Source organism: Pseudidiomarina sediminum DSM 21906 (genome assembly GCF_000423165.1).
Lineage (GTDB): Bacteria > Pseudomonadota > Gammaproteobacteria > Enterobacterales > Alteromonadaceae > Pseudidiomarina > Pseudidiomarina sediminum.
This window is the reverse complement of the sequence record NZ_KE383983.1, coordinates 327222-442564: the sequence shown is the minus strand read 5'-3', so window position 1 is coordinate 442564 and position 115343 is coordinate 327222. Positions and strand designations below refer to the sequence as shown.

Here is a 115343-nt window from a genome sequence, read left to right as displayed (position 1 = left end):
GCATAACCTTGGTTCAGCAAGACCTCAGCGATGCCGGCCATCCCTGCGCCGCCGATACCGACAAAATGAATGCGGCGTACGCGACGCATCTCAGGAACCTGTACTGTACTTGGTGCTGCTGTTTTCATATCCATTGTTCACAACGCTCCACAACCGCTTGGGTTGCATTAGGGCACGCCGCTTTGTGGGCTTGCGTGCGCATGTGTTCCAGTTCGGCTGGCGTCGCCAGCCACTGCTCTAGAATCTCGGCCAAAGGCGTTATTTCAAGCAACTTAGGTTGCGGTAACACCACGCCAGCGCCGACTTTTGCAAGCGCGTTTGCGTTGGCGGTTTGATGATCGTCGACGGCGTGTGGTAGCGGCACAAAAATCGCCGGTGTCCCCACCACCGCAAGTTCACTCACGGTTAAGGCTCCGGCCCGACAAATCACCACATCGGCCCACTGATAGGCCGCATGCATTTGTTCAATAAATTCAGTGACTCGCACATTTTTCAGGCCGTGTTGGGCGTAGTCACGCTCGACCCCAGCACTAACGCCCACACCACATTGATGTAACACGTCCAGTTGCTCACGCTGACTCAATTGCGCCAGCGCTTGCGGCACCGCGGTGTTCAACGCTTGGGCGCCTAAGCTACCGCCGACGACTAACACGCGCAGACCATCGTGCGGCTCGCGTTCGCTCGGCGCTGCCCATTCGGCACGCAACGGATTCCCCGTCACTTCGCCATTCGGTAACTGCGCTTGCGCATCCGCAAAGCCCAACATTACCTGCTGCGCAAAGCGCGCTAACAATTTATTGGTCATGCCGGCGACGGCATTTTGTTCATGCACTAACAAAGGAATACCCGCGCTACGGGCAGCCAGTCCGGCGGGTCCGCACACATAACCACCAAAGCTCACCACCAGGTCAGCATGATGCTGCCGATACAAACGCCGACATTGTGCGATGGCTTTCAGCATGCGCCACGGTAATAGCAGCTTGCGCTGCCAACCATGACCTCGTAGCCCTTGCATGGCGATTTGCTCAAGGGTAAAGCCAGCAGTTGGCACCACGCGTGCTTCAATGCGTTGCTCGGTGGTTCCCAGCCAAACAATAGTATGCCCGCGCTGCCGCAACATTTCAGCGACCGCAAGGGCCGGAAATACGTGTCCACCGGTACCGGCGGCAGCGATCATAATGGTACTCATGCGCGCGCCCTCCGAGTGGTTTTCGCTTTACTTCGCCCTGCACGTGGTGCCACTTTCACGCTGGCCACACGCCATTCATAATCAATACGTAGCAATAAGCCGAGGGCGGCACAGCTCACTAACAAACTGGTACCACCGTATGATACTAACGGTAAGGTCAAGCCTTTGGTCGGTAACATGCCTGCGGCGGCACCAATGTTTACGAGCGCTTGGAACGCGAACCAAATGCCAATGCCATAAGCAATGAAGGCACCAAAGCGTTGATCTTTTTGCAAACAGCGGCGACCAATCCATAGTGCCCGCAACACAATCGCAAGCACGGCAGCAAGCACGGCGACAATGCCTAAAAAGCCAAGCTCTTCACCGACCACCGCCATAATAAAATCGGTGTGCGCTTCAGGTAGGTACTGTAACTTCTGAATACTGTTGCCTAAGCCTTGCCCGGTCCAGTCACCGCGTCCAAACGCCATCAACGACTGGGTGAGCTGATAACCGCTACCGAACGGATCTTGCCAAGGGTCTAAGAAAGAGGTGACCCGCTTCATCCGGTAGGGTTCTTTGATAATCAATAAGGTTAAGCCGAAGGCCAAAACAATCATGATGGCGAAGAACTGCCAGAGTCTTGCGCCAGCAAGAAACAGCATCCCCACCACGATACTGACCATTACCGCCAGTGAGCCAAAGTCGGGCTGCATGAGCAGTAGCACAGCAAAAAAGAACAGCACCACCAAAGGCTTAATGAAGTCTTGTAGGTTTTCCTGCACAAGATCAATGCGGCGTGATAAATAACTACTCAAGTAAATCACAAAGAAAAACTTGGCCAACTCGGCTACCTGTAAGGTCATCGGCCCAATTTTAATCCAACGGCGCGCACCATTAACTTCATGCCCGACCACCAGCACAAGCACCAGCGCCGCCAAGGCACTGAGTAACAGTACGGCACTGCCTTTAAACCACCAATTCACTGGCACTTGTACTGTGGTTGCCAGCAGGCCTAAGCCCAGCACCAAGTACATGCTATGACGAATGACAAAATGAAAAGGGTTGTCGGTCAGGCGCTCCGCAATCGGAAACGACGCTGAGCTTACCATCACAAAGCCAAAGGCAAGTAACCCCAAGGCTAACCACAGCAATACACGGTCGTACAACACATGTTGCTCGGGTAACCACCAGTCGCGTATCCGCTGCCAAGGCTGCCCTGTCGCACGGCCTTCAGCAATTCCTAATTCGAGTTGTTGTTCTTGGCGTGCCGTGGTCTCAGTCATGCATCACCTCGGCCAGCTGCTCGACGACCGCGGCTTTAAACACATCACCGCGATGCTGATAACTATTAAACATATCTAAACTTGCGCAGGCTGGGGCGAGCAGCACGGTGCTGCCCGGAACCGTCTCCGCGGCCGCAAGGCGCACAGCCTCATTCAAATCGACAGCACGCTGTGCATGCGGATGAAACGCAGCAATGCGATTGCCGTCGCGCCCGAGCACTATTAACGCATCAACCTGCGCCAACGCATCACGGAACGTGGCAAAGTCGGCGCCTTTGCCATCTCCACCAGCAATTAGAATGAGTTTGCCTTCCACCAACGGCCGCAGGCCATAAATCGCAGCTTCGGCGGCGCCAATATTGGTTGCTTTCGAATCATTGACCCAGCGCACGCCGCCTTGTTCAGCTACCAGTTCACAGCGATGTGGTAGGCCATGAAAGCTCTTTAGCGCTGGCACTAGGTCGTTTAGCGCCACGTTTAAGGTACTCACTAAGGCCAGCGCAGCTTGCACGTTCAAGACGTTATGCAGGCCCGCTAATGGCAAGTCATCGACCGCGACAATCGGCGTAGCACCATGACAGATCTGTGGGTCTGGGAACGCCGAAATGCCAAACTGGCCAGGGGTGGTCGCCGCAGCGTCGGTGCCAAAGCTTAACTGCTGAGCCACAGGCACGTGCAGCGGCGCTGTACTGCGCTGATCGCGATTCCAAATCGCATAGTCGACCTGTTGATAAATGCGGTGCTTCGAGACGGCATAAGCGTCTGCGCCATTGTAGCGATCAAGATGATCATCACTGATATTCAGTAAGGTCGCCGCATGCAGGTGCAGATCGTGCATCAAATCGAGTTGAAAGCTCGACAATTCCAGCACGTAAACGTCCACATCGTCGGCCAAAACATCGAGCATCGGCACGCCAATATTGCCACCGACAGCAACGTTCAGTCCCGCAGCACTGAGTAACTCGCCGGTCAACTGGGTGACCGTCGATTTGCCATTAGAGCCAGTAATACCTAATACCGGTGCTTGCGCAAACTGCGCAAAAACGTCAGCATCGCCAACCAATGGGATGCCCGCATCTGCAGCCATCTGCAACGCCGGCAGGCGTAAGTCCAACCCAGGCCCAACGATCAGCACATCACAGGTCAGCAACTCAGCAATATCAAGCGGCCCAGTGGTGAGCGTAAGGGTTGCGTCCAAATGTTTAAGCTGCTCGGCCTGTGGTGGAGCTTCGCGCGTATCAAACACCCGCGGCGTAATCCCTTGCTGCAACAAAAAGCGCACACACGACAAGCCTGACTGGCCAAGGCCAACCACCCCTATCGTTTCATATGTGTGCAGTGCAGCAAGATAACTCACGTTGGTTCCTTAGCGTAGTTTCAAGGTCGCAAGACCAATCAACACAAATACCAGTGACAAAATCCAAAAACGCACAATCACGCGCGGTTCTGGCCACCCTTTTAATTCATAGTGATGGTGAATAGGCGCCATCCGAAACACGCGCTTGCCACGCAGTTTGTACGAACCGACCTGCAACATCACCGACAAGGTTTCCATCACGAACACGCCGCCCATGATGAATAGAATCAGTTCTTGGCGTACCATCACCGCAATAATTCCCAGTGCAGCACCAAGGGTTAACGAACCCACGTCGCCCATAAAAACTTGCGCTGGATAGGTGTTAAACCATAAGAACCCTAAGCCCGCGCCACAAATAGCCATACAGACCACCAGCAACTCGCCCGACAACGGCAGGTGAGGAATATTCAGGTATTCTGCAAAATTGGTGTTCCCTGAGGCGTACGCAAAAATACCTAGTGCGCCAGCGACCATGATGGTTGGAACAATCGCTAAACCATCGAGACCATCGGTCAAGTTCACGGCGTTACTGGTTCCGACCACCACGAAATACGCCAACAAGATGTACAACAAACCCAACTGTGGCATGACATCTTTAAAGAACGGCACCAGTAGTTGCGTCTCGGCACCAACCGTCGCATTGGCATAGAGCACGACTGCCGCCACCGTCGCAATCAGTGATTGCCAAAAATACTTCCACTTGGCGGGCAAACCGCGCGAGTTTTTCTGCACCACCTTGCGGTAATCATCAACAAAGCCCACCAAACCAAAACCAAGCACAACGCCCAACAGCACTTGCACGTAACGATTCGACAAATCCGCCCAAAGTAATGTCGAAATGACGATGGCCGCGATGATCAACAAGCCCCCCATGGTTGGGGTACCGGCTTTACTTAAATGCGACTGTGGGCCGTCATCACGCACCGACTGACCAATTTGCAAACGTTGCAAATAGCGAATCAGGCGTGGTCCCATCCATAATGAAATCAACAACGCCGTCAGCACGCTTAAAATCGCGCGCATCGTCAGGTACGAAATGACATTAAAGCCACTGGCAAATTGAGTGAGATAATCAGCTAGCCAAACTAGCATGCTTGGTTTCCTTCTGGCGTTAAACTTGAATGCAGCTCAGCAGCTCGCGTTTGTAAAGCTTCGATCACCCGTTCCATATGCGCACTACGCGAACCTTTCACTAGAATCGTGATTGGCGTTGCTGCGCCTTGCGTAGTCGTTAGAATCGTCTCAACAAGCGTCGTCACATCAGAGAAGTGCTTACCTCCTCTGCCATTAAATACTTCACTCGCGCTTTGACTTAACACGCCTAGCGTAAATAAGTTATCGATACCGGCGTCAATCGCATACGCACCTACCTCTTCATGATATTGGCGCGCTTGCTCACCAAGCTCTCCCATATCGCCCAACACCATAATGCGCAAACCTTGATACACAGCGAGCATATCAAGTGCGGCTTTTACGGAACCTACGTTGGCGTTGTAACTGTCATCAATTAGCTTGATGTCGGCACTAAGAGGGAGCACCTGCATACGACCAGGCACCGGTTTTAAATGCTTTAACGCGGCCTGAGCATCGGCGAGCGGACAACCTACCGCAACAGCAGCTGCAATAGCTACCAGCGCATTGTCAACATTATGTAAACCTGGCAAGCTCAAGTGAATGCGCGCTTGTTGCTCGGTTGCTGGCGCGAGAGCACTCGGCAAATGAATGGTAAAACTGGCACACCCTTGCGCATCAACCTCAACCTCTGTTGCACGTATGCCGGCATCTGCCGTTTGACCAAAGGTCAAATGCTGGCAATGGGTGACCTGCTGCTGCCAACAGCGGGCAAACTCAGAGGCGCTTGGTGTTAGCGCCAACCCGTCAGCATTCAGGCCTTTAAAAATTTCAGATTTCGCGCGAAACACACCATGCACACTGCCAAAGCCTTCAACATGAGCCGGCGCAACATTATTAATGATGGCCACATCAGGCTGTGTCAGGCGCGTGGTGTAAGCAATTTCACCGAGATGATTCGCACCTAATTCGACCACTGCAAAATCATGCTGTGGTTCAAGGCGCAATAAGGTTAAGGGCACACCGATGTCATTATTAAAGTTGCCAGCGGTAGCCAATACATTCCCTTGACGACTGAGCATTGCAGCCAGCATCTCTTTGACCGTGGTTTTACCACTACTACCCGTGATGGCGATCGTTTTTGGCTGCACTGTCGCTTTGACTGCAGCACCCAGCTGCCCCAGCGCGTGACGGGTATCTTGCACCACAATCTGCGGTACTTGTAGCTCTTCAGGCAGCGTAACGCGGCGCTCGACCAAGACTGCCGCAGCGCCTTTCGCGACGGCGTCTTGAATAAAATCATGGGCATCGAAGTTGGGCCCTTTCAGGGCAATAAATAAGCAGTTTGGCGGTAATTCACGGGTATCCGTACTCACCGTCGCAATCGCAAGGTTATCGCCAAACAATTGGCCGTCCACCGCTCGGGTGGCCCAAATCAAGTCGGTCTTAATCATGTTCGCCTCCCATGATTGCCGCAACCCAAGCGCGTTCGTCGTAGGCAACCCGCTCATGTCCAATCACTTGATAATCTTCATGCCCCTTACCCGCGAGGACGATGACGTCTTCAGGCTGCGCTTTGGCAATGACTTGTGCCACAGCTTCCCGCCGACCAAACAGCACCTCAACGTCAGTTTGTTGTGGAATGCCGGTCAAAATATCATTGACGATTTGCTCAGGACGTTCCGTGCGCGGGTTATCATCGGTCACCACCACCCGATCAGCGTAGCGTGCAGCGACAGCGCCCATCTGAGGACGTTTGCCGCGATCACGATCGCCGCCACAGCCAAACACACACCACAGTTCGCCTTTACAATGGCGACGCACAGCACTTAGCACTTGTTGCAAGGCATCTGGGGTATGGGCGTAATCGACCAAGGTCATGGCTTTGCCCTCGCCGTGGAAGGCTTCCATACGGCCCGGGACAGCTTTGATTTGCGTCACCACCTGACAAATGGCACGCCAATCATGACCTAGCTGCGCCACAGCGACCATTGCTGCCAGCAAATTGTAGACATTAAACTCGCCAAGCAATGGCGAGTGTACAGCCACTGTCTGGCGCCCTTCTGCCACCGGGAAATTCAGCTCAAATAAGGTGCCATCGTCGGTATAACGAATCGTTTCGGCGTAAACACAGCGCGGATGTGCCTGTGGCTGCAGACTAAAACGCCATGCATCGGGACGATCAGGCAGCCACGCAGTCAACGCCGCGTCATCCAGATTGAGTACAGCCTGCGCTGTGCTCAATTCCGTGAATAGGCGGCGTTTGGCGTCGGCGTAGTTGGCCATAGTGCCGTGATAGTCAAGGTGATCGCGGCTGATATTGGTGGCGACGCCAACCGCAAAAGGTACAGCTTCAACGCGACGCTGCACGAGTGCATGCGATGAAACTTCCATCGCGACCACGGTGGCACCCTCGGCGCGCAATGCTGCCAAACGCTGCTGCACGGCAATCGGATCTGGTGTGGTATGCGTTTCCGGAAGTAATGCGCCGGGAAAGCCACTGCCAGTCGTACCTATCACTCCGGCACGAACACCAAGCCCTTGCAATAATTCGGCGATAAGATAGGTCACCGAGGTTTTGCCGTTGGTACCAGTTACGCCCACCACTTGCATGGCTGCGCCAGGATGCCCAAAGAAGCGCCCAGCGAGTTCAGAAAGTTTTGATTTAAGCTGCGGCACTTCGACCACGTAGGCCTTACCATGCGCACTAATGCCGTAGCCGTCAGATTCGCACAAGACCACTTGCGCCCCAGCACCGACCGCTGCAGCAATATAGTCTCGACCATCCACCTGATACCCAGGTACAGCAACAAAAGCGTCGCCCGGGGCGACACTGCGACTATCTAATTTTAAACCGCCCACGTGTAACAATGGCAGCGGCATGGGGTAGTCCGGTAACAGTTGCGATAATGGCATCACTGCGCACCTCCAAAGCCCGCCACGCGTAGCTGTGTGTCTTCGATGTGATCAGGGGCAATATTCATCGCCCGCAACGCATCGCCGACAATCTCGGCAAAAATTGGCGCGGAGACCGTACTCCCGTAGTAGTCATCGCCACTCGGTTCGTTCACCGTCACCACCACTGCAATGCGTGGGTCACTAACTGGCGCGATGCCAGCAAACAAGGTGACATATTCGTCCCCATATCCCCCAGCGACCGCTTTTCGCGCAGTACCAGTTTTACCTGCAACGCGGTAGCCCGGCACGCGTGCATTACGTGCACTACCGTCAGCCACCACCTGCTCCAGCATGTGCAGTACAGCTTCCGCATTCTCACGCTTCACCACTTGGGTGCCTGGCAATAATTCACCTTCTGCGCGACGCTGAATGGTCAGCGGACGATAGATACCACCGTTCGCGACGACACTATAGGCTTGCGCCAATTGCAGCGTAGTCGCTGTCAATCCGTAACCAAAGGATAGTGTGGCCACTTCAAAATCAGACCAACGAGTACGGTGTTGCAACACACCGTAGCTTTCACCAATCATAGCGATTCCTGTGTCATTACCGAATCCAACTGCTGCATAGGTTGCAAGCAGTTGCTCCACGCCCGTGCGGAGCGCAATTTTGGACGAGCCCATGTTGGAGGAGTTCTGTAAAATCTCGGTAATGGTCAATTCACCGCGGTTAATCGGGTCACTCACCCGGCGCCCACCGAGGCGCATCCAGCCGGGGCTGGTATCAATCACATCATCTTTTTCAATCACGCCAGCTTCAAGCCCGGCCAACACCACCAAAGGTTTCATCGTTGAGCCAGGCTCATAGGCATCAGTGATGGCACGGTTACGCATCCGGTGCGCTTGCAAATCACTCCGGTTGTTTGGGTTAAAGGACGGGCTGTTGACCATGGCCAGCACTTCGCCAGTTTTGACATCGACAATCACCGCTGAGCCCGAGGTTGCCTGATGATAGCGCACGGCTTTTTTTAGCTCGGCATAGGCAAGTGATTGTAAACGTTGGTCAATACTCAAGGTTAATTGTTGTGGTTGTTCTGCTGCGGTCACTCGCACTTCTTCAACAACCCGTCCTTGTGCGTCCTTGCGGTAAAGCCGCTCTCCCGGCTTCCCTGTAAGCACTTCGTTGTAGGCCGCTTCAAGACCTTCAATACCGGTACCGTCGATATCAGTAAAGCCCACCAAGTGAGCGGCAATTTCGCCGGTCGGATAAAAACGGCGTGACTCCGTTTTTAGATAAATGCCAGGAATTCCCAACTGCCGTACATATTCAGCGACCGCTGGGGTCACTTTACGCTCAAGGTAAACAAAACGACGATTGGGGTCTTCGACACGCCCAAGCAGCGTATCAACGTCAGTCCGAAACACCTCGGCAAGCGCCAGCCAACGCTCTTTATTGGCAAGACCGCCGTTTTCATGGATACGTTTTGGGTCTGCCCAAACTGTTTGCACCGGCACGCTCACAGCCAATTCACGGCCATGTCGGTCAACAATAGTGCCACGCTGTACCTCGGTAGGATCCACCCGCAGTGAGCGGCGATCCCCTTCAAAAATAAGTTGTTCAGGTTCAATCACCTGAATATAGGCGGCACGCGCCACTAAGCTCCCAAACACAACAAACACGACAAATAGCGCAAAGTAGAACCGCCCCTGTCCGAGGTGCGGTTGCACATTGCGCTTATTGCTGCGTTTGCGAGGTGTTACTGCCATGGCACTAAGACCTCCTGCTTACCCTCTGGACGCACCATGCCTAAACGCTGACTGGCAATGCGTTCCACGCGGCTGTGTTCCGTCAAAGTGGTTTGCTCAATTTGTAGGTGGCGCCACTCGATATCGATCTGATCGCGTTGCGACAATAGCTCATCGCGCTCAATGGTCAGCAAGCGGTTGGTATGGGCGACATAAATCACCGCAAAAGCCGATGCGAGAATGCAGACGAAGAGCACCAACGCCAGCTTCTGCTGCCGTAAATCGCTGAATAATACAGTGAGTAATCCTGGCACGCGGCTAGCTCTGCTCATACGGCAACCTCTCTGCGATGCGAAGGACCGAGCTACGCGCTCGTGGGTTGGCTTTAATCTCAGCCGCGCTTGGCTTTATCGCCTTACCAATCAGGCGCAGGGTTTGCCCACGATCAATTTGATCGTCACGCAGTGGCAAGCCAGCCGGGATTTCTTTCCCTTTTGCTTGCGCGCGCATAAAGCGCTTCACCAGACGGTCTTCTAAACTGTGGAAGCTGATGACCGCAAGGCGACCCTTGCTTTTCAAGCCTGCGACGGCTGCTGTTAATGCTTGCTCAATCTCATCCAGCTCACCATTAATGTGAATGCGAATACCTTGGAAGCTGCGCGTCGCTGGATGCTTATGTTTGTCTTTAAACGGCACCGCTTGATCAATCAGCTGTGCCAGTTGTTTTGTGGTTTGCAACGGCGTTTCTTCGCGCTGTTGCACAATCGCTTGCGCGATCCGCCAAGCAAAGCGTTCTTCACCATATTCGCGTAGCACGAAAGCAATTTCGTCAGCACTCGCATGTGCTAAGAATTCCGCGGCAGTTTGTCCACGGCTGGTATCCATACGCATGTCCAATGGACCCTCACGCATAAAACTAAAGCCGCGCTCAGCATCATCAAGTTGTGGGGATGAGACACCAAGATCAAACAAAATACCGTCTAATTTACCGCGCAACTGCTGCGCATCGAGAACATCACTGAGTTCTGAGAAAGGGGTGTGGACAATCGAAAAGCGGGGATCATCGGCAAAAGCCTGTGCAGCCGCAATCGCGGTGGGGTCGCGATCGAGTGCAATTAAGCGGCCATTGTCATTGAGTTGTGACAAAATGGCGCGCGAGTGCCCCCCTCGACCGAAGGTGGCATCTAAATAAGTTCCGTCTGGTCTGATGGCAAGAGCCTCAAGCGACTCCTGTAGCAGCACCGAGACATGTTGCGGCGCGTTTGTCATTATAATGAGAAATCTTGTAAACGTTCACTGAGTGCCAAGTCGTCTTGTTGCTCTGCTGCCATATCATTGGCAATCTGTGCCTGCCATGCCGCTTCAGACCAGAGTTCGAACTTATTCAACTGCCCCACAATCATGATCCTTTTATCAAGATCTGCGTGCTGGCGCAGTGTTGAAGCAATCAAAATACGACCGCTTTTGTCCATCTGGCAATCTTCGGCGTGACCTAGCAGCAAACGCTGGAGACGACGCTCCGCGGGGTTCATGCTAGATAAGGTGGTAAGTTTTTGTTCAATGATTTGCCATTCAGGCAAAGGATAAAGCAATAAACACGGCTGCTTTATGTCGATGGTACAAACCATCTGCCCTTCGCAGTCCAGCATAAGGCTCTTACGATACTTGGTCGGTATCGCCAGACGGCCTTTATCATCAAGATTTAATGCTGCTGCACCACGAAACATAGTTTTTGATCCACTATTACCCACAAATCCCCACAATGTAACAGTCTAGGTGTCCGTCTTTCCCACTGTCAAGGTAAAAATCGGAGCTTTGCGACGTGCAACAGGGCTTGACGCGATGCAGATTGTGCTAGATGATGCTTTAATAACGCACAATAACTCTAATAAAAAACAAAATTGCGTAAACTAATCAACCGCTTACATAAAAGCACTCAACCTTTGACGCTGCGCCAAGCACGATTTCGGCTACTCCGCGATCTTTGCGGATTATTTATCATTGCAGTTGCACTTCTTTACGCAACGCAGAGTGTTATCGAAAATGAACAAGCGCAGCGACGCGAAACGGAAAAGCGACGCGCGTTTGAACACATGAGTGCGATGCGTGCCACCATTGAGCAACGTATTCAAGCGAACGTACTGGTTTTACATGCGCTAAAACCAGAGATTTTTTGGCAAGATACGCCGGATCGGCAACGCTTGCAGAATGTCATTGATGAATTCCTCGATACCAACCTCGACATCCGCCATCTCGCCCTAGCCCCAGACTTAAAAGTAAGCTTTATTTATCCCTCTGCTGGGAATGAGGACTTGATTGGTCTGGACTATCGTCAAGTGGGGAACCAGTATCATGAAATTTTGCGGGCTATCGCCCGCCAAGACATTCTTTTAAGTAGTCCGGTGCACCTCCTCCAAGGTGGCACTGCACTGATCGCTCGCTTGCCTATTTTCCAAGCCGATGGTTCCTTTTGGGGCATTGCCTCACTGGTCATTGACCAAGAACACTTTTTTACTCAGGTCGGCTTTTACGACCACCCTGAATACCAGTTCTTTATTCAACGGCGGGCGATTTCTGGTGCAACGGAGCCAGTTGCGGGTTTCTCCAACACCTTAACCAATGATCCTATTTTCACCCATATTCAGGTACCCGGAGACACGTGGGAACTCGCTGTTGCTCCTCGTGGGCACGCTTGGATTCCTGCTGACCAGCGGTTATGGCAGCAGTGGCTCGTCGGTGGAGCGCTAACCGCAACCATTGTGTTTGCTTTCCTCATTTTAATCATGACCCAGCATCGGTTACGCAAAGCCGTCCATACCATTAGCTATCAAGCCCGCTTTGACCCACTTACTGACTTGTCCAACCGCTACTATTTTCAGCAGCAACTTGAAGCGCACATCATACAAAGCCATCGACAAGAACAAGGGTTTGCCTTGGTCATGCTCGATCTGGATCACTTGCGCGATATCAACGATGCCCTCGGGCAGGATATTGGTGATGAACTGCTGCGTCATGCGGCGCAACGCTTGCAAAGCAACCTCACAAGCGCTGACTTGATCGCGCGCGTTGGAGGCGATGAATTCGCGGTGGTCTTTGCCAATAGCGAAGAATTGGCAGACATTGAAACCCGTGCCAAGGCATTAATCGCCGAATTGATGCGCACGGTATCGATTCGACGTAACCCAATCAATGTGACGGCGAGCGCGGGCATCGCTCTCTTCCCGCAAGATGCCATCGCCGCCCAGCAACTGATTAAGCATGCCGAAGTCGCGATGTATGCAGCTAAAGCAACGGGCTCGTTGTCGGTGTCTTTCTTTGACGAACAGCTGCGTCGCGATACTGAGCAACATATCGCCCTGCATCATGAAATGGTGACAGCGCTGGAACAACAACAGTTTCATGTCGAGTATCAGCCGGTGATTACCACGGAATCAGGAAAAGTCGCCCGTTGTGAAGCACTGATCCGCTGGCAGCACCCCGAGCGCGGTTTGATTCCTCCCAGTGACTTTATCCCTATCGCCGAAAAGTCTGGCGCCATTGTTGCACTCGGTGAATTTGTGCTGGCGCAAGTACTTAAAGACTGGCAAGAGATGCGTGCCCAAGGGCTCGATATTACCGTCGCCGTGAACCGCTCGCCACGCGAATTTAATGACAAAGACGTTGCTTTTAACTGGCTCAGCGCACTACAAAAACATCAAATGCCGGCGGATCGTCTGATGCTTGAAATTACCGAGTCCATGCTGATGCGCAACAAGGAACGGCAACTCTTTAATTTACATCGATTGCGCGCCGCGGGAGTACATTTAGCTATCGATGACTTTGGCACCGGGTACTCAAGCCTGAACTACCTGCGCTCGTACCCGATTGACGTGATTAAAATTGACCGAGGCTTTTTACGTGAAGTTCCGAACAATCGACGCCAAACCGCCTTGGTTAGCGCCTTGATCCAAATCGCCCAGACCTTAGATATGGTGGTTGTCGCCGAAGGTGTAGAAACCGCAGCGCAAGCGAACTTCTTGCGCGATAAAGGCTGTCATTACCAACAAGGCTTTTACTATGGCCAGAACATGCGCCTGGAAGCCTTTATCGCGTTTTGCAAGAAACATAATTGGCGAGTTAGCCGATAAGCCGGGTTCTGTCGTGGACAATCATTCGTCTAGACGCAGGTTTACACCTGCGTTCAAGCAGTCTACCCGGGTTCAACGCGGGCCGCGCCAATGAACCCCTATTTGACCTTGCTCCGAGTGGAGTTTACCCAGCCACAAACTGTTACCAGCTGCGCGGTGCGCTCTTACCGCACCCTTTCACCCTTACCTGATCCTGCAAGCAGGCCATCGGCGGTTTGCTCTCTGTTGCACTTGTCGTCGGCTCACGCCGCCCAGACGTTATCTGGCACCCTGCCCTATGGAGCCCGGACTTTCCTCCCCTTACCCAAGGGTAAGCAGCGATTGTCTGGCTAACTCTGGCGCGCATTCTACGTGTTATCGCTCTCCAGCGCTAGCTGATAGAGCTGGTTTTTACGCACACCATGTATTTCGGCTGCGCATGCCGCTGCTTTTTTCAACGGCAAGTGCTGCCGTAAAATCGCTACAGTACGCAGGGCAGTAGCGACATCCACATCGCTTTCGACCAAGGTTGCACCGGCAAGCATTAACACCATTTCGCCACGTTGCTGATTGCTATCCGCTTGTACCTGCGCCATCACTTCAGCAATGCTGCCAGATAAATAAGTCTCAAATTGCTTGGTGAGCTCGCGTCCCATCACCATTTGTCGATCAGGCCCGATGGTTGCTGCTAAATCTTCGAGGGTCGCTAAAATGCGGTGTGGTGACTCATAAAAGACCATGGTACGTGGCTCTTCTAATAAGGCGGTCAGCACTTTGCGGCGTTGCTGTGGCTTGGCCGGTAAAAACCCCTCAAAGGAAAAACGATCGGTCGGTAAGCCAGCAGCAGACAAGGCTGTGGTAATTGCACAAGGGCCAGGTAAGGCGACCACGCGCACCCCGGCAGTACGACACTGTTGTACCAACACATAGCCAGGGTCACTGATCAATGGCGTGCCAGCGTCACTAATCAAGGCTAGGTCATCACCGGCCAGCAACCGAGCAATCACCGCCTGCGCGCGCTCACGTTCATTGTGCTCATGCAAGGCGAACACCTCATTCTGGATCGCAAACTGCTGCAAAAGTTGTCGGCTATGGCGGGTATCTTCGGCAGCAATTGCTGCGACATCGGTCAATACTTGCTGTGCCCGAGGCGACAAATCACCCAAATTACCAATGGGTGTAGGTACGATATAAAGTGTGCCCGCTTGCGTCTGCGACATGTTAACCCCTTGTAAGAAATGGCCGACCACGTTGTGTCCCCTATCGCCTGAGTTTATAGTAGAGCTATGGATAGACTCAGAGTGAGTAGCAAGTGGTGAAGTTGACTATTGTGCCAAAGAAGTTATCGGTCTGCATATGTGTTTGTTTATTAGCGGCGTGTGCAACGCCTCCGCAACCCTCAAAACCGTCGCAGCAAACACAAGCGCCGAGCGTTTTCGAGCCTGAAGCTCCAACCCAGACAGCGCGCACCGTTGAAGATTTTCTCGCGGAACTTGCGCAGCTTAGCAATCCTGCGCAACAACTGAACTTGCTGTTGACCGAAATAGAACTGCGTCAAGACGCACACGCGTGGCAAACCAGCGCTGTACTCTTAAGCGAAGTTGAGCGCTTTAACCAGACGTTATCAGCGTCCCAGCATCGCCGCTATACATTTGCGCAGGCGCGTTGGCTTGCCCATCAACAGCAATTTCGCGATGCCATGCAACGCCTTACCCCGCTCCTACAACAACCGAGCCTCGAGACCTTACAACTGGCGCGCGATCTCAGTTGGCAACTCGGTGAACGCCAGCAAGCAGCACAATTTGAATTAGACCGTCTCGCCCAACAAGCAGACACCGATTCACAAACCAGTTGGGCGTATCTGAAACATGCGCCAGAGCCAACGGCATTGCGTGCTCAGGGTGAGCTTGCGAGACCGTGGTTAGCGCTGTTACAAGCAGCTCACCAGCAGGTCACTCGCGCGGACCCAAGCGCATTACAAGGTTGGCAGCTCAGGTACCCGAACCACCCTGGCCAGGCTGTGGTCAGCCAGATGCGCGAAAAAATTGAGCAGTACGCGCCGCATCACGCCTTGGTGTTACTGCCTCTCAGCGGTCAGTATGCCGAACAAGGGCAAGCCGTGTTGGATGGCATGGTGCTCGCGCTTGAAGCAACACCTGAATTCACCATCACCATTCGGGACAGCGCGCAGTTTGACTTCAGCCAACTTGCTGAAGTGTTACAAGCGGAGCAAGCAGATATGCTGATTGGTCCCTTGCTTAAAGACAACCTTGAGCAAGTCGCTACAACAGCAGTTCAGAACGTGCAATGGATGGCGCTCAACGCAATTGATGAGCTAGGCGCGATACCAGATCTTTGGTATGCGCTAGCACCGGAAACTGAAATCACCCAAATTGCGCGTCGTTTTGCCGACAAGGGATATCAACAGCCGCTCGTGCTTGCTGCCGACTCCAACCGTGGTAAACAAGCGGTTGAGACCTTTGCCGAGGCATTTTATCAATTACAGCCTGAAGGCAAGGTCGAACAAGGCTTTTATCGCACTCCCGACGATATGAAAGCCATCGTTCAAGAAAAGCTTGGCGTGACCGATAGCGAAGCGCGTATTTGGCAGGTCAAAATTGCTGCGGGCAAAATTATTGTCGATGCTGAAGCACGCAGCCGCGCAGACATTGACGCGATTTTTCTACCAGGCTCCATCGAGCAAACGCGCTTACTCAAACCCTTTATTGACGTCACTATCTCGCCATTCATGCAAGCCTTGCCGGTTTATGCAACGTCAGCCAGCCATATTCGCGGCGACGCTTTAAGTGAAAACGACCTCGATAACGTGCGTTTTACCGAGTTGCCATGGTTACTGCCAAATCATCCCCAACATCAGCGGTTACAAGCCTTGTTGCGCCAACGTCAACATTGGAGCACCGGGCTGGCGCGACTCGCCGCCTTTGGTCATGACGCTGTCAACTTAGTGCGTCACTATGAAGTCTTAACGGCGTTACCTGGCTATCAACTCGCGGGCCTCACCGGCACCCTAACCGGTGCACCAGATAATATGCAACGGCAACTCGATTGGGCCCAGTACGACGGTCATAACGTGGTGCCTGAAGTAGATAGCCTCGAGTGACCACACGCGCCAAACGGCAGGGCAATGCAGGCGAGAACGATGCTTGCGCCTATCTCGAACAGCACGGGTTGCGGGTTATCGCGCGCAACTACCGTTGCCCACTTGGCGAAATTGATGTGATCGCTCAAGACGGTGAGCATTGGGTCTTTATTGAAGTGAAAACCCGCCACGACGAAGATTTCGCCACCGTGGTTGAACAAATTAGCAGCGCTCAGTGTCAACGTATTAGACGGTGCGCTCAATTTTATTTACTATCGCGTAAACTTGACGAGCATCAGACCCTTATGCGTTTTGATGTTATCGCTATTTGTCAGCAGCCAGCACAATTACACTGGTTGCCCGATGCATTTTAATGAGGACGTATGCAAGAGCATGTAAAAGCCATTTTTACCGAGTGCATCCAAACCCAAATCGCCTCAGCCGATCTGCTCCAAGAGCCGTTAATGCGCGCGGCGGGCTTACTGGTGGACTCTCTACTCTGTGGGCAAAAAATATATTGCTGCGGGGAAAGCATGGCGCATGCGAGTGCGCGCCATTTCGCACATATCATGCTGACTGGATTGCAGTTTGAACGTCCCCCCTTCCCCGTCAGTGCGCTGCACGCCGATTACGGCGCGAATGAACATGAAGCCATTTTCGCCCAACAAATCTCTGCCTTCGGTCAACCGAATGACTTACTTATCGTGCTCAATGCGGGCAGTCATGCGCCGCGCGTCACCCGCGCGATGGAGGCCGCACTGAGCCGAGATATGTTGATCATCGCATTAACCAACGACGCCGATCATGAGGTCGGAGGCTTGCTTGGCCCTGATGACGTTGAAATCCGCATCCCTTCGCGCAATGCTGCCCGTGTTAGCGAGCACTTACTGCAGCTCGTCAATATGTTGTGCAGTCTCGCCGAGCAACAAATATTTCCTCAGGAGGACGATTGATGAACACACGTTTACGTCTTGCAACTGCGGCCTTAGTTGCCTTGCTTTCCCTCTCCGGTTGTGCCGTCGCACTTGTCGGAGCCACAGCGGTAGGAATTTCCTCTGCGACTGACTCGCGTACGGTCGGTACACAAGTCGACGATCAAGCGATTGAGATCAAGGTCATTGCCCGTCTAAAAGGCGAAGAACAACTTGCGGATAGTCGGGTGCAAGTGGTCTCATTTAACCGCGCTGTGCTGTTAATCGGCCAAGTTCCACAAGCTCACCTCGCGCAGTTAGCACGCCAACTTACCGCTGAAGTTGAGGGGGTACAACAGGTACATAATGAGCTTCGCACTGCCGACGTTATTAGCTTTAAAACCATTAGTAATGACAGTTGGATCACCAGCAAAATCAAAGCTAAATTTGTTACCGATGAAGCCATTGACCCAAGTAAAATTAAAGTGGTAACAGAGAACGGTGAGGTGTTTCTGATGGGCTTGGTTGACCGCACAATGGCGCGTCAAGCCGTTGAGGTTGCTCGCAATACGAATGGTGTGAAACGTGTGATTGATGCGTTTGAGACACGCTAAGAAAAGAAAAAACGCGCTTGACCGCAAGGTTCAGCGCGTTTTATTTAATTACTTTTAAAGTTGGTCGCTTACCCGGCTTTGCGCCATCTTCGCCCGCAGGCTTTTCCACGCCACCGTCAATAACACCTTGCGGCCCACTACTAGGTGTCGCGTCTTGCTCTTCATCATCATTCCACTGCGCTGCAGCGGTCAGTTGCGGCTCTTCATCAAAGACCGTACCCGCGCCATTCTCACGTGCATATAACGCAACAACAGCGTGCATAGGAACGATAACGTGGTGGGGTTTGCCAGAGAAGCGCGCATTGAACTCAACACTGTCATTCGCGAGCTGTAAGTTACCGACAGCCGAGGGGGCAATATTAAGCACTATTTGACCATCTTCAACAAACTCAAATGGCACCTGACACCCTGGGGTGTTCGCAGCCACCACCAAGTGCGGAGTGAGTTGGTTATCAACCAGCCATTCGTACACCGCCCGTAACATGTACGGGCGGCGTGCGGTCATTGCAGTCAAGTCACTCACCGACCTAAGTCTCGCTCAACGTCGGTCAATGAAGCTTGGAAAGAATCGCGCTCAAACACACGCAGCATATAAGCTTTGACAGCTTTCGCTGCAGCGCCCTCGAGTTCGATACCATAGCTTGGCAAACGCCATAATAATGGCGCTAAGTAACAGTCTACCAGGGTAAACTCTTCACTCATGAAGAATGGCGTGTCAGCAAAAATAGGCGCTAAAGCTAAGATGCCTTCGCGCAGTTCCTGACGTGCCGCTTCGACACCTTTACCGCCTTTTTCAAGTGTGCTTGCTAAGCTATACCAGTCACGCTCAATGCGATACATCATCAAACGACTGGTACCACGCGCAACTGGGTAAACTGGCATCAATGGCGGATGCGGGAAACGCTCATCAAGGTATTCCATGATGATATGTGCGTTGTACAGCACGAGCTCACGATCCACCAAAGTTGGCAATGCATCCGGATACGGATTCAATTGCAACAAATCTTCAGGCAACTGATCGTTGTCGACGTAAGTGATTTCTACACTTACACCTTTCTCTGCTAACACGATTCGAGCCTGATGACTACGTAAGTCATTACGTCCCGAATACAAGGTCATCACTGACCGCTTATTTGCCGCAACCGACATGTCTTTCTCCATCATTACTTGACGTCTTTAAAGAATTCGCGCTTCAGTAACCAGGCGAATAAGGTAAAGACTAATAAGAAACCGAAGACGTACCAACCCATACGACGCTGTTCTAACAACATTGGTTCACCGGTGTAAACCAAGAAGCTAGTCAAATCGAGCATGGCTTGATCGTATTCATCAGCACTTAACATGCCGCTGCCATCGGTTTTCAAACCTACGTAGACGTCTTGCATCTCACCATCGATCATGCGCTGCTCAGTGGTCTTGCTAGGAACACCTTGGAGCTCCTGCAATACGTGTGGCATACCCACGTTTGGAAAAACGGTGTTGTTCACGCCAAATGGACGTGATTCGTCAACGTAGAAAGAACGTAAATAGGTGTAAATCCAGTCAGCGCCACGCACACGCGCAACTAGCGTCAAATCAGGTGCAGCAGTACCAAACCAAGCACCCGCTGACTCAGCTGACATCGTGTTAGTGATCAAGTCACCTACTTTGTCACCAGTGAACTGGAGGTTTTCCATACCTAAGTCATCAGGAATACCTAAATCGTTAAAGGTACGCTGGTAACGTTGGTATTGCATTGAGTGACAACCCAAGCAGTAGTTCATGAACAATTGCGCTCCGCGCTGTAGCGAGGCCTTGTCATGCAAATCTACTTTAGCTTCATCAAGTGGCACCGTTGGGCCAGCTGCAAATCCTGCAACTGACCATACTGTAGCGGCAACCAGAAGAGTGGTTTTTAGGAACTGTTTCATCACTTCGTAATCCTCTCTGGAACTGGCTTAGTGTTTTCATTCTTACTGTAGAAGAACAGCAACACAAAGAACGCGAAGTACAAGAAGGTAAAGATACGCGCAAACAGAGTGTAGATCTCAGTTGCAGGTTTCAAACCTAAGTAACCTAGCGCCACAAAGCTGATTGCGAATACGGTCAAGTTCAGCTTGTGGAAGCCGCTACGATAGCGGATTGAGCGTACTTTGCCGCGGTCAAGCCATGGCAAGACAAACAAGGCTGCAATCGCACCAAACATTAGGATGACACCTAATAGCTTGTCAGGAACAGCACGCAAAATCGCGTAGAACGGCGTGAAGTACCACACTGGTGCAATATGCTCAGGGGTCTTCAGCGGGTTCGCAGCTTCAAAGTTTGGTGGCTCAAGGAACAAGCCGCCCATTGCCGGCGCAAAGAAAATGACGTAGCAGAAGGCAAACAAGAAGATACCGATACCGACCAGATCCTTCACCACGTAGTATGGGAAGAATGGGAAAGCATCAACGATGTCGTATTTCTTAGTAAAGCGCTCGTGGAATTTAAACTTGGCTTTGTCTTCTTCAGCAACAGAGCCTTTCTTCTTCTTGATATCGATACCTTCAGGGTTGTTCGAACCCACTTCGTGCAAGGCCACAATGTGTAAGAACACCAAGATAACCAGCACTAACGGCAACGCGATAACGTGCAAGGCGAAGAAACGGTTCAAGGTTGCGCCTGAGATAACGTAGTCACCACGAATCCACAGGGTCAAATCGTCACCGATGAATGGAATAGCACCAAACAACGAGATAATAACCTGTGCACCCCAGTACGACATTTGTCCCCAAGGTAACAAATAACCCATAAAGGCTTCTGCCATGAGCACCAGGAAGATCAACATACCAAAGACCCAAAGCAACTCACGCGGCTTCTGATAAGAGCCGTACATCATGCCTCGGAACATATGGAGGTAGACCACCACGAAGAACGCCGATGCACCGGTAGAGTGCATATAACGTAACAACCATCCGTAATCGATATCACGCATGATGTATTCAACAGAAGCAAACGCGCCTTCTGCTGATGGTACGTAGTTCATGGTGAGCCAAACACCCGTAAGGATTTGGTTGACCAAGACCAACATGGCGAGTACGCCAAAGATGTACCAGAAGTTAAAGTTTTTCGGAGCTGGATATTGCGCTAAGTGGATATTCCACGTTTTGGTCATCGGAATACGTTCGTCAAACCACGCGATTAATTTTTTCATTAGGCTTGCTCCCCATCTTCACCAACCAAGATGGTCGTGTCGTCAATGTAGTAATGCGGCGGCACCACCAGATTGTACGGCGCAGGAACGCCAGAAAATACTCGACCGGCGATGTCGAACTTCGAACCGTGACACGGACAGAAGAAACCAGAGCTCACACCTTCCACTTGCTCACCGAACGAATCTTCAAGATACTGCGGTGAACAACCAAGGTGCGTACAAATACCCACGGCAACGAAGTATTCTTCTTTGCGCGAACGATAGGTATTGGTCGCATAAGCTGGCTGTTGAGGTTCTTCTGAATTTGGGTCACGAAGTTGATCAGAGACTTTATCCAAGCTGGCTAACATCTCTGGGGTACGGCGCACAACCCATACAGGCTGACCACGCCACTCAACACGAATCATTTGACCCGGTTCGGCTTTTCCGATGTTCACTTCCACTGGCGCACCCGCGTTTTTAGCTTTCGCACTTGGGTTCCACGACGCAATGAAAGGAACGGCAACACCCACCGCGCCTGCTGCGCCAACCACAGAGGTTGCGACAGTCAGAAAACGACGGCGGCCTTTATCTACAGGCGCATTGCTCATCCACTTACTCTCCAGTTTGGACGCTTCACGAGGCTTTGCCGTGAAGTCAGTAATTAGCTGCTGCGTTAGATCCACCTATACACAAACGTACAGGTGAACGGCAAAAAAATGCTTTCAGATGATAAAGAAAACCCTTGATTTTTACAAGGAGAAAGACAAAAAACCCGGCGCGATGGCCGGGTTTTTTTGTTCGAAAGCGTACAGCTTCGAATACGGTAATTTGAAAATTAACGCTTCGAGAACTGAGGACGCTTACGTGCTTTGTGCAAGCCGACTTTCTTACGTTCAACTTGACGTGCGTCACGAGTAACGTAACCAGCACGACGCAAGTCACCACGAAGGGCTTCGTCATATTGCATAAGTGCACGCGTGATACCGTGACGCACTGCGCCAGCTTGACCACTTGAACCACCACCTTTAACGGTGATGTAAAGATCGAATTTCTCAACCATTTCAACTAACTCAAGCGGTTGACGAACAACCATTTGTGCAGTTTCACGGCCGAAGTATTCTTCCAAAGTGCGGTTATTGATGCTGATGTTGCCGCTGCCCGGACGCAAGAAAACGCGTGCAGTAGAGCTTTTGCGACGACCAGTACCGTAGTATTGATTCTCTGCCATTGTCTTAGTGCTCCGTCTTAAATTTCAAGTTGTTTAGGCTGTTGAGCAACATGATTGTGCTCGGCGCCCGCATATACTTTCAGTTTACGGAACATGGCACGACCAAGTGGACCACGTGGTAACATACCCTTCACCGCTTTCTGAATGACCATTTCAGGTTTCTTAGCAATCAACTTCTCGAAGTTGATTTCTTTGATACCGCCTGGATACCCAGTGTGTGAATAATACATTTTGTTCTGAGCTTTACGGCCAGTAACCGCTACTTTCTCAGCGTTCACGATGATGATGTAATCACCAGTGTCAACGTGAGGAGTGTACTCAGCTTTATGCTTACCACGAAGACGACGCGCAACTTCAGTCGCCAAGCGACCTAAAGTTTTACCTTCAGCGTCAATAACATACCAGTCACGTTGTACAGTTTCTGGTTTTGCAACAAATGTACTCATTGAGACTATCTCTATATTAAAGGTTCACGACAGTAGTTCCGGGCTTCCCCGCGAACCACAACAACCGTTGTGGTGTTGCCACTTTTACGGTTAGTTGTACCTGTAACGTGGGCTGCGCGGATTATAGGGAAAACTGCCGAAAAGATCAACGGGGTTCGTTATTCGTTATTCGTTATTCGTTATTCGTTATTCGTTATTCGTTACGACAGCATTACTGCATCAAAAACAAATACAAGTAAAATTATTATGACTTTTCTTATCTTTTCTTGTTTTTTCGATTAACGAATAACGATTAACGAAGAGCGTAGCGCTCGACTAACGACTTAGGGTTTGTGTTCTTGTGCCAGATAATCGTGGCTTTGCATTTCTTGTAAGCGCGACACACAGCGTTGGTATTCAAAGGTCAACTTACCTTCGCTATAGATCTTCTCCAGCGGCACAGCTGCAGAGAGAATTAACTTCACTCGGCGTTCATAGAACTCATCGACCAAGGCTAGGAAACGACGTGCGGCATCGTCGTTGGCGCCCCCTAGCTGGGGTACGTTGCTGATCAGCACCGCGTGGTAGATTTGGGCAATCTCAATATAATCGTTTTGTGAACGTGGGCCGCCACAAATCGCGTCAAACTCGAACAAGACCACATCGTCACATTCCAGCCGCACGGCAATATCACGACCATTGATACGAATGCTACCGTCAGTATTTCGACTGCAATGATCCGGTGCCAGTTCTGCGAAATAGCGCTGTAAATTGGTATCGGCTTCGGCATCGAGTGGCGCATGATAAATTTCCGCACGCGTTAAAGTACGCAAACGGTAATCGATACCACTGTCGACATTTATCACTTCGCAGTTTTGTTTGATCAGCTCAATTGCCGGTAAAAAACGTTGGCGTTGCAGACCATTGCGGTACAGCTCATCGGGAATGATATTCGAAGTCGCCACTAACACCACACCGCGCTGGAATAACTCCTGCATTAAGGTACCTAAAAGCATAGCGTCGGTAATATCTTGCACAAAGAACTCATCAAAGCAGATCACGCGCGCTTCAGCGGCTAGTTTGTCGGCAATGAGTGGTAACGGATCACTCTGTCCTTTCAGTAACTTCAGCTCTTTGTGCACACGATGCATAAAGCGATGGAAGTGCACACGCATTTTGCGTTTAAAAGGTAACGCATCGAAAAAGGTATCCACTAAGTATGTTTTACCGCGCCCTACGCCGCCCCAAAAGTAAATGCCTTTTGGCGCTTGGGGCTGTTGCCCAAATAGCCCTTTGAGCTTATCCAGCCAACTGCGTTCTGCACGGCCATGATAAACCATCAGCTCATCAAACAGTCGTTGTAAAGCTTCAACCGCTTTGCGCTGCGCGGCGTCTGGAGTGAAGTTTCCTGAGGCTAAATCGGCTTCGTATTTACTCAATGGGGTGATGTTTTGCGTTGTCACTACCACTTCGACCCTATTCTGGATTATGCTATGGGGTATCAGTTTATCATGTGTAACGCGTTTTTAAGGAGTTTTTATGAATGCAATCATCGGCATTCTCTTGGTTTTAGCTGGTGCTGTCGTAGGGTTCTTTATTGCCCGGTATTGGCTCAAGGAGCATTCTGAGGAAGCGCGTCTTACCGAAGAAGTGCAACAAAGCCGTGAACAATTGGCCGCTTATCAACAAGAAGTGGGCGAACATTTCGCAACTGCAAGCGCTCTTGTTGAACAACTTGAAGAAACCCAAGAAAAGTTGAAAGCCTATTTAGGTCATAGCGCTGAGCTCTTACAAAAAGAGCAAACGCAGCCTAGCCTGCCGTTTTTTGCAGAAGACACCATGCGTCAATTACGTATGGCCAGTAAGCTGCAAAAAGATAGCAAATCGGAAAAACCTGAGACGCAAGCACATGCGCCACGTGACTATTCCGACACCCAAAGTGGAATTTTTTCGAGTTCAGAAGAAAAAACATCTTGAAACACCTTTGCGGTGAACTTATCTAAATAGGGTCGGTCTTTACTTGCACGCAACGGCGTGTTGTTAGAAGGAGTCTGTACCCTATGAAACTTAAGCTATTTGCAATTGTTACCCTCACTGGGCTGCTCGCTCTGAGTCCAGCCCAGGCTAATATTCCGTTCTTTGGCGACAAGGACGAAACCCCAACACTGGCACCGATGCTCGAAGAAGTGACCCCTGCGGTCGTGAATATTTCGGTCAAAGGCAGTCGTGAGGTACGTCAACGCGTGCCGGATATGTTCCAGTTCTTTTTTGGCCCCAATAGTCCCCGTGAACGCGTGCAAGAACGCCCGTTCCAAGGTTTAGGTTCAGGCGTCATTATTGATGCCGAAAACGGCTATGTGGTGACCAACAATCATGTGATTGACGGCGCGAACGAAATTATCGTGACCTTGAAAGACGGAGCACAATTCGATGCCAAGGTCATCGGTACTGATGAAAACTCTGACATCGCACTGATTCAAATTGAAAACGGCAAGAACCTCACCGAAATTGAAATCGGTCGCTCAGCCGACCTACGCGTCGGTGACTTCGTCGTTGCCATTGGTAACCCTTTCGGTCTTGGCCAAACGGTCACTTCAGGTATTGTCAGTGCACTAGGTCGTAGTGGCTTAGGCATTGAAGAGATCGAAAATTTCATTCAAACCGATGCTGCAATCAACAGTGGCAACTCTGGTGGCGCCTTAGTAACCCTTGACGGTAAGCTTATTGGCATCAACACCGCCATCTTAGGTCCAAATGGCGGCAATATTGGCATTGGTTTTGCCATTCCATCGGACATGATGCAAGCGCTGGTACAGCAACTGATTGAGTTCGGTGAAGTACGTCGCGGGGTGCTTGGCGTACGTGGGAATGACCTTACTGCCGATATTGCCCAAGCACTTAGTCTCGATGCCAACCAAGGTGCATTTGTCGCCGAAGTGATTCCAGATGGCGCTGCTGCGAAAGCAGGCCTGCAATCAGGCGACGTTATCATTGCAGTAAACGGCGAAAAAATTCGCAGTTTTGCCGACTTGGGGGCACGCGTTAAAACCCTAGGTGTTGGCAAAGCCATTGATATCACCGTACTTCGTGACGGTAAAAAGCGCACCTTTGAAGTCACCCTGACGGCAGAAGATACCTCAGCCGATGCTGCGAATTTACACCCAGCACTCGAAGGGGCTACGCTGGCGGCAACCGATGACGGTGGTATCACCATTACGGAACTTCGCGAGAACTCTATGGCTGCACGTTACGGCTTGCGTAAGGATGACGTCATTGTGGCGGTCAACCGTCAACCGGTAAACTCGGTGTCTGAGTTACGTAAAGCACTCGATAGTGCCAAAGGAGTGGTGGCTTTAAATATCCGCCGAGGTAACTCGTCACTCTACCTTGTTCTACGCGGTGGCTAACACCTCTGTGAACAACCAACAGCGCACGTGATATCAAGGCAGCTCGAAACAGAGCTGCCTTCTTTTTCATAGAATGTGATATGCTCGCATTAACTTTTCTTCAGTAACGGACGACACTTATGGGTCAACGCCAATCAAGCCATTGGATAAGCTATATTGTACGCTCAGTCGTGCTTGGTTTGGTCGTCGCTGCCGTGGTCATCTGGTTACAACCCATGCTAAGCGCTTGGCAATCGTCCCGCGCAACCCCCGAACAGCCCGTGAGTTACGCCAAAGCTGTTAACCGTGCAGCGCCCGCTGTGGTGAACATCTATAGCTTGTCAGAAGTGCGTGGCTCGTATTACAGCCAACGTCCAAATACCGTGCTGCGCCTGGGTTCTGGTGTCATCATGGATAACGTCGGGCATATTTTAACCGCCGCACACGTGGTCGCCAATGTCAGTAGTATTCAAGTCGCCCTGCAAGATGGCCGGCAAACCAGTGCACAAATTATTGGTGTCGACCCCATCACCGACTTAGCCGTATTGCGCATTGAATTAGATAACCTTCCGATTATTCCGCAAGACCGAAAGCTTCGCAGTCGTGTGGGCGATGTAGTGCTGGCCATTGGTAACCCGCTTAACCTTGGGCAAACCATTACCCAAGGTATTATCAGCGCGACCGGCGGCCGCATGGGCGTGATTAACAGCCACGCAGACCTCCTCCAAATGGATGCGGTCATTAATGAAGGCGCATCAGGTGGTGCGCTGGTGAACAGTGAAGGTTATCTCGTTGGTATCAACAACGCCCAATTCCGTGGCCCTGCTGGTCAAGGCGTTGAGGGTATCTACTTTGCGGTTCCATACAGCCTTGCACGTGACGTTATGACGCAACTTATTCAAGAAGGGGAAGTGGTACGCGGTTACTTCGGCATTAATACAAGCGAAACGCCAGCCAACTTGTCCTTTGCGCAACCTGGTATTTTTATCACCGGTGTCGATAGTAACAGTCCAGCAGAGCGCGCCGGCTTGCGCACAGAAGACTACATTATCGCGATTGGAGGGCAACCGATTAGCTCTGCAGCTGAAGGTTTAGCTTTGATCTCAAATACCCGACCAGGTACCGAGTTAGAAGTGCGGTTTATTCGCGATGACCGTGAGCAGCGCACCACGGCCATCATTACGAAACTGACGAATTAATTTTGGCGTTCAATCGTGGCGCCGAGCGCGGTTAACTTCTTCTCAATCGATTCGTAGCCGCGATCGATATGATAAATCCGCTCGACCGTCGTTTGCCCTTTGGCAACGAGCCCCGCAATAACCAGCGACGCTGATGCACGCAGGTCAGTACACATTACTTGTGCGCCGTTTAACTGCTCTACACCATGGCAAATTGCAGTATTGCCTTCCAATTCGATTTTAGCCCCCATACGCTGGAGCTCTGGCACATGCATGAAACGGTTTTCGAAAATCGTTTCACGAACCCAGCCCGTCCCCTCAGCGAGGGCATTCAGGGTACAAAACTGTGCTTGCATGTCGGTCGGAAAAGCTGGGTGCGGTGCAGTGATGATATTCACCGGTTTCGCCCGCTCTGGCGCTTGCAAACGGATCCAGTCATCGCCTTTTGTGATGGTTGCACCGGCTTCCGTTAACTTCTTCAAAACCGCATCTAACATTGCCGGATCGGTATTCTTACAGGTCACATCACCACCAGTCACTAGGGCTGCAACGAGGAAAGTGCCTGTTTCAATACGATCTGGCTGTACCGCGTATGCACCGCCGTGCAACTGAGCCACACCGTGAATCTCAAGCGTATCGGTACCCGCGCCGCGGATATCCGCACCTAAGGTGTTGAGGAAGTTCGCCAAATCAACGACTTCAGGTTCACATGCAGCATTTTCGATGACCGTAACACCCTCCGCGAGGGTCGCCGCCATCATCAGATTCTCGGTACCGGTCACACTTACGGTATCCATCAACAGATTCGCGCCTTGCAAGCGGCCTTCGACATGCGCGTTAATGTAGCCATTGTCGACGGTAATTTCCGCTCCCATCTGACGTAAACCTTCAATATGTAAGTTCACTGGACGCGCACCAATCGCACAACCACCAGGTAAGGATACCTGGGCTTTACCATGTCGAGCCAACAAAGGGCCTAGCACAAGAATAGAAGCGCGCATGGTTTTCACTAAGTCGTAACTGGCGATGTGGCTGGTCAATTGTTGCGGGTGAATAAGGTAGCTGTTCGGTCCTAACACTGTGCTATTCACACCGAGATCGGCCAATAGCTTTAATGAGGTACGCACATCTTGTAACGCCGGAACGTTGCTGATTTCGACATCGTCTGTGGCTAACAAACTTGCCATCAGAATGGGCAGTGCTGCGTTCTTTGCGCCAGAAATAACAACATCGCCGTGGAGCTTATTGCCACCAGTGATTACCAATTTTTGCATAGCTCAGGACTCTCTTTAGCTGAGCATCGCGAGTTTTTTCTCGCGCTGCCATTCTGTAGGTGTATAGGTTTTAATCGAAACAGCATGCAGTTCACCACTGGCAATCAATGCTTTTAGCGGCGCGTAAATGACCTGCTGCTTTTTCACTCGCGACAAGTCTTCGAACAACGCGCCAACGGCAGTGATGTTCGCATGGCTTCCGTCAATTTTTACAATCAGCTCGTCAAGCTCAAGCGCCTCATTTAAGAGCTGCTGAATATCATCTGTTGTCATCGGTTTTATAGTTCTATTTTGCTGAAACGAAGGCTAGACGTTCTTATTGAACGTCTAACAAGGTTGCTGCGCCACTGACATCAACAATGGCTTTAAACTGTTGACTCGGCTGATGAATGACAAGTTCACATTGCTGCTGCAATAAATATTTTTTCAGTTGCAGCAGCATCGCTACGCCAGCAGAATCAACTCGTTCAACATTGGCCAAACTAACGACCAAAGGATTCTGTTGTCCTAGCCATTGCGCGCGCTCTCGCCAAGCATCCGCCACAGTTGCCCGCGTCAGTTCGCCGGTAAATGCTAAGGCGTCGTTGTCGAACTGCCAACTTAACTGTGCGCTCATCAGCTTAACTCTCACCTTGTTGGTAAGGTTGGATTGGCTCTTTCGATTTTTCCCGTAAGAGCTCAATAGTGCCGTCGATACCACGACTGCGGATCACAGATGAGATTTCTGCAGCCTTGCTGTTAAGCAAGCTTACGCCTTCAACCACGAGGTCGTAGGCTTTCCATAGACGTTCATCTTTGTCGTAACGCAGTTTGAAATCCATGCGGATTGGCGGACGGCCTTGCTCAATCATGCGCGTATTTACTTCGACCATACGATCATCCGGACCAAGTTCACGCGCCCGCTCAAACTCAAAGCTATGTTTGGTCTCGTCATACTGGGTAAACGCACGACCATAGGTGGCAATCAAGTATTCACGGAATACGGTATAGAACTGCTGACGTTGTTCAGCAGTGGTGTCTTTCAAGTTGCGACCTAACACCCGCTTTGCCGCATAGGTTGAGTCGACGTACGGCATCAATTCTTCACGAATAATTTCCCGCACGTAATCAAGATCTTCGTTGATCTTAGGGCGGTCGGCAGCAATGCGTGCTGCCGTTTTGTTGGCCACACGCTCGAGCAACACATAAGGGTTCTCGTCACGAATAACGTCAGATGCAGCTGCAGTGCCAGAAACGAGTACGAAAGCTGTCATCAAGAAGGCAAATAAGCTTTTCATCATTACTACTCCTTAGTCATTGCCTTGGCTAAACAAGAATTGTCCGATCAAGTCCTCGAGCACCAAAGCCGATTTGGTGTCATGGATGTAGTCACCGTTTTCAAGCATTTCAACGGTATCGTCGATAAAGCCAGGACTTAAACCAATATATTGCTCGCCCAATAAACCAGAGGTAAGAATTGAGACCGATGAAGTGTCAGAAAATTCATCGTATTCTTGACTAATTGTCATCTCAACCAATGGTTCGTAGTAGTCACCATCAAGCGAAATACGGGTCACTCGCCCCACCACTACACCGCCAACTTTCACTGGTGAGCGCTCTTTCAAACCACCGATGTTGTCAAACTTCGCGTATAAAGTGTACGTTGCTCCGTTGCTAGCAAAGTTCGTATTGGCAGCACGTAGCCCCAAAAACAATAGCGCTAAAATGCCAAAAATAACGAAAAAACCAACAGCTAATTGTGTATTTCTAGAGTCCATAGCAATTATCCAAACATCAAAGCGGTAAGAACAAAATCCAATCCCAAAACGGCAAGCGACGCAGTCACAACGGTCGACGTTGTGGCGCGACTAATACCTACGGAAGTCGGAACACAGTGGTAGCCCTTGTGTAAGGCAATCCACGTTACTACAAACGCGAACACGAGACTTTTGATAAACCCGTTGAGAATATCTTGTCCCCACTCAACATTTGCCTGCATCACTGACCAAAAGGCACCATCATCGACACCAAGCCAACGCACGCCGACCAAATAACCGCCATAAATACCTACGGCAGAAAAGATCAGTGCTAACAACGGCATACTGTAAAATCCGGCCCAAAATCTTGGGGCAATAACACGCCGTAGTGGGTCAACCGCCATCATTTCCAAGCTTGACAGCTGCTCCGTTGCTTTCATTAGACCAATTTCGGCGGTTAAGGCAGAACCTGCGCGACCGGCAAATAATAACGCGGTCACCACCGGGCCTAACTCGCGTAACAACGAGAGCGCGACCATAGGCCCGAGGCTTTGTTCGGCCCCAAAATCAACCAATATGGTGTAGCCCTGCAAGCCTAACACCATGCCAATGAACAGACCGCTCACCACAATAATGACCAGCGACAAGACGCCGACTGAGTACATTTGCTGCATCAACAGAGGCCATGACTTACGTAATTGCGGCTTACCGATCAGCGCGCGCAACAACATCATCATTGCCTGCCCAGCACCAGCGACACTGGCTAAAACATTTCGACCTAAGCTTGCGACATTATCGAGCATGCGCGCCTCCCGCGTCTGCTACACCTAGAATCTCTTCGCCGAAACTCGGTGCCTGATAATGGAATGGCACCGGGCCATCCGCCTCACCAGCAAGGAATTGGTGCACTAACGGATCAGCTGACGCCTGCAGCTCTGCGGGCGAACCCTCCGCGACCACTTTCTTATTGGCAATAATGATGACTTTGTCCGCAATGGTCAGTACTTCCGCCACATCGTGAGTGACCACGACACTGGTAAGTCCAAGCGAGGTATTTAATGATTTGATCAGCTTCACAATCACACCCATAGAAATCGGATCTTGTCCCGCAAATGGCTCGTCGTACATGATCAGTTCTGGATCGAGCGCAATCGCCCGCGCCAGTGCTGCACGTCGTGCCATACCACCGGAAAGCTGAGCAGGCATCAAGTGACGAGCGCCACGTAAACCAACCGCTTCGAGTTTCATCAAAACAATGGTTTCGATAATTTCTTCGGGCAAATTGCTATGTTCACGTATCGGAAAAGCGATGTTGTCGTAAACCGACATATCCGTGAAAAGTGCGCCACTTTGAAACAGCATACTCATGCGTTTGCGCGCTTCGTAGAGTGCGCTTCGAGACAAGGCAGGGATATTCTGACCAGCAAAGCGGATTTCACCTTGTTGTGGCTTTAACTGCCCGCCCATCAACCGTAATAAGGTCGTTTTACCAATACCACTGGGGCCCATTACCGCGGTGATCTTTCCGCGTGGGATCGTTAGGCTCAGGCCTTGATAAACCTGATGCGCTCCATAACTGTGAGCAAAATTGAGCTTGTCAATGACCACGAGGTCATCGGCCAAAGTGCTTGTCATAACGGCTTCATCCTCACATAACAGACCGACTAGTGTACCTGAAATGGCAACTTTTCCCTAGCTGAGGGCAGTAAAATTTGTGACAAATCGTGAGTATTGATGCGTTTTACGTCTGCATTTGCAGAATCGATCGGTTATGATTGTGCTATTGCAACTAAAACCATCAACGCAGGGGTTGGCATGACCGCAACCAAATCGCATGCTTTTACTTCACTTGCAGCTGAAGTACTCGATATCGAAGCGCGCGCTGTCAGTGAGCTGAAACGCTTTTTAGATGAGAATTTTGACCAGGCTTGTGAGTATTTACTTACTTGTAAAGGCAGGGTTATTGTTATCGGCATGGGCAAATCGGGCCATATTGGCGGCAAGATCGCTGCCACCTTAGCCTCCACCGGCACCCCAGCCTTTTTTGTTCACCCAGGCGAAGCCAGTCACGGTGACTTAGGCATGATCACTGCTGATGATGTGGTGCTAGCACTATCAAACTCTGGCGAGACAGGTGAAGTACTTAGTATTGCGCCATTAATTAAGCGTCGTGGCGCACGCTTGATCAGTATGACCGGCAACCCAGAGTCCACCCTTGCGAGCTTAGCTGACGTACATATTTGTATTGCCGTGGCGCAAGAAGCCTGCCCACTGGGGTTAGCGCCAACATCCTCGACCACAGCCACGCTGGCGATGGGCGATGCGATTGCCGTCGCGTTATTGCACGCACGCGGCTTTACTGCTGATGACTTCGCCATGTCACACCCTGGCGGCAGTCTTGGTCGACGCTTGCTGCTCCACATTCATGATGTGATGCAAACCGATGAGCGCGTGCCCTTAGTCAACGACGACGCCTCGCTAAGCCAAGCTTTACTCGAAATGTCACGCAAAGGACTCGGGATGACCGGGGTCGTGAACCAACAACAACAGCTTATCGGCGTGTTTACCGACGGCGACTTACGCCGCATTCTTGATCAGCGTATCGACTTGCATACCGCGGCCATCGCGACGGTGATGACGCGCTCGCCAATTACCATTACAGCTGATGTGCTTGCAGCGGAAGGTTTAAAATTGATGGAAGACCGCAAAATTAACGGCCTATTCGTTGTTGATGCTGAACAACGTCCCGTCGGCGCACTCAACATGCATGATTTATTGAAAGCGGGAGTGGTGTAATGACAATGGCCACAGTCAGCACTTGGTATGGTGAAATTGATGCGACGCTGTTCCAGCGTTTACAAGCAATTCGATTGGTGATTTGTGATGTCGATGGCGTCTTCTCTGATGGTCGCATTTACCTGGGTAATGATGGCGAAGAACTCAAGGCATTCCATACCCGCGACGGTTTTGGGGTCAAGGCTCTCATCAATGCGGGCATTCCGGTGGCCGTGATCACGGGTCGTAATTCGGCCATTGTCAGTCGCCGCATGGCCGCCCTTGGCGTGACCGATATTTATCAGGGGACCACCGAGAAGCTCGCCGCATACCAAGCTTTAGCGGATAAATACCAACTCGATGACGGTGCCATCGCCAGCATTGGGGATGATGTTCCTGATGTGGTCATGCTGCAACAAGCTGGCCTTGGCGTTGCCCCACAAGATGCGCATCCATGGGTGCAACAACAAGCGGACTACGTAACCAGCATGCGTGGCGGTTTCGGTGCCGTGCGTGAATTAAGTGACCTGATCTTGTTAAGTCAGGGACACTTGCAGTTACAAGGTGGAGTGAGCCTATGAACCGGCAACTCAGTTGGATTCTTGCGATCCTCTTCCTGCTTGGCGCCCTGCTGATTTGGCGTCCATTTTCTAGCGATGATGCAACCGAGGATGATCCACAGTTCACTGAAATACCACCTGACTTTATTGCCGAGGGCTTGGTGACACGCGTTTATGATAAAGATGGCACCTTGGTCCATCGTATTAATGCAGAGCAAATGACGCATTACAGCCCAATTGGACTTACTGAATTAGAAAAACCCGTGTATCGTACACGCATTAATGACGCGCAAAACGAATGGCAAGTGATGGCCGAGCAAGGCTCTTTTTACGGTGACAAGACCCTTGTCTTAGAACGTGACATCGTCATCACTCACATGACACGCAACGACTACCTCGAGCGTGTCGAGACCAGTTATCTCACCATCGATACGCTCGCGGAGTCTATGGTTACAGAAGAGCCTGTGACCATTTACGGTAGAAATTTTTTGGTGCACGGAAACGGTATGATGGCCGATCTTCGTGCCGAAACATTGGAACTCAACCAACATGTGCAAACGACCTATGCAGTTAAACAAAAGCCTTAATATCGTCGCTGTTGGCGCCCTGCTCCTCGCCGGTCTGATGACCGTGCCGGGATATGCTCAGGGCAAAGAAGACTTTACCCAAGACATCGAAATCGGCTCAGAAAACCAGTGGTTTGATATTCAAAATAAAGTTGCCGTATTTGAGCAAAACGCGATCATCACCCAAGGTTCATTGAAAATCACCGCCGACTATTTGGAAGTCGCGGAGGACGAAGCCCAAGCACAACGCGTGTTTACTGCTAAAGGTAAGCCTGCTACCTACCAGCAACAGTTGGAAGACGGTGGCATGATCCGCGCTGAAGCTGAAACGATTCGTTACGATGAAGGTGAGCAACTACTGACACTTATCGGTACAGTTAAGGTCACCCAGGACGGTAATGTTACGCAAGGCCACGAACTGGTCTATAACTTCGCCACGCAGCATCTACGTGCCGTAGGTGGCGAAGACGGCAATACCCGTGTGACCACCATTTTAAAACCGAGCAAAAAGACCGAAGACGAAGAAAAGAATGAGCCAATTAATCGCTGAGCATCTCGCTAAATCTTACAAAAGCCGTCAGGTTGTTAAAGACGTCAGCCTCAAAGTCGAAACGGGCCGCATTATCGGTCTACTCGGCCCCAACGGCGCCGGCAAAACGACAACCTTCTATATGATTGTTGGTTTAGTTAATCACGACAAAGGTTCGATTCGTCTCGATGACGAAGATATCTCGCTCTTACCTATGCATGAACGGGCACGGCAAGGCATTGGTTACTTGCCACAAGAGTCGTCGATTTTTCGTAAACTAACCGTGCGTGACAATATTCTAGCGATTCTTGAAACACGCAAGGAGTTGGATGCAAATCAACGCGAAGAAAAGCTCGATGCCCTCCTCGAAGAGTTCAATATCGGTCATATCGCCAACAGTCTCGGCATGAGCCTTTCTGGCGGTGAGCGCCGACGGGTGGAGATTGCCCGGGCACTGGCTGCTGAGCCTAAGTTCATTCTGCTTGATGAACCTTTCGCTGGCGTTGACCCAATTTCGGTAGGGGATATTAAGAAAATTATTGAACATCTCAGAAACCGTGGTATCGGCGTCCTAATTACCGATCACAACGTACGCGAAACCCTCTCGGTATGTGAACATGCGTATATTGTCAGTCACGGGGAGTTGATTGCACAGGGTGACGCCCAAACTATCCTAAGTAATCAGCAGGTGAAAGACGTCTATCTCGGCGATCAGTTTACGCTCTAGACGTTTTAGCAATTAATGGGTGGGGCTTCATGAAACAAGGCTTGCAACTCAAGTTTAGTCAGCAACTGTCCATGACACCACAGTTGCAACAAGCCATTCGGCTGTTGCAACTCTCGAGCTTGGAACTGCAACAAGAAGTTCAGCAGGCCCTCGATGAAAACCCGCTCCTCGAACAAGACGAGACGCTCGAGGAAAACGCTGAGCCAGCGGCCGCTGAACAACCTATTTCTGAAGAGTGGGATCAAAACTACACTGCAGAGTTAATGGGCAGTGTTGGCCACAACGACGCCGACTACGACACCCTTAACTTTGGCTGCAACCAAGAAAGCCTGCACGACCATCTACGTTGGCAATTACGCCTCTCGCCATTCACCGCGGTCGATGAACACATTGGTTTGGCCATTATCGACGCTATTGATAATGCCGGCTATCTACAGACCTCAATTACCGAACTCACTGAAAGCCTTGCCCAGCAACTCGAGCTACCGCTTGAGGAAAGTGAGGTCATGGTGGTACTGAAACGTATTCAACATTTCGACCCCATTGGCGTTGGTGCGCGTGACGTATCCGAATGTTTAAGGTTGCAACTGCAACAGCTTCCAGCAGACACCCCCCACCTCAGTGCCGCACTTAAAGCGGTAACTGAGCACGTTGAACTGCTAGGTCAACGCGACTATCGTACGCTTTCTCGCGTGTTAAAACTGAACGAAGCGGCGTTAACCGAGGTCGTAGTATTAATACAACATTTGCAGCCGCGCCCTGGCGATGGCTTTAATGCAACGGACGATGCGTACGTCATTCCTGATGTTATCGTCCAAAAAAAGGATAACCGTTGGATCGTTGAGCTTAATCAACAAAGTTTGCCTAGAATTAAGGTAAATGAGAGTTATGCAGCGTTGATACAAGATGCACGCAGCAGTGACGATAGCAGTTATATTCGTCATCACCTGCAAGAAGCGAAATGGTTTATTCGTAGCATCGAGAGTCGCAATGAAACCTTATTGAAAGTTGCGACCAGCATTGTGCAGCGCCAGCAGGGATTTTTTGAGTACGGTGAAGAGGCGATGAAACCTATGGTTTTAGCAGATATCGCAAGCGCTATCGAGATGCATGAATCAACAGTTTCACGTGTTACTTCACAAAAGTATATGCATACGCCTCGGGGTGTGTTTGAATTGAAGTACTTCTTCTCCAGCCAATTGGCTACCGAGCAAGGAGGCGAGTGTTCATCCACCGCGATACGAGCATTGTTGAAGAAGTTAGTTGCCGCTGAAAATCCAAAAAAGCCACTCAGTGACAATAAACTCACACAGCTGATGGCAGAACAAGGAATTCAGGTCGCTAGACGGACGATTGCCAAGTACCGAGAAGTGCTTAACATACCACCCTCGAGTCAGCGTAAACGTCTTATTTAATACTTGGACAAAAGAAGGAAGATGTTATGCAAATTAACTTAACTGGTCACCATATTGAGATTACTGACGCCCTACGTAACTACGTTGACACCAAGTTCGCCAAACTTGAACGTCACTTTGACCATATCACTAATGTCCATGTGATTTTAAATGTTGAAAAGTTAACGCAAAAAGCGGAAGCTACGCTCCACGTGAATGGTGGTGAGATTTTTGCAGAATCTGAGCACCAAGATATGTACGCGGCAATCGACGGTTTAATTGACAAGCTCGATCGCCAAGTTATTAAACACAAAGAAAAAATGAAACGTCACTAAATCATGGATTTATCCGCTTTATTAAGCCCCGACTGCACACGCTGTGCAGTCGCTGGCTCAAGTAAGAAAAAAGTCTTAGAACTGATCGGGCAGCTCGCTGCACCGCGCTTATCAGGAACCACTAGCTTTGATGTGTTTGAGAGCTTACTGAACCGAGAGCGTTTGGGCAGTACAGGTATCGGCGCAGGCGTAGCGATTCCCCATGGCCGTCTCGGCTCCGCCAACAAACCGGTCGCAGTGTTGATGACTCTCGCGGAACCCATAGAGTTTGACGCCATTGATAACCAGCCGATCGATATCGTTTTTGCCCTCTTAGTTCCCGAAGATCACCACGAACAACACTTGCAAACCCTCGCCGCCGTAGCACAACGCCTCAACGATAAAAGTTGCACCCGAGCTTTACGTGATGCACAAAGCGATCAAGCGTTGTTTGAACTTTTCACAGGTGGGAGTTGTACTTAAATCATGCAACTTATCATTGTCAGCGGACGTTCCGGCTCAGGAAAGACTATCGCCCTAAGGGTGCTTGAGGACCTTGGCTTCTACTGCGTTGATAATTTGCCCATCACGCTGCTGCCAACACTGGTGCACGCGATCGAAGCGCAATACGAAAATGTCGCGGTGAGTGTAGACGTTCGGAACCTACCGAAATCACAAGATGAGCTGAACGACGCCATCGATTTCCTTCCCGATGCCATTACACCTGAAATTCTCTATTTGGATTCCAGCGATCAAATTCTATTGCAACGTTTTGGGGAAACCCGACGCTTACATCCTCTATCGCACCACGAAATGCCCCTTAGTGAAGCGCTACAGAAAGAAATGCGATTACTTGAGCCTCTGGCTGAGCGCGCAACCTGGCGTATTGAGAGTAGCGAGCTAAGTGTTCACCAGCTCAGTGAGCAAGTCAGTGAGCGTGTCTTAGGCCGCGCGGCATCACGTCTAATTGTGGTGTTTCAGTCGTTTGGCTTCAAGTATGGCTTACCGCCAGACCTTGATTATGCCTTCGACGCACGTATTTTGCCGAACCCGCATTGGGAGCCAGCGTTAAAGCCGCTGACAGGAAGCGACCCTGCTGTACAACACTTTTTTGCGCAGCAACCACTGGTGACCAAATTTGTGTATCAAGTGGAGAATTTTCTGGCGACATGGCTACCACATTTCCAACGCAGCAATCGTAGTTACCTGACCATAGGGATTGGCTGCACGGGCGGTCAGCATCGCTCGGTCTATATTGCTGAGCAACTCGCCGAGCGCTTTCAGAATCATGAATTCAAGGTCCAAGTTCGTCACCGTGAAGGGTTTCGACGCAAATGAGCCACGAGTTTCGCCAAACCGCTATCATCCAGAACAAGCTTGGGTTGCATGCTCGTGCCGCGACGAAGCTTGCCAAACTTACCCACCAATTTGATGCCGATGTCTTTATTGTCCAAGACGGCAAAGAAGTCGATGCCTCCAGCGTCTTGTGTTTATTGCTGCTCGCCAGTGGCCAAGGCAAACAGATTGAGATTATCGCCCGTGGCGAGGACGCTAAAGCAGCCGTGATTGCTATCGCCGCGCTGATCGAGGCACGTTTTGATGAAGACGCCTAACACATAACAACTACTGACGAATCAGCAGAAATATTATAAACTCCTCATATTCATAGGAGTTTTCAATATGCTGGCCGAAGTCGCTGACAAAGAATTTGCTGAACAGCAGCTACAAGACGTGACCGAAGCGCTTGCCCGTGGTATGTACGTGCAGGCGCGCCGCCTATTGCATAACCTCCCAGCTTGGGATGTCGCCCTCCTCCTCGAATCGTCGCCACCGAAAGCACGTGCCATCATTTGGCAACTTGTCGATGCCGACGAACACGGCGATATTCTTGAAGAGCTCTCTGAAGAAGTTCAGAAATCGGTGATCCGCCAAATGGCGCCGGAGAAACTCGCGGCCGCCACCGAAGGCATGGATACCGATGACCTCGCTTACGTCTTACGTGGTCTACCTGAGCCTGTCTATCAAGAAGTTTTGAAGTCGATGGACGAGCAAGACCGTCATCGTGCCGAGAAAGCACTTTCGTACGAAGATGAAACCGCCGGCTCGATGATGAATACTGACACCATCACCCTGCGCCCCGATGTCACCATTGATGTGGTCCTACGCTACTTGCGCTTGAAAGGTGAACTGCCGGAAGCAACCGATAAACTCTATGTGGTCAGCCGTGATGACCAATTTATTGGTGAGGTTTCTATCTCGCGTCTGGTCACCGTTGATCCGACCAAACTGGTGAGTGAGGTGATGGAGTCTGAGGTGCAAGGGATTCCGGTCGACATGAATGAAACCGAAGTCGCCAAACTGTTTGAACGTCAAGATTGGATCTCGGCGCCGGTCGTTGACGCCGAAAATCACTTGCTTGGCCGAATCACCATCGATGACGTGGTCGACATTATTCGCGAAGAAGCCCAACACTCGATGTTGAGTATGGCCGGTCTTGATGACGACGAAGATACCTTTGCGCCGGTCTTAAAAAGTACCCGCCGTCGCTCCATTTGGCTCGGCGTGAATTTAGTCACGGCGCTACTCGCTGCTGCGGTAAGCTCAATGTTTGAGGACATTTTGGCGCAAATGGCGATTCTTGCCATCCTTAACACCATAGTGCCAAGCATGGGCGGCATTGCCGGTTCACAAACGCTGACCTTGGTGATTCGCGGGATGGCGTTAGGGCATATCGGACCGAGTAACCAACGCTGGTTGATTGGCAAGGAACTCGCTATCGGCGCGCTGAACGGCGTGATTTGGGCCTTCCTCATCGGCGCAGTGGTCGCGGCTTGGAAACAAGACTTGGTGATTGGCGGGATTATTGCCTTTGCCATGATGGCCAACTTACTCGCCGCAGGCTTGGCAGGCGTAACGGTGCCACTGATCCTAAAACGCTTTAATATTGACCCGGCGCTGGCCGGTGGGGTGATTTTAACCACGGTCACCGATGTGGTCGGTATTTTTGCCTTCCTTGGCACCGCAACCTTATTACTCGGTTAATACCGCGGGACTTAGTGTCCCGCGACGCGCATTTCTTCAATCAATACTGAACCTGTACGTACGCCATGACGGACATCGATATCATTACCGATAGCCACAATCGCGCGCAACATATCCGCTAAGTTCCCAGCAATGGTAATTTCCTCGACAGGGTATTGGATTTCCCCATTTTCAACCCAAAAACCAGCTGCACCGCGAGAATAATCACCATTAACTAAGTTCACGCCTTGCCCCATCAACTCGGTAACCAATAAGCCAGTGCCCATGGTGCGGCAAAGTTGCTCGAGGCTTTGATCTTGTTGGTTCAGCTCCCAAGTATGAATACCGCCAGCATGACCGGTCGGCGTCATGTTCATCTTTCGCGCTGCATAGCTGGTCAGCAAATAGGTTTGCAGTACCCCATTGTCGACGATAGTGCGGTCTTGCGTGGCCAAACCTTCATGATCAAACGGGGAACTCGCGAGCGCGCCCCGTAGGTGTGGCTGCTCCACGATGGTTAACCACTCCGGGAACACTCGCTGCCCCAATTTGTCGAGCAAGAAACTCGACTTACGGTACAAGTTGCCACCGCTGATGGCGCCGACAAAGTGGCCAAACAAACTGTTCGCAACATCCGCGCGAAACAACACCGGTACTTTTGCCGTCGCGACTTTACGCGCCCCCAAGCGCGCTACTGTCTCCTGTACGGCGAGCTCAGCTACTTGCTCAGGCGTCCATAATTCATCCGTACGACGCGCGACCGTGTACGCATAGTCACGCTGCATGGCCTCACCTTGCTTTGCAATCAACGAACAACTCATAGCATGGCGTGACTGCAAATATCCTTCGAGGAAACCATGACTGTTGCCATAGACGCGATAGCCTACGTGACTGCTATAACTCGCACCATCAGAGTTGACGATGCGCTTATCTTGGGCCAACGCATGACGCTCACATTGCAGCGCGCGCTCTAACGCGTAGTCAGCCGATTGTTCACCTGGGCTACAAAGCTCAAGATCAGCAAGTTGCTGCGCCATTAGCTCCGCTGGAGCCAATCCGGCAAAAGGATCTGGCGAAGTATAACGGGCAATATCAAAAGCTTTCTCAACACTTGCCCGAATCGCCGCTGGCGATAAATCGGTGGTCGACGCTGAGCCTTTCTGTTGGCCTTGATACAGGGTAATGCCCAAGGCGCCATCCTGATTAAACTCTACGGTGTCCACCTCGCCAAGTCGGGTTTCAACACTGATCCCACGACTGCGCGTTAACGCACACTCCACTGCTGACGCTCCTAACTTAGTGCTGTAGGCGATCGCATCAGCAACCGCCTGCTTGACGTCTGCTAACTCATTATTTAAATCAGATAATTCAGGTTTCAAACTAAACTCCATTGGTTGCTTGGTCGTGAGCCTGTTAAACTATCGGCCTAGCACAGAGGAAACATCATGCACGATAGCCACGACTTTGACCAAGACGACGATCAATACGTCAGTAAATCTCAACTTAAACGTGACGCCGAAGCGCAACAAGCGCTGGGCAATAAACTGGTTGAGCTCTCGACTGGTAAACTCGATAAGATCCCACTCGATGACGAGTTACGCGACGCCATTGCGCTTGCCCAACGTATTCGCAATAAACGCGAGGGTTTTCGCCGTCAATTGCAACATATCGGTAAGTTGATGCGCAATCGTGATACTGGCCCTATTGAACAAGCCTTGTATCAACTTGAAAACGCTCACCATGAGCAAAACGCCTTGTTTCACCAACTGGAGAAGCATCGTGATGCCATTCTCGGCGAAGGTGATGCGGCCATTCAGGTGTTTCTTGATACTTACCCGAGTGCAGATCGCCAAAAGCTCCGTCAACTCTACCGCCAAGCGCAAAAGCAACAGCAGCAAAACAAGCCGCCTAGCGCTGCACGAGAACTCTTCAAATACTTACGTGAGGTGGCCACCGTTTAATCGGTGCCACCTACCGTCAATGCATCAAGCTTTAAGGTCGGCTGGCCGACCCCAACAGGCACACTTTGCCCGTCTTTGCCACAGACACCCACACCCGCATCTAAACGTAAGTCTTTGCCCACCATCGACACCTGGCGCATCGCATCAGGTCCATTACCGATCAGGGTTGCGCCTTTCAGTGGTGCAGTCAGCTTACCATCTTCAATGAGATAAGCTTCCGACGCCGAAAAGACGAATTTACCGGAGGTAATATCGACTTGGCCACCAGCAAACTGCGGTGCATAAATGCCCCGTTTCACACTGGCAATAATCTCGTCCGGTGGTGTTTCACCAGCTAGCATGTAAGTGTTGGTCATACGCGGCATTGGCAAGTGCGCATAAGACTCACGCCGGCCATTACCGGTCGGTGCTACCCCCATCAAACGAGCGTTCATCTTGTCTTGCATATAGCCAACCAAGCGACCTTTCTCAATCAGGACGTTGTATCCCGCTGGAGTACCTTCATCATCGACAGAGAGCGAACCACGACGGTCATGTAAGGTGCCATCATCAACAATGGTGCATAACTCAGACGCAACCTGTTCACCGATTTTGCCAGAGTACGCAGAAGCGCCTTTGCGATTGAAGTCACCTTCAAGACCATGCCCGACCGCTTCGTGGAGCAATACACCTGGCCAACCGGAACCGAGAACGACGGGCATGGTGCCCGCTGGAGCTGGACGTGCATCAAGATTCACTAGCGCTTGACGTACTGCTTCTTTGGCATAGGTCTGCCAGCGCAGGTCTGTTTCACCCTCAGCCGTCGCGAAGAAGTAGTTATAATCCAAGCGTGCCCCGCCGCCAGCACTACCGCGTTCGCGGCGGCCATTTTGTTCCGCCAAAACAGTACAATTCACGCGCACCAAGGGACGAATATCCATCGCCAAGGTTCCGTCAGTCGCCAATACGAGTACTTCGTCATAACTGCCACTGACACTAGCGATGACCTCTACGACACGACGATCAAGCGCACGTGCGTACGCATCCATTTCACGAAGCAAGTTGATCTTATGCGCTTCGTTTAAACTGGTCAGCGGATTTAAAGCTGGGTAACGCGCTAACGCTTCTGTACGCTGCAACACACACTGTTGCTTGCTTTCACCGGCGCCAGCAATGCCTCGAGCAGCATCGGCAGCCTGTTGCAGCGCCATCGCCGAGACTTCATCAGCATAAGCAAAGCCGGTCTTATCATCGTGTATGGCACGCACCCCCAGTCCACTTTCAATATGAAAGCTACCGGATTTCACAATGCCATCTTCCAGCACCCAAGACTCATTGGTGCTGTGCTGCAAATAGATGTCAGCATAGTCAATCGCCCCCGAATAAATCGAGGCTAATCGTTGTTGTAAGTCACTCACCTCTAAACCATTACTGTTTAGTAGGTTGCGAATGACTTGATCCTGTTCATTCATGCATAACCTTCTTACTGCTGGCGAAATGTTTCGCAACTGGAATATTTTTACGAATTGCAGCAAGCTCGCTAAGGTCAACCTCAGCGCTTGCTAAACACGGCGATTGCTGCCCGTCACACTCACTAAGCACACGCCCCCACGCATCAATAACAAGCGCGTGACCGTAGGTTTCGCGGCCATTCGCGTGCACCCCAACTTGCGCCGCAGCGACCAACGCGCATTGCTGTTCAATGGCACGTGCCCGCGTAAGCACATGCCAATGCGCGGCACCGGTCACTTGGGTAAATGCAGACGGTAATACAATGATTTCAGCGCCCTGCGATCGTAGCTCCCGAAACAGTTCGGGAAAACGCACATCATAACATACTGCAAGGCCTAACTTGCCAAACTCGGTGGCGACCGTCACAACCTGCTCGCCAGCTTGGGTCCACGTCGATTCACGATAGCTCTTGGTGGCATCGGCGACATCGACATCGAACAAGTGGATTTTGTTGTACTGCGCCAGACATTGCCCGTTCGGGTCAAATACCAATGACGCAGCACAGAATTTTTCGCTGTCAGCTTCGGCCAGCAAAGGAATTGTCCCCGCCACCAAATAAACTCCGTGCGCTTTGGCCAGCGCGGCGAGCGCTGACTGTAACGCTCCGCTCCCGAGTAATTCCGCTAGCGCTCGTTGGTGCTTATCACCCGCACCAAAACATAAACAGGCTTCAGGTAACACCACGAGTTGTGGGCGCTGTGGTGGCAGCTGTTGAAACAATTGCTTAAGGGTTTCTAGGTTGTCCTGAGGGTTCGGTTGGCTGGTCATTTGAACCGCTGTCAGTTGGACGGTCTTGCTCATCTTCTCCTCCCTCTTGCTGTTGGGGTAACGTTTCCACGGGTAGGGTTACTTCACGACTGTCACGCGAAACTTCCTCGACCACAGGCGCGTCCATGGTGCCGGAGATTTTATATTCCAAGCGGCTAATCACCTGGGCATCCTGCAGCATTCGATCAATCAACAGCGCTGCCAGACCAGAAGGTGGATTCACCATCCAAGCTAAGATCACCGGTAAACTTGAAGTGACTTTGGGGACGAAGAACAACTGATAATCGATCGCTTCAGAGACTAAATCAGCCGTACCACTAATTTCCATATCACCGGCAGAGCCATTCATACCGGCCTTTTCAGTCGCGACCACACCATCCTCGATAACAAATTGCCCAGCAAACTCGGTGAAAAATAAGCCATTGGCAAAAATGTCACGGAAGTCAAAGCGCAGCTTTCGCAAAATACTCTCAAGGCTGAGTACCGATAACAATCGTGCACCACGGTCACTGACCTCACTCAAATAGCCTTGCCCTAAACGCCAGTTCATCGTGCCTTCAAGGGTCGCCAAATTGAAGGCCTCAGGCGCGCCCTGCCAAGCGAGCTCAAAGTCAAAATCAGCAGGGCTATCCTGCACAATCGAGGTGATCTGGTAGCTTTTTAAAAAGTCGCCCACATCGCCACTGACAAAAGACCCTGTAACAGCGGTCACTGGAGGCTGTCCCTCAAGTGCTGGCAACCAACGCATCTGGGCTTTTAATTCATGTTCGCCATTGCGTAAGTGCACATTATCTAAACGTAAAACGTCTGTCGCCGGGGTAAACTGAAATTGCACTTCACCGAGAGGATATTGCTGATACTGACAACGACGACAATCAAACACAATCTGTGGCCACTGCGTGTAATCCATCGCCTGTTGCAGCTCAGGCTCAGGGGCTGACTCCGGTGCTAACTCGTCGACCTCAGGCGCGTCGCTAGGGTCAGCGACGAGTTCAAGGTAGTCGGCATTCAGTTCTAATCGCGCCGCTTGCTGCTCAGATTGCGGCCAATACACGCCAGCCAACGAAGCCTCATTGGCACGCCAGCGAAAACGCCAAGTGTCGAGGGTATGCAGCTCACTCGGTTCTTGTTGCGGCCAAATGACCACAGCGTTGTCATGCAACCGATAGTCGCCAAAGTGCATGCTTTGCGCTTGTAATTCAATAACATCTGGAACCGGCGCAGCTAAAGAACGCGTACTGGTGGCTTCACTGCCAACACCTGTCAGCCACTGCTGTAGCCTGGTTAATTTATCTAGCCACTCTTGCGCATCCAAGCTGTGCAAACCCACCTCGACCGGGAAGCGCGGGTTCAGCCCCAATAAATCAGGGTTAGGTAAATCTCCAACCCGCTCGCCAATACGCGCATAGCCTTGGGTTAATTCAGAACCATCACCATTGTACTGCAGTTCAATCAGGGTGTGCTCACCCAGTGTACTATTGATCAGCAAACTCTCAGGTCCGCCCGACACTTGCAGTTGCCACGGTAAGGTTGAACCTATCGCTACCTTCATCGGCTCTGGCAGGTCTAAACCAAACGCAGCCAAATCAGACTGTTGTTGCCAATGGAACGAATAACTGCCCTGCTCTGGTAGGGATAGCGCCAAGTTACCTTGCCATTGCAGTTGTCCGGCAAACAGTGTTTCGGTGGCAGGATGCTGTTGGTGCAAAGCTGCCATCGACCAATCCGCATCAACATCAACCTGTACATGATAAGCGTCTTCACGCAGCTCACCTTGCAACGCGACCTGGAGTGGCAACTGTTGCCATTGCAACGCCAAATTGTCGCTACTAATCTGATCGTTATGGTAATGCACCCGGCCACGCACTTGGGTAAAGTGTTGTTGAATGCTATCGACCCACAACTCATTCCCTTGCAAATCGACATAACCTTTGGCGACCACATCGGTAGCAGCGCGCGCGTTCAACGGAATGGTCAAGGCTAGCGAACCTTGCACTTCGCCTTGTAACTGTAACTCAGTAAAGGTCGTGCCAAGTTGCTTGGCCAACGGACTTTGCGCAAAAATCGGCTGCAAGCGGGCCCCGTCGCCAATCACAGTCCCATCAATTTGCAATACCGGAGGCTGCTGTAAAATATTCTCAATGACGGTATCCACGCGCGGTAAGCGCATTTGCTCTAACACCCCATCGGTCGAAAGAATATGCATTCGTTCATTACCAAAATGAACGTGCGCCGTGGCTTCGGTCACCATCGGCCAATCGGGTTGGAAACGGTAGACTAAATCATGCACCGTCACCTGGGCGCGAAACACCCCCTCATTCTCAAGGTAAGGAAAAGCCTGCAGCGGCCCGCGCCAAACCATTGCCAGCGCCTCCGCCTCGGCATCGATGAGAGCTGTTTGCAAGTAATCGTGAAGGTCCGTTCCCATCACCTCTGGCAGATAGCGGCGCAGGACGTCAGCGTTCACAGGCGCTGTATTCGCTCCCTCAAGACGCGCCGCAACAAACAACTCATCAGCATAGCTTAGCTTGCCCCGGAGGTGCAGTGGCAGACCTTCAAGGTCGATGCGGCTACCGTCATGGAACGCTAAATCCCATTCGCCCTGTTGCCATTGGAAACGCCCGCCAAGCTGCAAACGTTCGACCGGCCAAGTGCCGCCAGCACTCAAGTGTGGACTACGCAAGGCCACTTGTTCTCCAGCAAGAAGCCATTGCGCCTGCGCACCTTGCCCTAATACGTCAAGCGCGACTTGGTCGACACCTGGCACTCCGGACGTTGCTTTCCACGCAAGTTCTCGGCCTTGCAATTGCCAACGCAGAGGTTGATTTAAGTCTTGTTGCAGACGCACATCTAACCAGCCGTCGACATTTGCCGAACTGAGATGATCAGCGAACTGTTGGCCGCCCGATCCCGATAAGGTTGCCAGCTGTAATAAAGGAGCCACCGGAACATCATCAGCACTTAAGGCAAAGGTTTCTGGCGTTTGCAACCAGCTCATGGTGGGCAAAGTCCACGTGGTATTGTCTTGTACTAACGTAATGGGGTTATTGTTGACGAGCCAACCACTACCCTCGGGGCGTAACTTCAATAGCCCTTTCGGGATCACTAATTGGTGCTGTCGCTCGCCGACACGCCAATGCAATTCATTCCGCGCCAACTGCAAAATACCTTGGCGAAAATCACTGTTGGCAAAGTTGAGCCACATAGTGAAGTTAAACTCGGCTTGCGAAATTTCGGTATCGACCAGCTGCTGCTGCAACCATGCAGCAATATCAAGATTGGCTGCTTGTACGTAAATTTGACCGGCCAAATCCGCTGGGTCATTCCCCTCAATGTCAATCATGACATCTAGCGAGTTCGACGCTAGGGCATCAATACGCAGGCTACCTATCCCCTGATGGGTCGCGCCTTGGTTGTTCCAGCTTAACCGTTCAACATGAATCGCATGACGGGCACCCACCAGATTGACCAGCTCCAGCGTACTGTTTTCAATGGTGACTTCATCGAGTTGGTTCAAAAAGAAGTGCGGCAGGTCACTATTGATGCCTGTATTGCTAGAAAACGACGAGTCGCGCAGATCATAGGTAACCTGTAAATCAGCTAACTTGACCTCTTCAAGCTTCAGCGACCAGGTACGGAGACTTTGCCAGAAATCGAACACCACGCGCGCTTCATTAAGGCGCACAGCGGTCGCTTCGCCGCCAACTTCAAGCACTTGCACGTCACGCAAAATCAATTGCGGACCAGCGACGTTCCAGTCAGCGCCTAGTTCTCCGATCTGGGTTTCTACCGCATAATTTTGGGCAAAAAATCGCTCGGCTTGTTGGGTCACGTCGGGGAGCTGTGGCAACAAATAACGTAGCATACTTAACACCACAGCGAACAACACCAGCGCTGTTGCAACCGTGTACAGTAAGGTACGATAAGCTACTTTGACCGAGACGCGCCACATAGCCTTACATCATCACTACATCAAACTGTTCTTGATGATACAAAGGCTCCACCGAGACCTTCACTTGCTTACCAATAAAGACTTCTAACTCTGCCAGCGCATGCGACTCTTCATTCAACAGGGCGTCCGTAACAGCCGCTGAAGCATAGACCACAAAATGATCTGCCGCGTAGGCGCGATTCACTCGCACAATTTCCCGCATGATTTCATAACAAACGGTTTCGACGGTCTTCATGGTGCCGCGACCGTTACACACTGGGCATTCCGAACAGAGCACGTGCTCCAAGCTTTCGCGCGTGCGCTTACGCGTCATTTCCACCAAGCCCAACGAGGTAAACCCGTTGATCGAGGTTTTCGCACGGTCTTTGCCAAGCGCCTGCTCGAGACTATGCAAGACGCGACGACGATGATCAGGGTTTTGCATATCGATAAAGTCGATAATGATGATGCCGCCCAAGTTGCGCAGACGTAATTGCCGCGCGATCGCCTGGGTCGCTTCAATATTGGTATTAAAAATGGTTTCTTCGAGGTTTCGGTGTCCGACAAAACCGCCGGTATTAATGTCGATGGTCGTCATCGCTTCGGTTTGGTCGATAATAATCGAGCCGCCCGATTTTAAGTCTACTTTGCGTTCGAGCGCGCGTTGGACTTCATTCTCGACATCGAACATGTCAAAAATAGGACGCTCACCGGCATAGTATTCGAGTACCGCCTTGAGATCAGGAATGAACTCGTGCACAAACTCTTGCAACAGTTCGAACGTGACTTTCGAGTCGACGCGAATACGTTCAATCTCTTCCCCCACAAAGTCACGTAAAATACGACATGAAAGGTTTAAGTCTTCATAGACCATGCCAATTTTGCGCATACTTTTGCGTCGCTTTTGAATGGTATCCCACAGGCGTCGCAAAAACGCAGCGTCACGCTGTAACTCGCTATCACTCGCGCCTTCGGCGGCGGTGCGCACAATAAAACCACCATCATCATCGCAGTAGGGCTGTGCGGCCTGCTTCAAGCGTTCACGCTCGTTATCATCTTCAATACGTTGAGAAATACCAACATGCGGTGATTGTGGCATTAACACCATATAGCGCGAGGGAATCGTAATATCTGTGGTAAGACGCGCGCCTTTGGTGCCCAAAGGATCTTTCACCACCTGCACCAAAATATGCTGGCCAGGACGTACTAACGTGGCAATGTCTGGCGCTAAATCAGGACGTGGTGCCACACCCTCAGCAGCTGATAGCGGAGAGACGATGTCTGAGGCATGCAAAAATGCCGCTTTATCAAGACCGATATCCACGAACGCAGCTTGCATCCCAGGTAACACACGCGCCACCTTGCCGACATAGATATTGCCAACCAGCCCTCGCTTGGCCTGTCGCTCAATATGGATCTCATGCAAAATACCGTTCTCGATCAGCGCCACGCGCGTTTCGGTCGGTGTTACGTTCATTAAGATTTCAGCACTCATTCCGCATTTGTCTCCACAGCTAACAGCAATTGCTCGGTTTCGTACAACGGTAACCCCACTACCGCAAGATAGCTACCTTCAATATGTGTCACAAATTTACCAGCGTGACCTTGAATGCCATAACCACCCGCTTTATCCAGTGGTTCGCCCGTGGCCCAGTAGGCCTGAATTTCCTTTGCGCTGAGCACCTTAAAGCTTACCTGAGTCACGACCACCCGCGCCTGCGTCACCCCTTGATGGTGCACCGCAACCGCCGTCATGGCCTGATGAGTGCGGCCCGACAAGCGCTGCATCATCGACTGAAAGTCGGCTTCATCACGAGGCTTCTCCAGCACTTGCTGATCGCAAACAACGACGGTATCCGCCCCAATGACCACTGCATCAGGAGCTTGCACTAAGTTAGCACCAGCCGCGGCTTTACTGCGCGCTAAGCGCTCAACATAGGCCTGCGCCGTCTCTCCGAGAGCTTGTTGTTCAGGCACATCAGGACGCACCACAGTAAACGGCCGATCCAATAATTGTAGTAGCTCAAAGCGACGGGGGGAGCCAGAGGCAAGCACTAACTGCATGTTCAATCCAAACGTTCTCTCTATTAGCGAATGGCATAACGACGGCGGAACCGACGCATCACTAAAAACAACCACGGCCATAGTACTGCAGACGACAGCACTGGATATAAGTAAGGCAAGTTAAACACCGCATCGTTCAATACATGCTCTAATTCATAAACGATAATGCGTTTGACGAAAATTAAGATGCCAATAACCAAGGCTTGCTGCATGAACGAATAATGACGGATACGCTGGAAATGTCTTAGCACCGGGTAAGCGATCAAGACTAATGCGACCGCATAGACGCCAAAAGTACTCCCCATCAAAATATCGGTCAGCAAACCAAGTACCAAAACCGTACCAAAACCGACGCGATGTGGCACCGCGAGGAGCCAATACAGCAACACCAAGCTCACCCAATCAGGACGCCATGGCTCAAGTACCGTCGGTAATGGCATTACCATTAAGACCAGCGCTAGGACATAACTTAGCAAGAGGGCAAAGAGCCCCGATTTAATCCACATCGGTGACCTCCTCATCGTAAACCGGCGATTCGGCGGCATCTGCTGGCCACAACAACAACAGGGTACGTACTCGGTCAAGCTGTGCAAATGGGGTTACATCGACCTGTGCATACTGGGTGCGTTCATCGCGATCGATCGCACTGATTTGCGCAACCGGATACCCTTCCGGAAAGACGCCGCCCAAGCCAGATGACACCAAAACATCGCCAACCGCCAGCTCAGTACTATGCGGGATAAAGCTCAACTCAAGTCGGTTCAAGTCACCGGTGCCTTGGGCGATAACCCGGATATCGCTACGTTCAGCGCGCAATGAAATAGCATGACTTTGATCGGAAATAAGCAAAACCCGCGCAGTAGTCCGAGCCACGCTCATCACTTGGCCGACAATACCGCGATTATCAAGCACTGGCTGGCCTTCATACACACCGTTGGCATAGCCTTTATTGATCACCACTTGATGCGAAAACGGGTCAGTGGCAACGGCAACGACTTCAGCGGCCATACGGCGACTGGCTTGACGCACCTCAGAGCCGAGCAGTTTACGCAAGCGGGCATTTTCATTTTCGAGGAAGTTGAGGCGTTGCACCGCCATTTGCGTGGCTAACAGCTCTTCATGCAGACGCTGATTATCTTCACGCAACGCTGAGCGGGTGGTCGCTAAATAAACGAGGCGATCCATGATTTGCTCCGGCAATACCGCTAAGTATTGCACCGGCGCTGTAGCGGTACTTAAAAACGAACGCACCGGCTGCATGGTCTGAAGCCGGTGGTCGAGAAACATCAACGTGCCTGCGACAATCAGAGCTAACAGCAAGCGCGTTCGTAATGAAGGGCCGTGTTCAAACAGCGACTTCATAGTGACTTACTCATAACTGAACAGGTCACCGCCATGCATATCAATCATTTCAAGTGCTTTACCACCACCGCGAGCAACACAGGTGAGTGGGTCATCAGCAACAATGACTGGAATACCTGTTTCTTCCATCAGCAAACGATCCAAGTCACGCAACAATGCACCACCACCGGTCAGCACCATGCCACGCTCAGAAATATCCGAGGCCAGTTCTGGTGGCGACTGTTCAAGCGCAACCATCACCGCACTGACGATGCCCATGAGAGGCTCTTGCAAAGCTTCTAAAATTTCGTTGCTGTTCAAGGTAAACGAACGCGGTACACCTTCGGCAAGGTTACGGCCACGCACTTCGATTTCACGTACTTCGTCACCAGGGAAAGCAGAGCCAATCTCGTGTTTAATGCGCTCTGCGGTAGCTTCACCAATGAGTGAGCCAAAGTTACGACGAATATAGTTCACAATGGCTTCGTCAAACTTGTCACCACCGACGCGGACCGACGACGAGTACACCACACCATTTAACGAGATGATCGCCACTTCCGTGGTACCACCACCAATATCCACCACCATAGAGCCGGTTGCTTCCGAAACCGGCAAGCCGGCACCAATTGCCGCAGCCATCGGCTCATCAATCAAATACACTTCGCGAGCGCCAGCCCCTGAGACAGACTCACGAATTGCACGACGCTCCACTTGCGTCGAACCACAAGGCACACATACCAACACGCGCGGACTCGGTCGGAAGTAGTGACTGTCGTGAACTTTCTTAATAAAGTGCTGAAGCATTTTTTCAGTCACGTAAAAGTCAGCGATGACGCCGTCTTTCATTGGTCGAATCGCTTTAATGTTGCCAGGTGTACGGCCTAGCATTTGCTTGGCTGCATGACCGACAGAAGCAACATCTGGCATGCGACCTGAACGTTCTTGGCGCATCGCCACGACCGAAGGTTCGTTCAACACTATGCCTTCATCTTTGACATAAATGAGGGTGTTTGCTGTTCCCAAATCGATCGATAGATCATTTGAGAAAATTCCGCGCAATTTCTTCAACATCAGGGGTGTTCCCGTAAACTTTGCAAGGTGGATAATCTAATCGCGTAACTTTACCAAGCTGTACAAGGCTAGACAAGCAACTAATTGCAAGCGCCTTGTCGAATAAAACCTTGGCTTTGGATACAAATGGGCGCAGCTTGGGCGCCATTTAAACGCAGCTCAACCATACTTTGCCCACAAGGTTCAGGTGCCGCAGCACTATGACTCGTGGACACTGGACAACCTTGGCTATTAAACCGTAGGCCGTTAGCCAAGCCCAGCAAACTGCCGGACACTTGGAGCGTGGTATTTTCTGGAACCGTGATGACACGTTCTGCGGCAATGCTTGAACCACATTCGACCGGCGCTACTGTCGTCCCCATAAAGGCAATACCGTAACAGCCGCGGGTTGTATCTTGCATGGCTTGTTGTTGTTGATACCGCAACAGGCTTAAAAGTTCCGCACGGAACGTGCTTGCCGCCACATCACGTGAGCCGATCAAGGCAGGTAACGCCGTAACAGCCATGATCCCAACCAAGATAATAACGATCAGCAATTCAACCAAGGTGAAACCTTGCATAGAATTTACATTTGCTGAGGCGAATGGCCGCAATCCTGCGCGCATAACGTTGCCTTTGGTGTTCCATGAAATTGATTTAATAATATGCAGTTTAAAGGAAATTCGTATACTATGGAACGTATTAAAAACGTTAACAAAGGTGTTGGCACAAACAGCCCCTGCTTTGCCGAAAATAGAACCGCTTTGGCGACGACGAGAGAAAGGATTATCCATGATGCCCCATCGGCAACAACCCTCTAATTTTTCAAGACAATTACGTGGCTTCACGTTGATTGAACTCATTTTAGGGATCGTCACCTTAGCCATTGCCTTGGTCCTGTTAACGACGTTACTCTATCCACAAGCCTTTCGCAGCGCCGAACCTGTGTTACAACTACGGGCGGCAAACCTTGGTCAAGCTTTACTCGATGAAGTCATTGCTAAGTCATTTGACGAGAACAGTCCGCGCAATGGTAATCTCATTCGTTGCGGCGAAACCGGCGGCCCATCCTGCACACTCCCTGCCGAATTAGGCCCTGACGGTAGTGAAACGCGCGCCTCATTTAACGATGTTGATGATTTCCATCAATTGCAAGTGACCTTTCCAGCGCTTAGCGACGCGACGGGAACCAACTTAGCGGCCCGCTATCCTGGCTTCGGCTTTCGTGTGAATGTGTGCTACAGCAATACGAGTGGCCAATGCGTTGGAAGCATTACTCCGTACAAGCGCGTGCTCATTACCACCATCACCCCACTCGGCCAAGAGCTCGCTATTTCGGTCATTAAGGGGAACTACTAAATGCGCCAGACACGTTTCACCCAAGCGCGGGGATTTACCCTTATCGAAGTCATCGTGGTGATTGTCATTTTGGGTATTTTAGGTATCGCTTCGTTCAGTTTTCTTAGCTTTGGCTCCGAGATTTTCCGCGATGCCTCAAGCCGTCAGCAAATCATCGCCGAGTCTCGTTTTGCCCTTGACCGACTGGCCAAAGAGTTAAAATACGTGGTACCGCGCTCCATTCGGGTCGATGCCGCGGACCAAAATCGTTGTATTGAATTTGTGCCTTTGGTTACCAGTAGCCGCTACCTTGAGCTTCCCCAAGGTGGACCTGCATCGCCAACGGAATTTATTGCGATTGCCCCGCAACAAGTGAGCGCATTAAGCACTATGTTTTTGTTTGTCTACCCAACCCAAACCGCGCATGTCTACGCAGCTTCATCACGGCGCCAGCAAATCCAAACAGCGACGGCACTAACTGGAGCGCAAGCAGGGTTGATGCGCTTTACCTTTCAAGGTAGCGCGCCCACCTTCAGTCAACATAGTCCGGGACGTCGTTACTTTATTGGCGCCGGTCCCGTCAGCTGGTGCTACGACGATAGCGCGCAGGCGTTAGTGCGCTTTACTGGCTACAATTTGAGTGCCACACAACCTAGCTTAACCACACTTACAAGCTCAGCAGCACCGCGTGAGGTCATGCTGGCGACATTAATTAATGATTTGGCGAGCGAGCCATGGCCCTTCACCATCATGCCCGCCTCGCTGCGCCGAAACAGCCTGGTTCAAACCGACTGGATTGTCGGTGATCGCCAAGGTGAGAAGGTTCAACTAACCCATGAGATCCATTTGCCCAATGTTCCATAACCACGCTTCGAGCATCTTACGGCACCAGCGCGGTGCGGCCCTCGCTATCGCGATCTTTATCATCGTGGTACTCAGCTTGATCGGTCTAACGGTGGTAAAAATGGTTCGCGACGCGACCATGAGCACTGTTGTTGAAGTTTATGGCACCCGTACTGAAGCGGCGGCACGCAGTGGAGCTGAGCTCTTCTTAACGCAATTATTTCCGCTGTCAGCGCCCACGCAAACAGCACTCTGTCCAGTACGCGTAGGTACCACGCCGCAAACAGCTGTGCTCACACAAAATTTAGCTGCTGCGGGACTTGATCGCTGCAGTATTAGGGTCTTCTGTGATCGTCTTGATTTGTCTGCGCCGTATCAAGGCACGCATTTTCGAATTGTTTCGCAAGCCAACTGTCATGCCGATAGCATGCAGTTTTCTCGCCAATTGCTGTTGGAGGCAAGTGATGGGATTGAATAAGTCTATTCTCGTAGCTTTGTTACTAGTCACAACCATTCCTACGACCTTTGCCGCAACCTACGATTTCAAGAAGAACTTGCCTCCTGGCTGCACGCAAAAAGGCAACGGCCCAGCCTATTGCCCCAACGGTTTGTCACTGGGATGGGGCGATGTCATTGTCGCGAATAAAGTTCATACCGTGATTGTCGATGGCAATGCTGATCTGGCCAATGCCCAAATTTACCAAGGCGAGTCGGTGCGCCTTGCGATAACCAGCTCAGGAAACATCAGCGCAAGCTATCGAGCGCGTCTCAACGCAGACCTTTATGCCGAAGGCACCGTGCACTTTGGTGCCGAAGTTGACCTAACCGGGAACATCTCGGCAGATCATGTTTATCTAGAGTCACGAAGTACCCTTACTGGCGATATCAATACGGCCACCTTAACAACTAACTCAAATGTAGCAATTGACGGAGCTGTGCAAGCTTCAGGCGCAATCCAAATCGCGAGCTACACCGAAATTAGCGGCGCTGTGACCGCCGCATCGGTTAACGCCGACAGCTATACCCACTTTGCCAGCACTGTTACAGCGCAAGGTGATATTTCGTTAGGTAGTGAAGGCGTGATCAACGGTGCAGTCAGCGGTGACAATGTGATTCTTCGCGCCTCTAGCAGTCGTATCAACGGCGATCTGAATGCGACGGGTGATGTCATTATTGAAAGCGGTGCCGAGGTCAACGGTAACGTTGCGGCTGGTTATCTTCTGATGAAAGCCAGCAACGCTCGTATCACTGGAGATGCCGTTGCTTCCGGAGATATTGATCTTGAATGGGCGGCACGCATTGATGGGGATGCGACCGCCGTCAATATTAAGAACAACGCCGGCTCAACTAATTCAGTGGGCGGTGCAACCTATTGTCAATCATCCAACGGCTCGCACCCTTATAGCTGTAACAGTACGCCAGCACCACCTTCGCAATGTGATGCCCTGGGTGGTCTTGCCGGCTACGGCATTATCGGCATGGACGATTTCGATTACGGGAACAACTCTCAAATTAACGGAACCGACATCACTGACCCGAACAATACCAACGGTAACACGCCAACCCCGACAGGAGTGGTCGAAGACATCAATATGGCGTTTCCGCCCATCGACCCAGCGGTATTCCCATCCTTTAATGGCAGCGTTGACCGGACCAACCCGACCAATTTGCCGCCTGGAACCTATGACCGCATCAATGTCAGTGGCAATGGCGGTTTCGCCTCAACCTCTGGTGGTACCTACTACATCGAAGAAATCGATTTTTCGAACCAAACCAACACCTTGCAATTAGCTCCTGGTGATTACTTCGTCAAAGATATCGATATGGGCAACGATTCCAGTATTACCATCAGCCCAACCGGCCGTGTCCGCATTTATATTCGCGATGAACTCAACGGCGGCAATAACTTATTTTTCAATAGCGGTGGTAGCGTGCCAAACCTCGTCATTTATTTGTATGACGATGCCGAGTTTGAGATTGGTAACTTTAATCAGGGCAGCAGTTCTTCAGATCTCACCTTTAATGGTGTGCTCTATGCTCCTTACGAGAACAACGAGATTGAGTTTGGCAACAACACCAATATCCAAGGAGCTATTTTAACGGCCGGTGAATTGGAGATTGGCAATAATACTGAGATCACTTATACCGACGCGATTGAAGATCAAGTTAATGATGCCTTCGGCTGTACGCCAGAGGTCGATGAAGTCGACCATTATCGTATTTTGCACCCACAACAAGTGGTCAGTTGCTTGGCAGCACCGGTCACAGTAGTTGCCTGTTTAGATGCCAGTTGCAGCAGTCGCTTCTCTGACCCTGTGGCGCTAGAAGTGTTGAGTAGTGCCAGCGCCAGCACCTGGCAAGGCGGCAGTGTCGCCAGTAGCGCAGACAACAACGCCACCTTCAACTTTTCCGGTGGCGAAGGCAGCGGCGGTTTACGCTATATCGACGGTGGTAACACCACCTTAACCCTTGGCAATGCGGCACCAGCGGCGCTGAACAATGTGCAATGCTACGATTCAACCGGGAGCACCGCCACCAACTGCGCTATCGACTTCCGTACCGCCGGCCTTATCATCACAGCAGCTGATGGCACTAGTGCGATTCCACCGAGTTTTGCTGGTGAGGACTTCCCACTTGCTGTCCGCGCCGTGCAAACCAATACCCAAACAGGCGCCTGTGAAGCACGCGTGAGTGGTCCGCAACAACTTGAACTGGGCACCGAGTGTCGTAACCCGATGAACTGTCAGGCGGGGCAGACCTTCACAGCCGGCACCACACCGGTGGCACTTAATGCAGCGAACAGCAGTATTAATTACAGCCCCATTAGCGTGGTCTTTGATGCCAACGGCACTGCTGTTTTGCCAGCACAATACAGTGATGTTGGTGCCTTGCGCTTGCATGCTCGGTTAGACCTCGCTGCTGCCGCGAATCAGGGCCAAGCCGGCATTGACGATCCAAATGTAACCCTAACAGGAACCAGCTTGAATGACTTCGTGGTGAAACCTCATACCCTAGTTATTCACGCCTTAGATAGCGCCGACCAAATTGCAACAGCCACCACTGATAACGGTAATGACTACGCTCGTGCCGGCGAGGCGTTCTCGCTGATTGTGCAGTCCCTCAATGCACAGGGTGAAGTCACGCCAAACTTCGGCAATGAACAAACCAGCGCTGCAGTAAGTAGTCAGTTTGTCGGAACTCTTTATCCAAGCGCCCCCGATGCCAGCAGCACGGCCGCGAAGTTTGAGGGCGCCACAGGCTACTACAAAGATCCGAGCCGAGCCGGCACTATGCGCACCGATGCTGCGCGTTGGCTCGATGTCGGTACCATCGAAGTGGCACCTGGATTGATCAATGACAGCTACCTCGGCGCCGGTGATGCAGCGGTGAAACAGCCGACTGCCGTTGGCCGCTTTTCGCCCGACCGCTTTGCCTTGTTAACCTCATCACTGACCAATAGTTGTAACGCCTTTACCTATATGGATGAACCAGCTCTTGCAGTGAGCTACGACTTGGTCGCAGTCAACACCGACGGCAATATTACCGCCAATTATAACGCCAGCTATAGCGACACCGCGGTGATTCGAGTCGTGGCGGCACACCTCGGCAGTCCCGACACCGCGGCCGATAAATTTGCCCAGCGCTTGCTCAATCTGCCTGATGAACAAAACTGGGATGCCGGGTCGTTAAGTTTAAACGTCACCGATGCTGGGTTTGCGCGCCATCCTGATGGTGTTATTGATGGCCCCTACCCACTGCTAAGTCTAGGCCTACAAGTGCTTAGCGAACGCGACAATCGTGACTTTGCCGCGGGCGACCTCACCCTGACCACAGTGAGTGGACCAGCAGCTCCACTGAACGACCATCTCGCCCTCCGCTATGGCCGCTTCGTACTGGAGAACACCTACGGCCCAGAAACCGAAGACTTGTCAGTGCCGCTATCGGCGCAGTACTTTGACGGCAACCGTTTTGTCCTCAATAGCCTTGATCAATGTTCAGCTACCCAAGTATCACCACTCAGCGTCATTGCTGATCCTGCTGGTCTCAGCCCGATCGCTGCAGGCACAAGTAACAGCCTCAGTAACGGTGAACTACCCTTTGGCAGCTTATTCTGGCAAGCCACAGGTACCGGCAACACTGGTGAGTTTATTTACCAATATGACGCCCCTGCTTGGCTTGAGTTTGATTGGGTCGATGAGACAGGTACTGCGCATCGTGATCCACGCGCAACCGCAGGTTTCGGCCAGTATCGTGCGAACCCTCGAGTGCTGTATTGGAAGGAATTAAACTAATAAAAAAGGCGCTCAATGAGCGCCTTTTCTCACTACATGTCATGCATGCGTCTTAACAACCAGTTACCACAACACTCACTTGTGCAGCGTTTGCTGGTGTTGCATCAGTTGCTTGTGTGTACTGTACGTAACAATCAGCTGGAGCACCTTCTGGTGAGTACTGGATGCTACCTGCCGCTGGAGTATCTGCAGCTGCAGTCCACTCATTCGCATTGTTTAGACCAGCAGCAAAACCGATAGCTGCGTCAGTTGCTAAAGGGTAACCAAAAGCAATATCAACGTCGCCACGCTCAGTCGTCACGGTTGCAGCAGCTGCATCTTCAGTACCGTTAATCAACGCACGCGCATATGACAATTGCATCGCACCTTGAATAGACGCTTGCGCACCTCGAACGGTTGCTGTACGTGCATCAGATGAGAAATTAATAAACTGTGGCGCTGCAGTTACCGCTAGGATCCCTAATACCACGATGACAATGATTAATTCGATTAAGGTAAAACCTTTTTGTTGATTCATACGTTCTTCTCCATGTTTTAAAATTAGCAACCGCCAGAGTTACTAGACTATCAGTGCAACGTTAAACACTCTGTCTAACATCCCACCAAATTTGTTTAATTATTGCTAAAAATACTTACACCACCTGTACGCGGATTATACACGAACACATTTCCAACACTCAAATAATCATTACCACTTGGTGCTGTTGTTTCAGTTTGAATGGTACTCGCTAAGTAATACACGCAAATGTCATTCGAACCGTTGTTCTCACGGGTCACGTAATACCGATTTTCACCCAGTAAACCAAAGTTATTGGTCGCCGTTGGCGCGCCTTGTAAGATCGCCTGCATAATTGTACGACAGTCTTCACTCGTCATATTTTGATCGTGCGCACTATTATTGTTATTTCCACTGACGGGATAGCCAGTATTACCATCAACATTCACCGGCACGCCATCCATAACAATCATGGCACCCGAACCGTCCGCATTGCCTTTTGGACGTCCACGTAGCTCCCATTCCGCGCGCACCAGACTCACGCCACTGGCAAAGCCACCGGCCACGCCTTCTAACGCTGCATCTTCAGCATCAGCACTGACGCTAGTGAAGCGCGGCAACGCAGAGGCAGCCAACAAACCCAAGATTACGATTACAATGATCAGCTCAATCAAAGTAAAGCCGTGCTGTTGTTTCATATGCTCGGCGCTCATAGTTCTATCCTCTTGCCATTCATTTTGGTTAACGTCCTTTATAGGCATCCATCATGCCTATCATCGGAGTAAAAATACCCAGTGCCATCACAGCAACCATCACTGCAACCAACACAAGTAAAATCGGTTCGATACGCGCAGTTAAACTTTGTAAGTCGTAATCAACTTCACGCTCATAATAATCCGCCACTTCTTTCAATAGCTCATCCACGCGGCCAGTCTCTTCACCGACACTGATCATTTGCATGACCAAGGGAGTGAATAACCCCGACGCCTGCGCGGCCCGCGTCAATCCTTCACCTTTCTCAATGGTGCGGCGCATATCCTCAACGCGAGCCTGCATCCAGTAGTTATCCACCGCATCAGCGACTAAGTGGAGTGACTGCGTCAACGGCACCCCAGCACGCAGCATCACCGAAAAACTGCGCGAAAATCGTGACAATAGGCTACGTAAAACAATGTCTCCGAAAATCGGCATGCGTGTCTTGAAACGGTCCCAGCGCTCGCGCCCAGTAAGGCTTTGGGTATAGCTTTTAAACGCAAAGATCATTCCAGCCAGTACCGCCAGTAGCAACGGCCACCAGGTCACAAAGAAGTTCGACGTACCAATCAAAATGCGGGTCGGCAGCGGCAGTTCTGCATTAAATTGTGAAAACATATTGGCGAAAACAGGAATCACCCAAATGTTCAGAATAAACATGGCAATAACCAACGCCGAGACAATAAACATCGGATAACGCAGTGCTGACTTGACTTGCTTAGTGGTACTCTGTTCGCGCGAAAAATACTCCGACAACTGTTCAAACGACGTTTCTAATTGTCCGGTGTTCTCACCGACATGAATCACCGCGACCATTACCCGTGGAAACACTTTTGGATAGGCGGCCAAGGCGGCTGATAACTCACGACCACGCTCTAATTGTTCAACAACATCGCTCAAGACCACACGCAAGCGCTTTTTCGGACTGTTCTGCGCTAGGCCTTCAATGGCACGCAGCAACGGAATGCCGGCCTTGGTCAGTGAATACATTTGCCGCGTAAACACAATCAAATCGTCTGCAGTGATTTTCTCCGCAAACAAACCTAAGCCTGGACGTGCTGGGTGCGCTGATGGTTGCTTTGGTTGTATGGTTAACGGGGTCACACCTCGACGGATCAAGGTATCCGCAGCCGCACGCTCGGTGCCTGCTTCAATCGCACCGGTGACGAGTTCACCGGAGGCATCGCGACCACGATAACTAAACTCAGCCATCGCTTAACTCCAGAGTGTCGGTAAGGGTCGGTTGCAGCTCTTCTTCTTCCACCATTTCAGCCAAGAAAAGGACTTCATCAACACTGGTAACGCCTTGCTTGGCATAATCTAACGCTGCCATTGCCAAGGGCCGGTAGGTTGGTGAAGTTCGCGCTGCTCCGGCAAATTCGCGCATGTTGGCATCACGTAGAGCGTTGATCATCTCATCGTTGATCTCAAGCAACTCGAATACGCCGACACGGCCTTTATAGCCGGTGTGGTTACAGTTGCGACAGCCCTTACCTTTCATAAAGCCACTACCATCGCTAGCAATGGTCGGGTCCATTTTCCGCAGCACTGCCAGATCACCCGCTTCCACCGGGGTGGGCACACGGCAATGCTCACACACCCGACGAATCAAGCGTTGCGCCAACACCCCACGGACCGCGGCACCGACAAGATAAGGCGCAGCTCCCATGTCGATCAAACGCAAGGCACTGGTGATTGAATCGTTCGTGTGCAAGGTCGTCAAAACCAAGTGACCGGTAATTGAACCACGTAAACCGATTTCGACGGTTTCGCTGTCGCGCATCTCACCGACCATAATAATATCTGGGTCTTGTCGTAGCGTGGTACGCAACACGCGAGAAAAACTCAAACCAATTTTACTATTCACCTGAACCTGCGAAATACGCGGCAAGCGATACTCCACTGGGTCTTCAACGGTAATGATTTTTTTCTCAGCTTTATTCAGCTCATTTAACACACCATACAAGGTGGTTGTTTTACCCGATCCCGTAGGTCCAGTTACGATCAACATCCCATAAGGTTTGTGGATCAACTGCCGCACTCGGGCCAGCAGGTGATCCGGTAAGCCGGTTTGCTCCAGCTCGAGAATGCCGGCGGATTGGTCCAATAAACGCATGACGCACGACTCGCCGTATTGAACTGGCATGGTCGACATCCGCACATCGATCGCATGATCGCGCACTTTAATATTAAAACGACCATCTTGCGGCAAGCGCTTCTCAGAAATGTCTAAACCGGCCATCAGCTTCAAACGCAGCACCAGTGCACTCGCGATGGTGGTTTCCTTCAACACGTTTTCTTGCAAGACGCCATCCACCCGCATCCGAATGCGGAGCGCACGATGATCAGGCTCAATATGGATATCCGATGCCCGAACTTGCACTGCATCGGCAAAAATAGATTGCAGCAGTTTAGCGACCGTCGCATCATCAGCTTCATCTTCTAACGATAGCTCCGTGATATCGACGCCTTCATCATGTTCATATTCAGTCTGTAACTGACTAGCAAACTGCGCGATATCCTTGGTTCGACGATATAAATTATCGAACGCCTCTAACAGCTCATGGTCAGGTGCTACCGCCAACTTAACCAAACGCGGTTGTAAAAATTGACTGATAGCATCCACCGCAGATAGGTCTGCGGGATCACTCATGGCTACGAGGGCTTCGTTATCGTCAGCCTCCACGACCAAGGCGCGATGACGACGCGCTTGCACTTCAGGCAATAGATTGACCACAGGCTCAGCGATTTTTCGCTCGCTGAGTTCAATGAAAGGAATATTCAATTGTCGAGCCAAGAACTCTAATAGCTCTTGCTCAGTGATAAAGCCGAGATCAACCAGAGTAACACCTAGCTTGCGCCCATTGTCGCGCTGGTCTTCTAATGCTTGCTGTAGTTGGCGCTCAGTAATGATGCCTTCTTGCACCAACAAGTCACCTAAACGCATCTTCAAACGCGGTCGCATGCTATTGCTCTCCCAACACATCGAGACGCTGCTGCGCATAGCGCTGCGCGTCTTGGTTTAAATCATTTCGTTGTAACGCTTGCGTATAACTCTCAGCGGCTCTGCTCTTTTGACCTGCGTCTTCATAAGCTACCGCTGCAGCAAGCCACCAGCGTCCTTGCAGCGTGCGCTGTGCCAGCGCTTGATAATCCTGCGCAGCCGTACTGAAACGCCGCAACTCATTAGCCGCAGTCGCCCGCAACTGCAAAATATCGCTGGCTTCCGCCGCCTCAAGGTCAAAGCTTGCGAGTGCGCTCATTACCGCGAGATAACTGCCACTTTCAAGTAAAATGCGTGCATAAAGTAACTGCCAACGGCTTTGCTGAGGCTGAATCTGTAAGCCTTGCTCAAGCACAGCCAGTGCTGAAGCGATTTGTCCGCGACCATACCAGTACGCCGCCAATTCACTACGCGCCTCAACGTGCCCCGGCACCAGTGCAAGCACTTGTTCAAATAATCGTTCCGCGCGTTCACGCTGACCATTTTGCAGTGCTTCACGCGCTTGCTTAAGCTTCACTACGGCCAGCTCTTCGGCACTCAATGCAACGCGCTCAACCTCCATGGTCCCCGACGCAGTGGTGTCAGTTGGCGCAGGCGGTGGCGCGGCAGTGGGTTGTGCCGCCTTATCTTGTGCTGTGTTTTGCGCTGCCGCCAACACCGGCGCCGATGTTGGCTCAGGCTCGCTTGCCAACGCCACTGGCGCCTCTTCAACGGCTACTGTTGTCTCCACTACTGCCTCTGGAGTGATTTCACGCGCTGGCTTACTGGTACGTTCAGGGTCCTGTGCAACCACAACCACAGGCGTTGTCGCAACAGGCTGTACTTCCGTCGCTTCAACGGACGTTTCGGTTAAGATTGGCACCTCTTCCCCTTGTGTGCCAAACCACCACCAGACGGTACTCCCGAGCCCAACAAGGACAAGCACACTAACAACGACCACCCAGCCCCATGAACGTGCCTGAGGCGCTTGCGCCGCAGGCGTATAACTGCCTTGTCGTTCGTGCTGTTGACGTGCATCGAGGTCACGTAACATGCGGTTAATCACGCTCATAAGAGGTACTCCGTCAACCATCCCTGCCACCAGGCAATACTTAAGACAAGTATTACCACCACTGCAGCGCTGCCGAACCATAGCCAGCGGCTTTGACGCGGCAAGTCAACATCATCGGTGTCCTGCACCGCAAGCTGCACATGCTTGACCGTCACTTGCATCGCACCTTCGCCATAACACAACATCAATACCTTGTGACAAAGCACGTTCACCAAACGCGGTATTCCACGACTAGCATCATGTAACAATTGCACCGCACGCGGGGTAAACAACGACTGACCTTGGTACCCAGCAACATAGAGGCGATGCGAAATATAATGGGCTAACTCGTCAACGCTCATCGCTTGCAGGCTATAACTGAAGGTAATACGCTGCCGTAATTGCCGATGCTCACGCGTCGCCAAGCGTTCATCAAGCTCCGGCTGACCAAACAACACGATATGAATAAGCTTACGTGACTCGGTTTCCAAATTTGAGATCAGTCTGAGCGCCTCTAAGGTTTCAGAAGGCAAGGCTTGTGCCTCATCAACCACCACAACTGTCGTTTTGCCGTCTCGCACAATGCTCATCAAACGTTCTTGAATTGCTTGGGTGAGCAACTGCTCACTTTGCTGCTCAGGCGCTTCAACCTGTAGCTCACGGGCAATATGCGCACGCATTTCACTTGGAGTGAGGTAAGGGTTTGGAATATAAGCAGTCACAAACTGTTCCGGTAACTCATTTAACAGTTTGCGACACAATAAGGTTTTTCCTGTACCTACCTCACCAACAACTTTGATAAAACCTTCACCAGCCGCGAGGGCGGTCACCAATACTTCAAACGCCGAGCGGTGGCTCTCAAGATCACAATAAAAGCTCGTATTCGGCGTTAGCGTAAAAGGTAACTCTGTCAGCCCAAAGTAGTGGTGATACATACGACGACTCAATTACTCGTCATACCATTGCTTCAACAAATGACTCGAGCGCTCGAGCTCTTGTTGCCAGGTATCGACACCGACGACCACCGGACGAATCAAGATCACCAACTCTTTTTTCTGCTCGGTACGGCGCTTGTTTTTGAATAAATTGCCAAGCACAGGGATATCTCCCAACACCGGCGCTTTTGATTCTGCGTCGGTATACGAGGTCTGCATTAAGCCGCCAAGTACCACAATTTCACCATTGCGCGCGCGCACAATAGTGTCACTCTCACGAATATTACTTTGTGCCAACGGCAACACGAACGACTCTTCGTTCAAGGTAATGGTTTTGCTCTGCTCGGTGGTTTCTACCACCGATGGATGCACGTGTAAGACCACATCACCGTTATCACTAATTTGCGGCGTAATATCCAACGAAATGCCCGAGAAGAACGGCGTCAACTCAATGTTTGGCGTTGAGGTGGTCGCCGTACCCGTTACCGTAGTCGTCGACACGTCTGTGACAAAGTACTCGTCTTCACCAATTTTAATGACCGCTTTCTGGTTGTTCGCAGCGCTCACACGTGGGTTCGACAGCACTTGGACATTGCCTTGGTCTTGCAGCAAATTCAAAACGCCACTGAAATCACCAACGTCGAGAGAGACACCGAACACACCATTGTTATTGGCAACCGAGCCGCCGCCAAAACCAATGCTGCCACTCGCATTGCCTAGCGAGAACAAATCGCCCCAGCTAATACCTTGTTGATAGTCATCATTCAACGCTACTTCAACGATACGCGCTTCAAGGATCACCTGACGCTGCAAGCGTTCTTGGGCCGACGCTAAGAATTCGCGTGCCGCGCGTAACTCATGCGGGTGCGCTGTAATGGTCACAAGACCTGCTTGTGGCGATACCACCACACGACGGCCTTCACCTTCGCCGACAACGCCAGTCACGATCTCTTGCAAATCACTCCATAAGTCGGTTTCTGATTGCGTCGAAATGGAAGACCCATTGGTTTGCATCCCATTATTGAAACCGTTGTAGCCACTGCGTGATAAGTTGCCTTGCCCCGCTAAACCGGCTTGGTTACCGAGCAAGCCATTGTTGTAACTATTAGAATTGCCGTTAAGGTTGTTCTCTCGATCATTTTCACGTACACCACCTGAGCTTACGCTGGTTTGCGACAAGCCAAGCCGCTGTAGAGCAAGGTAATCAAGCGCGATGGTCTCAGTACGCAGACCGGCCGGGAAGACGCGAATCATACGGTTATCACGGCGAATATCATAACCATAGATATCACTTACCACCGCTAAGGTTTCCGACAAAGTGACCTCTTTCAGGCTCACTGTGATGGCACCCGAAACTTCTGGGTGAACCACAATGTTATACGGCGAATCAGCAGCGAGTCCGGCAAAAAAGTCAGCTGCAGCAATACCATTCGCATTCACAGAAAAGCGTGGCTCTGCCAGCAATTGTTCACTTGCTTGTGTTGTCGCTAGCGCGTTAGGGCGTAGCGTTTCTCGTACGGATGCCGGTAACGGTGGCCGCTCACTTGAGGCGCTTGAAGGCGTCTGCTGCAGCGCTTGTTGCGCTTCCACCGGTTTGCGGTCAGGCTGATGAGCACACGCCGTTAACACTACGGCTGCGGCACAGAGCATTGCTACTCGCATAGTTAATTTCTCCCTGAATCAGTCGCTGTCACGCGCTCGTCGTTGGTCAACTGCGGCTGCGCAAACAAGCTCAACGTCAGCTCACTGTTGTTTTTAGTATCGTAAACAATGACCTGATTCATTGTTATTGCTTTAATTTGATACGGTGGCAATGGGTCGCCCTGACGGACACGCTGCCCACTAATAAAGGCAACACGCTCTCCATCACGTTGTTGAATCGCCTGCAGCGTTAAGTCTGTGGTCACTACACTTGGCCCAGCAACAAAACGCGTATTTGCTGGTGCGGTGGGGTCAGGCAATTGTTGTGCTTGTACGCTACCGCAAAGTCCAGCGGCTACCAAAATACTAACTCGCCACATAATCACGCTCCAAACTCAGTGTATAAATTTCTAATAGCACCTGAGCTTCAGGGTACTCAGCGACTTGGTAGTCCATCCGCTGCCAGTAAAACGACCAAGGTAACCCCTCAAGCCTTTTAAAATAATCAAATACTTGCTGGTAGCTACCGCTCACAACCAATTGCAAACGATGTTTATAGATTTCACCTGCAGTAGCGTCACCATCGCCATACACTCGCTCAGCAGGTAACGCTTGAGCCGACTTAACATCTAACTGCTCGGCACTGCCTAGCAACGCTTGCAACAAGGCACGATTATCAGCTGCACTAACGTAGTTAGTTTCCGTTTTGATGCGTTGATTGACTTCGTCCAATTGCGTCTGCAGCTGTTTGAGTCGACTGCGTAAAGGTGCGGTAGGGTCACCGGCAAGGCGGATATCAACCACCTCAAGCTGCTGTCGCAACAAGCTCAATTGCTGCCGCTGCTGCGATACTTTGGTTTGTTCAAGTTGGTAGTTTTGCCATGCTGGCATTGCTAACACCCAAACCCCTAAATACAAAACGAACAGCAGCGCTAAGACAAACCAAAATTTGCGGCGTGGTAAAGGAAGTGCTGCAAATTTTTCTTGTAACTGTTGCCACATTTGACTCATCGAGCACCTCCCGCAGTTACATTCATGGTTTGGCGATGTTCCAAGTGACCAACGGTGAACACTAAGCCAGGCGCTTCTTCTGCGCGCAGCTCAAACACCCCAAAAGGACGCTGTTGCAGTGCTTCATACTGACTAAAGCTGGCCAACCAAGAGGGAAGTTGCTGAGGCTCAATAGTGCGACCTTGCAGGGTTAAGGCGTCATCTTGCAGCAAAATACGATGCAGCCAGATCGCTGACGTATCCACGCGCGCCAAATCGGCCAGTAATTGCGAGAAGCTGGTTTGGTTCTTTCCTGTCACTTGTTGCAACTGCGCCATCAGCTCATATCGCAGCCGCACCTGTCGATCTAAAGCATCCAATTCGCCATTAAGTCGGCTGTCGTTCAATGCTTCGTCGAGGGCGCGCTGTTTAACCTGCAACTCTGCTTGTAAGGCGTTGCCTTGTTCAATATGAGCGACAAGCTTTTTCTGTTGCTGACTTTGCAACGCGGTTAAGGTCGCCCAAATCACAATAAAGACAACCAGTAAGCCCCCCACGTAGGTGACGAAACGCTGCAGGGTTAACCACTCGCGGTTAGGTTTTAATTCTTGAAGGTAGAGGTTCGCGATACTTTTCATGCTTCTTCCTCACCTAGCTTTAGGGTCATTAGCGCGCCACCTAATGCGGCAAAGTCACTGTAATCACCACTGCCCAACTCACGCGCCCAATCAGGGTACGCAGCCCATTCAGCTTGCAACCCTAAGTCATCATGCAAGGCTTGTATAATCTCGCTTTTTTTCGGCAATGCAACAGCTAGCTGCACCTCTTTGACAGGGCGCTGCCGCAATTGCCGCTCGAAGTAATCCGCCGAGCGCTGCACTTCGACACTTAATGGCTGTAATCCACCCATGCGAACTTCTTCAAGGCTCAACTCACTGATCCGCTCCAGTGCACGCACCGCCCGGTTCACGTACAAGCTGCCCTCATGGTAGACCTGCAGTAACGCAGCTTGCTGTGGCTGTTGGTAGACCACCACTGTCGGCTCTTTAATCGCGCTAAATAAACACGCAACCGCCTGTTCTTCGACCACAATCGCGCGCATATTGTCGGAAATATCATGCAGCACCTGCAAGATTGGCATCAGGAAACTTTTGCTGGCGGCAACAGCGTTAATACGATTTTGACCAGGTAACTGCACGGGAAACTCGTAATAGTCGGTCAAGCAATCTTCGGGCTCAAACACCACCAAGTCGCGCAAGCTATAGCGCAAACTTGAACGAAGCTCTTCGTCATTTAGCGGCGGCCGCTCTAGGGAGACACTTTGATAAAAACTATTCCCGAGCACTAGGCTCAGCTGCGGGTGATGGCGGCAATACTTAGCATAGGTATGAGCGAGCTGCCGGATAGCACCGGCAACATCATCGCCGCTCACGGATACTTCGTCAGAAACGATAAGTTGCGGCTGAGCGTCTGGAAGCGGTTCGATGACAACCATGTGAACCTTTGCGCCACGTAGCGCGAAGGTCACGATAAGCTTACTTTTGTTGCGCGCACGAAGTAAATTCAGCAAAGCTTGGTCCCTGCGGATTGATATAATTATTATTCGATTATGAAGCCAACCTGTTAACGCAAGTTTGACACTTTTTGAGCGAAAAACAAGCTCTACACATCGACTTATTGCATTGTAACAAAATTGTTAATCTTGGATTTTCCAAGCTAAAGTCTCGCCCGCCCAATAAGGCACCATTGGCCCTACTGAAGTGTCCACGGTCGCCGGAACAGTCCAGCTCTCTCGCACTAAGGTGAGTGTATCTTCGGCGCGCGCAAAGCCATAAAAGTCGGCACCAAAGTGACTCGCAAAGTCAGCGAGCTTATCCAAGGCGCCCATCTGCTCAAAGAAGTGCGCATAGAGCTCGAGCGCAGCCGGCGCGGAGTAACATCCAGCACAGCCACACGCCGCTTCTTTCTTATCTTGTGCATGAGGCGCTGAGTCGGTACCTAAGAAGAACTTAGGGTTACCAGAAATTGCTGCCTGTTGTAACGCTTGCTGATGTTCACGTCGTTTCAAAATAGGCAAACAATAGTTGTGCGGGCGAATACCGCCAACCAACATGTCATTGCGGTTCATTAATAAGTGTTGCGGTGTAATCGTCGCCGCGACATTCTCGCCTTGGCTGACAACAAAATCGACCGCATCTGCTGTGGTAATGTGCTCTAAAACTAACTTTAACTTCGGATGACGTGCCAACAAGGGGCGAAGCTTGGTATCAATAAAGACTTTTTCACGGTCAAAGATATCAATTTCGGCATGGGTCACTTCGCCGTGCACTAACAAGGGCACTTGATACTCTGCCATGGCGGCAAACACTGTATCCAAAGCTTCAATATCAGTCACACCAGCATCTGAGTTGGTTGTGGCACCCGACGGGTAGAGTTTAAAGCCAATCACTTCCGACTGCTCTGCTGCATCTTTAACCATCGCTACAGTCGTGCTCTGAGTCAAATACAGCGCCATCAATGGACGGAACTCACTGCCAGCAGGCACCTGCTTCAAAATGCGGGCGCGGTAGTCCATCGCTTGCGCTACTGTGGTTACCGGTGGCACTAAGTTCGGCATAATCACTGCTCGGCCAAACACCTTCGCCGAGGCAGGAACCGTCGTTGCTAGCAAACCCTCATCACGAAGGTGAAGATGCCAATCGTCTGGGCAAGGAAGAGAGAGAGACTGCATGATAACCCCTTAATACTGATGCAAAGATAAGACGCATAGCGCCTAGTATACCGCTAGTCGGCCGCTGGTGCAGTAACACATTGATTACGTCCGAGCGCTTTGGCGCGATACAGCGCCTCGTCAGCGCGCGCGAGCCAATGATCTAACAAGGTGTCTTGTGGGCTGAGTTGGGTGATACCCGCACTGAAGGTAATCTGCAACGCCTGTTCGGGCAACACAATCGGCGTTTCGCTCAGATGCTTACGTATCCGTTCCAATGCCTTGGTGGCTTCTGCTTCGACGGTGTAAGGCAGCAGTATGGCAAACTCCTCACCACCGAGACGCCCCAGCAAATCAAGATCGCGTAATTGCGTTTTGACAATCTCGCAGAACTGACGTAACACCTTATCACCGGCTGCATGCCCATAGGTGTCATTAATCTGCTTAAAATGATCCAGATCAATGATCGCAACCGACATGGGGACGTTATAGCGCATGAATTCATCATACCGAGACGTTACCGCTTCCCAAAAGACACGGCGATTCGCCACGCCAGTGAGCTCGTCAGTGGTCGCCATTTTGCGCAACCGCTCTAAGGCGACCAAACGCTCTTCTTCCATACGGCGGACATGTAATAGCGTACCAAGGGTGTCAAGGATGGGTCGCAACAATTCAATATGGTGCGGTTGATAAGGCTCATCACGATTACCGAGTAACAACACCCCAACGACTTCCTGCTTAAAATGAAGGGGTAAAAGCAGCGCGTTCCTTAAGCGTGGCAACAGTTCTGGGCTCAGTCGCATATCAAGCGCCGAGACTTCTGCATGACAAAGCTGAGGTTCGCCTTGTTGCAAGGCTGCCTCAGCCACCGCCCCGCTTATCATCACTTGAATGCTCGCCGCACTTTCTTCCAAACCTGTGTGGGTATGCTCAGCGTCATCTTCAAGCTGCAACCCATGCACCTTTAATTGTGTTGGGCTAACCGAGGCCTCCGCCAATTCGCCAACGAGGCCAACGCCACTGGCGGTGACTTTCATTAATTCAGGTAAGGCGTGGTCACAAACGTCACGAAAGTCCTTTGCTAACATAAACTCATGCTGCACATAGGAAATAAGCTTTAGCAGTGAGGACTGTTGCTTCAAGTAATTTGCTTTTTCAACTTCTGACGTAATGTCGTGATGAATACCGGTCATCTTCGCGGGACCAAACTCAGTGTCTTCCTCCACCAAACGTCCCACACTATGCAACCATAGATAGTGACCATCGTGGTGTCGCATCCGAAAGCGCACCTCAAAGCGGGGTGTTTGCCCTTTTAAATGTTGTTCAATCGCCACGCGTAGTAACTTTTGATCGGCCGGGTGAACGCAAGTAAACCAGTCAAAACTACCCGGAGGGCGGTCGTGATAGCCCATTCGACGACGCCATGAATCACTCACCATCAGTCGATTGGTGGGGATTAACCATGACCAAGTAAACAATTCTCCAGCGGTCAACGCCAGTTCAAAGTTTTGGTTGGTTTCTTGCAACTCCAACTCTAGTGCTTTGCCTTTGCTGTCGTCCGTAAGGTAGCCGCGAATGCGTAAAACTTCTTGTTGCGCGCCACGATCCACGCGAGCAAAATGATGCACCCATTTGATCTGTTGGCCGTCTGCCGTCGGCTGAATCACTCGGTAATCCATCTCTAAGGCATCTTCGTGACCATCAATCAAACGCTGCATACGGGTCAATAATTCCCCGCGATCCTCTGGATGAACAATGGACTCATAACGAATGTCTTCTCGTAACAGGTACTCACTCGGGTAGCCTAAAACACGTTGCGCATTCTCCGCGACATAACTTAAACCAACACTAGGTTCAACGCGCCATACCACCATACACATGGGGCCTTGCGCCAGTAAGTCGCGCTCCGCACGATAATTCGCCAGTTCATAGTGCTCTTCGATAGTCAGGGCAACCCAGCGCGCAAGGGTTTCCAACTGCTGAATCTCAGCCTCGGTAAAGGTTCGAGGGGTTTGCGTTACCACGCAAAGGGTGCCGATATGATGGTCTTCATTCAGCGTCACCGCCGCGCCAGCGTAGCCACGAATCCCACCTTTGCAATCAACGTAGGGATTGTTTTGAAAACGCGGGTCACATAGCGCGTCGGTCACCACAAGCGTTGCACCGGAGCTCACCACATGTGAGCAAAAAGCATGTTCTCGTGGGGTTTCATCGAAAGGCAAACCAACATTCGCTTTAAACCACTGGCGCCGCTCGTCAATCAAAGAGATAAAAGCGGCATCGGCGGCAAACACTTTGCGCACCAGGGCGACGATGTGATCAAAAATAGGTTCTGGAGCCGAATCAAGCAATTCAAGGTCATGCAACAACTGCAACCGTGCTTGCTCATTTTTTGGTACTGGAAACTGCTTCAAACTTCACCCCCACGCTTAAGCTCACAGCCCGCTTGGCCCTACTTTGCTCTTAAGCACTTACCTCTTGCCCGACAGCACGTTGGCTTGCTGTCTCAAGCTCTTCACTCATACAACAACGATTTCGCCCACCGCGCTTTGCAGCATAGAGCGCTTTATCTGCTTTACGGTACGACTCGGTTAACTCCAAGTCACCGTTATTATTCACCAGACCAATTGAGACGGTCAAAATACCATGTGGTTGCGTCCATTCTGGAATCGTTAAGGCCATCACGCTTTCGCGAATCGTCTCAGCCAGTTGCCACGCCCGACCTTGCGAACAATGTGGTAGCACCACCGCAAATTCCTCGCCACCCACCCGAGCCACGAGTTCATCGCTTGCGCAACGTCGAGCTAACTCCGTCGCCACCGCTTGTAAAACGCGATCGCCAACATCATGGCCTGCGGTATCGTTGACCCGCTTAAAGTGGTCAATATCAATTAAAAGTAGCCAGTGTTGCACGTTGTCGCTAATCTTCTGGCCAATAAAGTCATGAAATTTGCGGCGATTGGGCAAATCTGTCAATTCATCTAAGGCCGCCACGTCTGACAAACGACGCGTTAATCGCCGACGTTGCTGATCGATCTGCTCTTGGTAAATAGCCGCCACACCGACCATCAATACGATAAACCAACTCGTTAATATCACGTACACCGCCAGCACTTTTCCTGACAGCGTCGCGGTTGCAGTGCTGAGCGCAAAGCCTAAGCTATACGGAAAAATCGTGCCTAATATGGACTGGAGCCGCGCAATCGTACCACTCAAATAGGGACTTAACATTGCTCGTAGCGCACCGTAATTAGCGGTCGAAAACAAAATACCGATAATCACGATGAGGCCAAAGGTGGCAGTAATCAACGACATTTGTCCGTAAAAGTCTCGCTGGCCATAGATATAACCAACAAAAGCAACGAGCGGAAAACACAGCGCAATCGACGCAAACAACTGCGCCAAATTACTCCAACGAACGCCGGCGAAAAGGGCGCTTAACGCCGCAAGAAAAAACATTGCAGCGGTGTTAAATCCCATCGAGTTCGACTTGCCCTGTTGCAGCTCTTCAACCACCACCTGACGAAAGGGCATGAATCGGGACACCAAGCTGATATCGTAAGCGACTTCAAACAGTCGCAAACAGGTAACGACTAAGGCAAGTAAAAAGCATGGACTCAAGCGCCGTAGTAACGGCAGTGGGCTCGCTGAGGTGACCATGCCACAGCCCATCAGCATGGTGGTTAACGCAGTCAGCGGATGTGTGGCTGGTCCGTCGTCAACGGGCCGGTATAAGACGTCAATGCCTAACGCATAACCAAGTAACGAAAGTGCGCCGAGCATGAAGGCAATAAAACCCAAAGGACGCACCGAGCGCAACGCGAAATCAACTAAATGCCACTGTTTACGCTCAATAGAATGAGAAATCATTTCAATCCTAGTTTTTCTTTCCAGTGCTTTCTGCAGCAAGAAATATAGCGGTCATTCCCGCCAATGGCGATTTGCTCACCCACCTTCACCGCATTCCCCTCTGCATCAATGCGCAGGTTCATGGTGGCTTTGCGTCCACAATAGCAGATGGTCTTCATTTCATTCACTTTATCTGCCACCGCAAGCAATACCGCACTGCCCGGAAAAGCTTGGCCAAAAGCATCGGTACGAATGCCGTAGCACATCACCGGAATAGCTAACCGATCCACTACATCGGTTAGCTGCCACACTTGCGTCTCGGTCAGAAATTGGGCTTCGTCAAGCAAGACGCAGTCAATGGCGTGTTGGGAATGACGCGCTTCAAGCAATGCAGCTAAATCTGTACTACTGGTGAACGCTAGTGCGCTGCGGTCAATACCGAGTCGTGAGGCAATCACACCTTGACCTGCACGATCGTCAATCGCTGGGGTTAAGAGAAGAACATGCTGGTCGCGCTCTTCGTAGTTATGCGCAACTTGCAATAACGAAGTGCTTTTTCCAGCATTCATTGCTGAATAGGTAAAATACAATGACGCCATGATAATTAACGGTTATCTAATAATTTTCTAGTTTGATTGAGGGTTATACTTAGTTTACACGCTGAATGCAAAAGGCATTTTTGCTATTATTGGTCAAATTCACCTAATGGAGTCGTTATGTCGCAGCGTTATACTCATGAATTCCTCAAAGCCATGCCAAAGGCTGATCTGCACTTACATCTTGATGGCAGTCTCCGCCCTGGCGGCCTCATTGAAATGGCCAAGCGTAGTAAGATTGAATTACCCTCGTACACCGTTGAAGGTTTGTACGATAAGGTGTTCAAAGAGAGCTATAACGACCTTGGTGAATACCTCAATGGCTTTCAATACACCTGCGCGGTTCTCCGTGATATGGAAAACCTCGAGCAAGCCGCCTATGAATTGGCAATGGACAACTTAGCTGAAGGTGTTATTTATATTGAAGTTCGCTTTGCACCACAGCTGATGATGGACCCAAGCAAAGGTATCGACTTTGACCGCGTGATGCACACCGTCAACGCAGGCCTGAAGCGCGCCAAGACTGAGTACAACCGCCAAGCTGAAGTGGTCGCTGGTAACAAGCCGCCGTTCGACTACGGTATTATTAACTGCGCAATGCGGATGTTCGGTGCCAAAGGTTTTTCACCTTATTACACCCAGCTGTTTCAAACCCTCGTTGATCATGAGCCAAAACAAGTAATCAAGATCGCCGCGATGGAAATGATCCGCGCCAGCATTCGCCTGCGTGACGACGAAGGCTTACCGATTGTAGGTCTTGATATTGCTGGGCAAGAAATGGGTTATCCTGCGCACGACTTTAAAGAGGTCTATGAATACGCCCATCAAAACTTCTTGCTAAAAACCGTTCACGCTGGTGAAGCCTATGGTGCTGAGAGTATTTTTGAAGCGCTAACACAATGCTACGCAGACCGTCTGGGGCATGGCTACTCATTGTTCTCGCCAGAGATGATTCAAGATCCAAGCATTACCGACAAAGATGCTTACGCCAGCCATTTAGCCTCATTTGTCGCGGACCGCCGCATTGCTATCGAGGTGTGCATTACCAGTAACCTACAAACCAACCCAGCGATCGGTGATGTGCGCCAGCACAACTTTAAACACATGTTTGCTCACCGCTTGGCAACAGTGATTTGTACTGACAACCGTCTGGTTTCCCGTACCACAGTAACGCGGGAGTATGAACTCGCCAACCAGGCAGCAGACATTCCACTGAAGCGCTTAAAAGACATGGTTGCCTACGGCTTTAAAAAGAACTTTTTCCCAGACAACTATTTAGCTAAACGTGCCTATGCGAAACAGGCATTGGAGTACTTTGACAAGGTAGCGCAACAACATAATATTAGTTAAACCGCATCAGCCTATTGCAGTAGCACCAGTTCAGGCTACTGCAATGGCTTCTCAGCGCCGAAGTAACGCGCAAGAAACGCATCGATAGGCATAGGTTTCGCAATATAGAACCCCTGTAACACCACCGCAGGGTCTGCCTTCACCAAATAATCGAGTTGTGCTTGTGTCTCGACACCTTCCGCCACCAAACGTAAATTCAAGTGCCGCGCAATAGCGAAAATTGAATCGACAATGGCACGCTGCTCATCGTCATCGACCGCTTGCACAAAGCTCTTATCAATCTTGATTTCTTGCAACGGCAATTTACGCAAGTACGATAACGAGGAATAGCCGGTACCGAAGTCATCAATGGAAAACTGAATACCGAGCTTTTGCAACGCCAGCATTTTGCGCACAACATCATTCACATCTTCAACCAAGAGATTTTCAGTCACTTCAAAAATGAGTCGATGTGGGTCAACGCCACTATCGGCGAGCAACCGCTCTACACAGCTCACAAAATCGTATTTGCGGAACTGCCGCGGACTGATATTGATCGCTAACACTAGCGGCTCAGGAAGTTGTGCCAGCGCTTCGAAAGCATGCTGCATAATCCACTTGCCAAGATCGACAATCAGATCGGTTTGCTCTGCAACAGGGATAAAGTCCGCAGGTGAAATCATGCCGCGCTCATGATGCTGCCAACGCACGAGCACCTCTGCACCAAACAATCGTTGTTGCCGATCCACTTGCGGTTGCAAATAGAGCTGCAGCCCTCCCTCGGTCAACGCCCTACGTAATTCACGCTCGATATCATAGCGTTTCTCAAGCTCTAGACTATAAGAGGCATCGTACACTGCGGTTTGATTGCCCCCGGCATCTTTCGCGGTGTGGACCGCCGTTTCCGCGTGGCGAATAATAGCATCGGCGGAATCGACCTGACCTGAACAAATGACGATACCCGCACTCGCAGATATCGACACATATTCATCACGCACAACGATGGTTTCATTGATTGCCAACAACACCTGCTTCGCAAAGGCACGCGCATCTTCAAGCACGACTTGCGCATCTTGCTGCTCGGCATCCAGCACAACGGCGAATAAATCGCCTCCGAGATTAGCCACAAAACCTTGGCGGTGAATCGTGCCTAAGGTGCGAATACGTTCGGCTACGGTGGTTAAAATCACATCACCAAACTCAAAGCCTCGCACGTCATTAATTCGCTGTATGCCATCAAGATCAAAGAGCACAACGGCAGCAAACGTCTGTTCATCAAGGCGCTGAAGCATACGCGTTAGATAATCATTACAACTGAGGCGATTGGGTAGCTCCGTTAACTTATCGTAATAGGCGAGGTGCTCAATCCGAGCCTCATCTTCGACGCGCTGGGTAATGTTGAGTTTACTGGCGAGGTAGTGCGTGACCTTACCTTGCTCATCTCGCAGCGGCGAAATGGTCGCCCATTCCCGAAACTCGACGCCATCTTTACGTAGGTTGTAAAGCTCACCTTGCCAGGTTTCACCTTCGCTTAAACGCTGCCATAGCGCTTGGTAATTTTGCCGCGGCGTTCGCCCAGAGGCGAGAAAACGAGGGTTCTTACCGACCACCTCGTGAGCACTGTAGCCGGTGTTCTTCTCGAACGCTGGATTCACATACTCAACTTCACCTTTTAAGTCGGTGATCATGATACTTTCACTGGCCTGCTCGACCGCCGCAGATAGCTTACGCAGCGTGGCTTCGCGCGCACGCCGTTCTTGCAACGCCAGTTCGATATTCCGCGCTAACACGCCAAATTCATTCGGCAACTGTGTGGGCAATACGGTTGAGGTGACCTGTCCATGTGAACCAAACTCCATCACGGCATGAGCCAACTGATCTGCCGGACGAGCGACCCACCGCCGTAGCGCCCACCACAGTACGTAAAATACCGCCAAGAAAAGCAACAGTAATAAACTCAATTGTTGCCAAGGTACTGGCTCAAAACGATACCAGTTGGGTTCATGTCGATATTCAACCACTAATAAGTTGCGCTGGGCACGTTGATGAATCGAGGTACTCTCAATGATAGGCGCAACGGCAATGACATGTGCATGTTCAGGATGATACTTGACGATGGTCTTGGTCGAATTGGCGACTTCCGTCAAGTAGTCTTTGTCGAGTTCGGCTAAAAACCCCGACAACTCGCCGCTTAAGACATTCGGTTCATAGGCGGCAACAATACCACCGAAACGATCCACCAAAGCAGCGTTCATCACATTCGGGTGCACGTGAATTTCACTTAGTAATTCAGGAATGGCTATTTTTCGGTCGCTGGTGTACATGCGATTAAAGGCACCCTGCACCACCACGATACTCGAACCTAGCTCGAGTTTCGCTGTACGCAACGCGGCTTGCTGCTGCGCACTGATCATAAAGTACGCTAAACCAGCAATGACCAACAACATTGCACAAAGTAAGGGCACAGTGATTTGGACACTCAAGCGTTGCCACCAGCGGATCGTTTTCATTGTTGCGTCTCACAGCGTTGCAACGGCACAACCTGCTGAAAAATGCCTGCGCGTACTAACAACTCAGCCACTTTCGGCATATCCTTGGTCAATACGTCATCCATAGCCATGTGTTGCTCATCCGCAGGATAAAAGCTTACCCCAGCCACGGCACGTGACAGCTCTGCTTCATTGAGTTGTGTAAGCCGCTGCAAGCCCTGCCAAAACGTTGGTTCACGTTGCGCTAATGCCCGCAACGACTGCGGCCAAGCACCTTGCAATAACGCCTGCACCACGGGAGCAACTTGCGGCCAAGCGGTGTTCGCCACAATCAACACATCAACAACGGGTATCGGTGTTTCGGTGGAATCAAATAGCACGCGCGCCTGTTGCCGTAATAATTGCTGCACAAAAGGTTCATAAGTGACGATCACGTCAACCTCTTGTTCAGCAAAAGCAACAGCATGCTCGGTAGGAAGCACCGCACGGGTGGTAACCTGTGTTAGGGCGATGTTTTGATGAGCCATCCACTGCGCCAACATCGCCCGCGCTGCGGTACTATCTTCCAGACCCACGCGAACTTGTTGACCCGGCTGATAGTGCCAGCCGGGACGCGCCACAATCGCATCCCCACCGAAGGAGCGATCTACAACCATTGCGATACAATAATCACCATGGGTTAAGGTGTTGGCACCCAGCGCATTGCCCAGTGTTACGACGGCGCCCACAGCAGCTTCGTTGCCTAGCATACGCAGCACACTGATGTCCGAAACCAGCATGATAGGTTTTAAATGCGGTGGCATCCCTTCCGGTTGCAATGCCGCATAGGTGTGAACGGGGGTGGCGCCTAACCATGAGTTGCTTGCAATCACTAAGTCTGCCTGCGGACGGCCACAAGCCGTGAGCAGCACTACGAGCAAACAACTAAACATCCATCGCATCGTGTGTAAAACACTCTAAGAAAGTAAGGTCTTTAAATTTTAAGGGAAGTTTGGCAATTTTGCGATACAAAATCAGTGTATCGCCGGCATTAAGATCGCAAAAGCCCTCATCATGAGGGCTTCTAACACATTTTCACCGATACACTGACCGTTAGAACGGGATATCGTCATCGAAGTCCTGATCTGGAATGAACGGGTCATTGTTTTGCTGTTGTTGTGGTTGCTGCGCTGGGCGCTGCTGTGGCGCTTGGTTGTAGCTCTGCTGTGGCGCAGCTTGCTGACGTTGCTGACCGCCGCCTTGTCCATACTGACCACCGCCACTTTGCTGGCTTTGGAAACCGCCACCGCCTTGACCACCGCCAGGACGACCGTCGAGCATTTGTAAGTCGTTGATCACAACTTCTGTAGTGTAGCGTTCAACGCCATCTTGGCCTTGCCACTTACGCGTTTGCAAACGGCCTTCCACATAAACTTTTGAGCCTTTGTCGAGGTACTCGCCTGCAATTTCAGCAAGACGACGATAGGCAACACAACGGTGCCATTCGGTTTGCTCACGCGGTTCGCCGGTTTGCTTGTCTTTCCAGGTTTCACTGGTGGCAATCGACAAGTTGGCAATCGCTGTATTGTTTTGGGTGTAACGGATCTCAGGCTTCGCCCCAAGGTTTCCAATAAGAATAACTTTATTAATGCCGCGACTGGCCATGCCTTGCTCCTATGCTTTTGCTTGATACGACGTCAACAACGTCGTCACTTCTTGTTCGTTATAATCCGTTTTGTGTGCTTTCAAATACACGACCTGCTCGTTTTCCATCCAGCGTACTTCTTCCACGCCGGTTGCACCTGTGAGCGCATTAATCACAGTATCCGCCTCTGCGGCACTTAACGCACGCAGTTTGTAACTCACATTTTGCCACTCTGGCGGTGCTTTCATACCAAAACTCAGCAACAACCAACATACTAGCAAGATTATGCTAAAGCCGACAACGCCATTAATGCCGCTGTATTGCATGAATGCGCCGCCTAAGGCGCCGCCAACAAAAGCTCCGGCAAACTGAAAGGTCGCGTAAATACCGCTAGCACTGCCTTTACGCCCGGCCGGCGCAAAGCGCGTCAGTGCAGCTGGCAACGATGCTTCTAAAAAGTTAAAACCGATAAAAAATACGACAATAGCGAAGGTATAAATCAGCCAGGAAACATCATCTAAGCCCAACAAGGCAACCGCAACCAACACCAGCACAATAGCGATGCGGAAGAACAGCGGCTGCTTCCGACGACGTTCGGCAATAATAATCATCGGTATCATCAGCGCAAACGAGGCAATCAAAGTGGGTAAGTACAACCACGCGTGCTGCTCACTTGCTAAACCGCCCTGCATTAACTGCAAGGGTAACACGACAAAAAAAGCGGTCAGCATACAATGTAAGACAAACACCCCGACATTCAGCCGTAGTAACTGCGGGTGCCGTAAAATAGCACCAAAAGCCTCTTTGTTTGGCACCAAGTCGCCGCGCGCGGCACGGACATCAACGTTCGGCACTGCCACTAAAAACACCACTAAACCGAAAGCTGCGCTAATGGCGGTAAAGACGAAGAGCCCTGACAAGCCAATATGAGGTCCTAACGACGGTCCTAAAATCAACGCTAAGGTAAAGGCTAAACCAATACACATGCCGATCATAGCCATGACCTTCGGCCGTTGCTCGTCGCGTGTCACGTCGGCGGCTAACGCTAAAATGGCCGCGGCAATCGCGCCCATTCCTTGTAAGGCGCGCCCTACCACCACGCCGGTCAGCGTCTCAGCGTAGGCCGCCACCAGACTACCGGCGATAAAGACCAGTAACCCTCCAACAATCACCGGCCGGCGGCCAATGCGATCGGACAAAATTCCCATCGGGATCTGTAATAAGGCCTGGGTAAGTCCATAGGCGCCAATCGCTAGGCCGACCAACAAAGGGGTATAATCGGCGTAGGCTTTTCCGTAAATTGCCATGACAGGCATGATCAAAAACAGGCCGAGCATACGTAGTCCAAAGACTGCGGCCAATGCTCCCGACGCACGGCGTTCTACCGTGGTTAAACGTTGTTCGTTCGACGACGTAGGCATGGGTCTCTCATGGTTACCAAAAAAATCGCCGATGATTGTACCAGAAGGTCGTCACTGTGCGATAATACTCGTTTCATTTTTGCCAACAGAGATACAGGTTGTAATCTATGGACTTTATTGAAGTACGCGGCGCTCGCACCCATAACTTGAAAAACCTGCAGTTGACGATGCCGCGCGACAAACTGATTGTGATTACGGGCTTATCCGGCTCGGGGAAATCGTCGCTCGCATTCGATACGCTCTATGCCGAGGGGCAACGACGTTACGTTGAATCACTCTCGGCATATGCGCGTCAGTTCTTATCTCTGATGGAAAAGCCTGACGTTGACAGTATTGAAGGGTTATCTCCTGCCATTTCAATTGAGCAAAAATCGACCTCGCATAACCCGCGTTCAACAGTCGGCACTATTACCGAAATTTATGATTACTTGCGTTTAATGTTCGCCCGCGTTGGCGAACCGCGCTGCCCGACCCATAATGCACCTCTTGCGGCACAGACGGTCTCGCAGATGGTTGACCAAGTGCTGACGTTGCCGGAAGGCGAAAAGCTAATGATCTTGGCGCCGATCGTGCAAAACCGCAAAGGTGAGCACACCAAAGTATTGGATAATCTCGCAGCTCAAGGCTTTATTCGAGCTCGCATTGATGGCGAACTCTGTGACCTGAGCGATCCACCACAACTAGAACTGCAAAAAAAGCACACCATTGAAGTCGTGGTCGACCGCATTAAGGTACGTGAAGGTATTGAATTACGTCTAGCGGAGTCATTTGAGACGGCACTTGAGCTCAGTGGCGGTACCGCCATCGTGGCCCCAATGGAAAGCGATTCAAAGCTTGAAAGCATGGTGTTTTCAGCGAATTTTGCCTGTCCACATTGTGGTTACAGCATGCAAGAGCTCGAACCTCGACTGTTCTCATTTAATAACCCCGCAGGTGCCTGTAGTGCTTGTGATGGCCTCGGCATCGAACAGTTTTTCGATCCGCAGCGGGTGGTCAGCAATGACGAGCTAAGCCTTACTGGCGGCGCCATTCGAGGCTGGGACAAGCGTAACTTCTATTACTATCAGATGTTACAGTCACTGGCCAAACACTATGGCTTTGACCTCAATGCACCATTCAACAGCCTTGCCGCTGAGCATCAGCAACATGTGCTCTATGGCAGTGGCAAAGAGGAAATCAAGTTCACCTACATGAATGACCGTGGTGACCGCGTGGTGCGCTGTCACCCGTTTGAAGGCATTATCCCGAACATGCAACGGCGCTACCGTGAAACCGATTCCAGCGCCGTACGTGAAGAACTCTCGAAGTACCTAGCCTCCCAACCATGCAAAAGCTGTGGTGGCGCTCGTTTGCGCGAAGAAGCACGGCATGTCTATGTGAACAATACCACCTTGCCTGAAGTTGTAGAGCGTTCGATCGGCGATGCCTTGACGTTTTTTAGCCAACTCGAACTGGAAGGTCAGCGTGCCAAGATTGCCGAAAAAATCTTAAAAGAGATCAATGACCGACTAGGCTTCCTGGTCAACGTTGGCTTGAACTACTTAAGTCTATCGCGTAGTGCTGAAACCCTCTCTGGTGGCGAAGCACAGCGTATCCGTCTTGCTAGCCAAATTGGCGCTGGCCTAGTCGGCGTCATGTACGTGCTCGATGAGCCATCGATTGGTTTGCATCAACGCGACAACGAACGCCTACTCAGCACTCTGGAGCGCTTACGCGATTTGGGCAACACCGTCATTGTGGTTGAGCATGATGAAGATGCGATTCGCGCTGCGGATTACGTGATTGATATAGGTCCGGGTGCTGGCGTGCATGGTGGCGAAGTGGTGGCCCAAGGTACGGTTGATGATATTCTCAAAAGTGAGCGTTCGCTTACCGCTGACTATCTATCAGGCCGCAAAGCTATTGAAGTTCCGGCACAACGTCATCAAGCCGATGAACGCTGGATTAAGCTTACCGGCGCTTCAGGGAATAACCTCAAAGACGTCACCCTAGAGTTACCGATTGGTTTGATGTCCTGCATCACCGGGGTCTCCGGCTCCGGTAAATCCACCTTGGTGAACGACACCTTGTTCCGTATCGCACATCGCGATCTGAACAAAGCGACAGCCAACGAACCAGCGCCCTATCAAGCGGTCGACGGCATGCAGTTCCTTGATAAAGTGGTCGATATTGACCAGAGCCCAATTGGTCGAACGCCGCGCTCAAATCCTGCAACCTACACGGGTATTTTCACCCCGATCCGCGAACTCTTTGCTGGCACAGAGGAAGCTCGTTCGCGCGGTTACAAGCCAGGCCGCTTTAGCTTTAACGTACGTGGTGGACGCTGCGAAGCCTGCCAAGGCGATGGCGTCATTAAGGTTGAAATGCACTTCTTACCAGATGTGTATGTGCCGTGTGATGTCTGTAAAGGCAAACGCTACAACCGTGAGACGTTAGAAATCACCTATAAGGGCAAGAGTATTCACGAAGTGTTAGAGATGACCGTCGAAGACGCGCATGCGTATTTTGCTGCGATTCCTGCTATCTCACGCAAGCTGCAAACCTTGATGGACGTTGGCCTTAGTTATATTCGCCTAGGACAGTCTGCCACCACACTCTCTGGTGGTGAAGCACAGCGTGTGAAGCTGTCGCGTGAACTTTCTAAACGCGACACTGGTAAAACCTTATATATCTTGGATGAGCCAACCACAGGTCTGCATTTCCATGATATCCAGCAGTTGCTCGCGGTCTTGCATCGCCTGCGCGACCATGGCAATACCATCGTGATTATCGAGCATAACCTTGATGTCATTAAAACTGCGGACTGGATTGTCGACCTTGGTCCTGAAGGTGGTGCCGGGGGTGGTGAGATCTTGGTTGCCGGCACTCCTGAAGAAGTCGCAACTTGTGAGCGCTCACATACTGCACGTTTCTTAGCACCAATGTTGAAATAATCGTCTAAGCTGAGGGTATGACACAACATCTGATTAGCGGTGGCCAATCGATCACTGCTCCCGACAATCTCAAGCCTTTGCTGCAAGACATCTTGCAGCAAGCGCTTGGCGTCACGCGCGGCAAAGTGGCCGACTACATTCCCGCACTTGCCGAAGTTAAACCCGATTACTGCGCGCTTACGGTAGCGACCCTTGATGGCAGCGTGACGTCAGTGGGTGATGCCACCACGCCCTTCTCGATTCAATCCATTTCGAAAATTTTCGGCCTGATGCTGGCAATGGAACGTCTCGACGAAAAGCTCTGGCAACGCGTACAAATGGAGCCGTCAGGACAGCCCTTTAACTCAATCGTGCAGCTCGAGTGGGAAAAAGGTATTCCCCGTAATCCAATGATTAACGCCGGAGCTATCTTAGTCAGCGATGTTTTAGTCTCACATTATTCTGCCAGCAAGTCTGCCGTTCTCAGTATGGTGCGCGGACTTTGCGCTAGCGATAGCGTTTGTGTTGATCGTCGCGTGCACCAATCTGAAATTGAGCACGGCGCCCGCAATGCGGCGCTTGCCTATTTGATGAAGAGCTTTGGTAACCTCGAGGCTGACGTGGACGAAGTGCTTGATCACTATTTTTGGCAATGTGCTTTAACCATGAGTACCGAAGATCTGGCCCGCGCGCTCGCCTTTCTCGCCAATCGCGGTACTTGCCCCTACAGCGGTAAAGCAATTACGAGCCACCGCGATGCCCAACGTATTAATGCATTGCTAAGTACCAGCGGTATGTACGATCAATCTGGACAGTTTGCATTTACCGTCGGTTTACCCGCCAAAAGCGGTGTCGGTGGCGGCATCGTCGCGATCGTCCCCGACTATGGCGTGATTGCCGCATGGGCACCGCCTCTTAACAGCTATGGGAACTCGGCGCGTGGTATGGAAATGATTCGAAATTTAGCGAATCGTCTCGGCCTGAGTGTCTACTGACCGAACATCTGGTTGCGGAAGTAATAGAGGCTCTGCTGGCCACGGTAAGCCATAGTTCGCGAACATTTGCGCAAGTGTGCCATCATCAAGTAACGGCTTTAACACTTCTCGCCAATGTTCGGTAGTGAAGCCTTTGCGACCGTTGATAAGGGTATGTAACTGGTAGGTATTGAAAGGTTGCTCATGAATGAGTAAGCGCGGGAACCAAGTTTCATCGCTTAGTTGCACCAGATACTCATCATGCGTCATGATCACATCGAGACGACCATTCAATAGCATCATAACGTTGATTTCATGGCTTAGTGACAAGTACACGTTATGATCGTCTTCAAGTAATTGTGCGTCTGTCACGTTATCGAGAAAGGAATAGTGGTAGCCACTAATGCCGCCTAAACGCAGACCCTCTTGTTCAAAGAAACTCATATCTTGCTGATGTTGCTTACGCAAGGCCACAAAACGTTCTGCACCAAACACTATTGGCTCAGTTAATTGAATCTGAGGGAGTTGTTCACGCCAACCCCAATCGTTTGATTCAAACATCATCATATGACAACAACCGTCGACGCTGAGCGCCTTAAAACGCGCTTTTGACGGGATTTCTTTAAGCACAAAGCGGTAGCTTTGCTGACGCTCATTTAAAACTTGTAAGATATCACCGACAAGGTGTTTATCACTGTATACGGAGAAGTAAGGAGGATAGTCGTACGCCGCCACATGAACGGTCTGCGGCTGAGACGTTTCCGCAGAAAGGTAGCTAGAACTGATTATCGCAACAAAAATGACAAGATAACGCACGTTTCTCTCAACATAATAAACTTAGAAGTATCTTGTTTATCCAGCCGAATAAAGTCAAGGGAAAGATCGGTTGCGCGTTAATCGTTATTTGTTGCTGGCTGCTTGCTGCTGGTTGTTTGCTAAGAGCCACCCGAAACAGCCAATGCAAATGATTTGCTCTTGTCTTTAGGTTTTCAAACAACGAGCAGCCAGCAACAAGCAACAAAAAAGGGAGCCGAAGCTCCCTTTTCAAATGCGTCAGTGCAACGCGACGTATTAATCTAAGATCTTAGATACTACGCCTGCGCCTACTGTACGGCCACCTTCACGGATTGCGAAGCGCAAACCTTCGTCCATCGCGATTGGGTGAATCAAGTCAACAACAAATTTCAAGTTGTCGCCTGGCATTACCATTTCTACGCCTTCTGGCAATTGTACTGCACCAGTTACGTCAGTTGTACGGAAGTAGAACTGTGGACGGTAGCCTTTGAAGAATGGCGTGTGACGGCCACCTTCTTCTTTGGTCAATACGTACACTTCTGCTTCAAACTTAGTGTGTGGAGTGATTGAACCTGGCTTCGCCAATACTTGGCCACGTTGGATTTCGTCACGCTTAGTACCACGCAACAACGCACCTACGTTCTCACCTGCACGACCTTCGTCAAGCAACTTACGGAACATTTCTACACCAGTTACGGTAGTCTTCGTGGTATCTTTGATACCTACGATTTCTACTTCGTCACCTGTGCGAACGATACCGCGCTCTACACGACCAGTTACTACTGTACCACGACCTGAGATCGAGAATACGTCTTCGATTGGCATGATGAACGGCTTGTCGATATCACGCTCTGGCTCTGGGATGTAAGTATCCAAAGCTTCTGCCAATTCGATGATTTTCGCTTCCCACTGCTCTTCGCCTTCCAACGCTTTCAACGCTGAACCTTGAATTACTGGCAAGTCGTCACCTGGGAAATCGTACTCAGATAGAAGTTCACGTACTTCCATCTCTACCAATTCCAACAACTCTTCGTCGTCTACCATGTCACATTTGTTCATGAAGACTACGATGAACGGTACACCTACCTGACGTGACAACAAGATGTGCTCACGGGTTTGTGGCATTGGACCGTCAGTTGCCGCTACTACCAAGATCGCGCCGTCCATCTGAGCAGCACCAGTGATCATGTTTTTAACGTAGTCAGCGTGTCCAGGACAGTCGACGTGCGCGTAGTGACGCGTTGGCGTGTCATACTCAACGTGTGACGTTGAGATGGTGATACCACGTGCTTTTTCTTCTGGAGCGTTATCGATCGCTGCGAAGTCTTTCGCTGAACCACCGTAGGTCTTTGCCAATACAGTAGTGATTGCAGCAGTCAGAGTAGTTTTACCGTGGTCAACGTGGCCGATTGTACCTACGTTAACGTGCGGTTTCGAACGTTCAAATTTTTCTTTTGACATGACAGCCTCTCTTTGGACAACGTACGGTGGTTTTACACCAATATTAGTCAAATTTACGTAACTACGTAACCGAACGAATAAGTATGAGGGGATGCGGCCGAAGGATGGTGCTGATAGGCGGATTTGAACCGCCGACCTCACCCTTACCAAGGGTGCGCTCTACCAACTGAGCTATATCAGCACTAACAGATTTATTTGGAGCGGGTAGTGGGAATCGAACCCACATCATCAGCTTGGAAGGCTGAGGTAATAGCCATTATACGATACCCGCATGCCTTGAATCGGGCCACCTCAAACCATTCTGAACTCGCCGCATTCACTAGACAATGCAAATTGGTGGAGGGGGCAGGATTCGAACCTGCGAAGGCTGAGCCGTCAGATTTACAGTCTGATCCCTTTGGCCACTCGGGAACCCCTCCTAACAAATTTTGAGTTGGTGCCGGCAGAGAGAGTCGAACTCCCGACCTACTGATTACAAGTCAGTTGCTCTACCAGCTGAGCTATGCCGGCACCCCGGTTAGGTGGAGCGCATTCTATTGTATCGATTTTAATGATGCAATAGGAAATGCCAATTTTTTTCCTAATCCGTGACTGATTGGTTAATTTGCGAACGGATGACGCAAAATAATGGTTTCAGCACGGTCCGGACCTGTTGAAATAATGTCCACAGGCACACCCGTTAAAACTTCAATTCGCTTGATATACGCAAGCGCTTCAGTCGGTAAATCTTTATGTTCGGTAATACCGACAGTACTGGTTTCCCAACCAGGCATTGTTTCATAGACCGGCTCTACGCATTCGTAGTCTTCGGCAGCCATAGGTGGGTACTCGCTAATACTACCATCAGGTAACTTATAACCGGTACAAATTTTTAGTTCTTTCAAACCATCAAGCACATCAAGCTTGGTCAAACAGAAACCGCTTACCGAGTTAATCTGTACCGCGCGACGTGCTGCAACCGCATCGAACCAACCGGTACGACGTTTACGGCCTGTGGTAGCACCAAATTCATGCCCCTTCACGCCCAAGTGCTGACCAACATCACATTCAAGCTCAGTTGGGAACGGACCGCTGCCGACACGCGTGGTGTAAGCTTTCACAATACCCAACACGTAATCGATATAACGAGGACCAAAACCAGCGCCGGTGGAGACACCACCCGCGGTTGTGTTTGAAGACGTAACGTACGGATAGGTACCGTGGTCGATATCGAGTAACGTACCTTGTGCTCCTTCGAACATCAAGTTATCGCCAGCCTTGCGTGCATCATCAAGCAATGCAGGAATATCGGCAACCATGCCTTCAAGTTGTTTTGCCGCATCACGGCAATACGCTAACACAGCCTCAACATCGACAGCTTCAACCTTATAGTACTCGGTTAAGGTGAAGTTATGGAAAGCGACCACTTCGCGCAGCTTCTCTTCAAACAATTCAAAGTTGAACAAGTCACCGACGCGTAAACCACGGCGCGCGACTTTGTCTTCATACGCAGGGCCAATACCACGGCCGGTGGTACCAATAGCCTTGTTCCCACGTGCAACTTCACGTGCTTGGTCAAGTGCAATATGGAAAGGTAAAATCAACGGACAAGCTTCGCTAATCAGCAAACGTTCACGCACTGGAACGCCACGCTTCTCAAGCATCTCGATTTCTTCCATCAGGGCTTCTGGTGAAAGCACCACGCCGTTACCGATCACGCATTTAACGTTATCGCGCAAAATTGCAGAAGGAATCAGATGAAGAACTGTTTTCTCGCCATCGATGACGAGGGTGTGGCCAGCGTTGTGACCGCCTTGATAACGAACTGCGAATGATGCTTTATCGGTAAGGAGGTCAACAATCTTACCTTTACCTTCATCACCCCATTGTGTGCCGAGGATTACGACGTTTTTACCCATGATTAGTGCTACCAGCGTTACTGTTGAAAAAACAGGCGGCAATTTTAGCAGGTATTTGCCGCCTTCGATAGCCCAACAAAGCTAGCTTAACGCTTTTTTCAGTCGCTCATAGTCTTCAACATCGTGGTACAGGGCAAAGCCGAAACGCAAACGTCGACCGCGGTAATCGGTTTCGATACCGGCCTGCTGTAATTGCGTCGCCACGGCTTCAACCTGTTCAGCTGAAGCGAGCTCGAAGGTGAGAAAATGACCGTGATTTTGTAAGTCATTGAACAACAATGCATCCCGGTTCAGTAATGGGTGTCGTAGTTGATCGAGTTGGGTTAAAAATGCTTGTTGGAGGCGCTGAATATAAGCATGCATCTTGGCTACCGTTAACTGGTCGCGTTGCCACCACTCCAGTACGGCCAGCAGCCGATATAACGCAGAAAAATCCATTGTCGCGCCGGCAAAGCGCATCCCATCATTGGCGTAGCCAACGGTCTGCTGCTGCGGTTTTGCCAAATTCGCGAAGTCTGCAAACCAGCCAGTATACTCGGGACGCAGTGGGGTAGCTCGTGGCACACTCATAAAGCAGCAACCCTCGCCCCCCTGCAAATACTTATAACCACCGGCAACATAAAAAATTCGATCAGCAACTTTACGTAAGCTGGTCGGAATCGCCCCACAACCATGATAACCATCAATCACCACTTCGGTTGTTGCCGGAACATCCGCAAGCCAATCCTCCACCCACGGCGCGACGACCGCCGAGTTAAAAAACACTTGGCTGCAGAAAATGAGATCGAAATGCCCCTGCCCTAGCGCCGTGGTCCAACGTTCCGCGAAATCAGTAAAGGGTTCGCATGACACTCGCTCAACAGTGACGTTATGGCGCTCTTCGAGGCGCCGCACTTGCCGCGAGAAACTATGAAACTCACCATCTGTGGTTAGGATCCGCAACGGCTGACTTGGATCAAAGCAGCTGATAACGCGATAAAGTAATTCGTGCGTATTGCCAGCAAACACAAATTGTTCTGGTGCAGGGTGATCCAGCAACTCTGCTAGAAGTTGCTGTACGGCAGGCATCCGCTCACCAAAAATCGTACCCCATTTGTGGTCAACGCCCTTGGCACTGTCATCCCAATACCGCAACTGCGCTGCGCGCGTTACATCGGGCCAATAGTGATGGCTATGCGGCGCACAGTGCAGCGTATCTGGGTGTTGCGCCATAAAATGTTGGTAATGATGTTTATAAGACATAGAAAATGACCTGGTTATTCGTTATTCGTTATTCGTTATTCGTTATTCGTTATTCGTTATTCGTTATTCGTTATTCGTTATTCGTTAAGACAGCATTACCGCATCAACAACGAATACAAGTAAAGAACATATTTTATTTTGTCTTTTTTTGGTTTTTTCGAATAACGAATAACGATTAACGAAGAGCGCAGCGTTCGAATGAAGAAGAGCGAAGCATTCGAATGAAGTACAAAAAAGCCGGCGCTAGGCCGGCTCTTTTTTATTTCCCTGAAACGCGCTTCAAGTATTTGAAGAAGTCGCTGTCTGGCTCAAGCACCAGCACATCGTTGCCGCGCTCGAAACTCTTTTCGTAGGCTTGCAAACTACGCAAGAACGCATAGAACTCTGCATCCTGTTGATACACTTCAGCGTAGATACCTGCTGCTTCAGCATCACCTTGACCACGAATATCACGTGATTCACGTTCAGCATCAGCCAGCATAACCGTCACCCGCGCATCCACGTCAGCACGAATAAACTCGGCCTGCTCACGACCTTCCGAACGGTGCTCACGGGCCACTGCTTCACGCTCTGCACGCATCCGCTGGTAAATCGACTGGCTGACTTCGGTCGGCAAGTTGATTTGCATCACGCGCACGTCAATCACTTCGATACCCAACTCTTGGGCGCTGTCTGCGCCACGAATCAGCGCTTCACGCATCAAGTTATCACGCTCGCCTGAAACGATTTCTTTGATGGTACGGCTACCAAACTCAGCACGTAAACCACTATTCACACGACGGGTCAGAAGCGCTTCGGCTTGGGCTTGATTACCACCGTTGGTGGATAAGTAATAGGTCGCGAAATCAGAGATGCGCCACTTCACGTAAGTATCAACGATAAGGTCTTTCTTTTCGCTGGTAACAAAACGATCAGGGTCGCCATCTAAGGTTTTAAAACGTGCGTCCAGACGCTTAACTTGCTCAATAAATGGCAATTTAAAGTGCAGACCCGGGTCATACACGGTCGGCATACCGGTATCAGCGTCACGCTGTACCTTACCGAACTGGATCACAATGGCACGTTGGCCCTCTTTCACTACAAACAGTGATGAGAAACCGAGCAACGCCGCGACGATCACTAAAATAGCAATTAAATTTTTCATGGCTTAGTCTCGGCCTCCATTAAAACGGTCACTCGTACGGCCACTTGTCGTGGTCGTTGTTTGACGGGTCGGCTGATTACGTTGCGTCGACGACGTGTTCGAGTTCATGCTCTCATTTGACGACGAGTTCATTTGGGTATCGCTACGACGCTGCTGCTCGAGAATTTTATCCAGCGGCAAGTACATCATGTTATTGCCACCTTCAACATCAACCATCACTTTGGCAGTGTTCGCGTAAATTTTCTCAAGTGTTTCCAGATACAGACGATCACGTGTCACTTTTGGCGCAGCTTTGTACTGTGGCAGCAATTCGTTGAAACGTGCTACCTCACCCTGAGCTTTCAATACTTGCTGCTCACGATAGGCTTGCGCTTCTTGAATGATACGGCGCACTTTACCACGCGCTAGAGGTTCCACTTCACGCGCATAGGCTTCAGCTTCGCGAATAAAGCGTTGTTCATCTTCCTGTGCCGAGATAGCGTCATCGAACGCATCCTTCACTGCTTCAGGTGGACGCGCTGGCAACAAGTTGATATCGACAATTTGAATACCTAGCTGATACGGAACAATCATGTTCTCGAGCATTTCCAAGGTGTCCGCACGAACGTTTTCCCGTCCTACGGTCAGCACTTCATCCATGGTGGTATGACCGACCACATAACGCAAAGCACTGTCGGTTGCTTGTGCCAAACTATTATCGGCATTCTCAACCGCATATAAATAATCACGCGGGTTGATGACACGGTATTGCACGTCAAGCTCAACATGCACCACGTTCTCGTCTTGGGTCAGCATAAAGCCTTCCGACTGGAACTGGCGCACATTGCTTACGTCAACAGTTTCAACACTGTCGACAAACACAGGACGCCAATGTAAGCCTGACTCAACCAAATTGTGGAAGCTGCCAAAACGTAACACGACGCCGCGCTCTGCTTCTTTAACAGTATAGAAGCCGGCAATAAACCACACCACAACGAGCAGGATAGCAACGATGCCTAACCCTTTCGATGGGAAGCCACCACCACTGTTAGAAGAGCGTTGCCCTTGGTTGCCTGAGCCGCCAAGCCCAAGCTTGCTTAATAAGTTGCGTACCGCGTCGTCAAGGTTTGGAGGTCCTTGATCGCGGCCACCTTGGTTTTTCCATGGATCACGGTCATTATTATTACCGTTTCCCGGTTGATTCCAGGCCATTGATTACTCCAATTATCGTTCGAATTCGATGAGGTAGTTTAGTCGTTTCTGCGGACTATTCTACAAAGCCTTGTAAACTATCGCCATACTCTTCGGCCACTTGTTTACATAATCGCTGCCAATCGACCGCAGACATGCGTACGTTCAGCGTTAAATCTCCATTCTCACAAGGTTGCTCGCTGGTCACACTATTCAAACTATACAAGCGCCCTCGGAGTTTACCCATAGATGGCGGAATGCGTAGCGCCACCACCACCATCTCTGGCCGCAACCGCTGCTCCAAGGCTTCACGTAATAGTGCAACACCTTCGCCAGTTTGCGCAGACAACCAAACCCGAATAGGCCGTTGTTGGTCATCGTAATCAATCCGCGCCTGACCATCATCCAGCTGATCGATTTTGTTACAAATCAATAATTGCGGAACGTCGTCTGCGCCAATTTCTTCGAGCACTTCGAGCACTTGCTCGCTGTTTTCTTGCTGCCGATCGTCACTAATGTCCATCACGTGCAACAGCAAATCGGCGTCTTGCGTTTCTTGCAACGTCGCCTTAAACGCCGCCACCAACTCATGAGGGAGATGGCGAATAAATCCAACTGTATCAGCCAAAATCACCGGACCGACATCAGGAATATCCAGTTTACGTAAGGTTGGATCAAGTGTGGCAAACAATTGGTCTGCTGCATACACCTCTGACTCAGTCAGTCGATTAAATAAGGTCGATTTGCCTGCGTTGGTGTACCCCACCAACGACACGGTTGGGATTTCTGCCCGCATCCGAGCACGACGCCCCTGTTCACGTTGCTTCTGAACTTTCTCCAAACGCCCCAAAATAGACTTAATTCGACCGCGAATCAAACGACGGTCTGTCTCAAGCTGGGTTTCACCTGGACCGCGTAAACCGATACCGCCTTTTTGGCGTTCCAAGTGCGTCCATCCACGCACCAAACGCGTTGAAATGTGCCGCAGTTGGGCCAACTCGACCTGTAACTTACCTTCATGGGTACGCGCACGCTGCGCAAAAATATCCAAAATAAGCCCCGTCCGGTCAAGCACCCGACATTGGCAGAGTTTTTCTAAATTACGTTCTTGCGTTGGCGACAAGGCATGATTAAAAATAACAATGTTTGCGTCATGAATACGCACTGCGTCAGCAATTTCTTCGGCCTTACCGACACCGACAAAATAACGTGAGCTTGGGGTAGAGCGAGACGCAGTCACGACCGCCAGTGTTTCAACACCGGCGGAAGAGACTAACAATTTCAATTCGGAGAGGTCTTCCCTATCTGTTTCTGCAGGGAAATCAACGTGCACCAGGATAGCCTGTTCACCACTTTCAAACCTATCAAACAAGCTATCACTGCTCCTTCAAAAACTGGTTATCGGAATTAATCAATCGAGTCATCACCCGACGCTTCTTGCTGCGGCAGGTAATTTTGTGGAATTCGCGCTGGCACGACCGTCGAAATGGCATGCTTATACACCATTTGACTCACCGTATTTTTGAGCAAAATAACGAACTGATCGAATGATTCGATCTGCCCTTGCAGCTTGATACCGTTCACCAAGTAAATGGATACGGGTACGCGCTCCCGACGCAAAGCGTTCAAAAATGGGTCTTGTAAAGTTTGCCCTTTGGCCATCTGTCGCATCCTTTTTTTGTTATTGTTTTGAGCCCGGCAGCGTACAACAGATAACAGATGCCAGTTAGTCAACTATAGTCTAACTTTCAGCATAGGTCAGTAGTGCCAGATTCAATGTTCACATCTTTCTTAACTATAAGGGCAAAAACGCCGCTTTCAAGGTTTGAATCGTGTAAAGTTTTCAGCAGGTTGCTGGCAGTAAGCCAACACTTGTTGATGCAAATCTGGCGCTAAGCTGTCGAACCACTTCACCCCCGGCCATTTCCGCAACCAGGTTAACTGACGTTTGGCTAGTTGGCGCGTCGCAAAAATACCTTTATCCACCATGGTTGGATAGTCATCTTGACCTGCTAAGTACTGCCAGACCTGGCGATACCCAACACAGCGCAGTGCCGGTAAATCCAGATGTAAATCTCCCCGAGCGCGCAACGCTTCGACTTCCTCAATGAAGCCATGCTCAAGCATCTGTCGGAACCGCAGCGCAATTCGTTCGTGCAGCACTGCGCGCTCTTGAGGAGCGACCGCCAATTGCAGAACTGGATAGGGAAGCGCACCCGCGCGGCGTGCTGTTAATGCCGTCAAGCTTTGTCCGCTTAAGCGGTAGACTTCAAGCGCTCGAATTAACCGCTGCGGGTCGTTGGGGTGAATTCGCGCTGCGCTTTCAGGGTCGATACTTGCCAGTTGTTGATGTAACGCGGTATTCCCATCCCGTTCCAACTCAGCGGTGAGTTCCGCACGTACCTGCGCGTCCGCTTCTGGTAATTCCGACATTCCTTCCAACAACACTTTGAAATACATCATGGTGCCACCAACCAACAGCGGAATCCGTCCTGCTGCCAGAATAGCGTCAATCTCGCGTCGCGCATCTTGGGCAAATTGCGCCGCAGAGTAGCGTTCACTGGGATCACAAATGTCGATCAGCCGATGGGGCGCCTGCGCCAACTCTTCCGCAGTCGGTTTGGCCGTACCTATATCCATGCCGCGATAAATTAAGGCGGAATCAACCGAAATAATCTCAGCATTGAGCTTTTGACTCAGCTCGATTGCTAGCCCAGTTTTCCCCGCGGCCGTAGGTCCGTATAGACAGATCACATAAGGTTCGGTCATTTCAAGGGCTCCGGTAAATGTGGTAAAGGCATCGGACAACTAAATTCCGCTGCACTGGCAAAGTGTTCTTGCCAAACGCGCCACCAATGTTCCGCCTGCACCCGGCGATAGCTCGTACTCACACTATGGCGCGCAAGCCATGCCCAAAAAGCAGAATCAGGTTGCTTATCGGCCCCTAAGGAGTCGACTAATTGTTGCATGCTTTGCTGAATATCCGTATGGCGCAAGGCACTCGGAACCTGCTTCACCACACACGCCTGGCCGTCTTGTTGCACCAAAACGCCTAACTTGCCCAGTTGTTCGTGGGCCAAGGCAAGCAGTTGTTGGCTCAGTGCTTTGTCGGCAATTTTCACCGGTATCAATAAGGGCTGGCCCGCAAGACCAGTGGCATATTGGCGGATGAGCTGCTGTTGTAAATAGGCATGTTCCAAGCGCTGTAAGTCAAGTAATTGCAGTTCCGTCGTGGGCTCGTTATGGGCAATCAGAGCAAAGCGCTGGGCCACCACGGTCAACACCTCACCGTCATGCGCTGGAAGCGCCGCTGTCGATGTCTCTGCCGCATCCTTTTGCGGTAGCTGCGGTGCTGTGCCAGGAAACATTGGCGCAGGTGCTGCGGCAGCTCCGCCCTTCCCCATCACTCCAGGCAATGGCATCGCCATCCGTGGTTGTAGTTCTGCCACTTGCTGACGCAAGGTTTCAGAACTTGCTTGATAGCTATGCGATGCTTCAGGGTGAACACGATCACTTAAACAGCGCCGCACGCTTTGCAGCACAAAATCATGCATCTGCCGCGCTTGATGAAAACGTACTTCGTGCTTGGCCGGATGTACATTCACGTCAACGTCTGTTGCCGGCAGTTCCAAGTACAACACATAAGTTGGTGAACGCTCGTCGGTCAAGGTGTCGCCATAGGCTTGCCGAATGGCATGATTCAACATGCGGTCACGCATCATCCGTCCATTCACATAAAAGTACTGCGCATCAGCTTGATGACGGCAGGCTTCAGGCGGGACGACCCAGCCCCATAAACGCACATCGTGATGCGCACAGTCAATGGCCATCGCAGCGTCAGAAAAGCTCCGACCAATCACTTTGGTGATGCGAGTTAGTGCCTGTGCTTGCGTTACTGCTGGAAACTGACGAATCACCTTTTGATTGTGATTCAGGGTAATGCGAACATCGTAGCGGCTCAGAGCGATACGTTTGATCAGTTCATCAATATGAGCAAACTCAGTTTTATCGGTACGCAAAAACTTGCGCCGTGCCGGTGTATTGAAAAACAGATCTTCCACGTCAATGGTGGTGCCCGTCGGATGACTGGCAGGCGCCAACTCCGCGGTCATATCACGGCCTTCCACCCACGCACGCCACGCTTGGTTTTGCTGCTCAGGCTTGGACGTTAACGTAAGGCGTGCCACAGAACTAATACTCGCCAGCGCTTCGCCCCGAAAACCCAAGCTTTGAATGGCTTCAAGATCAGCCAAACTGGTAATTTTACTGGTAGCATGGCGGGCCAGTGCTAAAGGCAATTCATCTTTGGCAATGCCAGCGCCGTTGTCACGAATGCGCATGCGCCGCCGCCCGCCCTTTTCAATATCGATCACCAACTCGCTAGCACCGGCATCAAGGCTATTTTCAATGAGCTCTTTCACCACCGACGCCGGGCGCTCGATAACCTCGCCGGCGGCAATTTGGTTCGCCAAACTAATGGGTAATAACTGGATGGGCATAATAAGCCTACTCTGGCGTTGGAATTTCGAGCACTTGGCCGACTTGAATCACTGAGCTTTTCAGGTTGTTACGCGCTTTAATTGCGGCAACCGACGTATTATAACGCTGCGCAAGGCGCGAAAGCGACTCACCGGAACGCACCACATGGCGGCTAGCACGGTTTGAGGCAAACACGGTGCCATCGGGCGGACGTCGCAAGAAGTAGTTTCGCACCCCTTGATAGACAGCACGCGCGACCTTCTGCTGATGCTGGTTACTAAGCAACAGTTGCTCTTCGGTAGGGTTAGAAATAAAGCCGGTTTCAACCAACATGGACGGCATTGCCGTGGAGGTCAACACAGCAAGGCTGGCATGCTGTGGTTTGCTTTTATGCATACGGGTAATACGGTCGAGTTCCGAAATCACCTCTGTTGCCGCTTCATAACCACTTGCCATGGCATGATCCATACTCATCGAAACCAAGGTTTCATTGAGGAAGCTATCTTCCATTTCAACCGCTGGCACACCGCCCAACACATCGGACAAACGCTCTTTGTTCTCTAACAAACGCCCCATTTCCGTGCTGGCTCGACGATTGGATAATACCCACACCGAAGCACCTCGGGGCTGCGGGGTCACAAACGCATCGGCATGAATCGAGACGAATAAATCTGCTTGCACGCGCTCCGCTTTGCGTGGTCGCTCATTGAGGTTGATGTAATAGTCGTCTGAACGAATCAAATAGGCTTGCATGGCATCATCTTCATTGATCATTTTTGCCAGTGCGCGCGCTATTTTTAGCACAACGTCTTTCTCATAGGTGCCTTTCGGACCGATCGAGCCGGGGTCTTCGCCACCATGCCCTGCGTCAATCGCCACCGTCACTTTGCGCTCTTGCAATTCATCAGCACTCAAGGCCGCGCTATCACGCTTCAAGGATGTTCCCGGCAAGTCGATCACTAAACGATGGCCATACATATCGCGCGGCGGCAATACCTCAATAATCGGGTCTACTTTCTTATCAAGCTCCAACACAATTCGCGTACTCGACGCCTGCTTTGGTGAGCTGGTTCGGATCGTCGTAACCAACAATGAATTGGACTCAAAGCGGGACAAGTCCATGTTCAACTTGGTATTGGTAAAATCAATGACTAAGCGATAAGGGTGCGATTGATGAAGCTGGAAATAGCTATAGTCTGGCGTCTTCCCCATATCAAACACCACTCGAGTGTTATCAGGCGAAGGCCACATACGGATATTTTCAATAGAATTACTCGCCAACGCAGACGCCGAAACGCCCACCCAAAGTAGCGAGATAACGATAGCGATCAATCGTTGCATTAGAGTTTATCGAGGAGTTCCCGACCTCTTGTTGTTAGCGCACCTACGGTTACCTCACGCGCAGTTCCAGCGTATTCGATAACCATTTTTATGTCTGGCTCTGGTAGCACGCCCGCGCCGCGCTGGGGCCACTCCGCCAAGATTATTGTATGACTGTCAAGGTAATCACGAATGCCCATAAATTCAAGTTCTTCTGGGTCAGCAAGGCGATATAAATCAAAATGATGCACTTGCCACGGAGCTAAATCATAACTCTCAACCAGCGTGTAAGTGGGGCTTTTTACATTCCCTTTATGGCCTAACGCACGAATGAAGCCACGACTAAAGGTGGTTTTACCCGCTCCCAGTTCACCGTATAAATAGCAGGTTAATGGCTGCTGCGCTGCCTCTTTGCTCGCTTGCACCTGAGTTGCCAAACGTTCAGCAAAGGCAAGCATGTCGCTTTCGTCAGCTAAGAAAAAATGCTTTTCATTCATGGGTTCACTAATTTCCGTAACGGCATCATTAAATCACTAGGTAGTGTACCACGTTCGCCATCCTGCGCAGCTTGTTCTCCAGCCACAGCATGCAGCCAAGTTGCCACGGGTAGCACGGCATGATGGGCTAACTGCTGTGCAATTAAACTCCCTGCCACGCCACTGAGGACATCACCGCTACCGCCAACAGCTAACGCTGGTGTGCCACGTGTGCACAATTGCAGTTGCTCAGTCGCTGGTGCAGCAATTAAGCTTCCTGCACCTTTGAGCAAGGTATGGGCCTGATAGCGCTGTGCCAACGCACGTACGGCCGCAACCCGATCCGCATTCACCTCGCTAGCACTCAAAGCCAACAACCGCCCCGCTTCTCCTGGATGGGGCGTTAACCATAACGGCGCCGAACGTTGCGCCCAATGAGGGAACAGCGCGAGCAAATTTAATCCATCGGCATCAACAAGCAAAGGGACGGTCGCCGCAAATACTGTTGCACACAATGCGATCGCCCATTCCGACTGACCTAAACCAGGCCCCACCACAACCACATCAACGTTATGAAGTAAGGCGCTGAGTTGCTCAGGAGTTGCCACGCCGTGCACCATAAATTCCGGCTGCGCACTCGCAATTAGGGTGCGGTTATCCGCATGCGTGGCAATGCTCACTTTACCCGCGCCGCAACGTAAAGCCGCGCGCCCGGCGAGGACCATGGCCCCCGACATACCAACATCACCACCAAGCAGCAACACATGTCCGTGGCTACCTTTGTGGCTCGCGCGCGCCCGAGGCGGTAATGCCTGCTGCACATCAGCGCGACGAATACAGCGTGCAATGGGAGTTTGATGACGCGCAAACGCCTGTTGAATGCCCAAGTCAGCAAGCTCAAGGCGACCGACGTGATCCCAAGCCTGGTGACTCAACAGACCCACTTTAAGCGCCACCATGGTCACCGTCACATCTGCCTGTACGGCAATAGGGAGACAACAACCACTATCGCTATCTAAGCCACTAGGACAATCGACACTAAGCACCCAAAACTCGCGCTGCTGGCGTTGCTGGTTTAACTGTTCAATGCACGCGCAAAACGCCGACTCCAACGTGCCACGAACACCAGTTCCTAGCAACGCATCGACAACCACGTCATCAGTGTTCATTTGGTGCGCGTCAAAAGCGCTCAGAGGCAGAACTTTCCCACCTAATTGCTGCCAGGCTTGCGCTGCTTGTTGGGCGAGTTCGGATTTGGCAGGAACCGCATACACGGTAACCTGATAGCCTTTATTTTGTGCCAGACGCGCCAGCACCCAGCCATCGCCGCCATTATTCCCAGCGCCACACAAGATAATCACCCGTCGCGGTGCGGGACGCTCCTGCTCCAACACAGCTAAACAGTGTTGCGCTGCACGCTGCATCAGTTGACTCGCAGAGACCCCGACATCAGCGGCAGCTAATAACTCACTGTCGCGAATCTGTTTGGCAAAATAGAGCGCGTCGTGTCCGTCGGTCATCGTCATTCCTAGCTACTTTGACTGCGCAGTACGTGCTTGTGCTAACACCTGCTCGAAATAGGCTGAGCCGAGTTCTTCCGCACGTGCACAATTATCTTCGGGAATACGCTCGGGTGTAGGGTAGCGTTTGAGCACGCGCTCAAGACTGGCTTCGCGTAAAATATGCAACACTGGATAAGGTGCACGGTTGGTATAGTTGGTTACATCGTCAGCTGCGGTTCCGGCGAATTGATAGTGCGGATGAAAACTCGCCAGTTGCAAGGTCCCTTCGAGATCTTCTTGCTGCAGCCACAACTGAGCATAATCGAGCAGCTCTAAATAGTCATTAAAATCCGTAAAGCCTTGGCTCAATACCAGTAGCGAGGTTTCAACGCGATCGTCCTGTAACAGTTGCTGCACCGCGTCAGCGAATAGCTCTAACGTCTCAGCGATCGAGCTTGACCGACAATCGTGGTAAGCCAAGGTTTCGCGCTCCACTTCTCGCCGCGCAAACGGGCAGAAGTTGTGACCCACCACAACTTCTGCAACCCAAAAATGCACAGCAGCACAAGCTGGCGTTAGCGGCTTATTCATTTCGGTAAATGCTTTGCTGCGTACTCTAACCCGCCACGAATAGCGGCCACTTGCGCATCAACGCATTCGACAGGGTTGGTATTTGGGCTATCTGGATAAACCTCTGTGGTTGTCACATAGGTCGCATCGGTCATACCCATACACAGACCGAGACCTTTACCGTCGTAATGAATGACACCTTCTTGCACCATAGGTGAGCCGATCAAACACCCATGCGCATCAGCCGGCGCAATATGCGTGACCGACTTGACCGCCTCAATCACCGCGCGCTGAAACTCAGGCGTAGGTCGTTTTGCATCGGCACAAAGGTAAAACCCATCCGGGATGCTCCAGTTATCATGCGTTACGCCGTCCCGCGCCGCCAGAGCTGGACGAAACTCGCTATTGTCGGTGTCGGTCGTTTCGTGTAAATCAATGTGTACCTGCGGCGCCAGACCCTGCTCCTGCATATAAGCCATCAGCAACGCGACTTCCTGTGCTGGGCTATGCGGATAAAACGAACGGTTTGGATCAATCGCGGCAGGGTTCCAGCGATTAATAGTTTCGTAGCCCCAAGGGCTCAAACAAGGTGCAACCACGATATTAAAGTGCGCTAAATGGTTCAGCGCTTCGGTCTCAAGAAAATACAAGGCACCCTGCACGCCACTGGTTTCATAACCGTGTACACCACCGGTGACCAACGCCGTTGGAAGTTTCGGATTCCAATTGCGATTGCGTACCACAAATAATGGGAAACGCGCCTCGGCGTAGTTCAATTCACCATAGCTGTCCACTTGAAACAATTCTCGCAAGTGCTCAATACGGCGAACAACATCATTGCCGTAATCGCGCTGCTTACGCTGCGCTGCAAACCATTGCTGTTTCTCTGCTTCACCCCAAGGTTGTCCTGGTGTGCCGATCGGATAGTTCTGACTCATGATTTACTACTCCTTAACGCTGAATCATCAGTTGGTACTTACTAACCCTGTAGTTTAGGTGAATTCTGCCTGCCACTCCAGTGGTCGTGTTAACCGAGCCACCATACGGACCAACCAGCAATTAAAGCGACAAGGGCGATAAGCACCATAGGTGCGCGCATCGCTGGGTGACCCAGACTGATGATCAGCCCCACTTTAACAATGGTATTCACCGTTGCCGCAAGTAAAATCGCTTGACTGGCAACCTCAATCGCAAGGCCATTTGACGATAGCTTCGCCAATGATAGGGTAATGGCATCAACGTCACTTAACCCCGAAATTGCAGCTACAGCGTAAACGCCCAAGGCATCAAAATACTGGTGCGCATAATGCGCGACTAATAATATGACCACTAAAAGTGCTGCAAATTTCAACGCGGTAATAATATCAAACGGATTCGCCACCGAAATCTCTGAGGCGGCCGCCTGCTCTTGCTTGCCAAACACCAGCCAAGCGACGCCTAAATAGGTCACCCCTGTCATCGTTAGCAACGCCGCTGCCAAGCTTTGCAGCAAGGTCTGATTCACCACGGCAATCTCGACCAGCATGCGTGGGAACATCGTTCCCGCCGCCAATAGGGTCGCCGCGACAAAGAGTTTATGCCCGTGCTGCTGGACTTTACCTAATTGCGCCATGGTTAAGGTAACTGCCGTCGACGAGGCTAAACCACCGAGCAACCCGGTTAACATAAGGCCGCGATGGCTTCCCAGCAATTTAATGGCAAAGTAACCGACAAAGGAGATCCCGGTGATGAGCACGACCATCCAGCCGATCAGATAGGGATTCAGTACTTCACCAGGCCCGTAGCCTTGATTCGGTAATACGGGTAGCATCACCACACTTATCACCAGCATTTGCAAAATTGCCAGCAGCTCACGCTGCTGCAAACGCTCCAGCCAACCGTGCAGAACTGGCTTTAAACCAAGCAAAAGCGCGGCGATCACCGCAACCGACACAGCCACATCGACTAAGTCCAATAGACACAACGAGCCTAAAACGAAAGTGAGTAATAAGGAGAGCGGCGTGGTAATCCCAAAGTCGGCATCGTGGCGTGCTTCAATGACATGTGCCACCACCGCTAATGCAGCCACGGCAACAAACACCGCCAGCCAGACCAGCAACGCATAGTTACCGCCGACCCGCTCACTCACCAAGGTAACAACCCCGCCTAAAAGACTCGCAATCGCAAAGGTGCGCATGCCGGCGAAGCGTTGACCTTCACCTCGGCCGCGTTGACTCCACCCCCGTTCAAGACCGATGATCAACCCGACGGCAAGCGCGTAGGCCAATTCCAGTAAGGGCATATTCGTCACGTCACTATCCTACTAAAGCATCGAGGGCAATGAGCACCAGTACCGCGATGTTGGCTATCGCACCCAGGACAAAGAACCAACTGCGTGGGCTAGGGTTTTTCTCGGTCGCAATTGCGTAGTACAACACCATGTGAATGATCCGCGCCGCCGCAAACAGCACCACCCAATAGCCGAGCCATGCCGAGCTAACACCAGCAAACAGTGCTAAAAACACGCTGGCTAAGAACATCGGCACATTTTCCAAGGAATTCATGAAGGTTCGATGGGTACGAAACACCAACGAGTTATGACTGATGCCTTCTGGCACCTTGCCAGGGACGGCGCCCGGTTGCTTAGCTTTAACTGCGGCAGCAACAGCCCATTGCACCATCAAGGTAACGATAATCACCCATAGGCCCGCGATCACTGTGGTACTTGCAGAAAACATAACGACTCCTTGTTCAAAGAAGATTATTCTGGTTTAAAAAGCCCGATAATAGCGGCGTCATCCACAGGTTTTGCTTCCGCAGCTTGTGTCGTTTCTTCTTGCTGACGCTCCGCAAAGCGATGCTGACAACTGACACACTGCACCTGTTCTTGCTGCTCACCGGCCGCATTTTCACTAATCAATAGCTGCAGGGTATCTGCAGCTCCACACGCCGGGCAGGTTGCCCCGGCGATAAAACGTTTCCGCACTCGCGCCATATTCACCTCGTCTTGCATCAGGTATAATTGTCGCAGATTCATTTCGCAACACCAAGCACAAGGTTTTTCATGATCGCAATCCGTGATTTGATGCTGATGCGCGGCGGTACTATTCTGCTGCAAAACACCAATGCCACTATTTTCCCGGGGCATCGCGTTGGCGTTGTTGGCCGCAACGGCACCGGCAAATCTTCGTTATTTGCGCTCCTCCGTGGTGAGCTGCAGGTCGAGCAAGGCGATTGCCAAGTGCCGAAGCAATGGCGTATTGCCAGCGTGAAGCAAGAAACGCCTGGGCTTGATCAACCCGCCCTCGAGTATGTGCTTGATGGTGACACCGAGCTACGTCAGCTCCAGCAACAACTCCGACACGCTGAAGCAGCCGATGACGGCCACGCTATGGGGCAATTACATGACCAACTTGCCACCATTGGTGCCTATGATGCACAAGCGCGAGCTGCAGCATTGCTTGCCGGCTTAGGCTTTCGAGCTGAGCAATTTCAGCAGCCGGTGAAAGCCTTTTCCGGGGGCTGGCGGATGCGCCTCAACCTCGCGCAAGCACTGATTGCACGCGCGGACTTATTGCTGCTTGACGAACCCACTAACCACCTTGATGTTGACGCAATTTTTTGGCTCGAAGATTGGCTGCAGCAATTTCCGGGAACCTTGCTCCTGATTTCACACGACCGCGATTTTCTTGACGCGGTGTGCCAGCACATCATTCATATCGAGCACCAAACAGCAACCTCGTACAGCGGCAACTACAGCAGTTTTGAACGCCAATACGCTGAGCAGTTAGCGCAACAGCAAGCGCAGTTTGAAAAAGAGCAGGCGCAACGTAAACATTTACAAAGCTACATCGACCGCTTCCGCTATAAAGCGAGCAAAGCACGGCAAGCGCAAAGTCGCATTAAAGCCTTAGAACGTCTGAGCAGCAGCGCCCCTTTGGTGGCACAAAGTCAATTTCAGTTCAGCTTTCGTGAACCAGAGCAACTTCCAACGCCCTTGCTAACTCTCGAAGATGTGCAGGCTGGATACGGTGACACCGTTATTTTACGTTCGATCAAATTTAATTTAGTCCCCGGCAGCAGGATTGGTTTGCTCGGCCGTAACGGCGCGGGTAAATCGACCTTGGTTAAGTTGCTGGCGGGTGAATTACAAGCTCAACATGGCGTAGTGGCGCTAAACCCTGGCGTTAAGCTTGGTTATTTCGCCCAGCATCAGCTCGAAACCCTCGATAGCGACGCGACCGCGCTACAACATATCCAGCGCCTTGATCCAAACGCTAGCGAACAACAACTACGTGACTTTTTAGGCGGCTTTGGCTTTTCCGGAGACCAAGCAACGCGTTTGGTGGCACCGATGTCAGGGGGTGAGAAGGCCCGCCTTGTCCTGGCAATGATTGTCTATCAAAAGCCGAATTTATTGTTGCTCGATGAACCTACCAACCATCTCGATAGCGTCATGCGCGAAGCCTTGGTTTTTGCCTTACAAGACTTTGCCGGGGCGATGGTGATTGTTTCGCACGATCGTCATTTGTTGCGGACCACTGTTGATGAGTTTTTATTGGTTGCTGACGGCCAGGTCGCGACCTTTGACGGCGACCTTGAACGCTACCACCAGTGGCTCCAAGAGCAGCAAAGCCAACCCTCCACCACGCAAAGCAGTGGTAAAGTCGATCGCAAAGCCGAAAAACGTCAAGCAGCCGAACGGCGTAAACGGTTAAAGCCTTTCAAAGATGCGGTAACGCGCTATGAAAACGAAGTGCATCAGCACGAAGCCACGCTCGCCCAACTGAATAGTCAATTGGCTGACAACGCGTTGTATGAGGCCGCAGCCAAAGACACTTTAGCTGACTTATTGCGCCAGCAAGCAACCACGCAACAAGCATTACAACAGGCCGAAGAACAGTGGATGGCTGCAGAAGAAGCGCTGCAAGAGATGGAGCTGGAGGACTAAATGCTCATTCCTTGGCAACAACTTGAGGCCGCCACCCTAGACGCCTTATTGGAAGCCTTCGTACTGCGCGAAGGCACGGATTACGGTGAAGACGAAAAGTCCCTCGCGGAAAAAGTAGAAGATGTACGACAGCAGCTTCGTGCAGGTACTGCCGTACTGGTTTGGTCTGAACTTCATGAAACCGTAAATATTATGCCCGCGGATCAGTTTGATGGTGCGTGAAAATTTCACGCCACGCAACGGCTGGGTCACCGACAATTATAAAATTAGGATTGCCGAGCTGTTCTTCAACGTTGTAGGTGAGTGCTTCGAAATGTTCACTGACAATCGAGCCGCCAGCCTCTCCGACAATCACCTCCGCCGCGGCCGTGTCCCATTCACCGGTGGGCCCCACCCGCAAAAAACAATCCGCTTGGCCTTCGGCGATCATACAGGCTTTCAATGAGCAACTGCCAGCTGGCAAGGTCGTCAGCTCACGGTCCGAGGTCATGCGTTGAAATACGCGCTCGCGAGGTTGCCGTCGACTGATTGCGAGAATCACCGGATCGGATGCTGGATTCGCCAACTTGCGAACCTGTAAGCGTTGTTCACCTTGATGATCCAAACGAAAAGCTCCGACGTCACGTTGCGCGTAGTAAAGCTTTTCCCCCGCTGGCCAGTAAATTACCCCTAAGGTCGGCTGATGCTGCTCCACCAGAGCAATCACCACGGTAAAATCACCACTGCGCGCAATAAACTCCTGCGTACCATCAATAGGATCGATAAGCCAATAACGCGGCCAACTTTGCCGCGTTGCCAAACTTAGGTGCTTGCCTTCTTCCGACAGGATCGGAATCTCCGGCGTTAGCTCTTGCAACGCCTCAACAATCAATTTGTGTGCAGCCAAATCGGCACTGGTGACCGGCGACGCATCGCTTTTTTGAAAGGTCTGATAGGCCTGCTCTTCATAGAGCTCCATCACTAATTGCCCCGCCCGACGTGCAATTGCCGTCGCTCCTTCCAGCCATTGACGGCGCTGCTCAGCAATGTCCACGTTCACGTTCCTTTAAAGTCATCAATAACGCAGCGATACTGCGCGCTTCGGTAAAGTCTTCTTGTGCCATAAGTGCGTCGGCTTTGCTCAACAACCAAGGAACCTGCTCCAATGGCTCTGGTTCGTCACCTTCAAGCGTTTCGGGATACAAATCCTTGGCAATGAAAATATGCATGGTGGCGGCAAAAAACTGTGGCGCCATAGTGACACTTTTTAATGGAATGAGCTTGCGCGCACCAAACCCAATCTCTTCCTTGAGCTCTCGATTGGCCGCCTGCTCAGGCGTCTCTCCTGGGTCAATAAGGCCTTTTGGAAAGCCCAATTGATAGTTGTGAAGTCCTGCGGCGTATTCGCGCACCAGCATCAAGGTCTCATCATCAATAAAAGGTACGATCATCACCGCACCTCGGCCGCTGCTCTGCATCCGCTCAAATTGGCGTTCTACCCCATTACTGAAACGCAAATCCACCGCTTCAATGCGTAATAGGCGACTACTAGCAACCAACTGTCGCTGCAGAATCTCCGGCACTACTTTTCGGCTCATAGGTTGTTGTCCCTACCCACTAGCTACAAGAATCTATTCTACTGATACCCAGAATAAACTAGCATTACTGGCTCTTATCCTGCTCTATCGGTTACTATAGCGACTCGTCAGAAGTGGTACAACTAAGAGGAGCTTTTCATGAGCGCAGAAACGACACAATTTGATGCTGTTGTCATCGGTAGCGGCCCAGGTGGTGAAGGGGCAGCGATGCAACTCGTGAAAAACGGTCGTCGCGTCGCTATGATTGAAAAATATGCGTCGCTCGGCGGTGGTTGTACCCACTGGGGAACCATCCCATCGAAAGCTTTACGCCATTCCGTAAGTCGCTTAATTGAGTTTAACGCCAATCCTCTTTTTACCGCAGGTTGTGGCCATCGCAGTATGTCTTTTGCTGACATTTTACGCCACGCGCAAGGCGTCATTCAGCAACAAGTACAAATGCGCAGCGGCTTCTATCAGCGTAATGGCGTTACTGTCCTGCATGGCGTTGCCTCGTTCGAAGGCGAGAACAAACTCAAATTGACGCAAGCCGATGGTTCGGTTGATTACATCACTACGAAGCAAATCGTGATCGCTACGGGCTCGCGCCCCTATCGCCCTGCTGACGTTGACTTTAACCACGCCCGCATTTACGACTCAGACACCGTGTTGTCACTCAAGCATGAGCCGCGCAGCATCATTATTTACGGTGCAGGTGTGATTGGCTGTGAATATGCCAGTATCTTCCGTGGCCTTGGCGTGAAAGTTGATCTCATCAATACCCGTGAGCGGTTGTTGTCGTTCCTTGATGCGGAGATCTCCGACGCGCTTAGCTATCACCTGCGCAACAGCGGTGTGGTCATTCGCCACAACGAAGAGTATGAGCGTATCGAAGGGCACGAAGACGGTGTAACCCTCTACACGCAATCAGGTAAACGCCTTGATGCCGATTGCTTGCTCTATGCGAACGGCCGCTCGGGGAACATTGAAGAACTCAAGGTTGAAAATGTGGGCTTACAGCCAAACCACCGTGGGCAATTAGAAGTGTCGGCGCAATACCAAACCAGCGTTGCAAACATCTACGCAGTCGGTGATATCATCGGCTACCCATCACTTGCTTCAGCCGCCTATGATCAAGGCCGCATTTGCGCCACAGCCATGTGCTTCGGTGACTGTGAACAACGCCTCATTAGTGATATCCCGACGGGCATCTACACCATTCCAGAGATCAGTTCTGTGGGTAAAACTGAAGAAGAGCTGACACAGCAAAAAGTACCTTACGAGGTGGGTCGCGCGCACTTTAAAGATCTTGCCCGCGCGCAAATCTCAAGCATGGCAGTAGGAAGCTTAAAGTTACTCTTCCATCGCGAAACAAAAGAAGTGCTCGGCATTCACTGCTTCGGTGAGCGAGCCGCCGAAATCATTCATATCGGCCAAGCGATCATGGAACAAAAGCACGGCGGGAACACGATTGAATATTTCGTCAATACCACCTTCAACTACCCAACCATGGCGGAAGCTTATCGCGTTGCGGCCCTCAATGGCCTCAATCGTATCCGAGATTAAGCCGACGAGTGCGCTTCGACGGGCAGTTCAAAACGAACTGCCAAGCCGCCTAGCTGCTGACTACGGCCAAACACGATACGCCCGCCATGCCGCTCAATGATGCGCTTGACGATGGCAAGCCCTAGCCCAGAACCTTTACTCGCCCTTGCCTTGTCGCCCTGCGTGAAGGGCTGCAGTACATGTTCAATTTGCCCAGCTGGAATACCTTCACCATCATCGCTCACGGTCACCCACACCCGACCTCGGCGACGGTCAAAACCGGTCTCAATAAGAATCCGTTGATGTCCGTAGCGTTCAGCATTTTCCAGTAGGTTCAGCATCACCCGTTTAATTGAAATGCTACGTACCATTGCTTTAGGCATGTCGCCATAGCGTACCGTGACTTTTGAGTGCCAGCTATCGGGAATATGCCCAACCACATCCTCAATCAAGTGGTTCAGGTTTTCACTATCGCTATCTGCGTGTGTATCGACGCGCACATAGTCGATAAATTGATCGATAATCGCATTCATATCATCGATATCATTAATGATACCTTCGGCCAAGTAATCCTCACCCGGCTCCATCATCTCGGTAGCCAAGCGAATGCGGGTTAACGGGGTACGCAAATCATGTGACACCCCTGCCATCAGTAATGCACGGTCTTGCTCAAGACCTTTCACGCCTTGCGTCATTTGGTTGAACGCCCGGGTTACCGCGATCACCTCGGTCGAGCCTTGCTCAGGTAAGTCATCGGGATATTCACCGCGTCCCACTTTCTCAGCCGCTGCCTCCAACGCCTTGAGCGGTTTGTTCTGCCAATTGGTAAACAACATGCCGCCCAGCACGCTTAAGCCACCAATCAAGATAAGATAAAACAAGAGTGGCGAAAAACTCGCTTCATCGAGGGTATCCAAACGAATACGCAGCCAAGAACCCGCCAAGGCTTCCGTTTTCACCCAGACATAATAATTGTCCGTTTGCGAGATACGCACTTCGGTTTCAGATGACAGGTAATGGCTCATCTGCTCAGATAAAAAGTGATAGGTTGACGCCTGATTCAACCCCTCAGCTTCTGCCTCTTGCTGATTAAAGCCATCAATTGCCACGGCTTCGGTATAACGTTTGCCGAGACTTTGTTTTTCTTCGGTCGACAAGCTGTGCTCGTTCAACCAATCATCAAGCACTAAGATACCTTGCACTTGCTTGCCAACCACAGCACTGATTTGTTGCATACTCGGCTTCACAACATATAAACCGACCATCACATAGGAAACCACCTGATTGATCAGCAGCAGTAAGGCGATTAACGCGACCGTACGCGCAAACGCAGAGCGTGGAAAAAAGCGCATTCAGGTCTACTTCTTGACGCCGTCAGGGACAAACACGTAACCAAGCCCCCAAACCGTTTGAATGTAGCGAGGGTTCGCCGGATCCGTTTCTAGCATGCGCCGTAAACGTGATACTTGCACATCAATACTACGTTCTAGGGCACTATAATCACGACCGCGAGCTTGGTTCATCAATTTATCGCGCGACATTGGCTGACGCGGATGTGTTACCAAAGCTTTTAACACTGCGAACTCACCGCTGGTCAGTGGCATAGGCTCGTCACCGCGGAACATTTCACGGGTTCCCAGATTCAGTCGGAACTCGCCAAACACGATTTCTTCATCGTCACTTGCCGGGGCGCCTGGCACACTTTTGCCACGTCGACGCAACACCGCACGAATGCGAGCAAGCAGTTCGCGTGGGTTAAAGGGTTTCGCCAAATAATCGTCTGCCCCGAGCTCTAAGCCAATAATGCGATCAACCTCATCACCTTTGGCCGTTAACATTACGATAGGAATATCATTGTCATCATGACGCAGGCGCTTACAGATAGAGAGACCATCTTCGCCGGGCAACATCAAGTCGAGCACCATCAAATGAAAGTTCTCACGTTCAAGCAGTCGATCCATTTGCTCACCTTGCGCCGCCGATCGCACATAAAATCCTTGCTCGGTAAGATAGCGCTCAAGCAAGCTGCGTAAGCGTGCATCGTCATCGACCACTAAGACTTTATAGGTTTCTTGTGACATGCAGGACATCCTTCGAAGTTATCGTATTGTTACAACTATAAAAGAAGCCCCCTGCTTTGCCAATCAACAGAGGGGGCAATCGCTGCAGCATATTGTTTCCAAATGTGTGTCCTTGGGCACACAATGACGTGTTAAGTTTGGCTTAAGTGAAAAAGTGCATCATGATAGTGGTATACCTCATCGAGCTAAATAACATGCGCCTATTACTTGTAGAAGACGAACCATTAATTGCCGATGGCATCATTTCCGGGCTGCAGAAGCAAGGCTATCAAGTGGAGCATTGCCTGACACGCAAGCAAGCCGAAAGTGCGTTGAGCACGGATACTTTTGAGCTAATGGTACTCGACCTCGGCTTGCCCGATGGCCTCGCAATTCCGTTAATTGGTTATGTTCGACAGCAAAACATTGCCCTCCCCATTTTAATCCTGACTGCATGGGACACCATCGAACAAAAGGTGGCAGCGCTCAATGCAGGTGCCGATGACTATATGGTGAAGCCTTTTGACTTACGCGAGCTTGAAGCACGTATTCGAGTTTTGGTAAGGCGCCAGCAAGGGCGCGCCAATGACCAATTACAATGGGGGAGCATTACCATGGACCTTGCCTCGCAAGGCGTCACAGTGAACCACGAAGCGGTTGCGCTAACACGCCGTGAGTGGCTGGTTTTAAAAGAGTTTATGTTGCACCCCAACCGCATTCTTTCGCGCGAGCACCTCGAGTCAGTGGTGTATGGGTGGGACTCCGATGTTGAGAGCAACGCTATCGAAGTACACCTTCATCATCTGCGCAAGAAACTCGGTAAAAACGTGTTACGTAACGTCCGTGGCGTCGGCTATTTATTGAACAAGGATTACCAAGGACTGTCATTATGATCCGACGCTCCTTGCGACGCCAACTCCTGCTTGCAACGAATTTCGTGGTGCTGTTGGTCCTCGCGCTTGGCGCGTGGTTTAACTACCATATGACCAAACATGAGCTCGATGAAGTGTTTGATGCTGAGCTAGCCCAAACCACTCGGATGATCAAAAGCCTTATCCACGATCCCGGTTTTTTACCGCAAGATGGCACTGTTCGGACGATTGAGTTGCCACCTATTCCAGCGGAATATGCGGCTCGGGGGGATGAACGCCAGCGTGACGGACATCCTTACGAACGAAAGTTAGCCTTTCAAGTCTGGAGCACAACACAGCACTTATTGGTGGCCAGTGAAAATGCCATGACACAACCGATTTCAAAACCTCAGGCGGGCTATCATGAATTGCCCATTGACGGCTACACATGGATTAGCTTTAGTTATTTTGATCCTGAGACGCAAACATGGATCTACACAGCCCAACGCGAAGATGTGCGCTCGGAGCTCTCCACCTATATTACCGCGGATCAGCTCTGGGTTGTGTTCCTAACCTGGCTGCCACTGTCACTCGCAATTCTGGTTATTGTGGTGTGGTTTTTGCGGCCGGTACGCCAGTTCGCAACCCAGCTGCAACAGCGCGATGCCAATGACTTACTGCCTCTAGATGCGCAGCTTCCAAGTGAATTGGTGCCAATTCAATCAAATATTAATGCCTTATTTGGACGTATCAACGATTATTTACAACGCGAAAAGAACTTTATCGCTGATGCCTCACACGAACTACGCACGCCCCTTGCCGCACTGAAACTCCATGCGGCGCAAATTGATCCCAATGACCCCGCCAGTATTAGTGCAGTGCAGCGCGCTACTGAACGTTTAACGCACCTTGTGAATCAACTACTGTTGCTAACGAAATTAGAAGGAACCACCTTACATCAGCAACAATTGCACGCCGTGCCACTGCAACAGTTGCTCTTGCAAGTGCTCGCCGACTTACCTGACCATGTCACTGAGACCTGTGAATGGCAACTGTCGATCACTGATGATTGCATCGTTTATGGCTTACCCACCCTGCTTGAAGTGCTATTTCGGAACCTGCTCCAAAACGCCGCCAAATATAGCGGCGATGACGGCGTTGTCTCGGTCAGCTGCCGCCGTGAAAGCAACTTTTTGCGGATCAGCGTACATGACTCCGGACCTGGCGTGCCAGAGAGTGAATTGGCGCGCTTAGGCGAGCGCTTCTTTCGTCACCCCCAAACACGTCATATCGACGGCGCTGGACTTGGCCTTTCGATTGTCACACGGATTGCCCAGTTGCATGGCATTCAACTTAGCTTTGCCAATTACCCCGCTGGCGGGCTCGCAGTTCAGCTGGATTTCCCGCTGCTTGACCCGAGCTAATCGATGGGAGTTGCAGTTCAGCAACGACCATCGTAGCATCGACATTTTTCCACAAGGACAACGCCCCTAGCGCCATGGCAAAGACCAACTTAATTACTCGTGCAGGTTACCAACAGTTGCAAGCAGAACTCAATCACCTCTGGCGGGTCGAGCGTCGTGAAACCACCGAAAAAGTGACTTGGGCGGCCAGCCTTGGCGATCGTTCCGAAAATGCAGATTACAAGTACAACAAGCAAAAACTACGGCAAATCGACCGCCGCATTCGCTTTTTACGCAAGCGTCTGGAAGTGCTGAAAATCGTTGATTATGCCCCGGCTCAAGAAGGGAAAGTATTTTTTGGCGCAACGGTCACGATTGAGAATGATGATGGCGACCAACGCACCTTTACCATCGTTGGCCCTGACGAGATTTACGACAGCCATACCGTTATCTCGATTGATGCGCCGATGGCGCGCGCTGCGCTCGGTAAGCAAATCGACGACGACTTCGAAGTCAACACGCCGACTGGACGGCATCGCTGGTACATCAACAGCATCGTCTACGAAAAAACCAAAGCCACACGATA

110 protein-coding genes, 4 tRNA genes, 1 other RNA gene and 1 pseudogene (2 of these 116 cut by a window edge) are annotated in these 115343 nt (G+C 51.1%); 33 read left to right on the top strand and 83 right to left on the bottom strand.

Going from position 1 to position 115343, the window contains the following annotated elements; translation table 11 throughout:
- The 11 genes in view from murC to mraZ are tightly spaced (at most 9 nt apart) and all read right to left on the bottom strand, a layout consistent with a single transcriptional unit that may run on beyond the window.
- Nucleotides 1-134, bottom strand: the 5' end (the start) of a protein-coding gene (gene murC / locus G535_RS13190; protein ID WP_051207029.1) for a UDP-N-acetylmuramate--L-alanine ligase. It extends 1357 nt beyond the left edge of the window; the window shows 134 of its 1491 coding nt (coding positions 1-134); it begins with the start codon at nt 132-134; its stop codon lies off the left edge, out of view.
- Nucleotides 125-1189 carry an undecaprenyldiphospho-muramoylpentapeptide beta-N-acetylglucosaminyltransferase gene (gene murG, locus G535_RS0107375; RefSeq protein ID WP_026861476.1) on the bottom strand — a complete coding sequence of 355 codons (1065 nt, stop codon included), beginning with the start codon at nt 1187-1189 and terminating at the stop codon, nt 125-127. The genes murC and murG overlap by 10 nt, the downstream gene beginning before the upstream one ends.
- Nucleotides 1186-2454, bottom strand: coding sequence for a cell division protein FtsW (gene ftsW, locus G535_RS13185; protein ID WP_034727880.1), 1269 nt, complete (start codon nt 2452-2454; stop codon nt 1186-1188). The genes murG and ftsW overlap by 4 nt, the downstream gene beginning before the upstream one ends.
- A complete protein-coding gene (gene murD, locus G535_RS0107365) occupies nt 2447-3811 on the bottom strand; it encodes a UDP-N-acetylmuramoyl-L-alanine--D-glutamate ligase (RefSeq protein ID WP_026861475.1) in 1365 nt (454 codons plus the stop codon). The genes ftsW and murD overlap by 8 nt, the downstream gene beginning before the upstream one ends.
- Before the next feature lie 9 nt (nt 3812-3820).
- Nucleotides 3821-4903, bottom strand: a complete 1083-nt coding sequence (gene mraY, locus G535_RS0107360) for a phospho-N-acetylmuramoyl-pentapeptide-transferase (protein ID WP_026861474.1) — start codon at nt 4901-4903, stop codon at nt 3821-3823.
- Nucleotides 4897-6336 carry a UDP-N-acetylmuramoyl-tripeptide--D-alanyl-D-alanine ligase gene (locus tag G535_RS0107355; protein ID WP_026861473.1) on the bottom strand — a complete coding sequence of 480 codons (1440 nt, stop codon included), beginning with the start codon at nt 6334-6336 and terminating at the stop codon, nt 4897-4899. Before G535_RS0107355 ends, mraY begins: the two co-directional genes overlap by 7 nt.
- A complete protein-coding gene (gene murE / locus G535_RS0107350; RefSeq protein ID WP_026861472.1) occupies nt 6329-7798 on the bottom strand; it encodes a UDP-N-acetylmuramoyl-L-alanyl-D-glutamate--2,6-diaminopimelate ligase in 1470 nt (489 codons plus the stop codon). Before murE ends, G535_RS0107355 begins: the two co-directional genes overlap by 8 nt.
- Nucleotides 7798-9546, bottom strand: a complete 1749-nt coding sequence (locus tag G535_RS0107345; protein ID WP_026861471.1) for a peptidoglycan D,D-transpeptidase FtsI family protein — start codon at nt 9544-9546, stop codon at nt 7798-7800. Before G535_RS0107345 ends, murE begins: the two co-directional genes overlap by 1 nt.
- Nucleotides 9537-9857, bottom strand: coding sequence for a cell division protein FtsL (gene ftsL, locus G535_RS0107340; RefSeq protein WP_026861470.1), 321 nt, complete (start codon nt 9855-9857; stop codon nt 9537-9539). The genes G535_RS0107345 and ftsL overlap by 10 nt, the downstream gene beginning before the upstream one ends.
- The gene (gene rsmH, locus G535_RS0107335; RefSeq protein WP_198678980.1) at nt 9844-10797 is read right to left on the bottom strand and encodes a 16S rRNA (cytosine(1402)-N(4))-methyltransferase RsmH; all 954 of its coding nucleotides are present in this window, start codon (nt 10795-10797) and stop codon (nt 9844-9846) included. The genes ftsL and rsmH overlap by 14 nt, the downstream gene beginning before the upstream one ends.
- Nucleotides 10794-11252, bottom strand: coding sequence for a division/cell wall cluster transcriptional repressor MraZ (gene mraZ, locus G535_RS0107330; protein WP_026861468.1), 459 nt, complete (start codon nt 11250-11252; stop codon nt 10794-10796). Before mraZ ends, rsmH begins: the two co-directional genes overlap by 4 nt.
- A gap of 366 nt (nt 11253-11618) precedes the next feature.
- Here mraZ and G535_RS14385 point away from each other — a divergent pair.
- A pseudogene (locus tag G535_RS14385) lies at nt 11619-13529 on the top strand (putative bifunctional diguanylate cyclase/phosphodiesterase); the annotation flags it as partial.
- Between the two features lie 104 nt (nt 13530-13633).
- Here G535_RS14385 and rnpB read toward each other — a convergent pair.
- Nucleotides 13634-13989: RNase P RNA component class A (rnpB, locus tag G535_RS13965), an RNA gene on the bottom strand.
- 10 nt (nt 13990-13999) lie between these two features.
- Nucleotides 14000-14851 (bottom strand): 16S rRNA (cytidine(1402)-2'-O)-methyltransferase, encoded by an 852-nt coding sequence (rsmI, locus tag G535_RS0107320; protein WP_026861467.1) that lies wholly within the window; start codon nt 14849-14851, stop codon nt 14000-14002.
- A gap of 92 nt (nt 14852-14943) precedes the next feature.
- Here rsmI and G535_RS0107315 point away from each other — a divergent pair, with 92 nt between their 5' ends.
- From G535_RS0107315 to dolP, 4 genes are read left to right on the top strand one after another with little or no spacing between them, the layout of a single operon-like run.
- Nucleotides 14944-16752, top strand: coding sequence for a penicillin-binding protein activator (locus G535_RS0107315; protein ID WP_026861466.1), 1809 nt, complete (start codon nt 14944-14946; stop codon nt 16750-16752).
- Nucleotides 16749-17105: a YraN family protein gene (locus G535_RS0107310; RefSeq protein ID WP_026861465.1), complete on the top strand. Its 357-nt coding sequence runs from the start codon at nt 16749-16751 to the stop codon at nt 17103-17105. The genes G535_RS0107315 and G535_RS0107310 overlap by 4 nt, the downstream gene beginning before the upstream one ends.
- Nucleotides 17106-17114: 9 nt before the next feature.
- Nucleotides 17115-17684: an SIS domain-containing protein gene (locus tag G535_RS0107305; RefSeq protein WP_026861464.1), complete on the top strand. Its 570-nt coding sequence runs from the start codon at nt 17115-17117 to the stop codon at nt 17682-17684.
- A complete protein-coding gene (dolP, locus tag G535_RS0107300; RefSeq protein ID WP_026861463.1) occupies nt 17684-18256 on the top strand; it encodes a division/outer membrane stress-associated lipid-binding lipoprotein in 573 nt (190 codons plus the stop codon). Before G535_RS0107305 ends, dolP begins: the two co-directional genes overlap by 1 nt.
- Nucleotides 18257-18296: 40 nt before the next feature.
- Here dolP and sspB read toward each other — a convergent pair whose 3' ends face one another.
- The 8 genes from sspB to zapE form a co-directional block, all read right to left on the bottom strand.
- On the bottom strand, nt 18297-18770 hold the full coding sequence (gene sspB / locus G535_RS0107295) for a ClpXP protease specificity-enhancing factor (protein WP_206750282.1): 474 nt from the start codon (nt 18768-18770) through the stop codon (nt 18297-18299).
- Between the two features lie 5 nt (nt 18771-18775).
- The gene (gene sspA / locus G535_RS0107290; RefSeq protein WP_026861461.1) at nt 18776-19405 is read right to left on the bottom strand and encodes a stringent starvation protein SspA; all 630 of its coding nucleotides are present in this window, start codon (nt 19403-19405) and stop codon (nt 18776-18778) included.
- Nucleotides 19406-19419: 14 nt separating this feature from the next.
- Nucleotides 19420-20166 carry a cytochrome c1 gene (locus G535_RS0107285; protein ID WP_034727876.1) on the bottom strand — a complete coding sequence of 249 codons (747 nt, stop codon included), beginning with the start codon at nt 20164-20166 and terminating at the stop codon, nt 19420-19422.
- Nucleotides 20166-21428: a cytochrome b gene (locus G535_RS0107280; RefSeq protein WP_026861459.1), complete on the bottom strand. Its 1263-nt coding sequence runs from the start codon at nt 21426-21428 to the stop codon at nt 20166-20168. Before G535_RS0107280 ends, G535_RS0107285 begins: the two co-directional genes overlap by 1 nt.
- On the bottom strand, nt 21428-22018 hold the full coding sequence (gene petA, locus G535_RS0107275) for a ubiquinol-cytochrome c reductase iron-sulfur subunit (RefSeq protein ID WP_026861458.1): 591 nt from the start codon (nt 22016-22018) through the stop codon (nt 21428-21430). The genes G535_RS0107280 and petA overlap by 1 nt, the downstream gene beginning before the upstream one ends.
- 227 nt (nt 22019-22245) lie before the next feature.
- On the bottom strand, nt 22246-22638 hold the full coding sequence (rpsI, locus tag G535_RS0107270) for a 30S ribosomal protein S9 (protein WP_026861457.1): 393 nt from the start codon (nt 22636-22638) through the stop codon (nt 22246-22248).
- A gap of 17 nt (nt 22639-22655) precedes the next feature.
- Nucleotides 22656-23084, bottom strand: coding sequence for a 50S ribosomal protein L13 (rplM, locus tag G535_RS0107265; protein WP_026861456.1), 429 nt, complete (start codon nt 23082-23084; stop codon nt 22656-22658).
- 323 nt (nt 23085-23407) lie between these two features.
- Nucleotides 23408-24511 carry a cell division protein ZapE gene (zapE, locus tag G535_RS0107260; RefSeq protein WP_026861455.1) on the bottom strand — a complete coding sequence of 368 codons (1104 nt, stop codon included), beginning with the start codon at nt 24509-24511 and terminating at the stop codon, nt 23408-23410.
- A 91-nt stretch (nt 24512-24602) separates the two neighbouring features.
- On the opposite strand from zapE, the gene G535_RS0107255 reads away from it, so the two are divergent.
- The 3 genes from G535_RS0107255 to G535_RS0107245 all read left to right on the top strand — a co-directional run bounded on the left by G535_RS0107255 (nt 24603) and on the right by G535_RS0107245 (nt 27648).
- Nucleotides 24603-25040: a Z-ring associated ZapG family protein gene (locus G535_RS0107255; protein ID WP_026861454.1), complete on the top strand. Its 438-nt coding sequence runs from the start codon at nt 24603-24605 to the stop codon at nt 25038-25040.
- An 83-nt stretch (nt 25041-25123) separates the two neighbouring features.
- Nucleotides 25124-26470: a DegQ family serine endoprotease gene (locus G535_RS0107250; RefSeq protein WP_026861453.1), complete on the top strand. Its 1347-nt coding sequence runs from the start codon at nt 25124-25126 to the stop codon at nt 26468-26470.
- A gap of 119 nt (nt 26471-26589) precedes the next feature.
- On the top strand, nt 26590-27648 hold the full coding sequence (locus G535_RS0107245) for a trypsin-like peptidase domain-containing protein (RefSeq protein ID WP_026861452.1): 1059 nt from the start codon (nt 26590-26592) through the stop codon (nt 27646-27648).
- Here G535_RS0107245 and murA read toward each other — a convergent pair.
- From murA to G535_RS0107210, 7 genes are read right to left on the bottom strand one after another with little or no spacing between them, the layout of a single operon-like run.
- Nucleotides 27645-28901 (bottom strand): UDP-N-acetylglucosamine 1-carboxyvinyltransferase, encoded by a 1257-nt coding sequence (murA, locus tag G535_RS0107240; RefSeq protein ID WP_026861451.1) that lies wholly within the window; start codon nt 28899-28901, stop codon nt 27645-27647. The genes G535_RS0107245 and murA overlap by 4 nt on opposite strands.
- 15 nt (nt 28902-28916) lie before the next feature.
- On the bottom strand, nt 28917-29174 hold the full coding sequence (locus G535_RS0107235; RefSeq protein WP_026861450.1) for a BolA family protein: 258 nt from the start codon (nt 29172-29174) through the stop codon (nt 28917-28919).
- A 43-nt stretch (nt 29175-29217) separates the two neighbouring features.
- The gene (locus tag G535_RS13175; protein WP_051207026.1) at nt 29218-29517 is read right to left on the bottom strand and encodes an STAS domain-containing protein; all 300 of its coding nucleotides are present in this window, start codon (nt 29515-29517) and stop codon (nt 29218-29220) included.
- A 4-nt stretch (nt 29518-29521) separates the two neighbouring features.
- Complete coding sequence (locus G535_RS0107225; protein WP_026861449.1) at nt 29522-30181, bottom strand: MlaC/ttg2D family ABC transporter substrate-binding protein; 660 nt, start codon at nt 30179-30181, stop codon at nt 29522-29524.
- Nucleotides 30182-30190: 9 nt separating this feature from the next.
- The gene (gene mlaD, locus G535_RS0107220) at nt 30191-30658 is read right to left on the bottom strand and encodes an outer membrane lipid asymmetry maintenance protein MlaD (RefSeq protein ID WP_026861448.1); all 468 of its coding nucleotides are present in this window, start codon (nt 30656-30658) and stop codon (nt 30191-30193) included.
- A 5-nt stretch (nt 30659-30663) separates the two neighbouring features.
- A complete protein-coding gene (gene mlaE / locus G535_RS0107215) occupies nt 30664-31440 on the bottom strand; it encodes a lipid asymmetry maintenance ABC transporter permease subunit MlaE (protein ID WP_026861447.1) in 777 nt (258 codons plus the stop codon).
- On the bottom strand, nt 31430-32272 hold the full coding sequence (locus G535_RS0107210) for an ATP-binding cassette domain-containing protein (protein WP_026861446.1): 843 nt from the start codon (nt 32270-32272) through the stop codon (nt 31430-31432). The genes mlaE and G535_RS0107210 overlap by 11 nt, the downstream gene beginning before the upstream one ends.
- Before the next feature lie 180 nt (nt 32273-32452).
- On the opposite strand from G535_RS0107210, the gene G535_RS0107205 reads away from it, so the two are divergent.
- The 11 genes from G535_RS0107205 to mgtE all read left to right on the top strand — a co-directional run bounded on the left by G535_RS0107205 (nt 32453) and on the right by mgtE (nt 40544).
- A complete protein-coding gene (locus G535_RS0107205; protein WP_026861445.1) occupies nt 32453-33433 on the top strand; it encodes a KpsF/GutQ family sugar-phosphate isomerase in 981 nt (326 codons plus the stop codon).
- Nucleotides 33434-33438: 5 nt separating this feature from the next.
- Nucleotides 33439-33993 (top strand): 3-deoxy-manno-octulosonate-8-phosphatase KdsC, encoded by a 555-nt coding sequence (kdsC, locus tag G535_RS0107200; RefSeq protein WP_026861444.1) that lies wholly within the window; start codon nt 33439-33441, stop codon nt 33991-33993.
- Nucleotides 33990-34559: an LPS export ABC transporter periplasmic protein LptC gene (gene lptC, locus G535_RS0107195; protein WP_026861443.1), complete on the top strand. Its 570-nt coding sequence runs from the start codon at nt 33990-33992 to the stop codon at nt 34557-34559. The genes kdsC and lptC overlap by 4 nt, the downstream gene beginning before the upstream one ends.
- On the top strand, nt 34537-35088 hold the full coding sequence (gene lptA / locus G535_RS13170) for a lipopolysaccharide transport periplasmic protein LptA (protein WP_051207024.1): 552 nt from the start codon (nt 34537-34539) through the stop codon (nt 35086-35088). Before lptC ends, lptA begins: the two co-directional genes overlap by 23 nt.
- A complete protein-coding gene (gene lptB / locus G535_RS0107185; RefSeq protein ID WP_026861442.1) occupies nt 35069-35794 on the top strand; it encodes an LPS export ABC transporter ATP-binding protein in 726 nt (241 codons plus the stop codon). Before lptA ends, lptB begins: the two co-directional genes overlap by 20 nt.
- 29 nt (nt 35795-35823) lie before the next feature.
- Nucleotides 35824-37209, top strand: coding sequence for an RNA polymerase factor sigma-54 (locus G535_RS0107180; RefSeq protein ID WP_026861441.1), 1386 nt, complete (start codon nt 35824-35826; stop codon nt 37207-37209).
- Nucleotides 37210-37235: 26 nt separating this feature from the next.
- Nucleotides 37236-37523 (top strand): ribosome hibernation promoting factor, encoded by a 288-nt coding sequence (hpf, locus tag G535_RS0107175; RefSeq protein ID WP_026861440.1) that lies wholly within the window; start codon nt 37236-37238, stop codon nt 37521-37523.
- Between the two features lie 3 nt (nt 37524-37526).
- Nucleotides 37527-37985 carry a PTS IIA-like nitrogen regulatory protein PtsN gene (ptsN, locus tag G535_RS0107170; RefSeq protein WP_026861439.1) on the top strand — a complete coding sequence of 153 codons (459 nt, stop codon included), beginning with the start codon at nt 37527-37529 and terminating at the stop codon, nt 37983-37985.
- A gap of 3 nt (nt 37986-37988) precedes the next feature.
- Nucleotides 37989-38840: an RNase adapter RapZ gene (gene rapZ, locus G535_RS0107165; protein WP_026861438.1), complete on the top strand. Its 852-nt coding sequence runs from the start codon at nt 37989-37991 to the stop codon at nt 38838-38840.
- Nucleotides 38837-39115, top strand: a complete 279-nt coding sequence (locus G535_RS0107160) for an HPr family phosphocarrier protein (RefSeq protein ID WP_026861437.1) — start codon at nt 38837-38839, stop codon at nt 39113-39115. The genes rapZ and G535_RS0107160 overlap by 4 nt, the downstream gene beginning before the upstream one ends.
- A 67-nt stretch (nt 39116-39182) precedes the next feature.
- On the top strand, nt 39183-40544 hold the full coding sequence (gene mgtE, locus G535_RS0107155) for a magnesium transporter (protein ID WP_034727872.1): 1362 nt from the start codon (nt 39183-39185) through the stop codon (nt 40542-40544).
- 11 nt (nt 40545-40555) lie between these two features.
- Here the strand turns inward: mgtE and pmbA are convergent, their stop codons facing one another.
- Nucleotides 40556-41914 (bottom strand): metalloprotease PmbA, encoded by a 1359-nt coding sequence (pmbA, locus tag G535_RS0107150; RefSeq protein ID WP_034727869.1) that lies wholly within the window; start codon nt 41912-41914, stop codon nt 40556-40558.
- A gap of 54 nt (nt 41915-41968) precedes the next feature.
- Here pmbA and yjgA point away from each other — a divergent pair, with 54 nt between their 5' ends.
- Nucleotides 41969-42484 (top strand): ribosome biogenesis factor YjgA, encoded by a 516-nt coding sequence (gene yjgA, locus G535_RS0107145; protein WP_026861434.1) that lies wholly within the window; start codon nt 41969-41971, stop codon nt 42482-42484.
- Here yjgA and tldD read toward each other — a convergent pair.
- The 9 genes from tldD to G535_RS14190 form a co-directional block, all read right to left on the bottom strand.
- Entirely contained in the window at nt 42481-43935 is a 1455-nt protein-coding gene (gene tldD / locus G535_RS0107140) for a metalloprotease TldD (protein ID WP_026861433.1), read from the bottom strand. The two genes, yjgA and tldD, sit on opposite strands and share 4 nt — an antisense overlap.
- Nucleotides 43928-44776 carry a carbon-nitrogen hydrolase family protein gene (locus G535_RS0107135; protein WP_241970456.1) on the bottom strand — a complete coding sequence of 283 codons (849 nt, stop codon included), beginning with the start codon at nt 44774-44776 and terminating at the stop codon, nt 43928-43930. The genes tldD and G535_RS0107135 overlap by 8 nt, the downstream gene beginning before the upstream one ends.
- The gene (locus G535_RS0107130; RefSeq protein WP_026861431.1) at nt 44700-48695 is read right to left on the bottom strand and encodes a YhdP family protein; all 3996 of its coding nucleotides are present in this window, start codon (nt 48693-48695) and stop codon (nt 44700-44702) included. The genes G535_RS0107135 and G535_RS0107130 overlap by 77 nt, the downstream gene beginning before the upstream one ends.
- A 4-nt stretch (nt 48696-48699) precedes the next feature.
- Nucleotides 48700-50169 carry a ribonuclease G gene (rng, locus tag G535_RS0107125; protein WP_026861430.1) on the bottom strand — a complete coding sequence of 490 codons (1470 nt, stop codon included), beginning with the start codon at nt 50167-50169 and terminating at the stop codon, nt 48700-48702.
- On the bottom strand, nt 50166-50738 hold the full coding sequence (locus G535_RS0107120) for a Maf family protein (RefSeq protein ID WP_034727867.1): 573 nt from the start codon (nt 50736-50738) through the stop codon (nt 50166-50168). The genes rng and G535_RS0107120 overlap by 4 nt, the downstream gene beginning before the upstream one ends.
- 23 nt (nt 50739-50761) lie before the next feature.
- On the bottom strand, nt 50762-51244 hold the full coding sequence (gene mreD / locus G535_RS0107115; RefSeq protein ID WP_026861428.1) for a rod shape-determining protein MreD: 483 nt from the start codon (nt 51242-51244) through the stop codon (nt 50762-50764).
- Nucleotides 51234-52100, bottom strand: a complete 867-nt coding sequence (gene mreC / locus G535_RS0107110; protein WP_026861427.1) for a rod shape-determining protein MreC — start codon at nt 52098-52100, stop codon at nt 51234-51236. The genes mreD and mreC overlap by 11 nt, the downstream gene beginning before the upstream one ends.
- A gap of 6 nt (nt 52101-52106) precedes the next feature.
- Nucleotides 52107-53150 carry a rod shape-determining protein gene (locus G535_RS0107105; RefSeq protein WP_026861426.1) on the bottom strand — a complete coding sequence of 348 codons (1044 nt, stop codon included), beginning with the start codon at nt 53148-53150 and terminating at the stop codon, nt 52107-52109.
- An 80-nt stretch (nt 53151-53230) separates the two neighbouring features.
- Complete coding sequence (locus G535_RS14190) at nt 53231-53710, bottom strand: type II secretion system protein (protein ID WP_157981188.1); 480 nt, start codon at nt 53708-53710, stop codon at nt 53231-53233.
- A 211-nt stretch (nt 53711-53921) separates the two neighbouring features.
- On the opposite strand from G535_RS14190, the gene G535_RS0107095 reads away from it, so the two are divergent.
- The 4 genes from G535_RS0107095 to G535_RS0107080 are packed head-to-tail and all read left to right on the top strand — an operon-like array spanning nt 53922 to nt 59602.
- Nucleotides 53922-54488, top strand: a complete 567-nt coding sequence (locus tag G535_RS0107095) for a type IV pilus modification PilV family protein (RefSeq protein ID WP_026861424.1) — start codon at nt 53922-53924, stop codon at nt 54486-54488.
- Complete coding sequence (locus G535_RS13890; RefSeq protein WP_026861423.1) at nt 54489-55331, top strand: prepilin-type N-terminal cleavage/methylation domain-containing protein; 843 nt, start codon at nt 54489-54491, stop codon at nt 55329-55331.
- Entirely contained in the window at nt 55303-55788 is a 486-nt protein-coding gene (locus G535_RS13885) for a hypothetical protein (RefSeq protein WP_126775158.1), read from the top strand. The genes G535_RS13890 and G535_RS13885 overlap by 29 nt, the downstream gene beginning before the upstream one ends.
- The gene (locus G535_RS0107080) at nt 55775-59602 is read left to right on the top strand and encodes a polymer-forming cytoskeletal protein (protein WP_026861422.1); all 3828 of its coding nucleotides are present in this window, start codon (nt 55775-55777) and stop codon (nt 59600-59602) included. Before G535_RS13885 ends, G535_RS0107080 begins: the two co-directional genes overlap by 14 nt.
- A gap of 52 nt (nt 59603-59654) precedes the next feature.
- On the opposite strand, the gene G535_RS14350 is transcribed toward G535_RS0107080, so the two are convergent.
- The 15 genes from G535_RS14350 to G535_RS0107005 form a co-directional block, all read right to left on the bottom strand.
- Nucleotides 59655-60119, bottom strand: coding sequence for a type II secretion system protein (locus tag G535_RS14350; RefSeq protein WP_026861421.1), 465 nt, complete (start codon nt 60117-60119; stop codon nt 59655-59657).
- A gap of 95 nt (nt 60120-60214) precedes the next feature.
- Nucleotides 60215-60811 carry a prepilin-type N-terminal cleavage/methylation domain-containing protein gene (locus G535_RS0107070; RefSeq protein WP_026861420.1) on the bottom strand — a complete coding sequence of 199 codons (597 nt, stop codon included), beginning with the start codon at nt 60809-60811 and terminating at the stop codon, nt 60215-60217.
- Nucleotides 60812-60839: 28 nt separating this feature from the next.
- Nucleotides 60840-62063 carry a type II secretion system F family protein gene (locus G535_RS0107065; protein ID WP_026861419.1) on the bottom strand — a complete coding sequence of 408 codons (1224 nt, stop codon included), beginning with the start codon at nt 62061-62063 and terminating at the stop codon, nt 60840-60842.
- Nucleotides 62056-63816, bottom strand: a complete 1761-nt coding sequence (locus tag G535_RS0107060) for a GspE/PulE family protein (RefSeq protein WP_026861418.1) — start codon at nt 63814-63816, stop codon at nt 62056-62058. Before G535_RS0107060 ends, G535_RS0107065 begins: the two co-directional genes overlap by 8 nt.
- Before the next feature lies 1 nt (nt 63817).
- On the bottom strand, nt 63818-64906 hold the full coding sequence (locus G535_RS0107055; RefSeq protein WP_026861417.1) for a tetratricopeptide repeat protein: 1089 nt from the start codon (nt 64904-64906) through the stop codon (nt 63818-63820).
- Nucleotides 64903-65820, bottom strand: coding sequence for an ExeA family protein (locus G535_RS0107050; RefSeq protein WP_026861416.1), 918 nt, complete (start codon nt 65818-65820; stop codon nt 64903-64905). The genes G535_RS0107055 and G535_RS0107050 overlap by 4 nt, the downstream gene beginning before the upstream one ends.
- A 12-nt stretch (nt 65821-65832) precedes the next feature.
- Nucleotides 65833-67482: a pilus (MSHA type) biogenesis protein MshL gene (mshL, locus tag G535_RS0107045; RefSeq protein ID WP_026861415.1), complete on the bottom strand. Its 1650-nt coding sequence runs from the start codon at nt 67480-67482 to the stop codon at nt 65833-65835.
- A 2-nt stretch (nt 67483-67484) separates the two neighbouring features.
- Nucleotides 67485-67841 carry a hypothetical protein gene (locus G535_RS0107040; protein ID WP_026861414.1) on the bottom strand — a complete coding sequence of 119 codons (357 nt, stop codon included), beginning with the start codon at nt 67839-67841 and terminating at the stop codon, nt 67485-67487.
- The gene (locus G535_RS0107035; RefSeq protein ID WP_026861413.1) at nt 67828-68472 is read right to left on the bottom strand and encodes a hypothetical protein; all 645 of its coding nucleotides are present in this window, start codon (nt 68470-68472) and stop codon (nt 67828-67830) included. Before G535_RS0107035 ends, G535_RS0107040 begins: the two co-directional genes overlap by 14 nt.
- Nucleotides 68469-69089 (bottom strand): hypothetical protein, encoded by a 621-nt coding sequence (locus G535_RS0107030; RefSeq protein ID WP_026861412.1) that lies wholly within the window; start codon nt 69087-69089, stop codon nt 68469-68471. The genes G535_RS0107035 and G535_RS0107030 overlap by 4 nt, the downstream gene beginning before the upstream one ends.
- Nucleotides 69086-70021, bottom strand: a complete 936-nt coding sequence (locus G535_RS0107025) for a hypothetical protein (RefSeq protein WP_026861411.1) — start codon at nt 70019-70021, stop codon at nt 69086-69088. Before G535_RS0107025 ends, G535_RS0107030 begins: the two co-directional genes overlap by 4 nt.
- Before the next feature lie 126 nt (nt 70022-70147).
- The gene (gene pyrC / locus G535_RS0107020; protein ID WP_026861410.1) at nt 70148-71182 is read right to left on the bottom strand and encodes a dihydroorotase; all 1035 of its coding nucleotides are present in this window, start codon (nt 71180-71182) and stop codon (nt 70148-70150) included.
- A 53-nt stretch (nt 71183-71235) separates the two neighbouring features.
- Nucleotides 71236-73575 (bottom strand): sensor domain-containing diguanylate cyclase, encoded by a 2340-nt coding sequence (locus tag G535_RS0107015; protein WP_026861409.1) that lies wholly within the window; start codon nt 73573-73575, stop codon nt 71236-71238.
- A 49-nt stretch (nt 73576-73624) separates the two neighbouring features.
- Nucleotides 73625-75031, bottom strand: coding sequence for a GGDEF domain-containing protein (locus G535_RS13880; protein ID WP_051207021.1), 1407 nt, complete (start codon nt 75029-75031; stop codon nt 73625-73627).
- Nucleotides 75028-75609 (bottom strand): thymidine kinase, encoded by a 582-nt coding sequence (locus tag G535_RS0107005; protein WP_026861408.1) that lies wholly within the window; start codon nt 75607-75609, stop codon nt 75028-75030. The genes G535_RS13880 and G535_RS0107005 overlap by 4 nt, the downstream gene beginning before the upstream one ends.
- A gap of 117 nt (nt 75610-75726) precedes the next feature.
- Between G535_RS0107005 and G535_RS0107000 the strand changes: the two genes are divergently transcribed.
- Entirely contained in the window at nt 75727-76956 is a 1230-nt protein-coding gene (locus G535_RS0107000; RefSeq protein ID WP_026861407.1) for an adenosine deaminase family protein, read from the top strand.
- Nucleotides 76957-76991: 35 nt separating this feature from the next.
- Here G535_RS0107000 and G535_RS13150 read toward each other — a convergent pair whose 3' ends face one another.
- From G535_RS13150 to G535_RS0106980, 4 genes are all read right to left on the bottom strand, one after another.
- The gene (locus G535_RS13150; protein WP_051207019.1) at nt 76992-79445 is read right to left on the bottom strand and encodes a putative bifunctional diguanylate cyclase/phosphodiesterase; all 2454 of its coding nucleotides are present in this window, start codon (nt 79443-79445) and stop codon (nt 76992-76994) included.
- Nucleotides 79442-80356, bottom strand: coding sequence for an ABC transporter substrate-binding protein (locus tag G535_RS0106990; protein ID WP_026861406.1), 915 nt, complete (start codon nt 80354-80356; stop codon nt 79442-79444). Before G535_RS0106990 ends, G535_RS13150 begins: the two co-directional genes overlap by 4 nt.
- Before the next feature lie 160 nt (nt 80357-80516).
- The gene (ssb, locus tag G535_RS0106985; RefSeq protein WP_026861405.1) at nt 80517-81068 is read right to left on the bottom strand and encodes a single-stranded DNA-binding protein; all 552 of its coding nucleotides are present in this window, start codon (nt 81066-81068) and stop codon (nt 80517-80519) included.
- A gap of 9 nt (nt 81069-81077) precedes the next feature.
- On the bottom strand, nt 81078-82469 hold the full coding sequence (locus G535_RS0106980) for an MFS transporter (RefSeq protein WP_026861404.1): 1392 nt from the start codon (nt 82467-82469) through the stop codon (nt 81078-81080).
- Nucleotides 82470-82576: 107 nt separating this feature from the next.
- Here G535_RS0106980 and uvrA point away from each other — a divergent pair, with 107 nt between their 5' ends.
- On the top strand, nt 82577-85402 hold the full coding sequence (uvrA, locus tag G535_RS0106975; protein WP_026861403.1) for an excinuclease ABC subunit UvrA: 2826 nt from the start codon (nt 82577-82579) through the stop codon (nt 85400-85402).
- Between the two features lie 17 nt (nt 85403-85419).
- Nucleotides 85420-86376 carry a glutaminase B gene (glsB, locus tag G535_RS0106970; protein ID WP_034727863.1) on the top strand — a complete coding sequence of 319 codons (957 nt, stop codon included), beginning with the start codon at nt 85420-85422 and terminating at the stop codon, nt 86374-86376.
- On the opposite strand, the gene G535_RS13875 is transcribed toward glsB, so the two are convergent.
- The 22 genes from G535_RS13875 to G535_RS0106860 form a co-directional block, all read right to left on the bottom strand.
- Nucleotides 86344-87171, bottom strand: a complete 828-nt coding sequence (locus tag G535_RS13875; RefSeq protein ID WP_126775161.1) for a substrate-binding periplasmic protein — start codon at nt 87169-87171, stop codon at nt 86344-86346. The two genes, glsB and G535_RS13875, sit on opposite strands and share 33 nt — an antisense overlap.
- A 255-nt stretch (nt 87172-87426) precedes the next feature.
- A complete protein-coding gene (gene tuf / locus G535_RS0106960; protein ID WP_026861106.1) occupies nt 87427-88611 on the bottom strand; it encodes an elongation factor Tu in 1185 nt (394 codons plus the stop codon).
- A gap of 105 nt (nt 88612-88716) precedes the next feature.
- Nucleotides 88717-88792, bottom strand: a tRNA-Thr gene (locus tag G535_RS0106955).
- A gap of 15 nt (nt 88793-88807) precedes the next feature.
- Nucleotides 88808-88882: transfer RNA gene (locus G535_RS0106950), tRNA-Gly, on the bottom strand.
- A gap of 63 nt (nt 88883-88945) precedes the next feature.
- A tRNA-Tyr gene (locus G535_RS0106945) sits at nt 88946-89030 on the bottom strand.
- A gap of 15 nt (nt 89031-89045) precedes the next feature.
- A tRNA-Thr gene (locus G535_RS0106940) sits at nt 89046-89121 on the bottom strand.
- Between the two features lie 89 nt (nt 89122-89210).
- Complete coding sequence (locus tag G535_RS0106935; protein ID WP_026861400.1) at nt 89211-90509, bottom strand: adenylosuccinate synthase; 1299 nt, start codon at nt 90507-90509, stop codon at nt 89211-89213.
- Between the two features lie 81 nt (nt 90510-90590).
- Nucleotides 90591-91751: an aminotransferase class V-fold PLP-dependent enzyme gene (locus G535_RS0106930; protein ID WP_034727860.1), complete on the bottom strand. Its 1161-nt coding sequence runs from the start codon at nt 91749-91751 to the stop codon at nt 90591-90593.
- A 259-nt stretch (nt 91752-92010) separates the two neighbouring features.
- Nucleotides 92011-92895, bottom strand: coding sequence for a protease modulator HflC (hflC, locus tag G535_RS0106925; protein ID WP_026861398.1), 885 nt, complete (start codon nt 92893-92895; stop codon nt 92011-92013).
- A gap of 3 nt (nt 92896-92898) precedes the next feature.
- The gene (hflK, locus tag G535_RS0106920; RefSeq protein ID WP_026861397.1) at nt 92899-94086 is read right to left on the bottom strand and encodes an FtsH protease activity modulator HflK; all 1188 of its coding nucleotides are present in this window, start codon (nt 94084-94086) and stop codon (nt 92899-92901) included.
- Between the two features lie 55 nt (nt 94087-94141).
- Nucleotides 94142-95437: a ribosome rescue GTPase HflX gene (gene hflX, locus G535_RS0106915; RefSeq protein WP_026861396.1), complete on the bottom strand. Its 1296-nt coding sequence runs from the start codon at nt 95435-95437 to the stop codon at nt 94142-94144.
- Nucleotides 95438-95472: 35 nt separating this feature from the next.
- On the bottom strand, nt 95473-95727 hold the full coding sequence (gene hfq, locus G535_RS0106910) for an RNA chaperone Hfq (RefSeq protein ID WP_026861395.1): 255 nt from the start codon (nt 95725-95727) through the stop codon (nt 95473-95475).
- A gap of 156 nt (nt 95728-95883) precedes the next feature.
- Complete coding sequence (gene miaA, locus G535_RS0106905) at nt 95884-96834, bottom strand: tRNA (adenosine(37)-N6)-dimethylallyltransferase MiaA (RefSeq protein WP_034727857.1); 951 nt, start codon at nt 96832-96834, stop codon at nt 95884-95886.
- The gene (gene mutL, locus G535_RS0106900; protein ID WP_026861393.1) at nt 96831-98564 is read right to left on the bottom strand and encodes a DNA mismatch repair endonuclease MutL; all 1734 of its coding nucleotides are present in this window, start codon (nt 98562-98564) and stop codon (nt 96831-96833) included. The genes miaA and mutL overlap by 4 nt, the downstream gene beginning before the upstream one ends.
- 7 nt (nt 98565-98571) lie before the next feature.
- Nucleotides 98572-99885, bottom strand: a complete 1314-nt coding sequence (locus G535_RS0106895) for an N-acetylmuramoyl-L-alanine amidase (RefSeq protein WP_026861392.1) — start codon at nt 99883-99885, stop codon at nt 98572-98574.
- The gene (tsaE, locus tag G535_RS0106890; RefSeq protein WP_026861391.1) at nt 99885-100361 is read right to left on the bottom strand and encodes a tRNA (adenosine(37)-N6)-threonylcarbamoyltransferase complex ATPase subunit type 1 TsaE; all 477 of its coding nucleotides are present in this window, start codon (nt 100359-100361) and stop codon (nt 99885-99887) included. Before tsaE ends, G535_RS0106895 begins: the two co-directional genes overlap by 1 nt.
- Nucleotides 100358-101860 (bottom strand): bifunctional ADP-dependent NAD(P)H-hydrate dehydratase/NAD(P)H-hydrate epimerase, encoded by a 1503-nt coding sequence (locus G535_RS0106885; RefSeq protein WP_051207017.1) that lies wholly within the window; start codon nt 101858-101860, stop codon nt 100358-100360. Before G535_RS0106885 ends, tsaE begins: the two co-directional genes overlap by 4 nt.
- A 12-nt stretch (nt 101861-101872) precedes the next feature.
- The gene (locus G535_RS0106880) at nt 101873-102433 is read right to left on the bottom strand and encodes a DUF1415 domain-containing protein (protein WP_026861389.1); all 561 of its coding nucleotides are present in this window, start codon (nt 102431-102433) and stop codon (nt 101873-101875) included.
- On the bottom strand, nt 102430-103350 hold the full coding sequence (locus G535_RS0106875; protein ID WP_034727854.1) for a M14 family metallopeptidase: 921 nt from the start codon (nt 103348-103350) through the stop codon (nt 102430-102432). The genes G535_RS0106880 and G535_RS0106875 overlap by 4 nt, the downstream gene beginning before the upstream one ends.
- A gap of 89 nt (nt 103351-103439) precedes the next feature.
- The gene (locus G535_RS13140) at nt 103440-104693 is read right to left on the bottom strand and encodes an MgtC/SapB family protein (protein ID WP_034727850.1); all 1254 of its coding nucleotides are present in this window, start codon (nt 104691-104693) and stop codon (nt 103440-103442) included.
- A gap of 13 nt (nt 104694-104706) precedes the next feature.
- On the bottom strand, nt 104707-105129 hold the full coding sequence (locus G535_RS0106865; RefSeq protein WP_034727847.1) for an MAPEG family protein: 423 nt from the start codon (nt 105127-105129) through the stop codon (nt 104707-104709).
- A 23-nt stretch (nt 105130-105152) separates the two neighbouring features.
- Nucleotides 105153-105428, bottom strand: coding sequence for a YheV family putative zinc ribbon protein (locus G535_RS0106860; RefSeq protein ID WP_051207014.1), 276 nt, complete (start codon nt 105426-105428; stop codon nt 105153-105155).
- Nucleotides 105429-105455: 27 nt separating this feature from the next.
- Here G535_RS0106860 and G535_RS0106855 point away from each other — a divergent pair, with 27 nt between their 5' ends.
- Both G535_RS0106855 and G535_RS0106850 read left to right on the top strand, forming a co-directional pair.
- On the top strand, nt 105456-107342 hold the full coding sequence (locus G535_RS0106855; protein WP_026861385.1) for an ATP-binding cassette domain-containing protein: 1887 nt from the start codon (nt 105456-105458) through the stop codon (nt 107340-107342).
- On the top strand, nt 107343-107564 hold the full coding sequence (locus tag G535_RS0106850) for a YheU family protein (RefSeq protein ID WP_026861384.1): 222 nt from the start codon (nt 107343-107345) through the stop codon (nt 107562-107564).
- Here G535_RS0106850 and cysQ read toward each other — a convergent pair.
- Together cysQ and nudE are read right to left on the bottom strand one after the other, a co-directional pair.
- On the bottom strand, nt 107533-108375 hold the full coding sequence (gene cysQ, locus G535_RS0106845; protein ID WP_275069082.1) for a 3'(2'),5'-bisphosphate nucleotidase CysQ: 843 nt from the start codon (nt 108373-108375) through the stop codon (nt 107533-107535). The two genes, G535_RS0106850 and cysQ, sit on opposite strands and share 32 nt — an antisense overlap.
- A complete protein-coding gene (nudE, locus tag G535_RS0106840; RefSeq protein WP_026861382.1) occupies nt 108362-108919 on the bottom strand; it encodes an ADP compounds hydrolase NudE in 558 nt (185 codons plus the stop codon). Before nudE ends, cysQ begins: the two co-directional genes overlap by 14 nt.
- 138 nt (nt 108920-109057) lie before the next feature.
- On the opposite strand from nudE, the gene sthA reads away from it, so the two are divergent.
- Complete coding sequence (gene sthA / locus G535_RS0106835; RefSeq protein WP_026861381.1) at nt 109058-110464, top strand: Si-specific NAD(P)(+) transhydrogenase; 1407 nt, start codon at nt 109058-109060, stop codon at nt 110462-110464.
- Here sthA and envZ read toward each other — a convergent pair.
- Both envZ and ompR read right to left on the bottom strand, forming a co-directional pair.
- On the bottom strand, nt 110461-111795 hold the full coding sequence (envZ, locus tag G535_RS0106830; protein ID WP_026861380.1) for a two-component system sensor histidine kinase EnvZ: 1335 nt from the start codon (nt 111793-111795) through the stop codon (nt 110461-110463). The genes sthA and envZ overlap by 4 nt on opposite strands.
- Nucleotides 111796-111801: 6 nt before the next feature.
- Complete coding sequence (ompR, locus tag G535_RS0106825; protein WP_026861379.1) at nt 111802-112524, bottom strand: osmolarity response regulator transcription factor OmpR; 723 nt, start codon at nt 112522-112524, stop codon at nt 111802-111804.
- 194 nt (nt 112525-112718) lie between these two features.
- Here ompR and G535_RS0106820 point away from each other — a divergent pair, with 194 nt between their 5' ends.
- The 3 genes from G535_RS0106820 to greB all read left to right on the top strand — a co-directional run.
- On the top strand, nt 112719-113396 hold the full coding sequence (locus tag G535_RS0106820; protein ID WP_026861378.1) for a response regulator: 678 nt from the start codon (nt 112719-112721) through the stop codon (nt 113394-113396).
- Complete coding sequence (locus G535_RS13135) at nt 113393-114778, top strand: ATP-binding protein (RefSeq protein ID WP_051207012.1); 1386 nt, start codon at nt 113393-113395, stop codon at nt 114776-114778. Before G535_RS0106820 ends, G535_RS13135 begins: the two co-directional genes overlap by 4 nt.
- A gap of 74 nt (nt 114779-114852) precedes the next feature.
- Nucleotides 114853-115343: the 5' portion of a transcription elongation factor GreB gene (gene greB, locus G535_RS0106810; protein WP_026861377.1), read on the top strand. 1 nt of this gene lie beyond the right edge of the window; 491 of the gene's 492 nt are visible here — the first part of the coding sequence; it begins with the start codon at nt 114853-114855; the stop codon is cut by the window's right edge — 2 of its three bases fall inside, at nt 115342-115343.

Excerpts from the sequence above, each read along its gene's own strand:
- murG (WP_026861476.1), bottom strand. The coding sequence starts at position 1,189 with ATGAGTACCATTATGATCGCTGCCGCCGGTACCGGTGGACACGTATTT.
- ftsW (WP_034727880.1), bottom strand. The coding sequence starts at position 2,454 with ATGACTGAGACCACGGCACGCCAAGAACAACAACTCGAATTAGGAATT.
- mraY (WP_026861474.1), bottom strand. The coding sequence starts at position 4,903 with ATGCTAGTTTGGCTAGCTGATTATCTCACTCAATTTGCCAGTGGCTTT.
- G535_RS0107355 (WP_026861473.1), bottom strand. The coding sequence starts at position 6,336 with ATGATTAAGACCGACTTGATTTGGGCCACCCGAGCGGTGGACGGCCAA.
- murE (WP_026861472.1), bottom strand. The coding sequence starts at position 7,798 with ATGCCATTATCGCAACTGTTACCGGACTACCCCATGCCGCTGCCATTG.
- G535_RS0107345 (WP_026861471.1), bottom strand. The coding sequence starts at position 9,546 with ATGGCAGTAACACCTCGCAAACGCAGCAATAAGCGCAATGTGCAACCG.
- ftsL (WP_026861470.1), bottom strand. The coding sequence starts at position 9,857 with ATGAGCAGAGCTAGCCGCGTGCCAGGATTACTCACTGTATTATTCAGC.
- mraZ (WP_026861468.1), bottom strand. The coding sequence starts at position 11,252 with ATGTTTCGTGGTGCAGCAGCATTAAATCTTGATGATAAAGGCCGTCTG.
- rsmI (WP_026861467.1), bottom strand. The coding sequence starts at position 14,851 with ATGTCGCAGACGCAAGCGGGCACACTTTATATCGTACCTACACCCATT.
- G535_RS0107305 (WP_026861464.1), top strand. The coding sequence starts at position 17,115 with ATGCAAGAGCATGTAAAAGCCATTTTTACCGAGTGCATCCAAACCCAA.
- dolP (WP_026861463.1), top strand. The coding sequence starts at position 17,684 with ATGAACACACGTTTACGTCTTGCAACTGCGGCCTTAGTTGCCTTGCTT.
- sspA (WP_026861461.1), bottom strand. The coding sequence starts at position 19,405 with ATGTCGGTTGCGGCAAATAAGCGGTCAGTGATGACCTTGTATTCGGGA.
- G535_RS0107285 (WP_034727876.1), bottom strand. The coding sequence starts at position 20,166 with ATGAAACAGTTCCTAAAAACCACTCTTCTGGTTGCCGCTACAGTATGG.
- G535_RS0107280 (WP_026861459.1), bottom strand. The coding sequence starts at position 21,428 with ATGAAAAAATTAATCGCGTGGTTTGACGAACGTATTCCGATGACCAAA.
- petA (WP_026861458.1), bottom strand. The coding sequence starts at position 22,018 with ATGAGCAATGCGCCTGTAGATAAAGGCCGCCGTCGTTTTCTGACTGTC.
- rpsI (WP_026861457.1), bottom strand. The coding sequence starts at position 22,638 with ATGGCAGAGAATCAATACTACGGTACTGGTCGTCGCAAAAGCTCTACT.
- rplM (WP_026861456.1), bottom strand. The coding sequence starts at position 23,084 with ATGAGTACATTTGTTGCAAAACCAGAAACTGTACAACGTGACTGGTAT.
- G535_RS0107255 (WP_026861454.1), top strand. The coding sequence starts at position 24,603 with ATGAATGCAATCATCGGCATTCTCTTGGTTTTAGCTGGTGCTGTCGTA.
- G535_RS0107250 (WP_026861453.1), top strand. The coding sequence starts at position 25,124 with ATGAAACTTAAGCTATTTGCAATTGTTACCCTCACTGGGCTGCTCGCT.
- G535_RS0107245 (WP_026861452.1), top strand. The coding sequence starts at position 26,590 with ATGGGTCAACGCCAATCAAGCCATTGGATAAGCTATATTGTACGCTCA.
- murA (WP_026861451.1), bottom strand. The coding sequence starts at position 28,901 with ATGCAAAAATTGGTAATCACTGGTGGCAATAAGCTCCACGGCGATGTT.
- G535_RS0107235 (WP_026861450.1), bottom strand. The coding sequence starts at position 29,174 with ATGACAACAGATGATATTCAGCAGCTCTTAAATGAGGCGCTTGAGCTT.
- G535_RS13175 (WP_051207026.1), bottom strand. The coding sequence starts at position 29,517 with ATGAGCGCACAGTTAAGTTGGCAGTTCGACAACGACGCCTTAGCATTT.
- G535_RS0107225 (WP_026861449.1), bottom strand. The coding sequence starts at position 30,181 with ATGATGAAAAGCTTATTTGCCTTCTTGATGACAGCTTTCGTACTCGTT.
- mlaD (WP_026861448.1), bottom strand. The coding sequence starts at position 30,658 with ATGGACTCTAGAAATACACAATTAGCTGTTGGTTTTTTCGTTATTTTT.
- mlaE (WP_026861447.1), bottom strand. The coding sequence starts at position 31,440 with ATGCTCGATAATGTCGCAAGCTTAGGTCGAAATGTTTTAGCCAGTGTC.
- G535_RS0107210 (WP_026861446.1), bottom strand. The coding sequence starts at position 32,272 with ATGACAAGCACTTTGGCCGATGACCTCGTGGTCATTGACAAGCTCAAT.
- G535_RS0107205 (WP_026861445.1), top strand. The coding sequence starts at position 32,453 with ATGACCGCAACCAAATCGCATGCTTTTACTTCACTTGCAGCTGAAGTA.
- kdsC (WP_026861444.1), top strand. The coding sequence starts at position 33,439 with ATGGCCACAGTCAGCACTTGGTATGGTGAAATTGATGCGACGCTGTTC.
- lptC (WP_026861443.1), top strand. The coding sequence starts at position 33,990 with ATGAACCGGCAACTCAGTTGGATTCTTGCGATCCTCTTCCTGCTTGGC.
- lptA (WP_051207024.1), top strand. The coding sequence starts at position 34,537 with ATGCAGTTAAACAAAAGCCTTAATATCGTCGCTGTTGGCGCCCTGCTC.
- lptB (WP_026861442.1), top strand. The coding sequence starts at position 35,069 with ATGAGCCAATTAATCGCTGAGCATCTCGCTAAATCTTACAAAAGCCGT.
- G535_RS0107180 (WP_026861441.1), top strand. The coding sequence starts at position 35,824 with ATGAAACAAGGCTTGCAACTCAAGTTTAGTCAGCAACTGTCCATGACA.
- hpf (WP_026861440.1), top strand. The coding sequence starts at position 37,236 with ATGCAAATTAACTTAACTGGTCACCATATTGAGATTACTGACGCCCTA.
- ptsN (WP_026861439.1), top strand. The coding sequence starts at position 37,527 with ATGGATTTATCCGCTTTATTAAGCCCCGACTGCACACGCTGTGCAGTC.
- rapZ (WP_026861438.1), top strand. The coding sequence starts at position 37,989 with ATGCAACTTATCATTGTCAGCGGACGTTCCGGCTCAGGAAAGACTATC.
- G535_RS0107160 (WP_026861437.1), top strand. The coding sequence starts at position 38,837 with ATGAGCCACGAGTTTCGCCAAACCGCTATCATCCAGAACAAGCTTGGG.
- mgtE (WP_034727872.1), top strand. The coding sequence starts at position 39,183 with ATGCTGGCCGAAGTCGCTGACAAAGAATTTGCTGAACAGCAGCTACAA.
- pmbA (WP_034727869.1), bottom strand. The coding sequence starts at position 41,914 with ATGGAGTTTAGTTTGAAACCTGAATTATCTGATTTAAATAATGAGTTA.
- yjgA (WP_026861434.1), top strand. The coding sequence starts at position 41,969 with ATGCACGATAGCCACGACTTTGACCAAGACGACGATCAATACGTCAGT.
- tldD (WP_026861433.1), bottom strand. The coding sequence starts at position 43,935 with ATGAATGAACAGGATCAAGTCATTCGCAACCTACTAAACAGTAATGGT.
- G535_RS0107135 (WP_241970456.1), bottom strand. The coding sequence starts at position 44,776 with ATGAGCAAGACCGTCCAACTGACAGCGGTTCAAATGACCAGCCAACCG.
- G535_RS0107130 (WP_026861431.1), bottom strand. The coding sequence starts at position 48,695 with ATGTGGCGCGTCTCGGTCAAAGTAGCTTATCGTACCTTACTGTACACG.
- rng (WP_026861430.1), bottom strand. The coding sequence starts at position 50,169 with ATGAGTGCTGAAATCTTAATGAACGTAACACCGACCGAAACGCGCGTG.
- G535_RS0107120 (WP_034727867.1), bottom strand. The coding sequence starts at position 50,738 with ATGCAGTTAGTGCTTGCCTCTGGCTCCCCCCGTCGCTTTGAGCTACTA.
- mreD (WP_026861428.1), bottom strand. The coding sequence starts at position 51,244 with ATGTGGATTAAATCGGGGCTCTTTGCCCTCTTGCTAAGTTATGTCCTA.
- mreC (WP_026861427.1), bottom strand. The coding sequence starts at position 52,100 with ATGAAGTCGCTGTTTGAACACGGCCCTTCATTACGAACGCGCTTGCTG.
- G535_RS0107105 (WP_026861426.1), bottom strand. The coding sequence starts at position 53,150 with ATGTTGAAGAAATTGCGCGGAATTTTCTCAAATGATCTATCGATCGAT.
- G535_RS14190 (WP_157981188.1), bottom strand. The coding sequence starts at position 53,710 with ATGCAAGGTTTCACCTTGGTTGAATTGCTGATCGTTATTATCTTGGTT.
- G535_RS0107095 (WP_026861424.1), top strand. The coding sequence starts at position 53,922 with ATGATGCCCCATCGGCAACAACCCTCTAATTTTTCAAGACAATTACGT.
- G535_RS13890 (WP_026861423.1), top strand. The coding sequence starts at position 54,489 with ATGCGCCAGACACGTTTCACCCAAGCGCGGGGATTTACCCTTATCGAA.
- G535_RS13885 (WP_126775158.1), top strand. The coding sequence starts at position 55,303 with ATGAGATCCATTTGCCCAATGTTCCATAACCACGCTTCGAGCATCTTA.
- G535_RS0107080 (WP_026861422.1), top strand. The coding sequence starts at position 55,775 with ATGGGATTGAATAAGTCTATTCTCGTAGCTTTGTTACTAGTCACAACC.
- G535_RS14350 (WP_026861421.1), bottom strand. The coding sequence starts at position 60,119 with ATGAATCAACAAAAAGGTTTTACCTTAATCGAATTAATCATTGTCATC.
- G535_RS0107070 (WP_026861420.1), bottom strand. The coding sequence starts at position 60,811 with ATGAGCGCCGAGCATATGAAACAACAGCACGGCTTTACTTTGATTGAG.
- G535_RS0107065 (WP_026861419.1), bottom strand. The coding sequence starts at position 62,063 with ATGGCTGAGTTTAGTTATCGTGGTCGCGATGCCTCCGGTGAACTCGTC.
- G535_RS0107060 (WP_026861418.1), bottom strand. The coding sequence starts at position 63,816 with ATGCGACCGCGTTTGAAGATGCGTTTAGGTGACTTGTTGGTGCAAGAA.
- G535_RS0107055 (WP_026861417.1), bottom strand. The coding sequence starts at position 64,906 with ATGAGCGTGATTAACCGCATGTTACGTGACCTCGATGCACGTCAACAG.
- G535_RS0107050 (WP_026861416.1), bottom strand. The coding sequence starts at position 65,820 with ATGTATCACCACTACTTTGGGCTGACAGAGTTACCTTTTACGCTAACG.
- mshL (WP_026861415.1), bottom strand. The coding sequence starts at position 67,482 with ATGCGAGTAGCAATGCTCTGTGCCGCAGCCGTAGTGTTAACGGCGTGT.
- G535_RS0107040 (WP_026861414.1), bottom strand. The coding sequence starts at position 67,841 with ATGTGGCGAGTTAGTATTTTGGTAGCCGCTGGACTTTGCGGTAGCGTA.
- G535_RS0107035 (WP_026861413.1), bottom strand. The coding sequence starts at position 68,472 with ATGAGTCAAATGTGGCAACAGTTACAAGAAAAATTTGCAGCACTTCCT.
- G535_RS0107030 (WP_026861412.1), bottom strand. The coding sequence starts at position 69,089 with ATGAAAAGTATCGCGAACCTCTACCTTCAAGAATTAAAACCTAACCGC.
- pyrC (WP_026861410.1), bottom strand. The coding sequence starts at position 71,182 with ATGCAGTCTCTCTCTCTTCCTTGCCCAGACGATTGGCATCTTCACCTT.
- G535_RS13880 (WP_051207021.1), bottom strand. The coding sequence starts at position 75,031 with ATGATTTCTCATTCTATTGAGCGTAAACAGTGGCATTTAGTTGATTTC.
- G535_RS0107005 (WP_026861408.1), bottom strand. The coding sequence starts at position 75,609 with ATGGCGTCATTGTATTTTACCTATTCAGCAATGAATGCTGGAAAAAGC.
- G535_RS0107000 (WP_026861407.1), top strand. The coding sequence starts at position 75,727 with ATGTCGCAGCGTTATACTCATGAATTCCTCAAAGCCATGCCAAAGGCT.
- G535_RS13150 (WP_051207019.1), bottom strand. The coding sequence starts at position 79,445 with ATGAAAACGATCCGCTGGTGGCAACGCTTGAGTGTCCAAATCACTGTG.
- G535_RS0106990 (WP_026861406.1), bottom strand. The coding sequence starts at position 80,356 with ATGTTTAGTTGTTTGCTCGTAGTGCTGCTCACGGCTTGTGGCCGTCCG.
- ssb (WP_026861405.1), bottom strand. The coding sequence starts at position 81,068 with ATGGCCAGTCGCGGCATTAATAAAGTTATTCTTATTGGAAACCTTGGG.
- G535_RS0106980 (WP_026861404.1), bottom strand. The coding sequence starts at position 82,469 with ATGCCTACGTCGTCGAACGAACAACGTTTAACCACGGTAGAACGCCGT.
- uvrA (WP_026861403.1), top strand. The coding sequence starts at position 82,577 with ATGGACTTTATTGAAGTACGCGGCGCTCGCACCCATAACTTGAAAAAC.
- glsB (WP_034727863.1), top strand. The coding sequence starts at position 85,420 with ATGACACAACATCTGATTAGCGGTGGCCAATCGATCACTGCTCCCGAC.
- tuf (WP_026861106.1), bottom strand. The coding sequence starts at position 88,611 with ATGTCAAAAGAAAAATTTGAACGTTCGAAACCGCACGTTAACGTAGGT.
- G535_RS0106935 (WP_026861400.1), bottom strand. The coding sequence starts at position 90,509 with ATGGGTAAAAACGTCGTAATCCTCGGCACACAATGGGGTGATGAAGGT.
- G535_RS0106930 (WP_034727860.1), bottom strand. The coding sequence starts at position 91,751 with ATGTCTTATAAACATCATTACCAACATTTTATGGCGCAACACCCAGAT.
- hflC (WP_026861398.1), bottom strand. The coding sequence starts at position 92,895 with ATGAAAAATTTAATTGCTATTTTAGTGATCGTCGCGGCGTTGCTCGGT.
- hflK (WP_026861397.1), bottom strand. The coding sequence starts at position 94,086 with ATGGCCTGGAATCAACCGGGAAACGGTAATAATAATGACCGTGATCCA.
- hfq (WP_026861395.1), bottom strand. The coding sequence starts at position 95,727 with ATGGCCAAAGGGCAAACTTTACAAGACCCATTTTTGAACGCTTTGCGT.
- miaA (WP_034727857.1), bottom strand. The coding sequence starts at position 96,834 with ATGACCGAACCTTATGTGATCTGTCTATACGGACCTACGGCCGCGGGG.
- mutL (WP_026861393.1), bottom strand. The coding sequence starts at position 98,564 with ATGCCCATCCAGTTATTACCCATTAGTTTGGCGAACCAAATTGCCGCC.
- G535_RS0106895 (WP_026861392.1), bottom strand. The coding sequence starts at position 99,885 with ATGCAACGATTGATCGCTATCGTTATCTCGCTACTTTGGGTGGGCGTT.
- tsaE (WP_026861391.1), bottom strand. The coding sequence starts at position 100,361 with ATGAATGAAAAGCATTTTTTCTTAGCTGACGAAAGCGACATGCTTGCC.
- G535_RS0106885 (WP_051207017.1), bottom strand. The coding sequence starts at position 101,860 with ATGACCGACGGACACGACGCGCTCTATTTTGCCAAACAGATTCGCGAC.
- G535_RS0106880 (WP_026861389.1), bottom strand. The coding sequence starts at position 102,433 with ATGAATAAGCCGCTAACGCCAGCTTGTGCTGCTGTGCATTTTTGGGTT.
- G535_RS0106875 (WP_034727854.1), bottom strand. The coding sequence starts at position 103,350 with ATGAGTCAGAACTATCCGATCGGCACACCAGGACAACCTTGGGGTGAA.
- G535_RS13140 (WP_034727850.1), bottom strand. The coding sequence starts at position 104,693 with ATGCCCTTACTGGAATTGGCCTACGCGCTTGCCGTCGGGTTGATCATC.
- G535_RS0106865 (WP_034727847.1), bottom strand. The coding sequence starts at position 105,129 with ATGTTTTCTGCAAGTACCACAGTGATCGCGGGCCTATGGGTGATTATC.
- G535_RS0106860 (WP_051207014.1), bottom strand. The coding sequence starts at position 105,428 with ATGAATCTGCGACAATTATACCTGATGCAAGACGAGGTGAATATGGCG.
- G535_RS0106855 (WP_026861385.1), top strand. The coding sequence starts at position 105,456 with ATGATCGCAATCCGTGATTTGATGCTGATGCGCGGCGGTACTATTCTG.
- G535_RS0106850 (WP_026861384.1), top strand. The coding sequence starts at position 107,343 with ATGCTCATTCCTTGGCAACAACTTGAGGCCGCCACCCTAGACGCCTTA.
- nudE (WP_026861382.1), bottom strand. The coding sequence starts at position 108,919 with ATGAGCCGAAAAGTAGTGCCGGAGATTCTGCAGCGACAGTTGGTTGCT.
- sthA (WP_026861381.1), top strand. The coding sequence starts at position 109,058 with ATGAGCGCAGAAACGACACAATTTGATGCTGTTGTCATCGGTAGCGGC.
- envZ (WP_026861380.1), bottom strand. The coding sequence starts at position 111,795 with ATGCGCTTTTTTCCACGCTCTGCGTTTGCGCGTACGGTCGCGTTAATC.
- ompR (WP_026861379.1), bottom strand. The coding sequence starts at position 112,524 with ATGTCACAAGAAACCTATAAAGTCTTAGTGGTCGATGACGATGCACGC.
- G535_RS0106820 (WP_026861378.1), top strand. The coding sequence starts at position 112,719 with ATGCGCCTATTACTTGTAGAAGACGAACCATTAATTGCCGATGGCATC.
- G535_RS13135 (WP_051207012.1), top strand. The coding sequence starts at position 113,393 with ATGATCCGACGCTCCTTGCGACGCCAACTCCTGCTTGCAACGAATTTC.